Source organism: Streptomyces sp. NPDC002845, assembly GCF_053591955.1.
The window spans coordinates 1-86,515 of the sequence record NZ_JBSFUU010000039.1; the positions used below are offsets into that span (position 1 = coordinate 1).

Below are 86,515 nucleotides of genomic sequence, written 5' to 3' on the forward strand. Positions count from 1 at the left end.
GTCAGCCCGCCACCCGTCGCGTACCGCATACCACCGGCATACCTGATGGATCATCAGCTGTCGCCAGGTCTACCTCAGGAATTTAAGATCAGTAGTGAGCAAACGCAGAAACTCGACGCCGTGCTCACCGCATCAGGGCTCGGCGCCGGAATCCTCTCCAATGCTCACACGCAGGCCCTCACCTCCGCCGTGGACAAGGCCGAAGCCGCACTGCACGAGCTCCTGTCGAGCCCATGCCCAAGCCATGACCTTTCCGATGTGATACCGGCACAAAAGAAAACGGAGACTCGATAATGGACCGCTTCACGCCACGCTTCCAAGGCAAGCCCTGGGTCGACGGGATGGAGGTCATCCACGGATACCTGTTGCCCCGAGTAGGAGTCGATGACGAATTGAGGGGGAGTGTAGGTTCGCTTTTCGCGTGTCCCTTTCTCATTGACGATGGCCCTTGTCTGGCCCAAGGGACAACGCGATGAGACGAACTCTGTCTGATCGTTCACTCGTCGTAGTGCTGTTCCTGGCCTCGTTCTATGCAGCGGCGCCCTCCCGTTTGATCGTGGAGATGTCGCAGCTGGTCGAGACCGGGAGCTCTGTGCCCCGCTCTTGCTGCTCGGGGGTGGGGCATGGCGCGCGTGATCGGCGAAGTCTCGATGAGTCTCCGTCGTACGGACGGGAAGCTCGACGAGGACCTGATCTGGTCGACGACGGGCATCGACGTCTTCGAGCCCTCGATTCCCTGGCGTACGTTCCGCTGGCGCAACGGGCAGCAGCACTACTCAGGCACGCACTGGTCTTCCACTATGCGTGCCCATGTCGTCTACGAGTCGCGCCTTGAGCTGCCGCGCCTGCTCTACGCCGACTTCGACCAGGACGTGACGGCCGTCTTCGCCCAACCGTTCCTCCTCACCGCCACCGTGGACGGGCGCAGGCGTCGCCACGTCCCGGACTACCTCGTGCTGCGCGAGAAGGACGTGCCGCTGGTCGTGGACGTCAAACCGCGGGATCTGCTCACCCGGCCGAAGGTGAACTTCGCGCTCGGCTGGGCGCGCGAGGTCGTCCTGTCTCACGGCTGGGACTTCGAGGTGTGGTCCGAGCCGCCGGAAGCGGAGTTGGCGAACCTGCGCTTCCTCGCGGGCTATCGCCGCGACTGGCTCTTCGACGAAGACCTCCTCGCGGAGATCCGGGAGGCGGATCTGCACGGGGCAACGCTGGGCGACGCGCTTCGCGCCTTTCCTCACCACCCTGACTGGAAGGTGCGAGCCGCCGTACTGCGGCTGTTGTGGTGCCAGCACTTCGTGACCGACCGTCGGAGGTCTGGGACGTGGTGGTGATGTCCAAAGGAGCGGAGCCTCTCGCGGTGGTACTGGCTCGACGGCGCCCGCCGTGCCGAGGATGGGGCCAGGACCTGTCCGGTCAGCGGGGAATGACACCGGACAGGCCCCGGCGGATCGAGGGGCCGCGGCCCCGGTTGCGGGCCGCTACACCTTGAACCAGACCGCGCGGTCGGGTTCCAGCTGCCCGTCCGCGACGGAGCCGCTGGCCAGCAGGATCGAGATGTGGTCGGGCAGCTGGTACGCCTCATCTGAGAGGTTGACGACGCAGAGGAAGCCGGGTTCGCGGCGGAAGGCGAGGACTCCTGCGGGGGCGTCGAGCCAGGTCATGGTGCCCTCGCCGAGGGCGGAGTGGTCGCGGCGCAGGCGCAGGGCGGCGCGGTACAGCTCCAGCATCGATGTCGCGTCGCCGGTCTGTGCCTCCACGCTGCGCTCACCCCAGCTGGTGGGCTGGGGCAGCCAGGGGCCGGCGTAGGCGTCGTCGGGGCTGAAGCCGAACGGCTCCACCTGCCCGGACCAGGGGATCGGCACGCGGCAGCCGTCGCGGCCGCGGTCGGTGTGGCCGGAGCGTTCCCAGATGGGGTCCTCAAGGACGTCCACGGGGAGGTCCTCGACTTCGGGCAGGCCGAGTTCGTCGCCCTGGTAGATGTAGGCGCCGCCGGGGAGGGCGAGCATGAGCAGGGCGGCGGCGCGGGCACGACGGGTGCCCAATTGGAGGTCCGCGGGGCCTTGGGGCTGGTAACGCTCGTTGGGCACCCAGCGTGCGACGGTCTGGCGGGCGTAGCGGCTGGTGTGGCGCATGACGTCGTGGTTGGAGAGCACCCAGGTGGCCGGTGCGCCGACGCCGCTGAGCATGGCGAGGGAGTCGTCGATGACCGTGCGGAGGTCCTTGGCGTCCCAGCTGGCCATGAGGAAGTCGAAGTTGAAGGCGGTGTGCAGGCCGCCGGGGCGGACGTAGGCGGCGAGGCGTTCGGGGGTGTCGGCCCAGGCTTCGGCGACGAAGGCCCGGTCGCCGGGGAACTCGTCGGCGACCTTGCGCCAGGTGCGGTAGATGTCGTGGACCTCGTCGCGGTCCCAGTGCGGGTGCACGATCTGTTCGCGTGTCAGGTCGGGCAGTTCGGGGTCCTTGGCGAGTCCGTGGGCGACGTCGATGCGGAAGCCGTCGACGCCCCGGTCGAACCAGAACCGCAGGATGGACTCGAACTCGGCGTGGACGTCGGGGTGTTGCCAGTTGAGGTCGGGCTGTTCGGGGGCGTACAGGTGGAGGTACCACTCGCCGTCGGGAATGCGGGTCCAGGCCGGTCCGCCGAATTCGGAGATCCAGTTGTTGGGCGGTTGGGTGCCGTCGGGTCCTCGGCCGGGTCGGAAAATGTAACGCTCGCGTTCCGGGCTGCCGGGGCCTGCGTCCAGTGCCGCCTGGAACCAGGCGTGCTCGTCGGAGGTGTGGTTCGGGACGATGTCGGGGATGACGCGGATTCCGTGCCGGTGGGCTTCGGTGATGAGCTGCTCGGCGTCGGCGATGGTGCCGAACAGCGGGTCGATGGCGCGGAAGTCGGCCACGTCGTAGCCGCCGTCCGCCATGGGGGACTTGTACCAGGGGTTGATCCACAGGGCGTCCACGCCGAGCGACTTGAGGTAGGGCAGCCGGGAGCGCAGGCCGGCGATGTCGCCGACGCCGTCTCCGTCTCCGTCGGCGAAGCTGCGGATGTAGACCTGGTAGATGACGGCACTGCGCCACCAGGGCGAGGGCGTGGTGGAGGACATGGGGCTGAAGGGTCCTTTTGAGAGTGGGGGAAGGTGCGGTGCGGCGGCCGGGGCTTACTTGGCCGCGCCGGCGGTGAGTCCGGCGACGATGCGGCGCTGGAAGAGGAGCACCATGATCACCAGGGGGATGGTGACCAGGACGCCCGCGGCCATCTGGCTGCCGAATGGGGTGTCGAACTGGGTGGCGCCGGCGAACTTGGAGATGGCGACCGGCGCGGTCTGGATGCTGGGCCGGTTGGTCATCGACAGGGCGATGAGGAACTCGTTCCAGGCGGCGATGAAGGTGATGATCGCCGTGGTGAAGATGCCCGGCGCGGCGAGCGGGACGATGATCTTGCGGAACGCCTGGCCGCGGGTGCAGCCGTCGATCATCGCGGCCTGCTCCAGTTCGTCGGGCATCTGCCGGAAGAACGTGGTCAGGTTCCATACCGCCAGCGGCAGGGCGAAGGACATGCTCGGCACGATCATCGCCTGGTAGGTGTTGATCCAGCCGATGTCGGTGAACAGCTTCAGCAGCGGGACCACGATCGACACCACCGGGAACATCGAGGTGGCGATGATCAGGGTGAGGATCAGCCGCTTGAAGCGGAACTCCAGCCGGGCCATGGCGTAGGCGGTGAACGTGGCCAGCAGCAGCGCCAGGACGGTGGTGATGCCGGAGACGATCAGGCTGTTGAGCAGGGCGCGGCCGAACCCCTGGGCGGGGTCGAAGACCGCCTCGTAGTTCTCGAACGACACCGGGGAGGGCAGCAGTGTGGTGTCGAAGATGTCGGAGGTGCGGCGCAGGCTGGAGACGAGCATCCAGTAGAAGGGGGCCAGGCAGTAGGCCACCACCAGGGCAACTCCCCCGTACACCAGCCAGGTTCGCCATTTCGCCGTGCTGGTTATGGTCGTCTTGGTGGTCGTGTTCGCCGTGGTGGTCATGCCGACACCTCCGCACCGGCGGGCGCCGGGGCGCGCCGGAGCCGGCCCTTGCGCTTGGCTTTGCGTGCGGTGCCGCCGTCTCCGACGACGTCCGCGCCCAGCAGTCGTACGAATCCCAGGGCGATGAGGAAGACGTAGAGGAAGAGGACCACCGCGTAGGCTGCGGCCGGTCCGAAGCGGACGTTGGACGCCTCGTTCTGCGCGAGCATGGACAGGGTTTCCACCGAGTTCTTCTGGGCGCCGACGAGGAGGTAGGGCAGGTCGAACATCCGCAGCGCGTCCAGGCAGCGGAAGAGGACAGCCACCAGCAGTGCGGGCTTCACCAGCGGCAGGGTGATGTGCCAGAACTGGCGCTGGGGGCTCGCCCCGTCCATGCGGGCCGCCTCGTAGACCTCCTTGCCGATCACCTGCAGGCCAGCCAGGACGAGCAGTCCGATGAACGGGGCGGTCTTCCATACCTCGGCGATGATGACGGCGATCTTGGCGTGGAAGCCCTCGGTGGTCCACAGGACCTGTTGGCCGATCAGCGCGTTGGCGATGCCGTCGCTGTTGAAGATCCACCGCCACAGCAGGCCGGAGATGGCCGTGGGGACCGCCCAGGGGATGAGGATGCTGGCCCGCACCAGGGCGCGGCCCTGGAACGCCTTGTGCATGATCAGCGCCATGGCGACACCGATCACCGTCTCCAGTCCCACCGTGACGACGGTGAAGAAGGTGGTGTTCCAGAAGGCGTTCCAGAACCGGTCGCCGGCCTCGCCGAAGATGTCGGCGTAGTTCTGCAGTCCGACGAACGGTTCGGTGTCGCTGATGAAGCCGGTGTCCGGGTCCAGTCCCTTGGCCCCGTACAGCGACTCCCGCAGCGCCATGATCGTCGGGTAGAGGACGACGACGGTCAGCACCAGCAGGGTCGGGGACACCAGCAGAGCCGCCATCCGGCCGGAACCCGCCGTCGCCCGTTTCTGCCCGCCCCGGAAACGCACCGGCGCGGCGGGCCGTCCGGCACGGCGTGCTGCCGCACCGGACGGCCGTACCGCGGCCGTGTCGGGTGGGGTCTTGGCGTCCACCACGGCCCTCCTCCTCACTTCGTCGCGAGCTTCTGCAGCTCGGACTGCAGGTCCTTCAGCGCCTGCGCGCTGGACTTGTCACCGTTCAGGGCCGCGTACGCCTCCTGCTGGATCGCGGAGGACGCGTCGCCGTACTGGACCACCCGGGGGCGCGGCACGGCGTTCACGATCGACTTCTTCAGCACCGGCAGGTACGGGTACTGCTTGACCAGCGCCTGGTCGTCATAGAGGGCCTCGTACGGCGGTGCCATGGAAGCGTCCTTGAGGAACGTGCTCGCGCTGTCCTGGCTGGTGAAGAACTTCATGAAGTCCAGCGCCGTGGCCTTGTTCTTGGCGAAGGAGGACAGGGCCACGTTGTGGCCGCCCAGGGTGGAGGAGCCGGCCCCGTCCAAGCCGGGCAGCGGCGCGACCGCGAACTTGCCCGCGACCTTGCTCTTCTCGGCCAGCGAGTACACGTACGGCCAGTTGCGCAGGAAGAGCAGCTTGCCGGACTGGAACGCCTGGCGGCCTTCCTCCTCCTGGTAGGTGATGGCCTCCTTCGGGATCGTGCCGTCCTTGAAGGAGTCCACGAGGAAGTCCAGGCCCTTCTTGGCCTCGGGGGTGTCGACGTCGGGCTTGCCGTTGGCGTCGGTGATGACACCGCCGGCGGAGTTCACGGCCTCGGCGAAGTTGACGGTGAGGCCCTCGTACTTCTGGAACTGGCCGGCGTAGCAGTCCATGCCCTTGGCCTCGGGCAGCTTCTCGACCTTGGCACAGGCGGCCTTCATCTCCGCCCAGGTGGTCGGCGGGGCGCTGACGCCGGCCTTCTTCAGCAGGTCGGAGCGGTAGTACAGCACGCCGCCGTCGGAGTGATGCGGGACCGCGTACAGGTTGTCGCGGTACTTGGCCGTCTCCACCACCGGCTTGAGCATCTCGTCCAGCGGGAACTGCGCGGCGGGCAGCTGATCGATCCACTGGTGGGCGGCGAACTCCGAGGTCCACACCGCGTCCAGCCAAAGCACCGTGTAGGCGTCGGACTTCGTCTCGGCGTTCTGGATCATCTGCTGGCGCTGCTGGTTCACGTCCGCCGGCAGCTGTATGAACGTGACCTTCTCCTTGGGGTGTTCCTTGTTCCAGCTGTCGATCACCTTCTGGACGACGCCGGAGCTGTCCTTGGCGGCCGCGAACGTGATCGGGCCACGGCCCGAGAACGACGGGGACTTCTCCGAGGAACTGCTGTCGTCGGAGGAGCCGCAGGCGGTGAGGACGAGCCCGGCGGCGACGAGCACGGCCGAGCGCTGAAGGACTCTGGTGGTTCTGGCGTTCACTGTCTCTCCTGGACATGCGGAACCGAAGTCTCGGCGTGGTCGCCCGGGAGGGAGCAGCTGCCGAGATGCCTCTGGAATGGCTCTGGGATGGCTCTGGGATGGCTCTGTTACGAGACTGTGCTGTCACAGCGTCTTCTAGATCAAAAGAGCAGGTCACGGCCATGAAGGGTGGGCTCACGGCGACGACTTCGACTCCGTTGTGACAACGCTTGCACCGTAGGAGTGCACCCGGCGGAAGTCAATGCGTAACTTCGTAGTAGCACGGACGTTTCAGGAGATCGGTGCCCTCCAGGTCCGGCTGCGACGGGGGCGCCTCCCTTGCAAGCGGTCGTGACAGCGCTGTCAAATAGGGTCCCGCCGAAGGGGCAATCTGTGTTAACTTCCGCTCATGTCACCAGCTCAGCGGCACCCCACGTTGGCCGACGTCGCCGAACGGGCGGGGGTCTCCCCGTCCACCGTCTCGCGCACCCTGCGTGGCCTGACATCGGTGTCACCGCAGGTCCGTGCCCGGGTCGAGAAGGCCGCCCGTGAGCTGAACTTCGCGATCTCGCGGCAGGCGTCGAGCCTGGTGACCGGCAGGACCGGCGTCATGGCGGTGCTCGTGCCCACGCTCGACTCGTGGTTCATGGGAGCGGCGCTGTCCAGCCTGGGCCCGCTGCTGCGCGGCGCGGGCATGGAACTGACCGTCTACGTGGTGCCCGACCTTGCCGAACGGGCCGCATTCTTCGAGCGGCTCCCCGCCCGGCGCAACGCGGACGCGCTGCTGGTGTTCAGCTTCGACCTCAGCAAGGAGGAGACCGCCCGGCTGGACGATCTCGGCATGCCGGTCATCTACATCAGCCAACATGTCGAGGGCCGCCCCAGCATCTACGTCGACGATGTCGCCGGCGCGTGCAAGGCCACCCGCCACCTGATCAACCTCGGACACCGCAGAATCGCCTTCGCCCACACCGTCAACGCCCGCGGCTTCAGCTTCAGCTCACGCGAGCGCCTCCTCGGCTACCAACAGGCACTCACCGAGGCGGACATACCTCTGGACGACGACCTGGTCGTCACCACGCCGCCCCGCGACAAACGCGGCACCACCCAGGCGGTCGGCAACCTGCTGAGCCTGCGCGAACCACCCACCGCCATTTTCGCCGAGCAGGACGAACTGGCCGCCTCCGTCATCTCCACCCTGCGCACCGTGCAGATCGAGGTGCCCGAACGGATCTCCGTCCTCGGCTTCGACGACCAGCTGATGGCCGAATGGCTCGACCTGTCCACCGTCGCCCAGTCCCCCTCCGACATGGGCCGCGCCGCCGCCGAACTGGCCCTGGAACTCATCAACGACCCCGACGCGGACCGCGGCCGGCACGTCATCCTGCCCACGCACCTGATCCTGCGGGGCACCACGGCCTCGCCGCCCGCTCCTCAGGGAGAGGGCCAGGTGCATCAATGAGGAAGTTTCATCGTGATTCGTGCAGGTCAACGGCCCTGGTGTGACGGGCGGTTGGGATGCTCGCGCATGTCACGAGCGTGATCGCGTCGGGGAGATCATCTGTCGGCCCGTTCCGGGTCGTCTTCCTCGAATCTCCTGCACGCTGCGCACTGGTGCCCCTACCGTGCGTGCAGGGTCGCGACGGCGGGCCTGCGAAGGGAGGGAACATGGTCCAGAACCTCATGGTGTGGCTGATAGAGCGCCGGGTTGTGCTGGAAGAACGCGCCGCGCAGCTGCGCAAGCAGTTGGCCGACACCGAGGCCGAAGTGGCCCGGCTCGGGGCCGCCGAGGTCGTCTACCAGCAGTACCAGGAGGATGCCGAGGCCGGGCACCCTGACGCCGCGGCCTGGCAGCAGGCCCTGGAAGAGGCCACCGGCGGCACGCCCGGAGCCGCCGGCCAGTTGCTGATTCCCCACCACGGCCCCGACACCGGCACGGACGACCTGCCCGCCGACTACCAGAAGATCATGGAGATCGTCGCGGGCGGCGACAGCCCGCTGCAGGCCAAGGACGTGGCCCGCGAGCTGGGACTGGATGCGGTGCCGGCGAAGGTGGAGCCGGTGCGCGGGAAGCTGCGCAAGCTGGCCGAGCGCGGCTGGATCACCCGCACCCCCGCCGGACGCTACCTGCCCCGTTAGCCTGCGGCCGACTGCCACAACGGCCGATTCGGGCCGCAACGCAAGCGCCCCCGGCGGGTGTTGGTCCATGCGTGAACAAGAAGACCAGCCCCGCCGAGGGCGACACCGGCCTTGTCTACTCCGTCCGCCTGCCGCTGTCCAGCGCGACCGTCAACCGCGTGGCCGACCTGATCCGCGCCCACCGCAGACAGATCCGCTCCCGGTGGCGCAAGCTCGACGCCGGGCAGATAGCGCTGATCGTGCTGGCCCACCTGCGCAACGACGAGCGCCTGGCCGACCTGGCCGGCGGGAACGCGGTCTCGGCCTCCACGGTGCGGCGCTGGGTGCTGGAGGTGCTCGGCCTGCTGGCCGCACGTTCCCCCCGCCTGGACCGCGCGCTGGCCAAGGTGGCCAAGGACAGCGGCTGCGTGGTCCTGCTGGACGGGACGCTGATCCGCACCCGGCGGCGCAGTGGGCGGGCGAACCGGAAGAACGGCTTTATCAAGTTGAGGAGGGAGGTGCGATGATCTTGGTGGGATCGTCGTGGGAGGGGCCTGCTGGTGGACACTGCTGCACCGTCGTACCGGGGGTTCCGGTTCCCGCCGGAGGTGATCGCGTATGCGGTCTGGCTGTACCACCGGTTTCCGCTCTCCTTGCGTGACGTGGAGGAGCTCCTCTTCGAGCGCGGGATCACCGTCTCCTACGAGGCCGTCCGTCTGTGGTGCGAGCGGTTCGGTCCCGTCTACGCCGCCGGGCTGCGCCGCCGGCAGCCCCGCCCGGGCGACCGGTGGCACCTGGACGAGGTATTCCTCAAGGTCAACGGGCGGGTGCGGTACCTGTGGCGCGCGGTGGACCAGGACGGCAACGTCCTGGACATCCTCGTGACCAACACCCGCGATGCGAAGGCGGCGAAGCGCTTCTTCCGCAAGCTCCTCAAGGGCACCGAGACGGTGCCGCGGGCGGTGGTCACGGACAAGCTCCGCAGTTACGGGGCCGCCCACCGCCAGGTCATGCCCTCCGTCGAGCACCGCTCCTCGAAGTACTTGAACAATCGCGCCGAGAACTCGCATCTGCCTACACGGCGGCGCGAGTACGCGATGCAGGGCTTCCGCAGCGTCGGCGGAGCACAACGGTTCCTCCTTCTCCCGGATCTCACGGCACTTCCGGCCCCGCCGTCACCGGTTCACCGCCTCCGCCTACCGCACCGAAATGACCAACCGCCACACCATCTGGCACCAGATCACCGGCACCACCCTCCTGGCCGCAACCATCTGACAGCGGTCACCTCCACCACCCGAGCACACCTCAACTCACCTGCCTCATCAGCAACTTGACAACGCCCGGCGGAGGTGCACGCCAGCACGGTGGCGTCCAGCGGAAGATGGCGCATGGAGTCGACGGCACTGGCGGAGGCGGCCCGCAGCCCGTGCCAGAAGGAGTCGTCGACGGCGGTCGTGCGGGAGGCCGGCACGAGCCGAGCGTAGTGGAAGACCACGCCCTGCTCGCCGAGTTGGGGCAACTCCTCCTCCACCGCCATGTTGGCCCACGGCAGCAGCACGCCCACACGTCGCCGCACCACCGCATCGGGGTCAGCGGGCACGGTGGGTGCCGTAGATGACGCGCGGGGCGTGCCCGGTGACGGTGATGTCGGCCGGCGTTCCCACCGGGACGACGGCGCCGGGCTCGATGATCTGGATCGCGTAGGAGCCCAGGCGGCGGAACCAGGTGCCGCGCTCGTCGACGAAGTAGGCGTGCACTCCGGGAATCTCCAGGCCGGCCGGGTAGACGCGTTCCTTCATCGGCCGGTCCCACAGCTGGTCGATGTCGGCCTTCCGTGTGGTGAAGTGCTCCGCGGACGGCAGGCCCTGCAGACTCTCCTCTTCCTCCGCGAGTGGAGTGCCCGGGAACGCGCGGGCCAGGCGGACGTTGGTGCGGTGGCACATCAGCTCCGCATCGTAGATCCGCCGCAGGGCCGTGAGGTTGGCCAGGTGCGTCGCGTGGGTCTCGCCCGGCAGACCTTAGATCAGGTTGAGGCCGGGCAGCAGCTTGGGCAGCCCGCCCGGCCCGCGCTCGGCGCCGGCCTCGTTCACGTGCTCGACGGCGCGCAGCAGGATGTCCTCGGTGCACGTCAGGGTGTTGCGTTCGATCACGGCCGGGTCGAACGACTCGATCCCCATCGGGGCGCAGTTGCCCTCGTGCAGAACTCGGCGACCGCCGCCGCGATCCGCTTGCCGACCGGCGCGGCCACGGCCAGCGGGTCGGCGTTGTCGATGTGCAGCATCTCCAGGTCCGGGCAGCGCTCCCGGGTACCGCCCAGCAAGGCCCGGACCGCCGCCTCGCTGCGGCCCTGGTAGGAGAAGAAGCACGTCTGCTGGCCGAGCCGGAAGTGCCGCACGCCCGCGTCGTACAGCTGCCCGGCCTCGGCCAGGACGTCCTCGACCGCCCGGTGCGCGACCGCCGGGGACTTGGACGGCTCGTTGCAGAACCGGCAGAACGCCTTGCGGGTGCAGCCGCGGTACAGCTCCAGCTCAGCGACGGCCGCCCACGGCATCTGGCCGATCAACTCGGCGAACGAGTCGCGCTCCGCCTCCAGCTGCCCGTAGGCGGCGGGGGTGCGGCTGCCCAGGGCCAGAGTGGACGAAGTGACGGTGTGGGTGTGGACCGCATCGAACAGCCCGGCCCAGAAGGCCGGTTCCGAAAGCGCCCAGGTGGCCATCGGCCCGAGCAGGAAACGGCGGCCCCGCACGCACGCCATCGCGCGGGCGATGTCGTCCTGCCCGCCGTGATCGAGGTGGCGAGGAGCGGTCACCGGTCGTAGTGATGGAAACCCTGGCCTGTCTTGCGACCCAGCATGCCGGCCTCGACCAGGCGTCGCAGCAGCGGCGGCGGGGCGTAGTGGGGCTCCCGGAACTCCTCGTGGAGGGCTTCCGCGATGGAGGCGACCACGTCCAGCCCGATCAGGTCGGCGAGCCGCAGCGGGCCCATCGGGTGGGAGCAGCCGAGTGTCATGGCATCGTCCACGGTGTCTGCCGACGCGTGCCCCGACTCCACCATCCTGACGGCGGACAGGAGGTACGGGATGAGCAGGGCGTTGACCGTGAAGCCGGCGCGGTCGGGGGACCGGATGATCCGCTTGCCGAGGACGCCCGTCACGAATTCCTCGGCCCGGACAGCGGTCTTCTCGTCGGTGAGCAGGGTGCTGACCATCTCCACCAGCGGCAGAACGGGCGCCGGGTTGAAGAAGTGGATCCCGATCACGCGGCCGCCGTCGGCGGTGGCACGGGCCAGTCTGAGGACCGAGATGGAGGAGGTGTTGGAGGCGAGGATGGCTTCGGGGTCCTGAAGCACTCGGTCCAGTTGTGCGAACAACTCGCGCTTCGCCGGCTCGTTCTCGCTGATCGACTCTATGACCAGCTGTCGGTCCGCCAAGTCTGCCAGGTCACTGGTGTATGACACACGGGCGAGTGCGTTCTCGTGGTCCCGGTCGGTGATCCGGCCCTTGCCCAGCGCTTTGTCGAATGATTCGGTGAGCCGCTCTTGCCCCCTGGCAAGCGATTCACGCGAAGCCGCCGCGACCATGACGTCGAGTCCGGCGAGGGCGCAGACGTGCGCGATGCCCGACCCCATGGTGCCGCAGCCGACAACCGCGATCTTCTGGATGGTGCTCATTGCCGCGTCCCCTCCACCCGGTCCGTCCGTGTCGTCCATGTCATCGGGCCGTTACGTCGGCGACCGGCTCGGCCACGGGTGCCGGCGCTGCGGAGGTCGTCCGTGCCGGCTCCCCGGTGTCGCGCAGCGGGTTCAGCTTTTCCTCCCCGATGCGGTCCCGCAGCCGTTGGTCGGTCACCCCGAGTCCCGGGCGGGGTGCCAGGCACAGCACGCCCACCTTGCCGGTGTGCCGGTTGGTCTGTACGAGCCGGGCGGCCTCTGCCGTCTCGGCGAGCGGGTAGACGGTGGAGAGGACCGGGACCAGGTGGCCGAGGCGGAACAACCGGTTGCACTCCGACTGCTCCTGCAGGTTCGCGGCGTGGCTGCCCACGATCCGTTTGAGGTGCATCCACAAGTACCGGTTGTCGAAGCGGTGTTGATAGCCGGTGCTGGATCCGCAGGTGACGATGGTTCCTCCGCGGCGGACGACGAATACCGACATACCGAACGTGGCCTTGCCGATGTAGTCGAACACGACGTGCGGGTCCTCGCCGGTCTCGGCTCGGATGATCCTGCCGAGGCGCTTGCCGGCCTCGATGCTCGCGTCCGGGTCGTCGCCGAGGTCGCCGTCCAGGCCGATGTCGGCCCGGTTGATGACGACGTCACAGCCGAGCGCCCGCGCCCGTCGGGCCTTCTCCTCCGTACTGACCACACCCACGGCGATGCCGCCGCCCTTCTTGACCAGTTGCACGGCATAGGCGCCGAGTCCGCCGGTGGCACCCCAGATCAGCACGATGTCGCCCTGTTTGATGCGGGCGCCCCGGTCGCTGACGAGCATCCGGTAGGAGGTGGCGGCGCACAGCATCATGGAGCCGGCCTCCTCCCAGGTCAGGTGGGCCGGCTTGGGGAGCAGCTGGCTGGCCCGCACCACCGCGTAGTGGGCCAGTCCGCCGAAGTTCGTCTCGAAGCCCCAGATCCGCTGCTCGGCGCCGAGCATGCCGTCGGCGTGGGTGGCGGGTTCCTGGTCGTCCACCTGGACGCAGCTGACGACAACATGGTCGCCCACCCCCCAGCGCCGTACACCGGCGCCGGTGCGGACGATGACTCCGGCGGCATCCGAACCGACGACGTGCTGCGGCAGATCGTGCCGGGCGGCGGAACCGCCCTGACGGCCGAGCTTCCGCAGGAAGTTGAAGGTCGGCACCGGCTCGAAGGTCGCCGACCACACGGTGTTGTAGTTGATCGAGCTGGCCATCACCGCGATCAGCACTTCGTCCACGGCCAGTTCCGGCATGGGCACCGGGCCGGCCCGCAAGGTACGGCGAACGTCTCTGTCGGAGGCGTCACCGAACACGTCCAGGTCCTCCGCGCGCAGGTGGACGGCGGTGTACTCACTGGGCAGGGGTTCCTTCGCCAGCCGTTCCGGGGGCGCGCCGGCGAGCACCGCTTCGGCCAAGGGGTCCATGGGGGGCTCCTCAATTGTCATCGCTGGTGGCCCGAGGGCGGGCACGGACGGGCCGTGGGACGGCCGGAGGTGAGACGACGGCTACGGGGGGAAGGGTCGCCGGGCAGTCGCAGCGGGCGGGCCGGCAGGCGAGATCACCGGTGTGCCCTGCCGTGGTACGGGCTTTTGCCGTCCGGCCGGACGGCCCTCGTACCGCGTGATGGTGCCAACGCTAGGGGGGCCGCGGAGGGCTGCCAACCCTTAAAGACAGCCCCCTACCTGCGTCCCATTGGGCTGGGAGGGGTGGGGTGAGGGGATGAGCCCGACAGCTGATCACCCGGACGCGGCCCGGGGTACGGAGACCGGTGGCAGGCGTGCCCACAGTTCGCCGACCAGTTGTCGGCCGACCATGTCGAGGCCTGTCCGCTCCGCCTCGGCGAGGGCCGCGACGAGTCCCGCGCGGTCGTCGTCCGTCCAGTTCACGGTCGGCCAGTGCGGCAAGTACGTCCACTCCGGTTCCCCTGGCTTGAACGGCCGCCCGTTCCGGTCGAGGGTGTGCAGATACCACCGGAGCAGGCAGCGCAGTGTTTCCACCTGGTGATCGAGGCACTCCTCGTCGTCGGCGCGTTCGCGGGCGTACGCCCGCACCAGGGCGTCCAGGTGGTAGCGGGCCTGGTCGTGCTCGCGCAGCAGATGTGCGTCGACCAGCACGTCGAGTACGTCCTCGGCGTTCTCCTCGGAGCAGTTGAGCAGTGCCGCAGCCGTCTCACGGCGGACGTACGACATGTTGCCGACGCCGAGCCTGCGGAATGCCGCCGCGAGGTCGATGCCGTGCACGGACCGGTCGCGCAGGGTGGCGTACCCGGCGTCCAGGCCGGTTCGCACCGTCAAGTCACCGAGGTGCAGTTCGTCGAGCAGCCGTCGCTGTTCGAGCAGGCGGTGGGCCAGGGCGCCGAGGCTGCGGCGCGGTCGTGCGCGGAGGCGGCAGCCGACGATGCGCAGGGCCAGCGGCATACCGGCGCAGGCGACGACGAGCCGGCGGGCGGCCGATCGTTCGGCGTCGATCCGCCGACGGCCGGTGATCCGTTCCAGCAGCTCCAGCGAGGCGTCCTCGTCGAGTGCGTCCAGCGCGACGCCGTGTGCTCCTTCGAGGTCGGCGAGGCGGTGGCGGCTGGTGACGATCACCCGGCTCCCGCCGCTGCCGGGGATGAGCGGGCGGACCTGTGCGGCGTTCATGGCGTCGTCCAGCACGATGAGCATCCGGCGGTCGGCGACCAGGGACCGGAAGAGGGAGATCCGGTTGGCCATGGTCTTCGGCACCGCGACATCGGGCACCCCCAGCCCGACGAGTAGCCGCGTGAGGACCTCCTCGGGTTGCGCGAGATGTCCGGTGCTGCCCTCCAGGTCCGCGAAGACCTGCCCGTCGGCGAAGTCGGCGCGGACGGAGTGAGCCGCGTGCAGTGCCAGTGCGGTCTTGCCGATTCCGCCGGCGCCGGTGACCACCACCGTCGTGGCCGGACCCGCGGCGGGTGCCTCGCCACGCAGCAGCCGTCCCAGCTCGGCGGTCTCGTGGGTGCGGGCGGTGAAGTCCGTGACGCCCTGGGGCAGTTGGGCGGGTGTCGGCCAGCCCGGCCAGGACCGGCTGGGTCCGCCCCACGCTTCCCGGCGTTCTTCGGACTCGCACCGGTGCTGCGGCGGCTCGACGTCGGCCCGCAGTATGCGCCGCTGGACGGCCCGTAATTCGGAGCCGGGCTCGGTCCCGAGCTGGTCGATCAGCGCGGCACGGGTCCGCTGGAACAGGTCGAGGGCCTCCGGCTGCTGACCGGAGCGGAACAGCGCCAGCATGAGGCGGCCGATGAGTCCTTCGTGGAGCGGGTGTTCCCGCGCCATCTGCCACAGTTCGGGCAGTATCTCGGCGTGGCGCTGCAGTTCGAGGTCCAGGTCCACACGCCAGATGCGGGTCTGCAAGTGGAGTCGCTGTAGATGCGAGGCCTCCACGTCGTGGAGGGTGCGCGAGGGCACATCCATCAGCGGGTCGTGTCGCCACAGGGCGAGCGCCTTGCGGAGTTCCTCGACGGCTTCCGAGGTCTTGCCCGCCTCGGCCAGGGCGCCGGCCGCCTTTCGGTGGGCGGTGAACCGTCCCAGGTCGGTCTCGTCCTCCTCCAGCTCGATCAGATAGCCGGGCGCGCGGGTGGTGATTCTCGCCCTCCCGGCGTTGCCCAGGACCTGACGCAGCCTCATGACGTAGGTACGGATCGTGGCGGCGGCGCTGGGCGGCGGGGTGCCGTCCCAGACGAAGCTGGCGATGTTGTCCACCGGGACCACTCGGTTCGCGTTGAGCACGAGGGCGGCGAGGATCACCCGCTGCCTCGGGGCGGGGACCCTCAACTCGTTCCCGCCCGACCGGATGACCAGGGGACCTAGCAACAAGAACTCCATGAACTGCTCACCCTCACGAAAAACATGATGCGATTTCCGCCGGTCGCGCGGTCCCCCTTGGCACGCTGCGCACGCACCACACGACCGGAACAGCGGGCGGAACCTTTCTTCTCACAGCCGTCACCCCTGTCCGGGTGCCGGGGCGGGCAGCACGACGGCGGCGAGGGACAACCCGTCCCGCACCAGCCAGCGGCCGGAGAGTTCCGTCAGTCTGCGAGGACCGGGCACCAGGAGCCGGGCGGCGAAGACGCCCGACGCGTACCCCGGGGTGAGTTCCCGGGGGTGAAAGGTGACGGTGGCCTCGTCGAATTCCAGTTCCCGGCCCGTGAGCGGGTGCCAGACCTTGAAGACAGCTTCCTTGGCGCCGAACAGGAGCCGGTCCCACCACACGCCGGTACCACTGCCGGCACCGGCGATCCAGGAGAGTTCCTCGGGCCGGGCCACGGCTTCGAGCACCCCGTCCGGCAGGGCTTGGTGGGGCTCGGCGTCGATCCCCACGGCGGCGATGTCGGCCGCACGGGCAACGGCGGCGGCACGGTAGCCGGCGCAGTGCGTCATGCTGCCGACCACGCCGTCCGGCCACTGCGGCGCCCCGCGGTGCCCCGGGACGACGGGGGCCGGATCCAGGCCGAGCTGCGCCAGGGCGCGGCGGGCGCAGGCCCGTACGGTGGTGTACTCCCGGCGGCGCTTGTCCACCGCGTCACCGAGAGCCGCATCCTCCTCCGGGAACAAGCGGGTGTCCGTGAGGTCCTCCCGGGCCCAGGCCGAGGCGGTGGCGGCAGGCAGAAGCTGGTCGATCACGAGGGTGTCACCGCCGGAAGTATCTGGCGCAGGACGCCGCGGGGCATCCCGCGCTGCCGGTGCTCGCGGGGATAGCCGACCGAGACCTCCTCGAACCGGACTCCGTCGTGCCAGGTGGTACGGGGTATGTGCAGATGCCCGTAGACCACGGCCATGGCGTTGAACCGCACGTGCCACTTGGCGGTCTGTTCGGTTCCGCACCACTGGGCGAATTCCGGATGGAACAAGACCCTTGTCGGGTCCCGCACCAGCGGGTAATGGTTGACCAGCACGGTCGGCAGGTCCACATCGCGCTCGGCGAGCCGGCGCTCCGTCTCCGCCAGCCGGGCGTGGCACCACGCCTCGCGGCTCGGGTACGGATCGGGGTGCAGGAGCATCTCGTCGGTGCACACCACCCCGGCCTCGTACGCCTCGGCCAGCGCCTGCTCCTTGGTCGTGGCGGTGGGGGTCCGGAAGCTGTAGTCGTACAGAACGAAGAGGGGGGCGATCGTGACAGGACCGCCCGGTCCGTCCCACACGGGGAAGGGGTCCTCCGGGGTGAGCACCCCGAGCCCGCGGCAGATGTCGACGAGGTGGAGGTAGCGTTCCTCGCCGCGCATCTGGACCGGATCGCTCGGCGGGGTCCAGAGCTCGTGGTTTCCAGGGGCCCAGATCACAGTGTCGAATCGTTCCCGCAATAACTTCAGCGCCCACGTGAAGTCCTCGGTAATCTCCCCGACGTCGCCGGCCACGATGAGCCAGTCGTCGTCGGAATGGGGACGCATACCGGCCACGATCCGCCGGTTCTCCGGATACGCCACATGAAGATCGCTTGTCGCCATGAGCCTGCCTGATGGGGGTCCGGAAGATCTCATGGAGCACTTTCTACCGGCTGCCGTCCGCCCCGACGCAGCGTATCTGGGGTGGCACGGGAGAACACTGGGGGCTGTAGGGGGTGGCTAGGGGTGGCCGCTGCCAGGCCGGGCTGCCTAACCTCCGTTACCGTGCCGACAGGCGCATGACCTACTCGACGGAGGACGAGCGGACGATGGATCGTTGCGCCGACGAACCGGACCTGTGGCTCCGGTGCTTCGCGGCTGCTCCCGAGGCCCGGACACGGCTGGCCTGTTTCCCCCATGCCGGCGGATCGGCGAGTTCCTTCCATGCCATGTCGGGTGCGCTGCCGCCGACGGCGGAAGTGCTGGCCGTGCAGTACCCGGGCAGACAGGACCGGCGGGCCGAGGAGTGCATCGACAACGTCCCGGAACTGGTCGACCGACTGCTGCCGGCCCTGACGGCACGGGACGATGACCGGCCGCTGGCGCTGTTCGGCCACAGCATGGGCGCCACCCTCGCCTACGAGGTCGCACGCCGGCTGGAGGAGCGCGGTGGGGCCGCCGGTCCGGTCACCGTGTTCCTCTCCGGGCGCCGCGCACCGCGCTTCGAGCGCAGTGAGTACATCCACCAACGCGACGACCAGGGAATTCTGCGGGAGCTGGAGCTGCTGGGCGGCTCCGCCGCCGTGGCGCTGGCCGATCCGGAGATCCTCCAGATGGTCATGCCCGCCATCCGCGGCGACTATCGCGCGGCGGAGACGTATGTGCATGTGCCGGGACCACCCCTGCGCTGCCCGGTCGTGGCACTGACCGGGGACGCCGACCCGCGCGCGTCCGTCCAGGAGGTCGAGGCGTGGAGCGAGTACACCGAAGGGCCGTTCGCCATGCATGTCTTCAAGGGCGGTCACTTCTTTCTCAATGATCATCCGGAAGCGGTGCACAGCACCGTCCGCGACCATCTGAGCTCGCTCCCGGTCTTCGGTGCGGGCACCTGTTAGGCCGAGACGGAGGGGGCGTCATGCCCGGAGCTGACATCGGAGAACTGCTCGGCACCGTCGACCGGCTGGCCCGCTGCGTCGACTCACTGCGATCTTCCAGGCTCGGCGAGCCGACCGCGTTCCTCAGACTGGTCGACGACGTGGAGCGGCTGCGCGTCAGTGTCTCCGCGATCATGGGTGAACTCGTCGGCGGCACGCCGACACACCCGCCGACGGGCGAACGGTCCGCCGTGGAGGTGTCCGACGCTCCCTACGACGCCGGCCTGTGGCACGGCGCCGACGACGAGGGCGTGGGCGGCCACCGCCCTCAGATTTCCCCCCGCCTCGGGCCCGCCGGGACCTGAGCACGCGCAGGGCCGAGCGGGCCGCGCGCGAGCCCGGTCCAAGCGTGCCCGCGCGCGGGCACGCCCCCTGACTTCTCGTCCGGCGCTGCCCTGCTCCCGCACGAACCCCCGGGTGACTCAAGCTCCGGGGCGACCGCACCGGCACGCCCCGCCGCCAGGGCTTCCCAGCGCTTGGCCGCACCGCCTCCCAAGGGCGCCGACTCGCAGCCGACCGGCCGCGAAGAGCATCGGCTCCGACGCACACCGACTCCCACCGGGACGGAGACTCACCCATGGCTGAGCAGATCGGCATGACCCCGCAGCTTCTCAAGTACGTGAGGGACAGCTCGCTCCGCGAGGACGACATTCTGCGCGAGTTGCGCGAGGTGACCGCCGGGCTGCCCGCCGGCACCGCCATGCAGGCGCCGGCCGAGGAGGGGCAGCTGCTCGCGTTGCTGGTCCGCCTCACCGGGGCGGCCGCGGTTCTGGAGATCGGCACCTTCACCGGCTACAGCACGCTGTGCATGGCCCGTGCCCTGCCTGTCGGCGGAAGGCTGGTGACCTGCGACATCACCGACCGGTGGCCGGCGATCGGCGCGGAGTACTGGAAGCGGGCCGGTGTGGACTCCGTGATCGACCTGCGGGTGGGTGACGCGGCGGAGACCCTGGAGGGGCTGCTCGCCGACGAGGGCCCGGGCATCTTCGACCTGGTGTTCGTAGACGCAGACAAGGCGAACTACCCACGGTACTACGAGCTGTCCCTGGAACTGCTCAGGCCCGGCGGCCTGATCGTGGTGGACAACACGCTCTTCTTCGGCCGGGTCGTCGACCCGGAGTTCACGGACGCCGACACGATCGGCGTCCGTGAACTCAACGCCCGGCTGCGCGGGGACGAGCGGGTGGAGCTGAGCATGCTCACCATGGCCGACGGCATCACGCTCGCACGGCGCAAGGAACTCTGACGGCACAAGGACGTCTGACCCCGCCGCGCGCTTCGGCGCGGCGGGGTCAGACGCGCGCTCCCGCGCGGCGAGGTCCCGTGTGGCGGGGTCACGCCCCGGCCACCACCGAGGTACCGGCGGCGGGCCGCACGGCCAGGTCGGGCGCAATCAGCCGGATCGTCGTGGAGGGGGGCTGAGGTGCCGCGGCAAGGTGCAGCCGCTCGACCTCTCCCCCCTCGCCGTCTTCTCCTCCCCCGGTCTCCGCATCTGTCGTCGGTACGGCGTCCCGGCAGGCGCAGGGCTGCTCGTCGAATCCCGCGAACCGGTAGGCGACTTCCATCATGCGGTTGCGGTCCGTCCTGCGGAAGTCGGCCACCAGATGGACCCCGGCCGCGGCGGCCTCGTCGACCAGCCAGCCCAGGATGACCGATCCGGCTCCGAAGGACACCACTCGGCAGGACGTGGCGAGCAGCTTCAGGTGCCATACGGCCGGATGTTTCTCCAACAGCATCACGCCGACGGCTCCGTGCGGTCCGAACCTGTCGGTGAGGCTGGTGACCAGGACCTCGTGGCCGGGATCGGCCAGCAGGTCGCGCAGCGTCCGGTCCGAGTAGTGCACCCCGGTGGCGTTCATCTGGCTGGTGCGCAGGGTGAGTTCCTCGACCCGGGTGATCTCCTCCTCGGTGGCCCGCCCGATGCGCATCACCAGGTCGAGGGAGCGCAGGAACTCCTCGTCCGGGCCCTCGAAGGCGGACCGTTCGGTCTCCCTCCGGAAACCGGCCTGGTACATCTCCCGCCGGCGCCGGGAGTCCACCGTGCTGACCGCGGGACTGAACTCGGGCAGGCCGGTGAGGGCGAGCGCCTCCTCGGCCGGGTAGCAGCGTACGTCCGGGAGGTGGTAGGCCACCTCGGCCCGCTCGGCGGGCTGGTCGTCGATGAAGGCGATGGTCCGGTGGGCGAAGTTCAGGCCGTCGGCGATCCGCCTGACTGCCTCGGACTTGGGGCCCCAGCCGATCTCGGGCCGTACGAAGTACTCGGCGATGCCCAGCTCTTCCAGGCGTGCCCAGGCCAGGTCGTGGTCGTTGCGGCTGCAGAGGGACTGCAGGATGCCGCGCGAGTCGAGTTCGATGATCGCCGCACGTATTCCGTCGGACAGCCGTACCTCTGCGTCTTCCAGGAGCGTGCCCTGCCAGAGGGTGTTGTCGAGATCCCAGACCAGGCACTTCACCATGGCCGGCACGTCGGCACCGGTCTTGTCGCTCATGACGGCTCCACAGTTGTCAACGCGTGTTGGGCGAGCATCAGTTCGCACATCTCGTTGCTGCCTTCGATGATTTCCATCAGTTTGGCGTCCCGGTAGGCACGGGCCACCGGATGGCCGTCCTGGGCTCCCGCCGACGCCATGACCTGTACGGCCGCGGCGGCGCCGCGGGCCGCGTGGCCGGCGCTGACGTGTTTGGCGAGGATGGTGGAGATCACCATGTCCGGGGACCCGTTGTCCCAGCAGTGGCTGGCGTGTTCACATGCGCGGGCGGCGACCTGTTCCGCGACGAACAGGTCGGCCAGGTGCTTGGCGACGAGCTGATGGCGGGCCAGCGGCTGCCCGAACTGCGTCCGGGACGAGGCGTGTTGCGTGGTCGCGGCCAGACAGGCGCGCAGGATCCCGACGCACCCCCAGGCGACCGACATCCGCCCGTAGGCCAGGGCGGTGGTCACCAGCAGCGGCAGGGACAGGCCCTCGCCCCCCAGCACGCTGTCGGCCGGGAGGCGTGCGGAGTCGAGGCGGACCTCGGCGTGTCCGGCGGCACGGCAGCCCAGTGGATCGGCGACCCGTCGCACGTGGACACCGGGTGCCTGGGCGGGCACCACCACTGCGGCGCCGCCGTCCCCCAGCCGTCCGAAGACGACGAGCAGATCGGCGTAGTGAGCGGCCGTCATCCAGACTTTGTGGCCGTCAACCACGATGCTGTCGCCGTCGACGGTGATCCGGGTGTCGATGCCGGACAGGTCGCTGCCGGCCTGGGTCTCGCTGAAGCCGACGGCGGCCAGCTCGCCCGAGGTAAGGCGGGGCAGCAGGTCGCGGCGCTGCGCCTCGGTGCCCAGTCGTTCGATGGTCCAGGCGGCCATGCCCTGGGAGGTCATGACGCTGCGCAGCGAACTACACAGGCTGCCGACGTGGGCGGTGAACTCGCCGCCGATGCGGCTGTCCCAGCCCAGGCCGCCGTACTCGGTGGGCACGCCGGTGCACAGCTGCCCGGCGGCGCCGAGCTTTCTCAGCAGTTCGGCGGGGAGCAGGCCCGACCGGTCCCAGTCACCGGCCCGGTCACCGACCAGGCCGGTGACCGAGGCCGTCGCCTCGGCGAGGCGGTCACTCACCGCCGTCCCCGGCGGCCGCTCGCAGACGGCGGACCAGGGCCGCCATGCCGGTGACGGTACGGAAGTTGTCCAGCCGCAGGTCGGCGCCCCGGATCGCGATGCCGTACGACTTCTCCAGATGGACGACGAGTTCCATGGCGAACAGGGAGGAGAGCCCGCCAGACGCGAAGAGGTCCGTGTCCTCCTCCCATACGGTCTTGGTGCGTACATGAAGGAAGTCCAGGAGTTCCTTCTCCACGGTCGCCTCGGATGGCATGGTCATGACCTTCACCCCTCGTATACGTAGAAACCACGGCCGGACTTCCGGCCGATGTCGCCTGCCCGGACCTTCCCCAGAAGCAGGTCGCAGGGACGGCAACTGCCGTCCCCAGTGCGCTCGTACAGCACGTTCAGCGAGTCGACGAGGTTGTCGATGCCGATCAAGTCCGCGGTGCGCAACGGACCCGTGGCGTGCCCCAGGCAGCCCTGCATGAGGGCGTCGACGTCCTCGGCGGTCGCCGTGCCCTCCTCCACCACCCGGGCCGCGTCGTTGATCATCGGGTGGAGGACCCGGCTGGTCACGAAGCCGGGGGCGTCGCGCACCACGACGGCCTGGCGGCGGAGGGTGGTCAGCAGGGCCCGTACGGCGTCCATGGCCGCTTCGCCGGTGCGGGCACCGCGAATGACCTCGACCGTGCGGATGAGATAGGACGGATTCATGAAATGCGTGCCGACGAGTTCCGCCGGACGCACGGCCGCCGAGGCCAGTTCGTCAATGGGAATGGACGACGTGTTGGACACCAGGAGAGTACCAGGTGAAACGGCGGCGGAAACCTCCGCGATCACTTTCTCCTTCAGCTCCGCGATTTCCGTGACGGCCTCGATGACGGCAGTGGAACCGGCCGCGTCGGACACCGAATCGCTGATGACGAGTTCCCCGGCGGGAAGGTCGTCCGGCAGCGCGCCCATCAGCAGCGCCAGCCGCAGTTCGTGTGCGATCCGGGCGTCCGCCGCTTCGCGTTTGGCCTGGTCGACGTCGACGAGCGTGACCGGCACACCGTGCCCGACCGCCAGCGCGGTGATGCCGACGCCCATGACGCCGGCCCCCAGGACGGTGATGCGAGGCGCTTTCGCCGCGCCACCGTAATTGTTTTCCGACATTTCACTCCACTTCATTTCTCACGGGTTCCCGAGATTCTTCACGGTTTCCCGAAGCTCATTCCGCAATGGCCGACTCAAGCCATCCAGTGACGGCTTCGACGGTCGTTTGCAAGTGCTGTTCCATCATTGACCAGTGATTCCCGGGAACGTCCAGGACGGAATGCGCGGACTGCCATGAGGCCCGCCAGTCGATGTCACTGTCCGGTGTCGGCTCCGCCAGCGGTTGCGAGGCGCGGACCAGCAGGACGGGAGCCTTGACGGGGGGCGGCACCCAGTCGTCGAGGAGCTGGAAGTACCGGCCCATCGCGGTCAGCCGGGTGCCGTCCATGGGGGCCGCCCGGTCCTCGCGCTCGAACATGCCGCTGACCAGTACGTCGTCGAACTGGGTCATCGCGTCGTCCCCGGACAGATAGGTGTCCAGCAGCACCACCGCGGCCGGGCCGGCCCCGAGTGCTTCCAGGCGGGCGGCCGCGGCGTGGGCCAGGGTGCCGCCCGACGAGGACCCGAGCAGCACCTTCGGACGGTCGCCCAGGCGCCGCAGGAGGACCTCGGTCTGGAAGTCCAGCAGGGCGGACATGTCGGCGGGCAGCGGCTCGTCGGGAGCGAAACCCGGCGCGTCCAGCGCGCTGACCCCGTACCGGCCCTCGAAGGCGGACGCGAAGCGGCTGTACTGATGCGCTCCCCCCAGCGCCACCACGGAGGCGAAGCAGACCAGTTCCGGCGCGTCGTCGCGGACGTGCAGCCGCAGGAGTTCCGGCCGTCGTTCGGTCGAGCGCAGCAGGCCGGCGCCGGACCGGAAGTCGGGGCGGAGCCTCGCGGCCTGCTGGAGGATCTGGATGCCGTCGTGGATCCGGCCCACCTCGCAGGCCTGCCGGAACAGGGCGCTGACGGGGTCGTGTTGCGGTTCGCCGGCCGGCTGCCCGGCTCCGGGAACGGCACTCCGGGCCAGTTCCGCCCGCAGGTGCTCGGCCAGCCGGGACGGGGTTCCGCAGTCGAGTACGGCGGTGGGGCGCAGCCGCAGGTCGAGAGCCGCCGCGAGGCGGTTGCGCAGTTCGACGGCGGTCAGCGAGTCGAAGCCGGTCTCCAGGAAGGCGTCGCGCGGGGACAGCGCGTCCGAGTCGGTGTGGCCGAGCACCTCGGCCGCCTGCGTCCGCACCAGCCGCAGCAGGATCTCGCTCTGCTCGGTCTCCGAGGCGGCGGCCAGCCGTGGCCGCAGCGACGCGTCGCGGTCCGGGCCGCGGCGGCGGGCCGCGGGTGTCCGGATCAGCGAGCGCAGCAGGTGCGGCACCGGGCCGCCGCGCTGGGCTTGCAGGTCCAGGCCCACGGGTACGAGTACGGGGTCGTCCCCCGCCAGTGCCGCGTCGAACAGGGACAGGCCCTCCTCGGTGGGCAGGGCGCGCACCCCGCCACGCGCCATCCGCCGCAGGTCCGTGTCGGTGAGGGCGGCGGTGAGGGCGGTGCGCTGCTCCCACAGGCCCCAGGCCAGGGACGTGCCGGGCAGCCCCGCCCGGCGGCGGGCGGCGGCCAGGGCGTCGGTGAAGGCGTTGGCGGCCGCGTAGGCGGCCTGGCCGGGGCTGCCGAAGACACCGGCGGAGGAGGAGAACAGGACGAACGCCGTCAGGTCGTGGTCCCGGGTCAGCTCGTGCAGGTTCCAGGCGCCGTCGGCCTTGGGGCGCAGCACGGCCGCCAGGCGCTGCGGGGTGAGCGCCTCCAGCAGCCCGTCGTCCAGCACGCCGGCCGTGTGCACCACGGCGCGCAGCGGGCGCTCCGGGGGGATCGCCGCGAGCACCCCGGCCAGCGCCTCCCGGTCGGCCACGTCGCAGGCCACGACGGTGACCTCGGCTCCCGCCGCGCTCAGTTCGTCCGCGAGATCGGCGATGCCGTCGGTGGCGGCGCCCCGGCGGCCGAGCAGCAGCAGGTGCCGTACTCCATGGGTGGTGACCAGGTGCCGGGCCATCAGTCCGCCCAGGGTGCCTCCGCCGCCGGTGACCAGGACGGTGCCCGCAGGGTCGAACGGGGCGCCCAGGTCGGCCGGGTCCGGGGCGGCGGGCGGGCGGACCAGGCGAGGTGCGTACAAGGTGCCGTCGCGCAGGGCCAGTTGGGGTTCGCCGTCGGCCAGGGCGGTGGTGAGGGCGGCCTCGACACCGTCGCCGCCGTCGGTGTCCAGCAGTACGAATCGGCCGGGGTGCTCCAGCTGGGCCGTGCGCAGCAGACCCCAGACGGCGGCGCCCGCGAGGTCCGCGGGGGTGCCGTCGAGGTCGACCGCGCCACGGGTGAGCAGCACGAGGGGCGTATCGGCGAACCGGGGCTCCGCGAGCCAGCGTTGGAGCAGGTCCAGTGCCGCGCCCACGGCGGCGCGGGCCGCCTCGGGGCCCGGGCCGCCGGCGGGCGGGCAGGAGGCCAGCACCGCGTCGGAGGTTCCGGGCAGGTCGGCGAGGTCCGGGCAACGTTCGGCCAGGAAGCCCGTCGGCAGCAAGTCGTCGTGGGAGGTTCCGAGCACGCTCCAGGTTCCGGCGGACGGCTCGGCGGAGGGCAGCGGCGTCCAGTCGAGGCGGAACAGCGACCGCTCGGGTGCGGCGGGGGCGCCCGCCGCCGACCGCAGGGTCAGTGCGCCGACCGTCACGACCGGGCGCCCGGTGCGGTCGCTGACCCGCACCGATACGGCGTCGCCGCCCTGCGGGGCGGGCCCCAGCACCACCCGCAGGACCGGGTCGGCCGCCGGGGCGACCATCACGTCGTGCCACGAGAACGGCAAAGGCACGCCCCCCGTACGGCCCCCGCCGTCCGCTCCGGAGGCGCCGCCCCAGGTGTCGTCGGGACGCAGAGCGACCGTCTGCAGCGCGGCGTCGAGCAGGGCCGGGTGGACCGCGAAGCCGCTCTCTCGTGTCCCCGGCGCCGACTCGGGCAGGACCACCTCGGCGTGGATCTCCTCGCCGATCCGCCAGGCGGCGCGCAGGCCTTGGAAGAGCGGGCCGTAGTGGACGCCGGCCGCCTCGAAGTCCGCGTACAGGCTGTCGACGTCGAGCCGTTCGGCGCCGTCGCCGGGCGGCCACCGCCCGGGGTCACCGGGTGCCGGTACGGGGGCCTCGGCGAGGGTGCCCGCCGCATGGCGTACCCACGGTTCGGCGGACTCGGGGTCGTCGGGGCGGGAGTGCAGCGCGACCGCTCGGCGCCCGCCGGGGTCCGGCGGGTCCACGGTCAGCCGGAGCTGCCGCGCGCCGCCGGCGGAGAGCACCAGCGGCGCGGCCAGGGTGAGTTCCTCCATCACCGCGCAGCCGACGTGAGCGGCGGCGTGGGCGGCCATCTCCACGTAGGCGACGCCGGGCAGCAGTACCGTGCCGGAGACCGCGTGGTCGGCCAGCCAAGGATGGGTGCGCAGCGAGAGCCGCCCGGTGAAGAGCACGCCGTCGCCGTCCGGCAGGTCGACGGCGGCGGCAAGGAGCGGATGGCCGGTGTCCGCCTGGCCGGCCGACTCGGGGTCCCCGGCGTGCGCGGGTACGTCGAGCCAGTAGTGCGTGCGCTGGAAGGCGTACGTCGGCAGGTCGGTGCGGCGCGCCCCGGTGCCGTCGAACGCCCGCCGCCAGTCGACGCCCACTCCGTTCGCGTGCGCCTCGCCCAGCGCCAGCAGCATCCGGTTCAGGCCGCCCTCGTCGCGCCGCAGGGTGCCCAGCACCACGGTGTCGTCGGCACCGGCATCGGCGGCGGTGTCGCCGACACCGTAGGTGAGCAGCGGGTGCGGGCTCACCTCGATGAAGGTACGGTGCCCGGCGTCGAGGAGCAGGCGTACGGCGTCGTGGAAGCGGACGGTCTGCCGGAGGTTTCGGTACCAGTAGTCGTGGGTGAGGTCGCCGGCACCGATCCAGTCGGCGTCCACCGTGGACACCAGGGGCACGGCGGGGGCGCCGGGGGCAAGACCGGACAGGTCCTCGCGCAGCCGGTCCCGTACGGTGCTCACGTCGTCGGAGTGCGAGGCGTAGTCCACCGGGATGCGCCAGGCCATGACGCCCTCGGCGGCGAGTTCGTCAACGAGGGCCCCGACCTCGTCGCCAGGTCCGGCGACGACCAGCACACGCGGGCCGTTGACGGCGGCGACCGTCACCTTGCCCGAGTGGCGTTCCAGGTACGGGGCGAGTTCGGCGGGCGAGAGCACCACGGTGGCCATGCCGCCGCCACCGGCCAGCCCGGCCAGCGCCCGGCTGCGCAGCGACACCACCCGGGCCGCGTCCTCCAGGCTCAGAGCGCCCGCGACGCAGGCGGCGGCGACCTCACCCTGGCTGTGGCCGATGACGGCCGCGGGCTCGACGCCGTACGACCGCCAAAGCGCCGCCAGCGAGACCGTCACGGAGAACAGGACGGGCTGGAGCACATCCACCCGGTCCAGCGTCGGCGCGCCCGGCGCGCCGCGCAGCACCGCGCTCGCCGGCCAGTCGGTGTAAGGCGCGAGTGCGCGTTCGCAGTCCGCCACGCGTGCGGCGAACTCGGGTGATTCGTCGAGCAGTTGCGCGGCCATGCCGGGCCACTGGGAGCCCAGTCCGGGGAAGACGAAGACGGCCTTGCGTCCCGGCTGCGCGCGAGCGGTGACGACCGCCGGGTCGGGCCGTCCGGCGGCCAGAGCGGCCAGGCCGGACAGCAGGGCGAGGCGGTCGTCGCCGACGACGACGGCGCGGTCGGCGAACCTGGACCTGCCGGTGGCCAGCGAGAAACCGACGTCCAGGGGGCGCACCTGCGGGGCGTCGGCCAGATGGGCGTGCAGCGCGGCGGCCTGGCCGCGCAGCGCCGCCTCGCCCTTGGCGGAGAGCAGCCAGGCGACGGGGCTGGAGGGCGCGTCCACGGCCGGTGCCTGGGCTTCGGTCGTTTCCGCGGCCTTGGCCGGAGCGTGGCCTTCGGCCGGTGTCCCGTCCAAGGCCGGAACCTGGCGTTCGGCCGATGTCGCACCGTCGGCGGGTGTCCCGCCGACGACTGATGCCGCGCCGTCGGCCCGTGCTCCGGGTTCCGCCGGTGGCTGGGGTGCCGCCGGTGCCTCTGTTTCGGCGGGCGGGGCTTCCAGGACGGCGTGGGCGTTGGTGCCGCTGGCGCCGAAGGAGGAGACGCCGGCGCGGCGCGGGTGACCGTTGTCCGGCCAGAGGGTGGCGTCGGTGAGCAGGGCGATGTTGCCCTCGCTCCAGTCCACCTGTGGAGTGGGACGGTCGATGTGCAGGGTGCGGGGCAGCACGCCGTGGCGCATTGCGAGCACCATCTTCATGACGCCGCCGACCCCGGCGGCGGCCTGGGTGTGGGTGAGGTTGGACTTGAGCGAGCCGACCAGCAGTGGCCGGTCCGCCGGGCGGTCCTGGCCGTAGGTGGCCAGCAGCGCCTGGGCCTCGATGGGGTCGCCGAGTCTGGTGCCGGTGCCGTGCGCCTCCACCGCGTCGACCTCGGCGGGTGACAGGCCGGCAGCTGCCAAGGCCTGCTGGATCACCCGTTGCTGGGAGGGGCCGTTGGGCGCGGTCATGCCGTTGCTGGCGCCGTCTTGGTTGACCGCCGAGCCCCGGACCAGGGCCAGCACCTGGTGGCCGTTGCGGCGGGCGTCCGACAGCCGCTCCAAGAGCAGGACGCCAACCCCTTCGCCGAACCCGGCGCCGTCGGCGGCCGCGGCGAACGACTTGCTGCGGCCGTCGGGCGCCAGGCCGCGCTGGCGGCTGAACCCGACGTACAGGCTCGGGGTGGACATCACCGTGACGCCACCCGCCAGGGCGAGGGTGATCTCGCCCGCCCGCAGCGCCTGGCAGGCCAGGTGGAGGGCGACCAGCGACGACGAGCACGCGGTGTCGATCGTGACGGCCGGCCCCTCCAGGCCGAGGGTGTAGGCGATGCGGCCGGTGACCACACTGGGCACGGTGCCGGTGCCGATGAACGCCTCGACGTCCTCCGGCATCCGGGTCAGCCGTGCGCCGTACTCGTTGTACATGACACCCGCGTAGACGCCGGTGCGGCTGCCCCGCAGGGACAGCGGGTCGATGCCGCCGCGTTCGACGGCCTCCCAGCAGGTCTCGAGGAGCAGTCGCTGCTGGGGGTCCATGGCCAGCGCCTCGCGGGGCGAGATCCCGAAGAAGCCGGCGTCGAAGCCGCAGGCGTCGTGCAGAAAGCCGCCCTCCCGGGTGTTGGAGGTGCCCGGGGCGTCGGGGTCGGGGTCGTACAGTTCGGCGACGTCCCAGCCCCGGTCGGCGGGGAACTCGCTGACGGCGTCGCGTTCCTCGGCCAGCAGCCGCCACAGGTCCTCCGGGGTGCGGACCCCGCCGGGGTAGCGGCAGCTCATCGCGACGATGGCGACCGGTTCCCGGGACTCGTCGCGCAGCCGCACGTTCTCCCCGCGCAGCCGCTCGTTCTCCAGCAGGGAGGCGCGCAGCGCCTCGACCACCTTGTCCGTGGACATTCCTCTCCTCACATCCTGTTCCGGGCCGTTGCGCGGTCAGGCACTCTCGGTCCCCAGTGCCAGCCGTACGAGGCCGTCCACGTCCATCTCCTGGATGCCGGCCGCCCGCCCGGACGAGTCCGGTGCGCCGCCGTCGCGGTCCGACGGCCCGTCCCCGGCCAGCCGCAGCAGTGCCTCCAGCAGGCCGGAGCTGCGCAGCTTGTCCAGCGGGATGGTGGACAGGGTGCGGGTGATCTCGTCGTCGGCCAGGGCGGGCGCAGGGGCCTGTGCGGAGGTGGCCGGGGCGAGACGTTCGGCGCAGTACCCGGCGACGGCGGCCGGGCTCGGGTAGTCGAACACCAGGGTCGCGGGGAGCCGGAGGCCGGTCGCCGCGTTGAGCCGGTTGCGCAGTTCCACCGCGGTCAGCGAGTCGAAGCCGAGCTGCCGGAAGGCGCGTTCGGGGTCGACGGCCGACGCTCCGGCGTGGCCGAGCACGTCGGCGGCGTGCGCGCACACCAGGTCGGCCAGGACGGCACGGGCGTCGTCGGCGGCCAGACCTGCCAGCCTCCTGCGCAGCGCGTCGGCCCCGTCGGCGTCGCCGCCGATGGCCGCCGTCCGGCGTGCGGCGCCGCGTACCAGTGCCCGGAAGAGGGCGGGTACGGCGGCGGTGTCCGCCCTGGCCCGCAGCCTGGCCAGGTCGAGCCGGACCGGCACCAGAACGGCGTCGTCCCGTTCGAGGGCGGCGTCGAACAGGGTCAGGCCCTCGTCGGAGGTGAGCGCCCCCACGCCGCCGCGGGCGATGCGCCGCAGGTCGACCTCATCGAGGGTGCCGGTCAGGGTGGAGCGCTCGGCCCACATGCCCCAGGCCAGCGACTGGCCCGGCAGGCCCTGGGCGCGGCGGTGCTGGGCCAGCGCGTCCAGGAAGGCGTTGGCCGCGGCGTAGTTGCCCTGCCCGGAGCTGCCGACGGTGCCGGAGGCGGACGAGAAGAGCACGAAGGCGGCCAGCGGCAGGTCCCGGGTCAGTTCGTGCAGGTTGAGTGCGGCGTCCGCCTTGGGGCGCAGGACGTGGTCGAGGCGCTCGGGAGTGAGGGAGCCGATGACTCCGTCGTCCAGGACGCCGGCCGAGTGGACCACCGCGGTCAGCGGGTGGGCGTCGGGGATGCCCGCGAGCAGTCCGGCGAGCGCGTCCCGGTCGGCGGTGTCGCAGGCGGCGGTCTCCACCTGGGCGCCCAGGGTGGTGAGTTCGTCGACCAGGGCGGCCGCCTCGGGGGTGTCGGCGCCGCGCCGCCCGGTCAGCAGCAGGTGACGTACCCCGTGCTCCGTGACCAGGTGTCGGGCCACCAGCCCGCCGAGGACGCCGAAGGCACCCGTGACCAGCACCGTGCCCTCGGGGTCCCACGGCTTGACGGCGGCGCCGTCGGTGTCCGCCGCCGGTGTCCTGGTCAGGCGGGGCGCGAGCGTCCGTCCGTCACGCACCGCGAGCTGGGGTTCCGTGGCGGCCAGGGCGGCGGGCAGGGCCTTGAGGGCCTCGGCCGGGTCCTCGGCGTCGACGAGGACCAACCGGTCGGGGTGTTCGGACTGCGCGGAGCGCACCAGTCCCCACACGGCGGCTGCGGCCAGGTCGCCGATGTCCTCGCCGGGTGCGGTGGCGACACCGCCCCGGGTCATCAGGACCAGACGGGTGTCGGCCCAACGGTCGTCGGCCAGCCACGCCTGCAGCAGCCGCAAGGTGTCGGCGAGCGCGGTGCGGGCCGCGTCAGCGCTGTTCCCGCCGGGCGGGCAGGCCGTGACGACTACGTCGGGCACGGCGGCTCCCGACTCCACGGCGGCGGTGAGCGCTTCGAGGTCCTCGTGGGTCTCGGGCAGCAGGTACAGGGCGCCGAGCGCGGCCCACCGCCCGACGGGCGGCTCGGCGGTGGCGGGCAGGGCGGTCCAGTCGAGCCGGAACAGCGAGTCGCGCCCCTGGGCCGTGGCGCCGCGCAGGGCGTCCACGGCGATCGGGCGGATGGCCAGCGCGGCCACGTCGGCGACCGGTCGGCCGGCTGGGTCGGCGGCGGCCAGCGCCACCGAGCCCGTGTCGTCGTAGCTCAGCCGCACGCGCAGTTCGGTCGCCCCGGAGGCGTGCAGGCGTACGCCTTCCCAGGAGAAGGGCAGCCGGGCGGTGCCGGGCTCATCGGTCTGGTCGGCGCCGTCCGGGGTGGCCAGCCACAGGCCGTGCAGGGCGGCGTCCAGCAGCGCGGGGTGCAGGCCGAAGTCGGCGGCCCGGGTGTGCTGGTCCTCCGGCAGCCGGACCTCCACGTAGACGTCCTGGCCCAGGCGCCAGGCGGCGTGCAGGCCGTGGAAGGCGGGACCGTAGCCGTAACCGGCGTCCGCGAACCGCTCGTAGAGGCCGTCCACGGGCACGGGTTCCGCTCCGGCGGGCGGCCAGGCCGCGCCGTACGGGTGGGCCGTCGGGTGGTCGGACCCGGCGGGAGCGAGGACGCCGGTGGCGTGCCCTGTCCACGGGGTGCCGCTGCCGTCCTCGCCTCGGGAGAACACGCCGAGCGTGCGCCGTCCGGTGTCGTCGGGCGCGCCGACCCGCACCTGGATCTGGACGGCGGCGTCCCGGTCGAACACCAGCGGCGCCTGGAGGGTCAGTTCCTCGACCCGGGGGCAGTCCGCCTCGTCCCCGGCGCGTACGGCCAGTTCCACGAAGCCGGTGCCGGGCAGCAGGACCACGCCGGAGACCGCGTGGTCCGCGAGCCAGGGGTGGGTGCGTGTCGAGAGGCTGCCGGTGAGCACGAGGTCCCCGGTGTCGGCGACCTCGACGGCCGTGCCGAGCAGCGGATGACCGGTGGCGCCGGGCCCGCGGGGCGTCGCGGCGGGCGGCTGGATCCAGTAGCGGCGACGCTGGAAGGCGTACGTCGGCAGCTGGGCCCTGGTCTCGCCGGGGAACGCGGCCGTCCAGTCGACCACTCCGCCGCGCACCCACAGTTCGGCCGCCGACAGCAGGACGCGCCGCAGTCCGCCCTCGTCGCGGCGCAGGGTGCCGAGTACGACGGCCTCGCGCCCGGCGGCCTCGGCGGTCTCCTCGATGGCCATGGTGAGCACGGGGTGCGGGCTGACCTCGACGAAGGAGGTGAAGCCCTCGGCGGCCAGGGCGCGGACGGCGGGGTCGAAGCCGACGGTCCGACGCAGGTTGCGGTACCAGTAACCGGCGTGCATCTGGGCGGTGTCCAGCCAGCCTCCGTCCTCGACCGTGGAGTACAGCGGCACCTTGCTCGGCATCGGCCTGATGCCGGCGAGGGCGTCCATCAGTACTCCGTGGATCTCTTCGACGTGCTCGGAGTGCGAGGCGTAGTCCACGTCGATGCGCCGGGCTCGTACGCCCTTGGCCTCGCAGTCCGCGAGCAGGGCGGTGAGGGCGTCGGAGTCGCCCGCGACCACGGTGGTGGTGGGGCCGTTCAGCGCGGCGACCGACAGGGCGCCGGCCCAGCGGGCGAGGGCGGCCTGTGCCTCGTCGGCGGGGAGGGACAGCGAGGCCATGCCGCCGCGTCCGGCCAGCGCGTCGAGCGTCTTGCTGCGCAGGGCCACGACCTGGGCGCCGTCCTCCAGGGACAGCGCGCCCGCCACCACCGCGGCGGCGATCTCGCCCTGGCTGTGGCCCACGACGGCGTCCGGCACCACCCCGAACGACCGCCAGACCTCCGCCAACGACACCATCACCGCGAACAGCGCCGGCTGGACCACATCGACCCGGTCCCACGCACTGCCCGAGCGCACGGCGTCCAGCAAAGACCAGTCCACGAAGGGGGCCAGAGCCCGCTCGCACTCCTCCATCCGGGCCGCGAACACCGGCGACTCGTCCAGCAACTCCCGTGCCATACCGGCCCATTGGGAGCCCTGGCCGGGGAAGACGAAGACCGTGCGGCCCACGGTATCGGCGACGCCGCGTACGAGGTCGGGGGCGGTGCCGCCGTCGGCGAGCGCGGTCAGCGTGGCGGGCAGCGGGGTGCCGTCGCCGACGAGGACGGCGCGGTGCTCGAACGCGGTACGGGTGGCCAGGGCCCGGCCGATGCCGACGGGCTCGCTGTCCGGCGCCTCGGTGAGGTGGGCGGTCAGCCGCTCGGCCTGGCCGCGCAGGGCGTCCGGGGACTTCGCGGACAGCGGCCAGGCGACGGACTGGGCCGGAATGGTGTCGGAGTCGACCGGCACGTGCCCGGTCTCCTCCGGCGCCTCTTCCAGGATCGCGTGCACGTTGGTGCCGCTCATGCCGAACGCGGAGATCCCGGCGCGGCGCGGGCGGCCGGTCTGCGGCCACGGGGTCGGGTCGGTGACCACGTCGACGGCGCCGGCCGTCCACTCGACCTGCGTCGAGGGCTGGTCGACGTGCAGGGTGGGCGGCACCTGACCGCGCTGGAGCGCCAGGACGGTCTTGATCACGCCGGCGACGCCCGCGGCGGCCTGGGTGTGGCCGATGTTGGACTTCAGGGAGCCGATCAACAGCGGGCGGCCGTCGGCGCGTTCCTGGCCGTACGTGGCGAGCAGGGCCTGGGCCTCGATGGGGTCGCCGAGCTTGGTGCCGGTGCCGTGTGCCTCGACGACGTCGATGTCGGCCGCCGAGAGCCGGGCGTTGGAGAGGGCGGCGCGGATGACCCGCTGCTGGGAGGGGCCGTTGGGCGCGGTCAGGCCGTTGCTGGCGCCGTCCTGGTTGACGGCGCTGCCGCGCAGGACGGCGAGCACGGGGTGCCCGCGGCGCCGTGCCTCGGAGAGCCGTTCGAGCAGGATCACGCCGACGCCCTCGGCCATCCCCATGCCGTCGGCGGCGTCGGAGAACGCCTTGCAGCGGCCGTCGGCGGCGAGGCCTCGCTGGCGGGCGAAGCTGATGATGGCGCCGGGGCTGGACATCACCGCAACGCCGCCGGCCAGGGCGAGTGAGCAGTCGCCGGCGCGCAGGGCCTGGGCGGCGAGGTGCACCGCGACGAGAGATGCGGAGCAGGCCGTGTCGACGGTGACCGCCGGGCCCTCCAAGCCCAGGGTGTAGGAGATCCGGCCGGAGATCACGCTGGCCGCGCTGCCGGTGAGCAGGTGGCCCTCGTTCTCCTGGGTCTGGGCCACCGAGGCGCCGTAGTCCTGGTAGTTGACGCCGGTGAAGACGCCGGTGTCGCTGCCGCGCAGGCGTTCCGGGTCGAGACCGGCGCGTTCGAAGGTCTCCCAGGAGGTCTCCAGGAGCAGCCGCTGCTGCGGGTCCATGGCGACGGCCTCGCGCGGGGAGATGCCGAAGAAGTCGGCGTCGAACTCACCGGCGTCGTAGAGGAATCCGCCGTGCCGCACATAGCTGGTGCCGGGCTGGTCCGGGTCGGGGTCGTACATCGCCTCCAGCGGCCAGCCGCGGTCGGTCGGGAACTCCGAGACGACGTCGCCGCCTTCCTCCAGCAGCCGCCACAGTTGTTCGGGGGTGTGCACCCCGCCGGGGAAGCGGCAGCTCATCGCGACGATCGCGATCGGCTCGTCGGCCGCCGCGGCGCCGACGGGCGCGGGCTCCTGGGTGGTGGGGGCTTGGCGCTCGCCCAGTACCTCGGCGCGGATGTGCTCGGCGAGCACGGCCGCGGACGGGTAGTCGAAGACGAGGGTGGCCGGGAGCCGCAGGCCGGTGGCGGTGCGGAGCCGGTTGCGCAGTTCGACGGCGGTGAGCGAGTCGAAGCCGAGTTCCTGGAATGCCTTGCCGGGGCGCAGCTCCTCCGGGGACTCGTGGCCGAGGACGGCGGCCGCGTGGGTGCGCACCAGGTCCAGGGTCACGCGGCGCTGCTCGGCCTCGGCCAGCCCGTCCAGCCGCTCCCGCAGCACGTTGGCGGCCGGCGTGGCGGCGTCCGTGCCGGGTGCGGCGGCCTCCTCCAGCTGACGCCTGGCCTCCGGTACGCCGGTGAGCAGACGGCTGGGGCGTACGGAGCCGAAGACGGCCGCGAACTGCTCCCAGTCGACGTTGGCAAGGGCAATGACCGTCTCGTCGTCGTCGAGTGCCTGCTGGAGTCCGGCGAGCGCGAGGTCGGGCTCGATGAGCGGCAGGCCCTGCTTTTGGACTCGGTAGAAGTCGGAGTCGTCGACGGTCTCGCGGACGGCCCACGGGTTGGCGGCGGCCCAGACACCCCAGTCGACAGTGGTGGCGGTCAGCCCCCGGGCCCTGCGGTGTTCGGCGAGGGCGTCGAGGTAGGCGTTGCCGGCGGTGTAGGCGGCGTGGTTGCTGCTGCCCCAGACGCCTGCGATGGAGGAGAACAGCACGAAGGCGTCGAGTTCGCGGTCGAGCAGTTCGTCCAGGTGCCGGGCCCCGTCCGCCTTGGCGGCGACGACCTCGGCGAAGGCGTCGAGCGGGGTGTCGTCCAGGGAGGCGAGCTGGATGTAGGCGGCGGCGTGGAACACGGCGGTGACAGGGGTGCCCTGTTCCTCCATTCCGGCGAGCAGGCCGGCGACCTGGTCGCGGTCGGCGACGTCGCAGGCGGGCAGGGACAACTGGGCGCCCAGCTCGGCGAGTTCGGCCCGCAGTTCGTCCGCTCCGGGTACGTCGGCGCCGCGCCGCCCGGGGAGGACGAGGTGCTCGGCGCCGCCCCGGGCGAGCCAGCGCGCGACGTGCGGCCCGAGGGCGCCCGTGCCACCGGTGACGAGGACGGTGCCCCGGGGCTTCCAGGCGGGCCGGTTGCCGGGCAGGCGGGGTGCGCGGACCAGGCGGCGGGCGAGCAGTCCGGCGGTGCGAACGGCGAGCTGGTCCTCGCCGGTGACACCGGCCAGAGCCGCGCGGAGCCGGTCGCGGGACAGGGAGTTGAGGGTCGGCGGCAGGTCGACCAGGCCACCCCAGCGGGTGGGGTGCTCCAGGCCGGCGACCATGCCGGTGCCCCAGATCAGTGCCTGGTCGGGGGCGGTGAGCGGGTCGGTGTCGCCCGTGGAGACGGCGCCATTGGTGGCGCACCACAACGGGGCCTCGATACCGAGGTCGCCGAGCGCCTGGACGAGGACGAGGGTGAGGGCCGAGCCGGCGGAGACCGCGGGATGGTCGGGGTGCGGCCGTCCGGCGACCGCCAGCAGCGACAGGACACCCTGCGGGGTGTGTCCGTCCAGGGCGGTGGTGAGCCGTTCCGCGAGGGTGGCGCGGTCGACGTCCGCGTCCGCGAGCCGCACGGCCACGGCTTCGGCTCCGGCTTCGGTGACGGCCGCGACGGCGTCCCGTACGAGCTGGTCGTCCTCGTGCCCGTCGGGCAGGACCAGCAGCCAGGTGCCGGACAGGGGGGCGGCGGGCGGGTCGGGCACCGGCTGCCAGTCGACGCGGTAGCGCCAGGTGTCGACTGCGGCGCCCTCCCGCTGCCTGCGGCGCCAGGCGTTCAGGGCGGGCAGCACCGTGCCGAGCGTCTCGGTGTCCACCGCCAGGTCTCCGGCGGCCTCGGCGGCGTCGCCGCGTTCGACGATCCGCCAGAACTCGGAGTCGACCTCGTCCATGGTGCCCGGTTGAGCGGTCGGCTCGGCGGCCTGGAGCCAGTAGCGCCGGTGTTCGAACGGGTAGGTGGGCAGGTCGGTGCGGTGGGCGCCGGTGCCCTCGAAGAGGACCGGCCACAGTACCGGGACTCCGCGCACCCACAGTTCGGCGGCCGAGGTGAGCGCGCGGGCGAGGCCTCCCTCGTCGCGGCGGAGCGTGCCGGTCACCACGGTCTGCGGGGCTTCGGCGGCCTCCAGGGTGTCCTGGACGGACATGGTGAGGACCGGGTGCGGCGAGACCTCGACGAAGACCTGGTGCCGCTGCTCGGCGAGGGCGCGTACGGCGCCGTCGAACTCCACGGTCTCGCGCAGGTTCCGGTACCAGTACCCGGCATCCATCGCGGTGGTGTCGAGCCAGTCCCCGGTGAGGGTGGAGAAGAGCGGCACCTGCCCGGCGACGGGCTCGATGCCGTCCAGCGCCTCGAGCAGCTCCTCGCGGATGCGTTCGACGTGCGCGGAGTGGGAGGCGTAGTCCACCGCGATGGTGCGGGCCCGTACGCCCTCCTGTTCGCAGACGGTGATCAGCTCGCGCAGGGCCTCCGGATCGCCGGAGACCACGACCGCGGACGGTCCGTTGACGGCGGCGACGGAGAGGCGCCCGGACCACCGGTCGACGAGTTCGACGGCGCGCTCGCGCGGGACGGCCACGGAGACCATGCCGCCGTGCCCGGCAAGGGAGAGGATCGCGCGGCTGCGCAGGGCCACGACCTTGGCACCGTCGTCCAGGGAGAGGGCTCCGGCGACCACGGCGGCGGCGATCTCGCCCTGGCTGTGGCCCAGTACGGCGTCGGGCTCGACGCCCCAGGAGCGCCACAGGGCGGCCAGCGAGACCATCACGGCCCACAGCGCGGGCTGGACCACGTCGACCCGTTCGAAGGGGGGTGTGTCCGGCTCGCAGCGCAGCACGGCGTCGAGCGACCAGTCGACGTATGGCTTCAGGGCCTGCTCGCACGCGGCCATGGAGGCGGCGAACACCGGTGAGGTGTCCAGCAGTTCCACCGCCATGCCGGCCCACTGGGCACCCTGGCCGGGGAAGACGAACACCCGGCGGCCGTCGGTGTCGGCCACGCCGCGGATCAGCCCGGGGGCGTCCTCGCCACCGGCCAGTCCGTCCAGGGCGGTCGACGGAGCGCCGCCCTCGGTGCCGAACAGCACCGCGCGGTGTTCGAAGGGGGTGCGGCCAGTCGCCAGCGAGTAGCCGGCGTCCAGCGGGTCTGCGGCTCCGTCCCGGGCGAGGAGGTCGCGCAGCCGCTGGGCCTGGTGGGCCAGTGCCTGCGGTGACCTGGCGGAGAGCACCCAGGGCACGACCGGGGCGGCGGGTGCGGGCTGCGGCTCCGGTTCGCCGTCGGGGGCGGTCGGGGCCTGTTCGAGGATGGCGTGCACGTTCGTGCCGCTGAAGCCGAAGGAGGAGATGCCCGCCCGGCGGGGTGCGCCGGTCTCCGGCCAATCGCGGGCCGCGGTGAGCAGTTCGACCTCGCCGGAGGCCCAGTCGACGTGCGGGGAGGACTCTTCGGCGTGCAGGGTGCGCGGGAGCACCCCGTGCCGCAGGGAGAGCACCGTCTTGATCACTCCGGCGACTCCGGAGGCGGCCTGGGTGTGGCCGATGTTGGACTTGAGCGCGCCGAGCCACAGCGGGCGGCCGTGCGGGCGGTCCTGTCCATAGGTGGCCAGCAGGGCGTCCGCCTCGATGGGGTCGCCGAGGGTGGTGCCGGTGCCGTGCGCCTCGACGACGTCGACGTCGGCGCCGGTCAGCCCGGCGTTGGTGAGCGCCTGTCGGATGACCCGCTGCTGGGCGAGGCCGTTGGGGGCGGACAGGCCGTTGCTGGCGCCGTCCTGGTTGACGGCGCTGCCGCGCAGCACGGCGAGCACCGGGTGGCCGTTGCGGCGGGCATCCGAGAGGCGCTCCAGGAGCACCACGCCGACGCCTTCGGCGAGGCCCATGCCGTCCGCCGAGGCGCCGAAGGCCTTGCACCGGCCGTCGGCGGCGAGGCCGCGCTGCCGGGAGAAGCCCACGAACACGCCCGGGGTGGCCATCACGGCGACGCCGCCTGCCAGGGCGAGCGAGCAGTCGCCGCCGCGCAGGGCCTGCGCCGCCAGGTGCATCGCGACCAGCGAGGAGGAGCAGGCGGTGTCGACGGTGACCGCCGGGCCCTCCAGACCGAGGGTGTAGGCGACGCGCCCGGAAACCACGCTGGCGGCGCCACCCGCGACCAGGTGCCCTTCGCCGCCCTCGGGCGACGAGCCGGCGAGCGAGGTGTAGTCCTGGTAGTTGACGCCGGCGAAGACGCCCGTGGAAGTGGTGCGCAGGGACGCCGGGTCGATGCCGGCCCGTTCGACGGCCTCCCAGGAGGTCTCCAGGAGCAGCCGCTGCTGCGGGTCCATGGCGACGGCCTCGCGCGGCGAGATACCGAAGAAGGCCGGGTCGAAGTCGCCCGCGTCGTGCAGGAAGCTGCCTTCCCGGACGTACGAGGTGCCCTGGTGGTCGGGGTCGGGGTGGTAGAGGCGGTCCAGGGGCCAGCCCCGGTCGGCGGGCATGCCGGACAGCACCTCGCCGCCGTCGGCGAGCAGCTGCCACAGCCGCTCCGGGGTGTCGATGCCACCGGGGAAGCGGCAGCTCATCGCGACGATCGCGATGGGCTCGTCGGGGTCCGCGACGGGGACGACGGCCGCTGAGGTCGCCAACGGGGCGGTGTCGCCGAGGAGTTCGGTGCGCAGGTGCTCGGCGAGGAGGGCCGCGCAGGAGTAGTCGAAGACGACGGTGGCGCGCAGCCTCAGGCCGGTGACCGCGTTGAGCCGGTTGCGCATCTCGACGGCGATCAGCGAGTCGAAGCCCAGTTCGCGGAAGGCCCGGTCGGGCAGGAGGGCGTCGGCGGACTCGTGGCCGAGGACGGCGGCGGCGTTGGTGCGGACGAGTTCCAGCAGGGTGCGGCGGACCTCCGGCTCGGGCAGTCCGGCCAGGGTGCGGCGCAGCTCGGAGGCACCGTCGGCACCGGCCGGATCCGGTTCGGTCAGGTCCTCGGCGGAGGCCAGGGCGCGGACGTCGGGGAGATCGGCGATCAAGGGGCTGGGCCGTACCGAGGTGAAGACGGGCACGAAGCGCGCCCAGTCGACGTCGGCGACCACGACGACGGTCTCGTCGTCGTCCAGGACGCGCTGGAGTCCGGTGATGGCCAGGCGCGGGTCCATGAAGGGGATGCCGCGTTCCAGCAGGGCGCGTTCGAGGTCGCTGGTGGCCAGTCCGCCGCCCTCGGCGCTCCAGATGCCCCAGACCACGGAGGTGGCGGCCAGTCCGCGGCCGCGACGGTGGGCGGCCAGGGCGTCCAGGTACGCGTTGCCCGCCGCGTAGGCGGCGTGGTCGGCGCTGCCCCACACGCCGGAGACGGAGGAGTACAGGACGAAGGCGTCGAGGTCGGTGTCGGCGAAGACAGCGTCGAGGTTGGCGGCGCCCTGGACCTTGGCGGCCAGGGTGACGTTCATGCTGGACGGGTTCTCGTCGCGTACGGGGAACAGCTGGGCGGCCGCCGCGGTGTGCAGGACGGCGCGGACAGGGTGGCCGTCGGCGGCGACCCGGTCGACGAGCGCGGCCAGTGCCTCGCGGTCGGTGATGTCGCAGGCGGCCAGGGTCACCCCGGTGCCCAGGGCGGCGAGTTCGGCCTCCAGCTCGGCGGCGCCGGGAGCGTCGGCGCCCCGGCGGCTGACGAGGACCAGATGGTCGGCACCGACTTGGGCCAGCCAGCGGGCGGCGTGCGCGCCGAGCCCGCCCGTGCCGCCGGTGACGAGGACCGTTCCGGACGGCCGCCAGGCGGTGCGGTCGCCGTCGGGGGCGGAGGGGGCGGCGCGGACCAGTCGGCGGGCGTGTGCGCCGGAGGGCCGTATCGCGATCTGGTCCTCGTTGCCGGCCCCGGCCAGGATGTCGGCGAGCTGGTGGCCTGCCCGTTCGTCGCACTGCTCCGGGAGGTCGATCAGACCGCCCCACAGGCTCGGGTGTTCGAGTGCCGCGGTGCGGCCGAAGCCCCAGGTGAGGGCCTGGACCGGGTGGGGCACCGGGTCGGACGGGTGCACCGGGACGGCGCCCGTGGTGACGCACCACAGCGTGGTACGGACCCCGAGGTCGTCAAGCGCCTGGACGAGAGCGGTGGTGAGCGCCAGGCCGACGGGCAGGGCGGGCAGGCCGTCGTGCGGCCGCTCGTCCAGGGCCAGCAGGGACAGCACTCCGGCGGGGGCGGTTTCGATGCCGGGGCCATCGGCCGGCGGCTCGCCGGCGGGAGCGGATTCCGTGCCGGGCCTGGCGGCCAGCAGTTCGCGCAAGTGGTCGGTGAGCCGTGACCGGTCGGTGTGGGTGTGGTTGAGGACGACGAGTTCGGGGTCGGCGCCGCGCTCGCGGAGGGCCTCGACGGCACGGGTCACCGCCTCGTCGTCGGCGTGGCCGTCCGGGACGAGGACCGGCCAGCGGCCCTGCAGCGGTGCGGCGGTCCGGGCGGTGAGCCGCTGCCAGTTGATGTGGTAGCGCCAGCCGTCGAGGACGGCCCGGTCGCGGCGGTTGCGGCGCCAGGTGGAGAGGGCGGGCAGGACGTCGCTCCAGCTGGCGGCCTCGACGCCGAGCGTGGCGGCGACGGCGGCGACGTCCTCGCGTTCGACGGCGGCCCAGAAGGCGGCGTCCGCGGGGTCGGTGGCCTCCGTCGCGGTGCCGGGCCGGGTCTGCGGCTCCAGCCAGAAGCGGCGGTTCTGGAAGGCGTACGTCGGCAGTTCGACCCACTCGGGCCGGTGACCGGCGAAGACGGCCGCCCAGTCCAGCCGCACGCCGTGCACATGCACCTGGGCGAGGGCGGTGAGCACCTGGTGCAGGCCGCCCTCGTCTCGGCGCAGGGTGCCGGTGACCAGGGCCGGCGGGGCCGGGACCGCCGCGTCGGGGTCGGCGAGGTCGTCGAGGATGTCCTGCGTCGGCACGGTGAGGACGGGGTGCGGGCTGATCTCGACGAAGACGGAGTGGCCGCGCCGGACGAGGTCGCGTACGGCGGCGTCGAACTCGACGGTCTGCCGCATGTTGCGGAACCAGTACGCGGCGTCCAGGCCGGTCGTGTCGAACGGACCGCCTGTCACCGTCGAGCAGAACGGGATCACGGAGGCGGCCGGCCGGACGGGGGCGAGCGCGTCGAGCATGCGGTCGCGCAGCGGGTCCATGTGCGCGCAGTGGCCGGCCACGTCGGCGGCGACGCGTCGTACCCGTATCTCGCGTTCCTCGCACTGCTGGAGGAACTCGTCCAGGGCCTCGGGGTCTCCGGCGACGACCGCCGAGGCCGGGCCGTTGACGGCGGCGACCGACAGGCGGCCCTCCCAGGCCCGCAGGCGGTCCCGCAGGGTGTCGGCGGGCAGCGCCACCGAGGCCATGCCACCGGTGCCGGACAGTTTCAGCTGGGCGAGGCTGCGGACGGCGACGATGCGGGCGGCGTCGGCGAGCGACAGGGCTCCGGCGACGTACGCGGCGGCGATCTCGCCCTGGGAGTGGCCCACGACGGCGTCGGGCTCGACTCCGTACGACTGCCACACGGCGGCGAGCGAGACCATGACCGCGAACAGCACCGGCTGTACGACGTCGATGCGGTCCAGCGGCGCGGCGTCCGTTTCCCCGCGCACCACCGCGGACAGCGACCAGTCCAGGTGCGGGGCGAGGGCCTGTTCGCACTCGGCCATGCGGGCGGCGAACACCGGTGACTCGTCGAGGAGTTGGCGGGCCATGCCCACCCACTGCGAGCCCTGGCCGGGGAAGACGAACACGGTCTTGCCGTCGCCCGCGCCGGTGCGGCCGGTGACCGTCTCGGCGGCGCTGCTGCCCGCGGCGACGGCGGCGAGCCCGCGCAGGAAGCCGTCGGGCTGGTCGGCCACCACGACGGCTCGGTGCTCGAAGGCGGAACGGGAGGTCGCGAGGGAGTGGCCGATGTCGGCCGGGCGGAGGCCGGGGCGGTCGGCGAGCCAGGAGGCGAGGCGGGCGGCCTGGTCGCGCAGCGCCTCGGGGCTGCGGCCGGACAGCAGCCAGGGCACGGTCGGCTGGGGTTCCGCGACCGGCGCGGCCTGCGGCTCGGCCTCGGGCGCCTGCTCGTCGGCGCTCTCCTGCTCGGCCTCGGGCGCCTGCTCGATGATCACATGGGCGTTCGTGCCGCTCATGCCGAACGAGGAGACGCCCGCGCGGCGCGGCCGGTCGGTCTCGGGCCAGTCGCGCCGCTCGGTGAGCAGCCGTACGCCGCCGGAGCTCCAGTCCACGTGCGGGGTCGGAGCGTCCACGTGCAGGGTCTGCGGCAGGACGCCCTGCCGGATCGCCATGATGACCTTGATGACACCGGCGAGGCCTGCGGCGGCCTGGGTGTGGCCGATGTTGGACTTGACCGAGCCGAGCCAGAGCGGGTGGTCCTCGGGGCGGTCCTGGCCGTAGGCGGCGAGCAGGGCGTCGGCCTCGATGGGGTCGCCGAGCCGGGTGCCGGTGCCGTGTGCCTCGACGGCGTCGACGTCGGCCGGTGCCAGCTGGGCGTCGGAGAGGGCGGCCCGGATGACCCGCTGCTGGGAGGGGCCGTTGGGGGCGGTCAGGCCGTTGCTGGCGCCGTCCTGGTTGACGGCGCTGCCGCGCAGTACCGCGAGCACCGGGTGGCCGTTGGCGCGTGCGTCGGAGAGCCGCTCCACCAGGAGCACACCGACGCCCTCGCCCCAGCCGGTGCCGTCGGCCGCCGCCGCGAAGGGCTTGCTGCGGCCGTCGGCGGCGAGACCGCCCTGGCGGGAGATCTCCACGAAGGCGCCTGGCAGGGCCATCACGTTGACGCCGCCGACGAGCGCCAGCGAGCACTCGTCGTTGCGCAGGGACTGCGCCGCGAGGTGCAGTGCGACCAGCGAGGCGGAGCAGGCGGTGTCGACGGTGACCGATGGCCCCTCCAGGCCCATGACGTAGGAGATGCGCCCCGACATGACGCTGATCGCGTTGCCGGTCATCAGGAAGCCCTGGACGCCCTCGGGCGCCCCTTCGGCCAGCGACATGTAGCCCTGGTCGATGGAGGCTGCGAACACGCCGGTACGGCTGCCGCGCAGCGAGACGGGGTCGATGCCGCCCCTTTCGACGGCTTCCCAGCACGTCTGGAGCATCAGCCGCTGCTGCGGGTCCATGGCCAGCGCCTCGCGGGGCGAGATCCCGAAGAAGTCCGGGTCGAAGCCGCCGGCGTCGTCCAGGAAGGCTCCCGTGACGGGTACGCCGGAGCCGGACAGCCGGGCGGCGTCCCAGCCCCGGTCGGCGGGAATCCCGGCGTAGGTGTCGCGGCCGTCCGCCACCAGTTTCCACAGGTCCTCGGGGCTGTGCACCCCACCGGGGAAGTGGCAGCTCATCGCGACGACGGCGATGGGTTCACGGCTGCGCTCCTCGACGTCGCGCAGCCGTCGCCGGGTCTGCTGCAGGTCGATGGTCACGCGGTTGAGGTAGTCGCGGAGCTTCTGCTCGGTCTGGTCACTCACTGTGCATCCTCGCCTTCTCCTGGAACGGCATGAATCCGGGGCGTCACGAGATGCCCAGCTGGTTGTCGATGAGGTCGAATATTTCGTCGTGCGTGGCAGACTCGATGCGGTCCGTGGTGACCTGGCCGCCGTTGTGTCCGGCGGGTTCGGTGGCTTCCAGTCGGGCCAGCACCTCGCGCAGCCGCTGGGAGAGCCGGTCGCGGTCGGGGGCGTCCGGCGCCAGGCCGGCGACCAGTTCCGCGAACCGGTCCAGCTCCGCGAGTGGCGCGGGAGTCGCGGCCGAGCGGCGCCGGCCGGTGGTGGTGGCGAGGTGGCGGGCCAGTACTTCGGGGGTCGGGTGGTCGAAGACCATGCCCGCGGGCAGCCGTACGCCGGTCGCGGACGACAGCCGGTTGCGCAGCTCCACGCCGGTGAGGGAGTCGAAGCCGAGTTCCTTGAACGCCCGGGTGGGCTGGACCAGTTCGGGCGAGGGGTGGCCGAGGACGGCCGCGGCGTGACTGCGGACCAGGTCCAGCAGCACGCGGTGGGCGTCCGCCTCGGACAGCCGGGCGAGCCGGTCCGCGAGGCCGGAGGCCTCCCCGCCGCCGGCGCCGTCCGCCGCGGCGGCCCGTCGGCGCGGCGCCCGGACCAGGCCGCTCAGCAGCGCCGGGACGTCCTGTCCGCTGCCGGCACGCAACGCGGCGGTGTCCAGTCGCGCGGCCAGCAGGTAGGCGTCCTCCGAGAGGAGGGCCGCGTCGAACAGCGCCAGCCCTTCCACGGAGGTCAGCGGGGTGACACCGCTGCGGTTCATCCGACGCAGGTCCACCTCGCCGAGATGGCCGGTCATGCCGCTGCGCTCCTCCCACATGCCCCAGCCGATCGAGAGGCCCGGCAGGCCCTCGGCACGGCGGCGCTCGGCGAGCGCGTCCAGGGCCGCGTTGGCGGCCGCGTAGTTGGCCTGGCCTCCACCGCCGAGCAGGGCGGCGGCGGAGGAGAACATCACGAACGCGGCCAGGTCGTGGTCCCGGGTCAGCTCGTGCAGGTTGAGCGCCGCGTCCGTCTTCGGGCGCAGTACGCGTTCCAACTGGTCGGCGGTGAGGGAGGAGACCACGGCGTCGTCGAGCACGCCGGCGGCGTGGACCACGGCCGTCAGCGGGTGCTCGGGGGGCACGTCGGCCAGGACCTCGGCGAGCCGGTCGCGGTCGGCGGCGTCGCAGGCGGCGACGCTCACCTCCGCGCCGAGCACGGCCAGTTCGGCACACAGCTCGTCCGCGCCGGGGGCGTCCGGGCCACTGCGGCTGGTCAGCAGCAGCTGCCGCATCCCGTGTTCGGTGACGAGGTGACGGGCCACCAGACGGCCGAGGGTGCCGGTGCCACCGGTGATCAGGACGGTGCCGTCGGGGTTCGGGGAGGCGGGCGGCAGCAGCACGTTCTTGCCGGTGTGCCGGGCCTGGCCGACGTACCGGAACGCCTCGGGGGCCCGCCGCACGTCCCAGCAGGTGAGCGGCAGCGGGGTGAGGGTGCCCTGCCGGAACAGGTCGAGGATCAGGTCGAGCATCTCCGCGATGCGCTCCAGGCCCGCCTCCGCCAGGTCGTACGCCCGGTAGCGGACCCCGGGATGCGCGGCGGCCACGGTGTCGGCGTCGCGGATGTCGGTCTTGCCCATCTCCAGGAACCGCCCGCCGCGCGGCAGCAGCCGCAGGGAGGCGTCCACGAACTCCCGTGCCAGGCAGTCCAGTACGACATCGGCGCCGCGCCCGTCGGTCGCGTCGAGGAAGCGGTCGGCGAAGTCGAGGGTGCGGGAGGAGGCGATGTGCGCGTCGTCGAGGCCGAGGCCGCGCAGGACGTCCCACTTGCCGGGGCTCGCGGTGCCGTACACCTCGGCCCCGGCGTGCCGGGCGAGCTGGACGGCGGCCATGCCGACGCCACCGGCCGCGGAGTGCACCACGACCGTCTCCCCCGCCGTCAGGCCACCGAGGTCGAACAGGCCGTAGTGGGCGGTGAGGAAGGCGATGGGCACCGCGGCGGCCTGAGCGTAGGACCAGCCGGGCGGTATCGGGGCCAGGGTGCGCCGGTCAGCGACCGCGACGGGGCCGAAGGCGCCGCCGAAGACACCGAACACACGGTCGCCAGGGGCGAGATCGGTCACCCCGGGGCCGGTCTCCAGGACGGTGCCGGCCCCTTCGCTGCCGAGCACCCGCTGGTCGGGGGCGAGGCCGAGGCTGACCGCGATGTCCCGGAAGTTCAGGCCGGCTGCGCGGACAGCCACCCGGACCTCGCCGGGGGCCAGCGGGGCACTCGCCTCCGGTGAGGGCACGAGCGCGAGGCCGTCCAGGCTTCCGTCGCCGGTGGCGTCCAGCCGCCAGGCCGATTCGCCGGGCGGCGGCGTCAGCGTCCCGGGCCGGCCGGCCCGGGCCAGCCGGGGTACGAGCGGGTTCCCCGCGCGTACGGCGAGCTGCGGTTCCCCTGCGGCGAGGGCCCAGCCGAGCATGCGGGGCAGTGCGTCCGCCGACTCGCCGGTGTCGTCCAGGTCCAGCAGGACGAAACGGTCCGGGTGCTCGGTCTGGGCGGCCCGGACCAGCCCCCAGGCGGCGGCCTGCGCCGGGTCGGCCGGGTGTCCGCCGGGCCCGGTCGCGACCGCGTGCCGGGTGACGACCACGAGGGGTGCGTCGCCGGAGCGGGCGTCCGCCGGCCACTGCCGTACGACGTCGAGGGTGGCGGCTGCGGTGTCCCGGATACGGGCGGCCTCGTCGGGGCCGGGGGCGGTGGGGCAGGTCCAGACGACCGCCGTGGGCGCGTCCGGGTCGGGGGCGTCGAAGTGCGCCCAGCCGGTGAGCGGGGCGGTGGTTTCGGCGCCACCGGGGGCCGGTGTCCAGTCCAGGCGGTACAGCCCGTCCCGCCCTGCCACGGCTGCGGCGAGCAGGTCCGGGGCCAGCGGGCGCAGTACCAGTGACTCGGCGGACAGGACCGGCTGCCCGGTCGGGTCCCAGGCGTCCAGGCTCACCGCGTCGGGCCCGGCCGGGCCGATCCGGATCCGCAGTGCGGCGGCCCCGGCGGCGTAGGCGGTGACGCCGTTCCAGGAGAAGGGCAGCCGCGCCGGGCCGGGCCGGTCGTCGAGCAGGGCGGACGCCTGGAGGGCGCCGTCCAGCAGGGCCGGGTGGACGAGGTAACCGCCGCTGTCCGACTGTCGTTCGAGCGCGATCTCGGCGTAGACGTCGGTGCCGTTGCGCCAGGCGGCGCGCAGCCCCTGGAAGGCGGGGCCGTAGAGGTATCCGGCCTCGGTGAAACGGTCGTACACGCCGTCCAGTTCGACCGGCTCGGTACCGGCCGGCGGCCAGGCGGCGGACGCGGGCGGGCCGTCGGCACGGTCGCCGGGGGCCAGGGTTCCGGTGGCGTGCGGGGTCCAGTCCGCGCCGGGGTCCGTCTCGGCCCGGGAGTACAGGCCGAGGGGTCGCCTGCCGCTGTCGTCGGGCGGTCCGACGCGCAGCTGGACGTGGACGGCGTCCCGCTCGGGGAGGACCAGCGGGGACTGCAGGATCAGTTCGTCGACCAGGGCGCTGCCGGCCTCGTCGGCGGCGCGCAGGGCGAGTTCCAGGAAGGCGGTGCCGGGCAGCAGGTTCGTCCCGGAGACGACGTGGTCGGCGAGCCATGGGTGGGTCCTGTGCGACAGCCGCCCGGTGAGGACTTGCTCCCCGGAGTCGGCCAGGTCGACGGCGGCACCCAGCAGCGGGTGGTCCGTGGCACCCAGCCCGGCGGCGGCCACGTCTCCGGTGCGGACCGGGGCGTCGAGCCAGTAGCGGGTGCGCTGGAAGGCGTACGTGGGGAGGTCCACCCGCCGAGACACCGGGCCCACAGGCCGGAATCCCGTGCCTGCGCCGCCACGGAGGGCCGCGGGCCAGTCGACGGGCACGCCTTGAACGTGGGCCTCGCCCAGCGAGAGCAGTAGCCTGTCCTCTCCTCCGTCGTCGCGGCGCAGGGAGCCGACGACCACGCCCGTGGACGCGGTGTCCTCCAGCACCTCCTGAACGGCCGGGGCCAGCACGGGGTGCGGGCTCGTCTCGACGAATGTGGTGAATCCGGCGCCGGCCAGGGCCCGCACGGCGGGCTCGAACTCGACGGTGTTGCGCAAGTTACGGAACCAGTAGTCGGCGGTGAGTTCGGGCCCTTCGATCCAGTCGGCCTCGAGTGTGGAGAACATCCGGGTGCCGGCCGCGGTGGGGCTGATACCGGACAAGGCGTCGAGCAGTTCCGCCCGGAGGGGGTCCATCCCGGCGGAGTGGGACGCATAGTCGACTTCGATGCGCCGGGCGCGTACGCCGTCCGTCTCGCAGGAGGCAAGGAGTTCCGCCAGAGCCACGGTCTCGCCGGCGACCACGGTGGAGCACGGACCGTTCACCGCGGCGACCGAGATCTTCTCACCCCAGCGGGCCAGCAGTTCGCGGGTGCGGTCGGCGGGCAGCGCCACCGAGGCCATGCCGCCGTGCCCGGCGACCGCGCGCAGCAGCTTGCTGCGCAGGGCGACGACCTTGGCGCCATCCTCCAAGGACAGGGCCCCGGCCACCACGGCAGCGGCGATCTCGCCCTGCGAGTGGCCGAGGACGGCGTCCGGCTCGACACCGTACGACCGCCAGGTCTCGGCCAGCGAGACCATGACGGCCCAGAGCGCGGGCTGGACCACGTCGACCCGTTCCAGATCCGTGGCGGATGCCAGGACCCCGGTCAGGGACCAGTCCACGTGGGGGGCGAGGGCGCGTTCGCATGCGGCCATGCGGTCGGCGAAGACCGGCGAGGAGTCGAGCAGGGCGAGCGCCATGCCGGTCCACTGGGCGCCCTGGCCGGGGAAGACGAACACGGTGCGCCCGACGGCGGTCGCGGTGCCCTGGGCCACGGAGGCGAGGGGTGCGTCGGCGGTCAGGGCCCGCAGGCCGGCGGTCAGGTTCTCGCGGTCGCCGACCAGGACGGCGCGGTGGTCGTGCCGGCTGCGGGTGGTGGCGAGGGCGAGACCGATGGCGGCGGCGCTGTGGTCGGGGTGGGCGTCCGCGTGGTCGGCGAGCCGTTCGGCTTGGGTGCGCAGTGCTTCGGGGGTGTGGCCGGAAAACACCCAGGGGACGGCCCGTCCTTCAGCGGCGGGCGCGGGCTCCGGCTCCGCGATGTCCTCGTCGATGTGCTCCAGCACCAGGTGGGCGTTGGTGCCACTCATGCCGAACGAGGAGACTCCGGCGCGGCGGGGGCGGTCGGGGTCGGCGGGCCAGGAACGCTCCTCGGTCAGCAGCTCCACCGCACCCGCAGACCAGTCGACCTGCGGCGTCGGCTCGTCCACGTGCAGCGTCCGGGGCAGCACCCCGTGCCGCATCGCCTCCACCATCTTGATCACACCACCCACCCCGGCGGCCGCCGAGGTGTGCCCGATGTTCGACTTCAACGACCCCAGCCACAGCGGCTCTTCGCGGTCCTGGCCGTACGTGGCCAGGACCGCCTGCGCCTCGATCGGGTCCCCGAGCCGGGTCCCCGTACCGTGCGCCTCGACGACGTCGACCTCACCAGGCGACAGCCGGGCGTCGGCCAGCGCCGCACGGATCACCCGCTGCTGCGAAGGACCGTTGGGTGCCGTCAGCCCATTGCTCGCCCCGTCCTGATTCACCGCAGACCCACGCACCACCGCCAGCACCCGGTGACCGTTGCGGCGCGCGTCGGAGAGGCGCTCCAGGAGCACCATCCCCACGCCCTCGCCGAAGCCGACTCCGTCGGCGGCCGCGGCGAAGGGCTTGGAGCGGCCGTCGGAGGCCAGGCCGCGCTGGCGGCTGAACTCGACGAACAGTTCGGGGCTGGACATGACGGTGACGCCACCGGCCAGGGCGAGGGAGCACTCGCCGGAGCGCAGCGCGCGCACCGCGAGATGCAGGGCGACCAGCGAGGACGAGCACGCCGTGTCGACCGTCACCGCCGGGCCCTCCAGGCCCAGGACGTAGCTGACGCGGCCGGACACGACGCTGCCCGAGTTGCCGGCGCCGAGGAAGCCCTCGACCTCCTCGGGGATGTGGGGCAGGAGCCGGGCGGCGTAGTCCTGGTGCATCACGCCGACGAAGACTCCGGTCGCGCTGCCGCGCAGCGTCGCCGGGTCGATGCCCGCGCGTTCCAGCGTCTCCCAGGAGGTCTCGAGCAGCAGCCGCTGCTGCGGGTCCATCGCGAGGGCCTCACGCGGGGAGATCCCGAAGAAGCCCGCGTCGAACTCCCCCGCGTCGTACAGGAAGCCACCCTCCCGCGCGTACGACGTGCCGTGGCGTTCGGTGTCGGGGTCGTAGAGGGCGTCCAGGTCCCAGCCCCGGTCGGCAGGGAAGGCGGCGATGCCGTCGGTGCCGGAGGAGACCAGGTCCCACAGGTCCTCGGGCGAGCGGACGCCGCCGGGGTAGCGGCAGCCCATGGCGACGACCGCGATCGGGTCCTCGTCGGTCGCCGCGCCGCCGGTGGTGGCCGGGACGGCGGCCTCCCGTCGGCCGGGGTCCGCGCCCAGCAGTTCGCCGCCGAGGTGCGCCGCGAGGACCTCGGGAGTCGGGTGGTCGAAAACGAGGGTGGCAGGCAGCCGCAGCCCGGTGGCGTTGCCCAGGCGGTTGCGCAGGTCGACGGCGGCCAGCGAGTCGAAGCCGAGGTCCCGGAAGGCTCGTCCGGCCTCGACGGCCTCGGGTGACGGGTGGCCGAGCACGGCGGCGACCTGACCGCGGACCAGATCGAGCAGTTCGCGGCGGCGGCCGGAGGCGTCCAGGGCGGCGAGCCGCTCCGCCAGGGGGCTCCGCTCGCCGTCGTCGGCGGCTGCGGCGAGGGCGACCTGCCGGCGGGCAGGCAGCCGGACGACACCGTGCAACAGGCGGGGCACGGGTTCGCTCGCGGCTCGGGCGCGCAGCGCGGCGGTGTCCAGCCGGAGGGCCACCAGCAGCGGTTCGTCCACGGTGAGCGCGGTGTCGAGGAGGGCGAGGCCCTGCCGGTCGGTGAGGGGCGGCAGGCCCGAGCGGGCGATGCGGCGGACCTCGTCGTCACCGAGGTGGCCGGTCATGGCACTGCGCTGCTCCCACAACGTCCAGGCGATGGACCGCCCGGCCAGGCCCTGTGCCCGACGGTGGTGGGCCAGGGCGTCCAGGAAGGCGTTGGCGGCGGCGTAGTTGCCCTGCCCGGGGCCGCCGAAGGTGCCGGCGGCGGAGGAGAAGAGCACGAAGGCCGCGAGGTCCGCGTCGGCGGTGAGCCGGTGCAGGTTGAGCGCCGCGTCGGTCTTGGGCCGCAGGACGGCGTCGATCCGCTCGGGGGTGAGCGAGGAGACCACCCCGTCGTCGAGCACACCGGCGGCGTGCACCACGGCCGTCAGTGGGTGGCTGGCGGGTACGTCGGCCAGGACCTCGGCGAGCCGCTCGGCGTCGGCCGCGTCGCAGGCGACGACGCTCACCTCGGCGCCGAGCGCGGCCAGTTCGTCGCGCAGCCCGTCCGCGCCGGGGGCGTCCGGGCCACTGCGGCTGGTCAGCAGCAGATGCCGTACTCCGTGTTCGGTGACGAGGTGACGGGCGACGCGGGCGCCGAGCAGACCGGTGCCACCGGTGATCAGGACGGTGCCGTCGGGGTCCAACGTCGGCGCCGCGTCGTCCTGTACGGGGATCCTGGCCAGTCTCGGCACGAGGACCTGGGTGCCGCGCACCGCGAACTGCGTCTCGCCGGTGGCAGTGAGTACGGCGGCGAGGGCGGCCGACGGAGCTGCGGCTGGGTCGGCAGCCGGGTCGAGGTCGACGAGGTGGAAGCGGTCCGGGTGTTCGGTCTGGGCGGAGCGCACCAGCCCCCACACCGCGCTGTGCGGCAGGTTCGGTACGTCCTCGGCGGGGCCGGCCGCGATCGCGCCCCGGGTGACCAGGACGAGCCGTGCCCCGGTGAACCGGTCGTCGGCGAGCCAGTCCTGGACGAGGGCGAGGGCGTCGTGCACGGCGGTGCGGGTGGTGTCGGCGAGCCCGTCGGCCTGATCGTCCGGGGCGGCGGCCGGGGCCGCGCCGAGGTCGGCCAGCACGAACTCCGGCACGGGTACGTCGGCGTCGAGGGCGTCGCGCAGTGCGGCGAGATGGGGGTAGCGGGTGGGCTCCGGGGTGTTCGGGGCGAGTTGGCCGACGCCCGGCGCCGCGACGGAGTCCAGGATCGCCCAGGAGGCCGACGCGGGGCCGGGCAGCACCGGGCGGACGGGCGTCCAGTCGAGGCGGAAGAGGGAATCGTGGTGGCGTCCGGCGCCCGGGGCCGTGAAGTTCCCCGCGGCGACCGGCCGCAGGGCGAGGCCCGCGACGGTCAGGACGGGCCCTCCGGCCGGGTCGAACGCCCGTAGCGACACCGTGTCCGGTCCGGCGGGGGTGATCCGCACACGCAGACCGGTCGCGCCCTGCGCGTGCAGGACGGCCCCGGTCCAGGCGAACGGCATCCGGCCCTCGGCGGACTCACCGAGGCCGGTCGCGTGCAGGGCGCCGTCGAGGAGGGCGGGATGCAGCCCGAACCGCGCGGCATCGGCCTGCTGCTCGGACGGCAGGCTCGCCTCCGCGTACACCTCCTCCCCCAGCCGCCACACCGCACGCAGCCCCTGGAACGCCGGCCCGTACCCGAACCCGCCCTCCGCGAACCGCTCGTACAACCCGTCCAGTTCCACCGGAACCGCGCGCGCCGGCGGCCACACGACCGACTCGCCTGACTCCGTCTCAGCGACGGGAACCAGCAACCCGCGCGCATGGCACGTCCACGGCACGTCGTCCGTGCCTTCCGGGCGGGCGTGCAGGCTCAGCGGGCGTCGCCCGTCCCGGTCCGGGGCGCCGACGGAGAGTTGTACGGCGACGCCGCCCTCCGGGGGCAGTACGAGCGGGGCCTCCAGGGTGAGTTCCTCGACCTGGCCGCAGCCGACCTGGTCGCCGGCCCGGACCGCCAGTTCCAGGAAGGCGGTGCCGGGCAGCAGGGCGGCGTCGCGGACCGCGTGGTCGGCGAGCCAGGGGTGGGTGCGGGTGGAGAGGCGGCCGGTGAGGAGCAGGCCGTCCCCGTCGGCGAGGGCGACGACCGCGCCGAGCAGCGGGTGGTCGGCGGCGGCGAGCCCGGCCGAGGCCATGTCGCCCTGGGGCGCGGCGGAGTCCTCCAGCCAGTACCGGCGCCGCTGGAACGCGTAGGTGGGCAGCTCGGCCCGGCGGGTGCGCCACCCGGCGTAGGCGGCCCGCCAGTCGACGCGTGCGCCGTGCACGTACAGCTCGCCGACGGCGGCGAGGAACCTGTCCCGGCCGCCGTCGTCGCGGCGCAGCGTGCCGGTGACCACGGCCTCCTCGGCCCCGGCCGCCCTGACGGTCTCCTCCATCGGAACGGTGAGCACCGGGTGGGGGCTGATCTCGACGAGGATGTGGTGTCCGGCGGCCAGCACGGCGCGGGTGGCCTGTTCGAACTCGACCGTCTGGCGCAGATTCCGGTACCAGTAGTCGGCGTCCAGGCCGGTGGTGTCGAGAGGCTCGGCGGTGACGGTGGAGTAGAAGGGGATGTCCGAGGGGCGGGGGCGGATGCCGGCCAGCAGCCGGAGCAGTTCGTCGTGGATGCGCTCTACGTGGGCGCTGTGCGAGGCGTAGTCCACGGGGATCCGCCGAACCCTGAGGTCGCGGGTGGTGAGTTGGTCGATCAGCTCGTCCAGCGCCGGCTGGTCGCCGGAGACGACCACCGATGCGGGCCCGTTGACGGCCGCGACGGACAGCCGGCCGTCCCAGGCGGTCAGCAGGGCGCGGACCTCGTTGACGGGCAGGGGTACGGACGCCATGCCACCGGCCCCGGCCAGCGCGACGATGGCCTTGCTGCGCAGCGCGACGACCTTGGCGCCGTCCTCCAGAGACAGGGCTCCGGCGACCACGGCGGCGGCGATCTCGCCCTGGCTGTGCCCGGCGACGGCGGACGGCTCGACGCCGTACGACCGCCAGAGCGCGGCCAGCGAGACCATCACGGCCCACAGCGCGGGCTGGACGACGTCGACCCGGTCGAGCGGCGGGGTGTCGGGGGCGTCGCGCAGTACGTCGGTCAGGGACCAGTCGGTGTAGGGGGCCAGGGCGCGTTCGCAGTCGGCGATCCGCTCCGCGAAGACCGGGGCGGAGTCCAGCAGCCCGGCGGCCATGCCGGTCCACTGCGATCCCTGACCGGGGAAGACGAAGGCGGTGTCGCCGCCGGGGGCGCCGGTCCCGCGCAGCAGTCCGGGCTCGGGGGTGTCCTCGGCCAGGGCCCGCAGGCCGCGCATGAGCCCGTCCTCGTCGGCGGCGATCACGACGGCGCGGTGTTCGAGGGCGGCCCGGGTCGTGGCCAGGGCATGGCCGACGTCGAGGGGCCGCTGTCCGGGGTGCTCGTCGAGGTGGGCGGCGAGGCGGCGGGCCTGGGCCCGCAGGGCCTCGCGGCTGCGGGCGGAGACCGGCCACGGCAGGGCCGTCGGAAGGCCGGGGGCGCCGGTCTCGTCGGCCTCGCCGTGGAGGGCCTCGCCGGACGAGTCGGCCTCGCCGTCGGCTGCCCGGTCGGACGAGTGGCCGTCCTCATGGGAGTCCTGGCCGGGCAAATCGGTCTCGGGCCCCGCCTGTTCGAGAACGACGTGCCCATTGGTGCCACTGATACCGAAGGACGACACGGACGCCCGGCGCGGGGCGCCGGTCTCCGGCCAGGGCACGGCCTCGGTGACCAGTTCCACGGCGCCGGAGGACCAGTCGACCGTGGGGGTGGGCTGCTCGGCGTGCAGCGTGGGCGGCACGGTGCCGTGCCGCATCGCCATGACCATCTTGATGATGCCGCCGACGCCTGCCGCGGCCTGGGTGTGGCCCATGTTGGACTTCAGCGAGCCGAGCAGCAGGGGCCGGTCCGCGGGCCGGTCCTGGCCGTAGGTGGCGAGAAGCGCCTGCGCCTCGATGGGGTCGCCGAGCGGGGTGCCGGTGCCGTGCGCCTCGACCACGTCGACCTCGGCGGGGGCGAGCCCGGCGTCGGCCAGCGCCCGCCGGATGACCCGCTGCTGGGCGGGCCCGTTGGGGGCGGTGAGGCGGCTGCTCGCGCCGTCCTGGTTCACGGCGGTGCCGCGTACCAGGGCGAGAACGGGGTGGCCGTTGCGACGGGCGTCCGAGAGGCGTTCGAGGAGCAAGATGCCGACGCCCTCGCCCCAGCCGGTGCCGTCGGCCCCGGCGGCGAAGGACTTGCAGCGGCCGTCGGCGGCGAGCCCGCCCTGCCGGCTCATCTCGACGAACGGCACCGGCGTCGACATGATCATGGCGCCGCCGGCCAGCGCCAGCCCGCACTCCCGCCGACGCAGGGCCTGGGCGGCCAGATGGAGGGCGACCAGCGAGGACGAGCATGCAGTGTCCACCGTCACCGCCGGGCCCTCCAGGCCGAAGGTGTAGGAGAGCCGGCCGGAGGCGACGCTGTCGGAGTTGCCGTTGCCGATGTACCCCTGGATGTCGTCGGGGACCTGGCGCAGTCGCAGGGCGTAGTCCTGGTACATCACGCCGACGAAGACCCCGGTGTCGCTGCCGCGCAGCCCGCCCGGGTCGAGACCCGCGCGTTCGAAGGCCTCCCAGGTGGTCTCCAGGAGCAGCCGCTGCTGCGGGTCCATGGCGAGCGCCTCGCGGGGCGAGATGCCGAAGAAGCCGGGGTCGAAGTCGGCGGCGCCGGTGAGGAACCCGCCTTCGGCGGCGAACGTCGTTCCGGGGCGCTCCCGGGTGGGGTCGTGCAGGGCGCCGAGGTCCCAGCCGCGGTCTGCGGGGAAGCCGGAGACGGCGTCCGTGCCGGAGGCGACGAGCTGCCACAGCTCCTCCGGGGACTCGACTCCGCCCGGGTAGCGGCAGCTCATGCCGACGATGGCCACGGGTTCCTGCTGCTGGGCCTCCACTTCCTGCAGCCGCCGCCGGGTGCGGTGCAGGTCGGCCGCGACCCGCTTGAGGTAGTCGCGGAGCTTGTCGTCGTTCAGCGTGCCGTCAGTCACTGTGCACCGTCACCTTCGGGGCCTTCGAGCGGGAGGGCTCGGGCGTGGGGAGTCGCCGCTCGGCGGATGTGGGCGTGGGGTTCACGACATGCCGAGTTCGTTGTCGATGAACTCGAAGAGCTCGTCGTCGCTGGCCGTGTCCATCCGCTCCTGCAGGCGGTCTTGCGCCGCGTCACCGGTTCCCGGGCGCAGCCTGCTGATCAGGTCTTGGAGCCGGTTGAGCAGCTCCGGTCCGGCCGTGCCGCTGTCGAGGGCGCCTTCCAGCAGGCCGAGTTCGGCCAGGCCGGTGGTGTCGGCGGACGCGGGGTCGGGGTCGGTGCCCTCGGGGGCGAGTTCGACGGCCAACTGGCGGGCGATGGCACCGGATGTGGGGTGGTCGAAGAGCAGGGTGGCGGGCAACCGCAGTCCGGTGGCGGCGCCGAGCCGGTTGCGCAGTTCGACGGCGGTGAGCGAGTCGAAGCCGAGTTCCAGCAGCCCGCGTTCGGCATCCACCGACGCGGGGCCGGGGAAGCCGAGCACGGTGGCGGCGTGCCCGCGCACCAGGTCCAGCAGGGTGCGTTCGCGCCGGTGCTGGGGCTGTCCGGCCAGGGTGCGCCTGAGCGTGTCGGCCGCGTCCGGGGCCGCCTCGCCGACCGCCGCGCTACGGCGCGCGGGCGGGCGTACGAGTCCGCGCAGCAGAGCCGGAACGCCACCGATGCCGGTCTGGGCGGCCAGGGCCGTCGTGTCCAGCCGCAGGGGCAGGACGACGGGCTCGCCGGTGGCGTTGGCCGTGTCGAACAGGGCCGCGCCCTCGTCCGGGGAGAAGGCGACGATGCCGCCGCGGGCGATGCGCCGGAAGTCGGCCTCGTCGAGGCCTCCGCTCATGCCGCCCTTGTTGGCCCACAGGCCCCAGGCGAGCGACGCGGCGGGCAGGCCGCGCGTCCGACGGTGGTGGGCCAGCGCGTCCAGGAAGGAGTTGGCGGCCGCGTAGTTGCCCTGTCCCATGCCTCCGAGGATTCCGGCGATGGAGGAGAAGACGACGAACGCGGACAGATCCATGCCCTCGGTCAGCTCGTGGAGGTTCCAGGCGGCGTCGACCTTGGGCCGCAGGGCGGTGTCCAACTGGGCCGGCGTCATCGTGTCGACGACGCCGTCTGCGATCGTTCCCGCGGCGTGCACCACGGCGGTCAGCGGGTGGGCCTCGGGCAGCGAGTCGAGCAGTCGGGCCAGCGCGTCCCGGTCGGCGGCGTCGCAGGCCACGACCTCCGCATGGGCGCCGAGCGCGGCGAGGTCGACGACCAGGTCGACGGCGCCCTCGGCGACGGGCCCCCGGCGGCTGGTGAGCAGCATGCGCTTCACCCCGTGCTCGGCCGCCAGATGACGGGCGAGCACGGAGCCGATGGCGCCGGTGCCGCCGGTGATCAGGACCGTGCCGGGGCGTCCCCAGTCGGGTGTCTCAGGCTGCTCGGCGGCGGGTACCCGGGCCAGCCGGGCGATGTGCGCACGGCCGTCGCGCAGCGCGAGTTGGGGTTCGCCGGTGGCGACGGCGGCGGCGAGACCGTCCCGGGAGGACTCGGCTTCGTCGAGGTCGGCGAGGACGAAACGGCCCGGGTTCTCGGTCTGCGCGGAGCGCACCAGCCCCCACACGGCAGCGTGCGTCAGGTCCGGCGCGTCGCCGTCGGCGCTCACCGGTACGGCGTCCCGGGTGACGAGCACCAGCTTGGCGTCGGCGAATGTGTCGTCGGCCAGCCAGTCCCGTACGAGGGCGAGCGTGCGGCCGGTGACCTGCCGTACGGCATCGGCCCGGCCCTGCCCGGCCGGTGCGGCGGGGACGTGGGCGAGGACGACCGCAGGCGGGGCGGCCCCGTCGGCGACCTGTTGGGACAGCGCGCCGAGGTCGGTGGCGGAGCGGGTGATGCCGTGGGCCGCCCAGCCGGGTGCCTCGGTGCCGATGACGGCCCATCCGTCGGGGCCGGCGGCGGCCGGCTGGGGCAGCGCGGGCCATTCGACGCGGTAGAGGTCGTCGTGGTGTGCGGTCCGGGCGCCGCGTACCTGGTCCGGGGAGACCGGGCGGAGCACCAGGGACCGGATGGAGGCGACCGGTTGTCCGGCGGTGTCGGTGGCCTGGACGGAGACGGCGTTGTTCCCCACGGGGGTCAGCCGGATCCGCAGGGCGCGGGAGCCGGAGGCGTGCAGCTGTATGCCGTTCCAGGAGAACGGCAGCCACCCCTGGGTGGTGCCTTCGAGCACGCCGAAGATCAGCGAGTGCAGGGCGCTGTCGAGGAGGGCGGGATGCAGCCCGAACCGCGCGGCATCGGCCTGCTGCTCGGACGGCAGGCTCGCCTCCGCGTACACCTCCTCTCCGAGCCGCCACACCTCGCGCAGCCCCTGGAACGCGGGCCCGTATCCGAAGCCGCCCTCCGCGAACCGCTCGTACAACCCGTCCAGTTCCACCGGAACCGCACCCGCCGGCGGCCAGACCACGGACTCGCGCGGTTCCGCCTCCTCGGCGACGGGAACCAGCAGCCCCCGGGCGTGGCACGTCCACGGCAAGTCGGCGGACGACGTGTCCTCGGCCCGGGTGTGGACGCTGACCGGCCGGGCGCCCGAGGCGTCCGGGGCACCGACGGAGAGTTGCAGCACCACCGCGCCCCGGGCGGGGATCACCAGCGGGGCCTCCAGGGTGAGTTCCTCGACCTGGCCGCAGCCGACCTGGTCGCCCGCCCGGACCGCCAGTTCCAGCAGGGCGGTGGCCGGGAGGAGGGCGGTGCCGTAGACACCGTGGTCGGCCAGCCACGGGTGGGTGCGCACCGAGAGCCTGCTGGTGAACAGGACCCCGTCCGTGTCGGCGAGCGGGACGGCGGCGCCCAGCAGCGGGTGGTCGGCCGGGAGGAGCCCGGCGGCGGCCATGCCGCCGGCCGGTGCGGTGGCCTCCAGCCAGTAGCGCTCGCGCTGGAAGGCGTAGGTAGGCAGGTCGACCCGCCGGGCCGTGCCGGTGGCGGTGGCGGTGGCGGTGGCATTGGCTTCCAGGACCGCGGGCCAGTCCACAGCCGTGCCCCGGACGTGGAGGTGGGCGAGGGCATCGGTCACGGCACGGGTTTCCGGCCGGTCCTTGCGCAGCAGCGGCACCAGGGCGCCTGCGGCGGACGGGTCCGCCGGGTCCTCGAACCCGGAGGGGCTGTCGTCGGCGAGGCAGTCGCGTCCCATGGCGGTGAGCGAGCCGTCGGGGCCGAGTTCGAGATATGTCACGGCGCCTTCGGCGGCGAGCCGCCGCATGCCGTCGTGGAAGCGCACCGCCTCACGGACGTGCCGCACCCAGTACTCGGACGACCCCAGCTGCTCGGGGGTGGCCAGTTCGCCGGTGACGTCGGAGACCAGCGGAATGCGCGGCGCCTGGAACTCCAGGCTCTCGGCGACCCGCCGGAACTCGTCGAGCATGCCGTCCATGTGCGGCGAGTGGAACGCGTGGCTGACCGTGAGCCGCCGGGCCTTGCCGCCGCGGCCGCGCCACTGCTCAGCGATGTCCAGGACGGCATCCTCGTCGCCGGAGACGACGACGGAGGCCGGGCCGTTGACGGCGGCCACCGCGACCCGGCCCTCGGATGGGGCCAGCAGCGCTGCGACGTCCTCCTCGGAGGCGGTCAAAGCGACCATGGCGCCGCCCTCGGGCAGTGCCTGCATCAGCCGGCCCCGGGCCGCGACCAGCTTGGCGGCGTCGGGTGCCGACAGCACCCCGGCCACGTGCGCGGCCGCCAGCTCGCCGATCGAGTGCCCGAGCAGCAGGTCCGGCACCACGCCCCAGTGCTCGACCAGGCGGAAGAGGGCGACCTCCACCGCGAAGAGGGCCGGTTGCGTGTACTCCGTGCGGTCCAGCAGGGCCGCCGCGTCCGAACCTGCGGGGGCGAAGACCACCTCGCGCAGCGGCCGGTCCAGCAGCGGGTCCAGTTCGGCACAGATCTCGTCGAAGGCGTCCGCGAAGACGGGGTGGCGGGTGTACAGCTCGGCGCCCATTCCGGCACGCTGGCTGCCCTGCCCGGTGAAGACGAACGCGGTCTTGCCGGCCACGGCCGTGCCCTGTGTCACGCCAGGCGCGTTCCCGGCGGTGGCGAGCGCCTTCAGGCCGCGGGTCAGCGCCTCGCGGCTGTCGCCCACGACGGCGCCCCGGTACTCGAAGGCACTGCGGCCGGTGGCCAGCGTGTGCGCGATGTCGGCGGGACGCAGGCCGGGACGGGCGTCAACGTGTTCCAGCAGTCGCTGGGCCTGGGCCCGCAGGGCGACCCGGCTCCGGGCCGACAGCAGCCACGGCAGGACAACCCCGTCACCTTCGTCGCCCCCACCGGCCTCGGCGGGACGCTCGTCGGCGCTCTCCGGCTCCACCACACCGTCCGGTGCGTACTCGTCCGGAACGTGTTCCAGGATCGTGTGCGCGTTGGTGCCGCTGACGCCGAAGGACGAGATCGCGGCCCGGCGCGGATGGCCGTTGTCCGGCCACGGGGTGTCTTCGGTGAGCAGCGACACGGCACCCGCCGACCAGTCGACGAACGGGGTCGGCGCGTCGACGTGGAGGGTCCGCGGCAGGACTCCGTGCCGCATGGCCAGCACCATCTTCTGCAGGCCCACGATACCGGCGGCGGCCTGCGCGTGCCCGATGTTGGACTTGAGAGAGCCGAGCAGCAGCGGCCGTTCCGCAGGCCGGTCCTGCCCGTACGTGGCCAGCAGCGCCTGCGCCTCAATGGGGTCGCCGAGTTTCGTGCCGGTGCCGTGCGCCTCCACCGCGTCGACCTCGGCGCTGCTCAGCCCCGCGGACGCGAGGGCCTGGCGGATGACGCGCTGTTGGGAAGGGCCGTTGGGCGCGGTGAGCCCGTTGCTGGCACCGTCCTGGTTGACCGCCGAGCCCCGGACCAGGGCCAGCACCGGGTGGCCGTTGCGCCGGGCGTCCGACAGCCGCTCCAGTACGACCATTCCGGCGCCCTCGGCCCAGGCGGTACCGTCGGCCGCCGCCGCGAAGGGCTTGCAGCGGCCGTCGGCGGCGAGGCCGCGCTGCCTGCTGAACTCGATGAACGCGCCGGGGGTGGACATCACCGTGACACCGCCTGCCAGGGCGAGCGAGCACTCACCACCGCGCAGCGCCTGGGCCGCCAGGTGCACGGCGACCAGCGAGGACGAGCAGGCCGTGTCGACGGTGACCGCCGGGCCCTCCAGCCCGAAGGTGTAGGCGATCCGGCCGGAGGCGACGCTGCCCGCGCTGCCGATGCCGAGGTAGCCCTCGATCTCCTCGGAGGGCTGCTGGACGCGGGAGCCGTAGTCGCGGTAGCTGGAGCCCACGAAGACCCCGGCCCGGCTGCCCTTCAGCGTCGCCGGGTCGATGCCGGCCCGTTCGAACGCCTCCCAGGAGATCTCCAGCAGCAGCCGCTGCTGCGGGTCGATCGCCAGCGCCTCACGCGGGGAGATCCCGAAGAACGCCGGGTCGAAGTGGTCCGCGTCGTGCAGGAAGCCGCCCTCGCGGGCGTACGTCCGGCCGGCCTTCTCCGGGTCGGGGTCGTACAGCTCGTCGAGGTCCCAGCCACGGCCGGTGGGGAACTCGGTGATGGCGTCGGAGCCCGACGTCACCAGCCGCCACAGGTCCTCCGGGGTCGTGACGCCGCCTGGGTAGCGGCAGCTCATCGCGACGACGGCGATGGCGTCGTCGTCCACGGTGGCGGGGGCGGCCGGGGCGGCGGTCACCGTCGATACCAGTACTGGTGCCGTACCGCCCAGTTCGGACCGTACGTGGTCCACCAGGGCCGTGACGGTGGGGTGGTCGAAGACCAGGGTCACCGACAGGCGCAGCCCGGTGACCTCGGAGAGCCGGTTGCGCAGGTCGACGGCGGTGAGCGAGTCGAAGCCGAGGTCCTTGAAGACCCGGTCGGGGTCGATGTCGGCGGGGTCGGGGTAGCCGAGGACGGCAGCGACCTCGGTACGGACCAGGCGGGTCAGTTCCTCCTGCCGCTCCTGCGCGGACAGTGCCGCGAGGCGTCCGGCGAAGGAGTCCGCTTCCGGGTCCTGCCGGTCGGCGCCCGCGGCGGCCAGGATGTCGCGGGCCTCGGGCAGTTCGCGCAGGGCCGCGCTGGGCCGCAGTGCGGTGTAGGCGGGTGCGAACCGGTCCCAGGCGAAGTCGCAGAGCACCAGCCTGGTCTCGGCCCGGTCCACGGCCTGTTCGAGGGCGATGACCGCCACTTCCGGGTCCATCGGCGGGAGGCCGTTGCGTACCAGCCGTTCCCGGGCGGAGTTGGCGGCGCTGTCGCCCGCCCACAGGCCCCAGGCCACGGAGGTGGCCGGAAGGCCGAGTGAGCGTCGCTGCTCGGCGAGGGCGTCCAGGAACGCGTTGGCCGCGGCGTAGCTGCCCTGTCCGGTGCCGCCGAGGGTGCCGGCGAGCGAGGAGAACAGGACGAACGCGGTCAGGTCCAGGTCGCGGGTGAGGGCGTCCAGGTTGAGGGCGGCGTCCATCTTGGGGCGCAGGACCGCGGCGGCCCGTTCGGGGGTGAGGGCGTCGAGGACACCGTCGTCCAGGACACCGGCGGCGTGCACGACGGCGCGCAGAGGGCGGTCCTCGGGGATGCCGGCGAGCAGGGCGGCGAGCGCGTCCCGGTCGGCGGCGTCACAGGCGGCGACCTCCGTGTGGGCGCCGAGGTCTGCGAGTTCGGCGACCAGTTCCGCGGCGCCGGGTGTGTCAGGGCCTCGGCGGCCGGTGAGCAGCAGGTGCCGGGCGCCGGAGCGGGCGAGCCGGCGTGCGACGTGGGCGCCGAGGGCGCCGGTGCCGCCGGTGATCAGTACGGTGCCGCTGGGTTTCCAGGCGACCTCTGTCGTCTCCTCGACCGGCAGGGCCCGGACGAGCCTGCGGCCGTAGACCCCCGAGGGCCGGATCGCGATCTGGTCCTCGCCGTCGAGGCCCGCCAGTACGGCAGCCAGTCGGCCGCCGGAGCGGTCGTCCAGGTCGGACGGCAGGTCGATCAGTCCGGCCCACCGCTCCGGGTACTCCACGCCCGCCACGGCGCCGAGCCCCCACACCGTCGCCTGGGCCGGAGCGGTGAGGGCGTCGGAGCGTCCGACGGACACCGCGCCGCTGGTCGCGGACCACAGCGGGGCGTTGATCCCGGCGTCGCCGAGTGCCTGGAGCAGGGTGGTGGTGAGGGCGAGTCCGGCCGGCAGCGCGGACCCGTCGGCGTACGGCTCCTCGGCGAGGGCGAGCAGCGAGAGCACGCCGCCGTCCGGGGCGGCCAAGGCGCCCAGCCGGGCGGCGAGTTCGGCCCGGTCGGCGTCAGCGGTACCGATCTCGACGGGTACGGCGGAGGCGCCGTGCCGCTCAAGGGCCCGCAGGGCACCCGTCACCACCGGGAGGGTGGCCGCGCCGGCCGGTACGACGACCCACCAGGTGCCGGTGAGGGCGGGTGTGCCGGGGGCGAGGTGCAGGGGCTTGAAGGTGACGCGGTAGCGCCAGCCGTCGATGGTGGTGCGGCCTCGGCGGCCGCGCTGCCAGTCGGCGAGCGCGGGAAGCACGCCGCCCAGGGAGGCCCGAGCCGTCTCGTCCTCGTCCGGCAGGTTCAACGCGGCGGCGACGGCGGGGAGGTCGTTCCGTTCGACGGCGTCCCAGAAGGCCGTGTCGGCCGGCTGCGCACCGGCCTGGACGGCGGTGCCGTCGGCGGGCGCGGCGCTGGGCTCCAGCCAATACCGCTGCCGCTGGAAGGCGTAGGTGGGCAGTTCGACGGTGCGGGCGTCGGTGCCCGCGAACACAGCCCGCCAGTCCACCGGGACACCGTGGACGTGCGGCCCGGACAGGGCGGCCAGGAACCGGTCGGGGCCGCCGTCATCCGTGTGCAGGGTGCCGGTGACGCGTCCGGCGACGTCCGCCGCCTCCAGGCTCTTCTCGAGCCAGACGTTCAGCACGGGATGCGGGCTGGCCTCGACGAAGGTGTCGTGACCGGCGTCGATCAGCGCGGCGACGGTCCGGTGGAACTCCACGGGCTCGCGGAGGTTGCGGTACCAGTACTCGGTGTCCAGGGCCGTGGTGTCGAGGGCGCCCCCGGTCACGGTGGAGTAGAAGGCGATGTCGGTCCGGCGCGGTGTCACCCCGGCGAGCGCGTCCAGCAGTTCCTGGCGCAACTCGTCCACCTGGGGCGAGTGCCCGGCGAAGGTCACGCCCGGGATCATCCACCGCATGACGCCGTCCTCGGACAGCCGCTCGCCGAACTCTTCGAGGGCCTCCGGGTCACCGGAGACGGTCACGGAGGCGGGCCCGTTGACGGCGGCGACCGACAGGCGGTCGCCCCAGGGCGCCAGCCGCTCGCGTACCTCCTCGTCGGGCAGGGCGACGAAGAGCATCGCGCCCCGGTCGACCAGCGCGGTCAGGATCCTGCTGCGCAGCGCGACGACCTTGGCACCGTCCTCCAGGGACAGCGCCCCGGCCACCACAGCGGCGGCGATCTCACCCTGACTGTGCCCGACGACGGCCGACGGCTCGACGCCGTACGACCGCCACAGCGCGGCCAGCGACACCATCACGGAGAACAGCACCGGCTGGACCACGTCGACCCGGTCCAGCGAAGGCGCGTCGGGCTCATCGCGCAGCACGCCCGTCAACGACCAGTCCACGTACGGCGACAGGGCACGCTCGCACTCCGCGATCCGCTCCGCGAAGACCGGGGCGGAGTCCAGCAGCCCCACCGCCATGCCCGTCCACTGCGTCCCCTGGCCGGGGAAGACGAAGGCGGTACGGCCCAAAGTGGCCGCGGTGCCGTGGACGACGGCGGGGTCCTGCTGCCCGGCGGCGAGTGCGGCGAGGCCGGTCAGCAGGCTGTCACGGTCGGTGCCGACGACGACGGCGCGGTGTTCGAACGCGGACCTGGTGGTGGCCAGCGTGTGGCCGACGTCGACGGGCCGCAGCTCCGGACGGTCCGTCAGCTGGGCGTGCAGTCGCGCGGCCTGCTCGCGCAGCGCCTCCGGGGTCCGGGCGGAGAGCAGCCACGGGACGGCCGCCCCGAGCGCGCTCCCCTCGGGTGCCCGGCCGCGCTCCGCGTCCTGCGGCACCGCTCCGGCTTCTTCGTCGTACGACTGCTCCGGGGCCTGCTCGATGATCACGTGGGCGTTGGTGCCGCTGAGCCCGAAGGAGGAGACTCCGGCGCGGCGCGGGTGGCCGTTGCGGGTCCACGGCCTGCGTTCCGTCAGGAGTTTCACGGCGCCCGCCGACCAGTCGACGTTGGGTGTCGGCTCCTCGGCGTGCAGGGTGCGGGGCAGTACTTCGTGGCGCATCGCCTGGACCATCTTGATGATCCCGGCGACGCCCGCGGCGGCCTGGCTGTGCCCGATGTTGGACTTGAGCGAGCCGAGCAGCAACGGCCGGTCGGCGGGCCGGTCCTGACCGTACGTCGCCAGCAGCGCCTGCGCCTCGATCGGGTCCCCCAGCCGGGTCCCCGTACCGTGCGCCTCCACGACGTCCACCTCGGCAGACGGCACACCCGCGCCGGCGAGCGCGCTGCGGATGACCCGCTGCTGTGCCAGGCCGCTGGGTGCGGTCAGGCCGTTGCTGGCGCCGTCCTGGTTGACCGCCGAGCCCCGTACGAGGGCCAGCACGGGGTGGCCGTTGCGGCGGGCGTCCGACAACCGCTCCAGCAGCAGCAGTCCGACCCCCTCGGCCATGCCGAAGCCGTCGGCGCCTGCGGAGAAGGACTTGCAGCGGCCGTCGGCGGCGAGGCCGCGCTGCCTGCTGAATCCGGTGAAGGACAGCGGGGTGCCCATCACGGTCGTGCCGCCCGCGAGCGCCAGGGAGCACTCGCCGGAGCGCAGGGCCTGGGCCGCCAGGTGCACGGCGACCAGCGAGGACGAGCAAGCCGTGTCGACGGTGACGGCCGGGCCTTCGAGGCCGAGGGTGTAGGCGATGCGGCCGGACAGGATGCTGGTGGAGATGCCGGCGATGAGGTGGCCCTCCACCTCCTCGGGTACGTCGCTCAGACCGCCGTAGCCCTGGTAGGCGGCACCGGCGAACACGCCGACCTGGCCGCCGCGCAGGGAGGCGGGATCGATGCCGGCCCGCTCCAGAGCCTCCCAGGAGGTCTCAAGGAGCAGCCGCTGCTGCGGGTCCATGGCCAGCGCCTCACGCGGCGAGATGCCGAAGAAGGCGGGGTCGAACTGCCCGGCGTCGTAGAGGAATCCGCCTTCGGCGCTGTAGGTGGTGCCGGGCCGGTCGGGGTCGGTGTCGTACAGGCCGTCCAGGTCCCAGCCGCGGTCGGCGGGCAGTCCGGAGATGACGTCCCGGCCCTCGGCGACGAGCCGCCAGAGGTCCTCCGGGGTCCGTACGTCGCCGGGGTAGCGGCAGCTCATCGCGACGATGGCGATCGGGTCGTCGGCATCGGCGCGCACCTGGGCGGGGACGGCCGGCAGGGCCGGGGCGGCGGTGTCGGGGCCGAGGAGTTCCTCGCGCAGATGCCGGGCGAGCGCGGTGGCCGAGGCGTAGTCGAACAGGACGGTGAGCGGGAGCCGCAGGCCGGTGGCCGCGTTGAGCCGGTTGCGCATCTCCACGGCGGTCAGCGAGTCGAAGCCCAGCTCGCGGAAGGCCCGTTCGGGGGCGATGGCGTCGGCGGAACCGTGGCCGAGTACGCCGGCCGCGTGGCCGCGTACGAGGTCGGTGAGCAGGCGGTCGCGGTCCGCCGGGGGCAGGTCCGCGATCCGGTCGCGCAGCGAGGAGGCGGTGTCGTCGCCGTCCTGGCTGGGGGCGGTCTCCTCGGCGAGTGCGCGGCGGACCTCGGGCAGGTCACCGATGAGCGGGCTGGGCCGGGCCGAGGTGAACACAGGCGCGAAGCGGTCCCAGTCGACGGCGGTGACAAGGACGACGGTCTCGTCGTCGGTGAGGACCTGCTGGAGGCCGGACAGTGCGACCTGGGGGGCCATGAAGGGGATGCCGCGGCTGCGCAGCTGCTCCTCGACGAGGTTGGCGGCCATGCCCGCGCCGCCCTCGGGGTCCCAGATGCCCCACACGACGGAGGTGGCGGTGCGGCCCCGGGCCCTGCGCCGGTCGGCGAGTGCGTCGAGGTAGGCGTTGGCGGAGGCGTAGGCGCCGTGGTCGGCGCTGCCCCAGACGCCGGAGATGGAGGAGAACAGGACGAAGGAGTCCAGGTCGTCCCGGTCGAAGACGGCGTCGAGGTTGGCGGCACCGGCGACCTTGGCGTAGAGGATGTCGGCGAACTCGTCGGGGTCGGTGTCGGACAGCGGCACGAGCAGGCCGGTGCCGGCGGCGTGGATGACGGTCCCGATCCGGGAGCCGTCCTGTTCGAGCCCGGCCACCAGTTCGGTGAGCCGGTCCCGGTCGGCGACGTCGCAGGCGGCGACGGTGACCTTGGTACCGAGCGCGGTCAGTTCGGCGGCCAGGTCGGCCGCGCCGGGTGCGTCGGCGCCCCGGCGGCCGACCAGGACGAGGTGTTCGGCGCCGCCCTCGGCCAGCCGGCGAGCGAGGTGCGCGCCTACGCCGCCGGTGCCGCCGGTGACCAGTACAGTGCCGCGCGGCTGCCAGGCGTCCGTGCGGGCGGTGTCGGCGGGCCGGGCGCGGACCAGCCGCCTGCCGTACGCGCCGGAGTGGCGTACGGCGATCTGGTCTTCGCCGTCCCGGCCTGCCAGGGCGCGGCACAGCCGGGCGGCGGCCCGCTCGTCGAGCGTGTCGGGCAGGTCGACCAGACCGCCCCAGCGCTGCGGGTGCTCCAGCGCGGCGCACCGGCCGAGGCCCCAGACCAGGTGCTGTCCGGGGCTGGTCACCGCGTCGTCGCGGCCCGCCGTGACCGCTCCCCGGGTGGCGCACCAGAGCGGGGCGGTGACGGCGCTGTCGCCGAGTGCCTGCACGAGGGTCAGGGTGAGCGCGGTGCCGAGGGGGAGGTGAGGGTGGCCCGGATGGGGCCGCTCGTCCAGGGCGAGCAGCGAGAGGACGCCGGAGACCGGGCCGGCCTGGCCTGCCGCCTCGGACAGCCGGGCGGTCAGCGCCGCCCTGTCGGTGTCGGCTTCGGTCAGAACGACCGGTACGGGGACGGCTCCGGCCTCGCGGAGCGCCTGGAGGGTGGCGTCCTGCGCCGGGTCGCCGTCCGTGGCGTCGGTGACCGCGACCAGCCAGGTGCCGGTCAGGGCGGCGGTGCGGCCCGGCGTGGCGTCGGCGAGGGGGCGCCAGTCGATCCGGTAGCGCCAGGAGTCCACGGTCGCGCGTTCGTCACGCCGCCTGCGCCAGTCCGCGAGGGCGGGCAGTACGACGGTCAGCGGGTCCTCGGGGCGGACGCCGAGCGTCGTGGTGAGCGCCGGGAGGTCCTGTCCGCCGACACTCTCCCAGAAGGCGGCGTCCGCGGGGTCGGTGGCGCCGACGGCTTGCTCCGTACCGGCCGGGGGCCGTTCCAGCCAGTACCTGCGTCGTTGGAAGGGGTACGTGGGCAGGTCCACGGCGTCGTCCGGGTGCCCGGAGAACAGGGTGTTCCAGTCCGGTGCGAGTCCGCCGGTGTGGGCCTCGGCGAGGGAGAGCAGGAAGCGGTCGAGACCGCCCTGGTCCCGGCGGAGGGTGCCGACGGCGACGGCGTCGGACTCCTCGGCCTCGGCGGTCTGGCTGATGCCCACGGTGAGCACCGGGTGGGCGCTGGACTCGACGAAGAACCGGAATCCCTGGGCGAGCAGAGTGCGGGTGGCCTCCTCGAACCGCACCGTCTGTCGCAGGTTGCGGTACCAGTACTCGGCGTCGAGCGCGTCGGAGTGCTGCCAGCGCAGGTCCACGGTGGAGAAGAACGGCACCCGGCCCGTCGTCGGCGCGATGTCCGCGAGACACTCCAGGAGCCGCTCGCGGATCTCCTCGACGTGCGCGGAGTGGGAGGCGTAGTCGACCGGGATCCGGCGGGCTCGCATGTCCTCGGCCTGCAGCTCGGCCACGATGCCGTCGATCGCCTCGGTGTCGCCCGCCAGCACGGTGGCGGCCGGGCCGTTGGCGGCGGCGACGGAGAGCCTGCCGTCCCACTGCTCAAGACGGCCGGTCAGCTCCTCCGGCGGCAGTGGAACCGAGGCCATTCCGCCCCGGCCCGCGAGGGTGATCAGGGCCTGGCTGCGCAGGGCGACGACCTTGGCGCCGTCCTCCAGGGACAGCGCCCCCGCGACAACTGCGGCGGCGATCTCGCCCTGCGAGTGACCGAGTACGGCGTCCGGCTCCACTCCGGCCGAGCGCCACAGCGCGGCCAGCGAGACCATCACGGCCCACAGCGCGGGCTGGACCACGTCGACCCGTTCCAGCGGCGGGGTGCCGGGGTCGCCGCGCAGGACGGCGGCGAGCGACCAGTCCACGTGGGGGGCGAGGGCGCGTTCGCATGCGGCCATGCGGTCGGCGAAGACCGGCGAGGAGTCGAGCAGGCCGAGCGCCATGCCGGCCCACTGGGATCCCTGCCCGGGGAACACGAACACGGTGCGACCGGCGGGTCCCGCGAGACCGCGGACCACGTTGGCGGCCTCGCTCCCGGTCACCAGTCCGTTGAGTCCCGTACGGAATCCGTCCGGGTCGCCCGCGACCACCACGGCGCGGTGCTCGAACGGCGACCGGCTGGTTGCGAGCGCCCGTGCGACAGCGCCGACGCCGAGGCCGGGGTCCGCATCGACGAAGTCGACGAGGGAGAGCAGCTGCCGCGCCCGCTCGGTCAGTGCCTCCTCGCTGCGGGCGGAGAGGACCCAGGGCACCAGCGGCAGCGGGTCGTGGGATTCAGGCTCCGTGGTTTCGGCGGGGGCGCGGTCCTCCGACGGGGACGACGCCTCCCCCAGAATGCGGTCTTCCGACTGGGGCGCCTCCTCCAGGATCACGTGGGCGTTGGTGCCGCTCACACCGAACCCGGACACGGCGGCGCGGCGGGGGCGGTCGGGATCGGCGGGCCAGGACCGCTCGTCGGTCAGCAGCTCCACCGCGCCCGAGGACCAGTCGACCTGCGGCGTCGGCTCGTCCACGTGCAGCGTCCGGGGCAGCACCCCGTGCCGCAACGCCTCCACCATCTTGATCACACCGCCCACCCCGGCAGCCGCCGAGGTGTGCCCGATGTTGGACTTGAGCGAGCCGAGCAGCAGCGGCCGCTCCGCAGGCCGGTCCTGGCCGTACGTGGCCAGCAGCGCCTGCGCCTCGATCGGGTCCCCCAGCCGGGTCCCCGTGCCGTGCGCCTCCACCGCGTCCACGTCACCGGGCAACAGCCGGGCGTCGGCCAGCGCCGCACGGATCACCCGCTGCTGCGAAGGACCGTTCGGCGCCGTCAGCCCATTGCTCGCCCCGTCCTGGTTCACCGCGCTGCCGCGCACGACCGCCAGCACCTGGTGGCCGTTGCGACGGGCGTCCGACATCCGCTCCAGCAGCAGCACGCCGACGCCCTCGGACCACGAGGTGCCGTCGGCCCCGGCCGCGAAGGCCTTGCAACGGCCGTCGGGTGCCAGGGCGCGCTGGCGGCTGAAGGCGACGTAGGGGTCGGGGTGCGGCATGACGGTGACACCGCACGCGAGGGCGAGGTCGCACTCGCCGGAGCGCAGCGCCCGTATCGCGAGATGCAGGGCGACCAGCGAGGACGAGCACGCGGTGTCCACGGTCACCGCCGGGCCCTCAAGGCCCAGGGTGTAGGAGATCCGGCCGGAGATCACGCTGCCTGCGGTGCCGGTGTGGAGCAGGCCCTGGACGTCGGACTGGTCGCGGGAGCCGTCGCCGTACCCGTTCGTCATGGCGCCGACGAAAACGCCGGTCGCGGTGCCCTTCAGCGTCGTCGGGTCGACACCCGCGCGTTCCAGCGTCTCCCAGGAGGTCTCCAGCAGCAGCCGCTGCTGCGGGTCGGTGGCGAGGGCCTCGCGCGGCGACATGCCGAAGAACGCGGCGTCGAACTCCCCCGCTTCGTGCAGGAATCCGCCGTGCCGGGTGTAGGAGGTGCCCGGCCGGTCCGGGTCCGGGTCGTAGAGGGCGGCCGTGTCCCAGCCCCGGTCGGCCGGCCATTCGGAGATGGCGTCGGTGCCGGAGGAGACCATGTCCCACAGCTGTTCGGGGTTGTTGGCGCCGCCGGGGTAGCGGCAGCTCATCGAGACGATCGCGATCGGCTCGTGCCTGGCGTCCTCCTCATCGCGCAGTCGCTGGCGCGCCTGCCCGAGGTCCGCGGTCGCCCGCCTGAGGTACTCAAGAAGCTTCTGTTCGTCCGGCATCTTCGCGGTGCTCCTCAGGCCATTCCGAAGTTGTTGTCAAGAAGGTCGAACAGCTCGTCGGCGCTGGCCGAGCCGAGTGCGTCGGCGTCCGCCGGTCCGGCCTCCGGCGCGGTGCGCCGGGCCCAGACCCGTACGAGGTTCTGCAGACGCGCGCCGATGTCGTCGGCGCCCTGGGCGCGAGGGTCGGCGGCCGTCAAAGCCGCCTCCAGCGCCTGGAGTTCGGCCAGCACCGGGGCGGCTGGTCCGGGTTGGCCACACAGACCGTCGTACAGGTGGTCGGCGAGGGCGGTGGGGGTGGGATGGTCGAACACGACGGTCGCGGCGATGGGTACGCCGGTCGCCGTACGCAGCCGGTTGCGGAACCGCACGGCGAGCATCGAGTCGAATCCGACGGCGGAGAACGCCTGGTCGGCCGGGACGGCCTGGCGGCCGGTGTACCCGAGGACTGCGGCGGCGTGGTCGCAGACCAGGTCCAGCAGCAGGCGGCGCCGGGCCGGTTCGTCCAGCGGTGCGAGCCGCCCGGCGAGTTCGGCGGCCGCGTCGTCCTGGTCGTCCTCGCCGGTGTCGGCCGGCGCGGCGGTCGCCTCGGGCAGTTCGCTGAGCAGTCGCAGCGCGCGGGGGTCGGGCACGGCGGCCAGGATGCGGTCCCAGCGGACGTCGGCGAGGATCGCAGCGGGTTCGTCGTGGTCCAGCGACTGTTGCAGGGCCGCGGTGACCGTGTCCGTCTTCAGCGGGCCCTCTGCCGCCTCGGCACCGGCGGGCGCGGGTTCCTGACCGCCGAGGGCAAGAGTGACGCAGTGGGTCCCCCGGTCGCGGCGGCTGCGGGCCAGGGCTTCGAGGGCTGCGTACGCGCTGGTCGCGGCGGATCGGCGGGCCGCCCCCCAGACGCCGCTCAGCGGGAACAGCACGGCGAGGGCGACGGAGGACGGGGTCGGGTGGTCGTCGAGAGTGGCGTCGAGGTCCAGGACCGGGCCGAGGACGGAACGCAGCGTGCCGTCCAGGTCCTCGGGGGTGAGTTCGGCGAGCGAGGCCCCGGTGTCGTGGGCGCGGGCGAGGTGGACGACGGCCGTGAGCGGTGCCTCGTCGGGCGCGTCGGCCAGTAGTGCGGCCAGTGCCTCCCGGTCGGCGGGGGCGTGGTCTGTGACAGTCAACTCGGCGCCCAGCGCGGCAAGTTCGTCGCGCAAGGCCGCCACGGCGTCCTGATCCATGGCCGAGTCGCCGTGCAGGGCTGCCGCAGCCTCCCGATCCACGCACCGGTCGCCGGCCAGCACGACATGACGGGCACCTCGCCGGGCCAGCCAGCGGGCGATGTCCACGCCCAGCTTCCCGGTGTCACCGGTGATCAGGGCGGTGCCGCCGGCCGGGGTCCAGTCGCGGCCCGCCGCCGCGGTGGGGGCCGGGGCGTGGACGAGTCGGCGCACGTGTCCGCCGGTGGGCCGTACGGCGAGGTGGTCCTCCTCGTAGCCGCCGGCGAGGAGGACGGCGAGGCGGCGCACCTCGTCGGGGCCGGGGCTCGACGGCAGGTCGGCGATGCCACCCCAACGCCGCGGCTGTTCCAGACCGAGGACCCGGCCGAGCCCCCACAGCTGGGCCCCGCCCGGACGGCCGAGCCGTTCGTCCGGGTCGACGGCGACGGCGCCACCGGTCACGCACCACAACGGGGCGTCAAGCCCGAGGGCGTCCAGGGCCTTCAGCAGTTCGAGGGTGGCGGCGGTTCCGGCGAGCACCAAGGACCCGTCCGCGGCCGTACGTTCGTCCAGAGCGAGCAGGGACAGCACACCGGAGGCCGGGAGGGGCGCGTCCGCGACGGCGTCGGCGACGTCCTGCGCCGTACGAGCCGCGTCACCCGCGTCCACGGTGACGGTGCGGGCCTGCGCGCCACCGAGCCGCAACGCGTCATGGCACGCACCGACGAGCGGGTCGTCGGCGTGCTGCTTCGGTACGACGAGGAGCCAGCCGCCGACGAGCGGCGCGGCCGGCTGGTCGGCCACGGGCTGCCAGCGGACGCGATAGCCGAGGGACCGTACGGCGTCCTGGTCGAGCCGGGCGCGGCGCCAGCCGGACAGCACCGGCAGCACCTCGCGCAGCGCGGGGGCGAAGGCTTCTGGTGTGGCGTCCGCGTCCGCGCCGAGGGCGGCGGCCAGTCCGGCCGGGTCGCCGCTGTCCACGGCCGCCCAGAAGCGGTCCTGCGCGGCGTCGACACCGCCCGCCGCCGTGGCCGCCAGGGCGGTCCGGCCAGGAGTGGGCAGCCAGAAACGGGTCCGCTGGAAGGCGTAGGTGGGCAGGGCGACGCGGACGCCGGGCGCGGCCCGGTCCAGGACGTCCGGCCAGGCCACCTCCGCGCCGGTGGTCCACGCCTCGGCGAGCGAGGCGAGGAACCGCGCGGGGTCGCCGTCGTCGCGACGCAGCGTCCCGACGGCGGTGACGGTCCGCCCCGCCTTTTCAGCGGTTCCCTCGACACCGGCGGTGAGCACGGGGTGCGGGCTCGTCTCGATGAAGAGGTCGAATCCGGCGTCGAGCAGGTGGCCGGTGGCGCGCACGAACTCGACGGGTTCGCGCAGGTTCCGGTACCAGTAGTCCGCGGTCAGGAGCGATCCGTCGATGGTCTCGCCGGTCACCGTGGAGTACAGAGGTACGTCGCCCGTGCGGGGCCGTACGTCGGCCAGAGCGGCGAGCAGGTCGTCGCGGACCTGGGCCACCTGGGCCGAGTGCGCCGCGTAGTCGACCGGGATGCGCCGGGCTCGTACCCCGTCGGCCTCGCAGGCCGCGAGCAGGTCCGACAAGGCGGCCGGTTCCCCGGCGACCACCACCGCGTCGGGGCCGTTCACCGCGGCCACGCAGACGCGGTCGCCGTGGGGCGACAGCAGGGCGCGGGCCCGGTCCTCGGAGACGGCGAGGGACACCATGCCACCGGCACCGGCCAGTGCGACGAGGGCCCGGCTGCGCAGCGCGACGACCTTGGCACCGTCCTCCAGGGACAGCGCCCCGGCCACCACAGCGGCGGCGATCTCACCCTGACTGTGCCCGACGACGGCCGACGGCTCGACGCCGTACGACCGCCACAGCGCGGCCAGCGACACCATCAGGGCCCACAGCGCCGGCTGGACGACATCCACCCGGTCCAAGGAAGGCGCGTCGGGCTCGTCACGCAGCACGCCTGTCAACGACCAGTCCACGTGCGGCGACAGAGCAGCCTCGCACTCCGCGATCCGCTCCGCGAAGACGGGGGCGGAATCCAGCAGCCCCAACGCCATGCCCGCCCACTGCGATCCCTGGCCCGGGAAGACGAAGACGGTACGGCCGCCGCTGCGGGCGAGTCCCTCGACGGCTCCGGACGCGGCCGCCCGGCCTGCCAGGGCGGCCAGCGCGTCCAGCAGTTCCGTACCGCTGGTTCCGACGACGACGGCCCGGTGCGGGAAGGCGGACCTGGTGGTCGCCAGCGAGTGGGCGACGTCGGCCGGTTCCAGTTCCGGCCGCTGGATGAGGTGGGCGTGCAGCCGCGCGGCTTGCTCGCGCAGGGCCGACTGGGAGCGGGCAGAGAGGAGCCAGGGCAGTGCGGCCGGCGGGCGTGGGCCGTGCGGGTCGGCGGCGGGCGGGGAATCAGGGGTCCGGGGGGAGGCGGCCAGTGCGGCGGTCGGCTCGGCCACCTCCGCTGCGGCGACCGGCAACGTGGTGGCCGGACGCGGGCCAGCACTTTCCAGGGCAGCTGCCACCGAGGCGGCTGGCAGCGCGGTGGCCGGACGCGGACCACGGCCGTCAGCGTCTTCCGGAGCGGCTGCCGCCGGGAGGACCGTCTCCGAGGGCGCCTCCTCCAGGACGACGTGGGCGTTGGTGCCGCTCATGCCGAATGCCGAGACTCCGGCGCGGCGGGGGCGGCCCGGGGTCTGCCAGGGGCGGGCCTGGACGAGGAGCCGGACGGCTCCACCGGACCAGTCGACCCGTGTGGTGGGGTCGTCGGCGTGCAAGGTCCTGGGCAGCGTCCCGTGCCGCATGGCCAGGACGGTCTTCATCAGTCCGGCCACGCCCGCCGCGGCCTGGGTGTGGCCGAGGTTGGACTTCAGCGAGCCCAGCCAGAGCGGCCGGTCCGCCGGGCGGTCCTGACCGTAGGTGGCCAGCAGCGCCTGCGCCTCGATGGGGTCGCCCAGGACCGTGCCGGTGCCGTGCGCCTCGACCAGGTCGACGTCTCCGGTGGACAGGCCGGCATGGGACAGCGCCTGGCGGATCACCCGTTGCTGGGCGAGGCCGTTGGGGGCGGTGAGCCCGTTGCTGGCGCCGTCCTGGTTGACCGCGGTACCCCGTACCAGGGCGAGGACGGGGTGGCCGAGGCGCCGGGCGTCGGACAGTCGCTCGACCAGAATCATGCCGGCGCCCTCGCCCCAGCCGGTGCCGTCGGCACCGTCGGCGAACGAACGGCAGTGGCCGTCGGGCGAGAGACCGCCCTGCTTGCTGAACTCCACGAAGACATCCGGGGCGGCCATCACGGCGGCGCCGCCGACGAGCGCGAAGGAGCAGTCACCGGCGCGCAGCGCCTGGCCGGCGAGGTGCAGAGCCACCAGCGAGGAGGAGCAGGCCGTGTCGAGGGTGACCGCCGGGCCCTCGATGCCGAGCGTGTAGGCGATCCGGCCGGACGCCACGCTGGTGACATTGCCGCTGAGCAGATGCCCTTCGACTCCGTCGGACGGCGTGCCCGGCCCGGTGCCGTAGCCCTGGGAGGCCACGCCGACGAAGACCCCGCCCCGGCTGCCGCGGACCGACAGCGGGTCGATCCCGGCCCGTTCCAGGACTTCCCAGGAGGTCTCCAGCAGCAGCCGCTGCTGCGGGTCCATGGCCAGGGCCTCACGGGGCGAGATCCCGAAGAAGCCGGCGTCGAAGTCGCCCGCCCCGTCGAGGAATCCGCCGCCGGAGGTGTAGAAGCTGCCCGGTCGGCCGGGGTCGGGGTCGTACAGCGCGTCCAGGTCCCAGCCGCGGTCGGCGGGGAAGGCACCGATGGCGTCCACCTCGTCGGCCACCAGCCGCCACAGGTCCTCCGGGCTGCGCACCCCGGCGGGGAAGCGGCAGGCCATCGCGACCACGGCGAGGGGATCGTCGGCGAGCTCGACGGTCGTGGCCGGGGGTGCGGCGGTGTCCGGGCCGACGGCGGGCTGTGCGGTGCCCGCGAGGCCGAGGCGGATGTGCCGGGCGAGGTCGGTCGCCGTGGGGTGGTCGAAGAGCGCGGTGACGGGCAGGCCGAAGCCGGTGGCGGTCACCAGGCGGTTGCGCAGTTCGACCGCCGTGATGGAGTCGAAGCCGATGTCGCGCAGCGGGCGGTCGGGGTCGACCCGTTCGGCGGAGGTGTGGCCGAGGATCGCCGCCGCCTCGGTGGTGATCAGCTCGACCAGGAGCCGGTTCCCCTCGGTCTCGGGAAGAGCCGTAAGGCGGTCCCGCCACTTGTCGCCGTGGTCCGTCGCTGCGGCCGGACCGCCCTCGGACGGCTCCGCCGCGAGCGGCTCGGCGACCTCGGGCAGCGTCTGCAGAAGCTTGCTGGGACGTCCGGAGGTGAAGACCGGGATGAACCGTCGCCAGTCCATGTCGGCTACCACCACATGGGTGTCCCCCGCGTCCAGGGCCTGGTGGAGCGCGGTCAGCGCCTCTTCGGGCCGCAGGCCGACGAGGCCGTGGCGGCGCAGCCCGGCGCCGGCATCGCCGTCGGCCATGCCGATGCCCTCCCAGGGGCCCCACGCGACGGAGACGGCGGCCAGGCCGCGGGCTCTGCGCCGGGCGGCGAGGGCGTCCAGGTGCGCGTTGGCCGCGGCGTACGCGGCCTGGCCGCCGCTGCCCCAGGTGCCCGCGATGGAGGAGAACAGGACGAAGGCGTCCAACGGTTCGTCGGCGAGGAGTTCGTCGAGGTGGTCGGCTCCGTCGGCCTTGGCGGCCAGTTCCGCGTGGAACCGTTCGGGCGTGCAGTGCTCGGTGCGGGTGTCGGACACGGTGCCCGCGGCGTGGAAGACCGCGCGCGGTGTGTCCCCGGCCGCCCGGAGCCGCTCGATGAGCGTGGCGGCCTCGGCGCGGTCGGCGATGTCGCAGGCGGCCACGGTGACCCGTGCACCGGCCTGCTCCAGCTCTTCGGCGAGTGCGGCCGCCCCGGCAGCGGCGGGCCCCTGCCGCCCGGCCAGAACCAGATGCCCGGCCCCTTCCCGGGCCAGCCAGCGGGCGACGTGCCGGCCGATCCCGCCGGTGCCGCCGGTCACCAGCACGGTCCCGCGTGGCCGCCAACGGGTGGGGGCGGGCACGGCGTCGGAGACCGCACCGCCCTCCGCGACCGGGACGTCCTCCGGAGCCCGTACGGCGTCCGGAACCCCTACGGCGGCTGGGAAGGGGACCGCGTCCGGACCTGCTGGCGCAGCCATGCGGCCCACCGCGCCAGGGACTGCGTCCGCAACCGCGAGGCCCTCCACAGCCGGTACGGCGTCCGGACCGGCCGGGGGTGTCGTGGCCCGGGCAGAGCCCGCCTCACTGCCCCTGGCATCGGCCGGGCGGTCGGCAGCCGGGCGGTCGGCGGCACCGTGCGTCGCGCGGTCAAGGATGCGGGGAGCCGGGACCAACCGGCGGCCGAGCAGGCCGGACGGGCGGACGGCGATCTGGTCCTCACCGGCGAGTTCGTCCGTGTCGCCGACGCGGTCCGCGCCTCGCAGGCACGCACACAGGCCACGCAGGACAGCGGGGTCGAGCCGCTCGGGCAGGTCGATCAAGCCGCCCCAACGGTCGGGGTGCTCCAGGGCGGCGACCCTGCCGAGTCCCCACACACGGGCCTGGGCGGGAGACGGCGGCGTGTCCTGGCCCGCCTGGACCGCGCCGGAGGTCACACACCACAGGCGGCCCCGGGTGCCGGTGTCGCCGAGGGCCTGGAGGAGGGTCAGGGTAAGGGCGAGCCCCGCGCCGAGCGGCGCGTGGTCCGGGTGGGGGCGGTCGGTCAGGGCCAGCAGGGAGACCACGCCGGTGGCCCCGGCAGGCAGCCGGCCGGCCAGTTCCGCGCGCCCGGTGCCGGTGCCGATCCGGATGACGGACACCTCGGCGCCGTGCTCCGCGAGGGCCTGCTCACAGGCGGCGGCCGTCTCCGTGACGGCGGGGTCGTCCGGCACCGCAAGCAGCCAGGGGCCGGACAGCCGGGCGCGGGCGGGCACCCCCAAGGGCTGCCAGTCGACGCGGTACCGATGCCGGGCGGCGGCCGATTCGTGGTCCCGGCGCGAGCGCCAGGCGGACAGCGCGGGCAGTACGTCACCCAGCGGCGCCGCTTCGTCGAGGCCCAGCAGCGAGGCGAGGGACGGCACGTCGGCCGTGGCGACCAGGTCCCAGAAGGCGTCGGAGCCGGCCGTACCGCCCGTGGTACCGCCGTCCGTGCCCTTCGCGACGGCCGGGCGCGGCCAGAACCGCTCGTGCTGGAAGGGGTAGGTGGGCAGGTCGACATGGCGGTCCGGCGTATCGTCGCGCCCTGCGGACCAGTCGACGGGGACCGCGCTGACGTGCAGCCGGGCGAGGGCCGCGACGACAGAGACCGCCTCCGGCTGCTGCTTGGGCAGCAGAGGGACAGCCTCCACACCGGGAACCCCGGGCGCGTCCTCCGGCAGGCAGGCCGGCACCAGGGCGGAGAGGACCCCGCCCGGCCCGGCTTCCAGGAACGTCGTCGCTCCCTCGGCCACGAGGTGCCGTACGCCGTCCATGAACCGCACCGTGCCGCGCACGTGCCGCACCCAGTAGTCCGGGGAGCACAGCTCGTCGGCGGGGGCGGGCTCACCGGTCAGGTTGGAGATCACGGGGATCCGGGGCTCGGCGTACGACAGGCCCTCGGCCACCTCACGGAAGGCGTCGAGCATGCCCTCCATCCGGGCGGAGTGGAACGCGTGGCTCACGGTGAGCCGCCGGGTCCGGCGCCCCTGACAGCGGAACTCCTCGGCCGCACCGAGTACGGCGTCCTCGTCACCGCTGATCACCGTGGCCGCCGGACCGTTGACGGCCGCGATCCCGACCGTGCCGTCGGGCAGGTGGCCGAGGACGCGGAGCACCTCCTCCTCACCGGCCTCGACCGCCACCATGGCGCCGCCCTCGGGCAGTTCGTCCATCAGCCGTCCACGGGCGGCGACCAGGGCGCAGGCGTCGGGCAGGTCCAGCACCCCGGCGACGTGCGCGGCGGCCAGTTCGCCGACCGAGTGGCCGATCAGGAGGTCCGGGACGACTCCCCAGTGGCCCAGCAGCCGGAACAGCGCCACTTCCAGGGCGAACAGCGCGGGCTGGGTGTACCGGGTGCGGTTCAGCAGCAGGGCCTGCTCCCTGCCCTCGGCGGCGAACATGATGTCGCGCAGCGGGAGGTCGAGGTGAGGGGCGAGGTGGGTCAGTACGTCGTCCAGGGCATCGGCGAACACCGGCTCGTCGCGGTACAGCGCGGCTCCGGCGGCGGCGCGCTGGCTGCCCTGTCCGGGGAAGAGCAGCACGGTACGCCCGGGTGCCGCGAGGCCGGTGACCAGTTCCGGGGCCGGTGCTCCGGCGGCCAGGGCCTCCAACGCGCGGCGCGCTGCCGTCTCGTCGTGCCCGGGCACGGCGGCCCGGTGCTCCAGCGCGGCCCGGCCTCGGGCCAGCGCCAGGGCCACGTCGGGCAGCGGGGTGCCGGGGTGCGCGTCGAGGTGGGAGAGCAGCCGGGCCGCCTGGGCGCGTAGCGCGGCGGGGGTACGGGCGGACAGCAGCAGCGGCAGCGTCCGGGCCAGTGGGCGGTGTGCCTGACCGTCCACGGCCCAGCCGGGCGTGCGTTCCGCCGACCGACCGTCCCCAGGCTCGTCAGTCGTATCCTCCACCGCCCGACCATCCGCAGGCTCGCCGGCCGCACGCTCCACCAGCCCGCCGGCCGTGCCGTGGGCCGAACCGTCGGCAGTGCTGCGGGCCGTACCGGAACCCGAAGGGTCCCGCTCCTCCTCGTACGAGGTGGGCGCCTGTTCCACGATCACGTGCGCGTTGGTCCCGCTGATGCCGAACGACGAGACTCCGGCGCGGCGCGGCCGACCGGTCTGCGGCCACGGGGTCGGCTCGGTCAGCAGCCGCAGGCCCGCCGTGTCCCAGTCGACGTGCGTGCTGGGTTCGTCGGCGTGCAGGGTCCGGGGCAGTTCGGCGTGGCGGATGGCGAGCACCATCTTGATGACACCTGCGACGCCGGCGGCCGCCTGGGTGTGGCCGATGTTGGACTTGACCGATCCCAGCCACAGCGGCCCGTCGGCCGTCCGCCCGGCCCCGTAGACGGCCTCGAGGGCCTGGGCCTCGATGGGGTCGCCGAGCCGGGTGCCGGTGCCGTGCGCCTCGACGGCGTCGACCTCGTCGGCCGCGACCCGGGCGTCGGTGAGCGCGGCCCGGATGACCCGCTGCTGTGCCGGTCCGCTGGGTGCGGTCAGGCCGTTGCTGGCGCCGTCCTGGTTGACGGCGGTGCCGCTGAGCACCGCGAGCACGCGGTGGCCGTGGCGGCGGGCGTCCGAGAGGCGCTCCAGGAGCAGCATCCCGACGCCCTCGGCCCAGCCGGTGCCGTCTGCGGAGGCGGCGAACGCCTTGCAGCGGCCGTCCGGGGCCAGTCCGCGCTGGCGGCTGAACTCGACGAACAGCTTGGGCGTGCTCATGAGGGTGACGCCCCCGGCCAGGGCCTGTGCGCACTCGCCCCCGCGCAGCGCCTGGGCGGCCAGGTGCAGGGTCACCAGCGACGAGGAGCAGGCGGTGTCCACGGTGAGGGCGGGGCCGTCGAGGCCCAGTTCGTACGAGATCCGGCCGGACATGACGCTGGCGGTGTTGCCCGTCATGACGTGTCCCTCGGACACACCGGGTGCGCCGGTGAGGGTGGCGGGGTAGTCCTGGCCATTGGTGCCGACGAACACACCGACCGGCCGGCCGCGCAGCGAGGTCGGGTCGATCCCGGCGTGTTCGACGGTCTCCCAGCAGGTCTCGAGGAGCAGCCGCTGCTGCGGGTCCATGGCCAGCGCCTCGCGGGGCGAGATCCCGAAGAAGGTGGCATCGAAGCCCCCGGCGTCGTGCAGGAATCCGCCGCGTCGGCTGTACGTGGTGCCGGGCCGGTCCGGGTCCGGGTCGTAGAGCCCCTCGGTGTCCCAGCCCCGGTCCGGCGGCCAGTCCGCGATGACGTCCCGTCCCTCGGAGAGCAGCTGCCAGAAGGCTTCCGGGCCGTGGACGGCACCGGGGAACCGGCAGCCGATGCCGATGATCGCGATCGGGTCGTCATCAGTGGCGGCCGACCCCGCCGGGAGGCCGCCGGACGCGGCGGAGACGTTCGCGGTGGCGTCGGCGCGCTGCACGTCCGGTTCGGACGGGGCGAGTTCGGCAAGGAGATGGGCGGCGAGTGCCTGCGGTGTCGGGTGGTCGAAGAGCAGGGTGGTGGGCAGCCGCAGTCCGGTGGCCGTGCCGAGCCGGTTGCGGAGTTCCACCGCGGTGAGGGAGTCGAAGCCGAGTTCGGCGAAGGCCCGGCCGGGGGCTATGTCGGTGGCGGCCCGGTGGCGCAGCACCGTCGCAGCGTGCGTGCGTACGAGGTCGGTGATGTAACGGGACCGCTCGGCGGCGGGAAGCGCGGCGAGTTGCCCCCGCACCTGCCCGTCCGGCTCGGCCTGCCCTGCCTGCCCGTCCCGCGCCGATGTCTGCGCGCCGGGAACGGCGGCGCCCGGCAGGCTGCTCAGCAGTGCCGTGGAGCGCAGGCCGACGGCCTCGCGGTAGCGCTGCCAGTCGACATCGGCGACGACGCAGAGTTCGTCCTGGTCCGCCAGGGCCGCGGTCATGGCACGGACGGCCGCCCGCGGCTCCATGGGGCTGATGCCCAGGCGGCGAAGGCGGTCGGCGATCCCGTCGTCGACCATGCCGCCGCCCGCCCAGGCGCCCCAGGCGACGGACGTGCCGGGCAGTCCGGCGGCCCGGCGCTCGGCGACCAGTGCGTCGAGCGCGGCGTTGGCGGCGGCGTAGTTGCCCTGGCCGGCGCTGCCGAGGACACCCATGAACGAGGAGAACACGACGAAGTCGGACAGGCCGAGTCCGTCGGTGACCTCATGCAGAGTGCGGGCAGCGGTGACCTTGACGCGCATCAGTGTGGCGAGCCGTGCCGGGTCGAGGGCGTCGAGTGTGCCGTCGTCGAGGACCCCGGCGGCGTGGACGACCGTGGTGAGCGGCTGCTCCGCGGGGATCGCGGCGACAACCGCCGCCAGTTCCGCGCGGTCGGCGGCGTCGCAGGCGGCGATGGTCACCCGGGCGCCCAGCGAGGTGAGTTCGGCGCACAGTTCGTCCGCGCCGGGCGCCGCAGGTCCGCGACGGCTGAGCAGCAGCAGGTGGGCGGCCCCCTGTTCGGCCAGCTCGCGGGCCACCTGGGCGCCGACTCCACCGGTGCCTCCGGTGATCAGTACGGTGCCGCCCGGGGCCTGGCCGCCGACGGACTTGCGCCCGGCCTTGACCGGCAGCAGGCGACGGCCGTACACGCCGGAGGAGCGCACGGCGACCTGATCCTCGTCGGCGACGGCGGCGAGGACCGCGCAGAGCCGGTCGGCGGCCCGCTCGTCCAACGCGGCGGGCAGGTCGACGAGACCGCCCCAACTGTCGGGGCGTTCCAGGGCGACCGTCCGGCCCAGTCCGGCGACCGCGGCCTGAACGCTCACGGCGGCGAGCTGCTCGCCACCGCCCACGACCGCCAGGCCACGGGTGACGCACCACAGCGGGGCGTCCGTCCCGGTATCGCCGAGCGCCTGGACCAGGGCAAGCGTCAGGGAGAGCCCAGCCGGCACATCGGGTTGGGCGGGGTGCGGGCGTACCTCTTCGGCCAGCAGCGAGAGCACGCCCGCCACGGGCCCTTCGCCCGACGGGGCACGCAGGGCGGCCGCAAGGGATTCCCGGTCCTGGTCCGGGCCGGAGACGACCACGGGCACCGGTTCGGCACCGGCCGCCGTCAGCGCGGCCAGGACGTCGGCACCGCTGTCCGCTGCCGGAAGCGCAACAAGCCACCGCCCGGACAGCCGCGCCCTCGGGGCGAGCGTCAGCGGCCGCCAGCCCACGCGGTAGCGCCAACTGTCGGCACGCTGCCCTCGTATCCGCTCGGAGCGCCACGCGGACAGAGCGAGCAGCACCCGGCCCACCGCGTCCGGGTCGACCCCCAGGGCGTCGGCGAGGACATCGGAGTCCTGGCTCTCGATCTCCTGCCACAGTCCGTCGTCGGCCGGGCCGGCGGGCTCCGACGACTGCGGCGCCTCCAGCCAGTAACGGCGGCGCTGGAACGGGTAGGTGGGCAGGTCCACCAGTCGGGCGCCGGTGTCCGCGAAGACCGGCTTCCAGTCGACGGGGAGCCCCCGTACGAAGGCTTCTCCGAGCGCGTGGTGCAGACGCCGCAGTCCGCCCTCACCGCGCCGGAGCGTGCCGAGTACGACGGCCTCGGTTCCCGCTTCCTGGACGGTCTCCTCGATGCCCATGGTGAGCACCGGGTGCGGGCTGACCTCAATGAACCCCGTGTAGCCGGACTCCGCCAGCGTACGGACGGCCGGTGCGAACGCGACGGTGGCCCGCAGATTGCGGTACCAGTAGTCCGCGTCCATCCCGGCGGTGTCCAGCCAGCCGCCGACCTCCACCGTGGAGTACAACGGCACTTGACCCGCCATCGGCCGCAGCCCGGCCAGGGCTTCCATGAGTACCCCGTGTATTTCCTCCACATGGGTGGAGTGCGAGGCGTAGTCCACATCGATGCGCCGGGCCCGTACGCCCTCGGCCTCACAGTCAGTCAGCAACGCGGCCAGAGCGTAGGGGTCGCCGGACACCACCCCGGCGGAAGGGGCGTTGACGGCTGCGATCGACAGCCCGGGGCGGTCGGCGAGGAGGTCCGTCAGGCGGTCGTACGGGAGGGCGACGGAGACCATGCCGCCGCGTCCGGCCAGGACCTCCAGGGCCTGGCTGCGCAGGGCCACGACCTTGGCCCCGTCCTCCAGGGACAGCGCGCCCGCCACCACGGCAGCGGCGATCTCCCCCTGCGAGTGACCCACGACGGCGTCCGGCACCACCCCGAACGACCGCCAGACCTCCGCCAACGACACCATCACCGCGAACAGCGCCGGCTGGACCACATCGACCCGGTCCCACGCACTGCCCGAGCGCACGGCGTCCAGCAAAGACCAGTCCACGAAGGGAGCCAGAGCCCGCTCGCACTCCTCCATCCGGGCCGCGAACACCGGCGACTCGTCCAGCAACTCCCGTGCCATACCGGCCCATTGGGAGCCCTGGCCGGGAAAGACGAACACGACCGGTCCGGCGGCGGTCGCCTCGCCCTCCGCCACGTCCGCGCCGGGCGCACCGGTGGCCAGCGCCGTGAGCCCCTCCTCCAGCGTCCGCCGGTCCCCGCCGACCACGGCACGGTGGTCGAACAGCGAACGGGACGTGAGCAGGGAGAGTCCGAGGTCGCGGGCGGCGGGGCCGGCGGTGTCCCGAAGGAGCGGCAGCAGACGGCGTGCCTGGTCGCGCAGGGCGTCCGGGGTACGGGCGGAGAGCACGAGCGGTACCGGGGACGTGTCGGGTACGGGGTCGTGGTCGGCCGACGGGGCAGGGGGCGCCTCCTCCAGGATGAGGTGGGCGTTGGTCCCACTGATCCCGAAGGACGACACCCCCGCCCTCCGCGGACGCCCCTCGACCGCCGCCCAATCCCGCTGCTCCGTCAGCAGCTCGACCCCGCCCGAGGCCCAGTCCACGAGCGGCGTCGGCTCATCCACGTGCAAGGTCCGTGGCAGCGCACCTTCCTGAAGGGCCATCACCATCTTGATGACACCGGCCACCCCGGCCGCCGCCTGCGCGTGCCCGATGTTCGACTTCAACGACCCCAGCCAGAGCGGCCGTTCGTCCGGCCGTTCCCGCCCATAGGTGGCCAGCAGCGCCTGCGCCTCGATCGGGTCCCCCAGCCGCGTCCCCGTACCGTGCGCCTCTACGACATCCACCTCGCCGGGAGCCACTCCGGCCGCCGAAAGCGCGGCCCGGATCACCCTCTCCTGCGCCGGCCCGCTGGGCGCGGTCAGCCCGTTGCTCGCCCCGTCCTGGTTCACCGCGCTGCCGCGCACGACCGCCAGCACTCGATGGCCGTTGCGACGGGCGTCCGACAACCGCTCCAGGACCAGGAGCCCGACTCCTTCGGCCCAGCCCGTGCCTGCCGCCGACGCGGCGAACGAGCGGCACCGACCGTCCGCTGAAAGCCCCCGCTGCCGCGAGAACTCCACGAACGTCCCCGGCGACGACATCACCGTCACCCCACCCGCCAGCGCCAGCGAGCACTCCCCCGAGCGCAGGGCCTGGGCCGCCAGATGCACCGCGACCAACGACGACGAGCACGCCGTATCCACCGTCACCGCAGGACCCTCGAGCCCCAGCGAAAACGCCACCCGACCCGACAACACGCTTCCCGCGCCGCCCGTCAGCCGCTGGCCGTCGACGCCTCCGGCGGGTATGTGCAGTGCGGGTCCGTAGTCGTGGTACATGATTCCGGCGAAGACGCCGGTGCGGCTGCCGCGCAACGTGTGCGGATCGATACCCGCCCGCTCCACCGCCTCCCACGAGGCCTCAAGGAGCAACCGCTG

General features: G+C 73.3%; 29 protein-coding genes and 2 pseudogenes. 9 read left to right on the plus strand and 22 right to left on the minus strand.

Translation table 11 applies throughout. The features are described from left to right. Both ACWD3C_RS26640 and ACWD3C_RS26645 read left to right on the plus strand, forming a co-directional pair. Positions 1 to 294, plus strand: a pseudogene (locus ACWD3C_RS26640) (hypothetical protein); the annotation flags it as partial. 356 nt (positions 295 to 650) lie between these two features. Then, positions 651 to 1,331: a TnsA-like heteromeric transposase endonuclease subunit gene (locus tag ACWD3C_RS26645; protein ID WP_451148101.1), complete on the plus strand. Its 681-nt coding sequence runs from the start codon at positions 651 to 653 to the stop codon at positions 1,329 to 1,331. A 147-nt stretch (positions 1,332 to 1,478) separates the two neighbouring features. Here ACWD3C_RS26645 and ACWD3C_RS26650 read toward each other — a convergent pair whose 3' ends face one another. The 4 genes from ACWD3C_RS26650 to ACWD3C_RS26665 are packed head-to-tail and all read right to left on the minus strand — an operon-like array spanning position 1,479 to position 6,390. Next, complete coding sequence (locus ACWD3C_RS26650) at positions 1,479 to 3,095, minus strand: glycoside hydrolase family 13 protein (RefSeq protein ID WP_451148103.1); 1,617 nt, start codon at positions 3,093 to 3,095, stop codon at positions 1,479 to 1,481. A 54-nt stretch (positions 3,096 to 3,149) separates the two neighbouring features. Beyond that, positions 3,150 to 4,019, minus strand: a complete 870-nt coding sequence (locus ACWD3C_RS26655; protein WP_451148105.1) for a carbohydrate ABC transporter permease — start codon at positions 4,017 to 4,019, stop codon at positions 3,150 to 3,152. Further along, entirely contained in the window at positions 4,016 to 5,086 is a 1,071-nt protein-coding gene (locus tag ACWD3C_RS26660; RefSeq protein WP_451148107.1) for a carbohydrate ABC transporter permease, read from the minus strand. Before ACWD3C_RS26660 ends, ACWD3C_RS26655 begins: the two co-directional genes overlap by 4 nt. Before the next feature lie 11 nt (positions 5,087 to 5,097). Further along, positions 5,098 to 6,390: an ABC transporter substrate-binding protein gene (locus ACWD3C_RS26665; RefSeq protein WP_451148109.1), complete on the minus strand. Its 1,293-nt coding sequence runs from the start codon at positions 6,388 to 6,390 to the stop codon at positions 5,098 to 5,100. A gap of 388 nt (positions 6,391 to 6,778) precedes the next feature. On the opposite strand from ACWD3C_RS26665, the gene ACWD3C_RS26670 reads away from it, so the two are divergent. The 4 genes and pseudogenes from ACWD3C_RS26670 to ACWD3C_RS26685 all read left to right on the plus strand — a co-directional run bounded on the left by ACWD3C_RS26670 (position 6,779) and on the right by ACWD3C_RS26685 (position 9,762). Then, a complete protein-coding gene (locus ACWD3C_RS26670) occupies positions 6,779 to 7,831 on the plus strand; it encodes a LacI family DNA-binding transcriptional regulator (protein WP_451148111.1) in 1,053 nt (350 codons plus the stop codon). Between the two features lie 206 nt (positions 7,832 to 8,037). Next, positions 8,038 to 8,508, plus strand: a complete 471-nt coding sequence (locus ACWD3C_RS26675; protein ID WP_451148113.1) for a hypothetical protein — start codon at positions 8,038 to 8,040, stop codon at positions 8,506 to 8,508. A gap of 71 nt (positions 8,509 to 8,579) precedes the next feature. Beyond that, positions 8,580 to 9,014 (plus strand): transposase family protein, encoded by a 435-nt coding sequence (locus ACWD3C_RS26680; protein ID WP_451148115.1) that lies wholly within the window; start codon positions 8,580 to 8,582, stop codon positions 9,012 to 9,014. 27 nt (positions 9,015 to 9,041) lie between these two features. Then, positions 9,042 to 9,762, plus strand: a pseudogene (locus ACWD3C_RS26685) (IS6 family transposase). On the opposite strand, the gene ACWD3C_RS26690 reads toward ACWD3C_RS26685, so the two are convergent. The 9 genes from ACWD3C_RS26690 to ACWD3C_RS26730 all read right to left on the minus strand — a co-directional run bounded on the left by ACWD3C_RS26690 (position 9,728) and on the right by ACWD3C_RS26730 (position 17,673). Beyond that, entirely contained in the window at positions 9,728 to 10,087 is a 360-nt protein-coding gene (locus tag ACWD3C_RS26690; RefSeq protein ID WP_451148116.1) for a hypothetical protein, read from the minus strand. The pseudogene ACWD3C_RS26685 and the gene ACWD3C_RS26690 sit on opposite strands and share 35 nt — an antisense overlap. Continuing rightward, positions 10,077 to 10,430: a hypothetical protein gene (locus tag ACWD3C_RS26695; protein ID WP_451148118.1), complete on the minus strand. Its 354-nt coding sequence runs from the start codon at positions 10,428 to 10,430 to the stop codon at positions 10,077 to 10,079. The genes ACWD3C_RS26690 and ACWD3C_RS26695 overlap by 11 nt, the downstream gene beginning before the upstream one ends. A 75-nt stretch (positions 10,431 to 10,505) precedes the next feature. Then, positions 10,506 to 10,637, minus strand: coding sequence for a hypothetical protein (locus tag ACWD3C_RS26700; RefSeq protein ID WP_451148120.1), 132 nt, complete (start codon positions 10,635 to 10,637; stop codon positions 10,506 to 10,508). Then, positions 10,634 to 11,296, minus strand: a complete 663-nt coding sequence (locus tag ACWD3C_RS26705; RefSeq protein WP_451148122.1) for a hypothetical protein — start codon at positions 11,294 to 11,296, stop codon at positions 10,634 to 10,636. The genes ACWD3C_RS26700 and ACWD3C_RS26705 overlap by 4 nt, the downstream gene beginning before the upstream one ends. Beyond that, positions 11,293 to 12,156, minus strand: a complete 864-nt coding sequence (locus ACWD3C_RS26710; RefSeq protein WP_451148124.1) for a 3-hydroxybutyryl-CoA dehydrogenase — start codon at positions 12,154 to 12,156, stop codon at positions 11,293 to 11,295. Before ACWD3C_RS26710 ends, ACWD3C_RS26705 begins: the two co-directional genes overlap by 4 nt. 40 nt (positions 12,157 to 12,196) lie before the next feature. Next, a complete protein-coding gene (gene ccrA / locus ACWD3C_RS26715) occupies positions 12,197 to 13,600 on the minus strand; it encodes a crotonyl-CoA carboxylase/reductase (protein WP_451148126.1) in 1,404 nt (467 codons plus the stop codon). A 312-nt stretch (positions 13,601 to 13,912) separates the two neighbouring features. Beyond that, positions 13,913 to 16,018, minus strand: a complete 2,106-nt coding sequence (locus ACWD3C_RS26720; protein WP_451148128.1) for a BTAD domain-containing putative transcriptional regulator — start codon at positions 16,016 to 16,018, stop codon at positions 13,913 to 13,915. Between the two features lie 120 nt (positions 16,019 to 16,138). Further along, positions 16,139 to 16,819 carry a 4'-phosphopantetheinyl transferase family protein gene (locus ACWD3C_RS26725; protein WP_451148130.1) on the minus strand — a complete coding sequence of 227 codons (681 nt, stop codon included), beginning with the start codon at positions 16,817 to 16,819 and terminating at the stop codon, positions 16,139 to 16,141. Continuing rightward, a complete protein-coding gene (locus ACWD3C_RS26730; RefSeq protein WP_451148132.1) occupies positions 16,816 to 17,673 on the minus strand; it encodes a metallophosphoesterase family protein in 858 nt (285 codons plus the stop codon). The genes ACWD3C_RS26725 and ACWD3C_RS26730 overlap by 4 nt, the downstream gene beginning before the upstream one ends. 143 nt (positions 17,674 to 17,816) lie before the next feature. Between ACWD3C_RS26730 and ACWD3C_RS26735 the strand changes: the two genes are divergently transcribed. From ACWD3C_RS26735 to ACWD3C_RS26745, 3 genes are all read left to right on the plus strand, one after another. Then, positions 17,817 to 18,632 carry a thioesterase II family protein gene (locus ACWD3C_RS26735; protein ID WP_451148134.1) on the plus strand — a complete coding sequence of 272 codons (816 nt, stop codon included), beginning with the start codon at positions 17,817 to 17,819 and terminating at the stop codon, positions 18,630 to 18,632. 20 nt (positions 18,633 to 18,652) lie between these two features. Then, complete coding sequence (locus ACWD3C_RS26740; protein ID WP_451148136.1) at positions 18,653 to 18,976, plus strand: hypothetical protein; 324 nt, start codon at positions 18,653 to 18,655, stop codon at positions 18,974 to 18,976. A gap of 272 nt (positions 18,977 to 19,248) precedes the next feature. Next, positions 19,249 to 19,917, plus strand: coding sequence for a class I SAM-dependent methyltransferase (locus ACWD3C_RS26745; RefSeq protein ID WP_451148138.1), 669 nt, complete (start codon positions 19,249 to 19,251; stop codon positions 19,915 to 19,917). An 88-nt stretch (positions 19,918 to 20,005) separates the two neighbouring features. Here ACWD3C_RS26745 and ACWD3C_RS26750 read toward each other — a convergent pair whose 3' ends face one another. The 9 genes from ACWD3C_RS26750 to ACWD3C_RS26790 all read right to left on the minus strand — a co-directional run. Continuing rightward, positions 20,006 to 21,160, minus strand: coding sequence for an HAD-IIIC family phosphatase (locus tag ACWD3C_RS26750; RefSeq protein ID WP_451148140.1), 1,155 nt, complete (start codon positions 21,158 to 21,160; stop codon positions 20,006 to 20,008). After that, positions 21,157 to 22,272: an acyl-CoA dehydrogenase family protein gene (locus ACWD3C_RS26755; protein WP_451148142.1), complete on the minus strand. Its 1,116-nt coding sequence runs from the start codon at positions 22,270 to 22,272 to the stop codon at positions 21,157 to 21,159. Before ACWD3C_RS26755 ends, ACWD3C_RS26750 begins: the two co-directional genes overlap by 4 nt. Next, positions 22,265 to 22,534, minus strand: a complete 270-nt coding sequence (locus tag ACWD3C_RS26760) for an acyl carrier protein (RefSeq protein ID WP_451148144.1) — start codon at positions 22,532 to 22,534, stop codon at positions 22,265 to 22,267. Before ACWD3C_RS26760 ends, ACWD3C_RS26755 begins: the two co-directional genes overlap by 8 nt. Positions 22,535 to 22,539: 5 nt before the next feature. Further along, positions 22,540 to 23,412, minus strand: coding sequence for a 3-hydroxyacyl-CoA dehydrogenase family protein (locus ACWD3C_RS26765; RefSeq protein WP_451148146.1), 873 nt, complete (start codon positions 23,410 to 23,412; stop codon positions 22,540 to 22,542). 55 nt (positions 23,413 to 23,467) lie between these two features. Further along, entirely contained in the window at positions 23,468 to 29,824 is a 6,357-nt protein-coding gene (locus tag ACWD3C_RS26770) for a type I polyketide synthase (protein ID WP_451148148.1), read from the minus strand. Positions 29,825 to 29,860: 36 nt separating this feature from the next. Next, entirely contained in the window at positions 29,861 to 44,791 is a 14,931-nt protein-coding gene (locus tag ACWD3C_RS26775) for a type I polyketide synthase (protein WP_451148150.1), read from the minus strand. A gap of 43 nt (positions 44,792 to 44,834) precedes the next feature. Further along, positions 44,835 to 56,747: an SDR family NAD(P)-dependent oxidoreductase gene (locus ACWD3C_RS26780; protein WP_451148152.1), complete on the minus strand. Its 11,913-nt coding sequence runs from the start codon at positions 56,745 to 56,747 to the stop codon at positions 44,835 to 44,837. 81 nt (positions 56,748 to 56,828) lie between these two features. Beyond that, a complete protein-coding gene (locus ACWD3C_RS26785; protein ID WP_451148154.1) occupies positions 56,829 to 71,921 on the minus strand; it encodes a type I polyketide synthase in 15,093 nt (5,030 codons plus the stop codon). 14 nt (positions 71,922 to 71,935) lie between these two features. Next, on the minus strand, positions 71,936 to 86,515 hold a 14,580-nt coding region (locus tag ACWD3C_RS26790; protein ID WP_451148156.1), incomplete at its 5' end, for a type I polyketide synthase.

What these genes read in the sequence shown, in the direction of transcription:
- ACWD3C_RS26720 (WP_451148128.1), bottom strand. Translation starts at nt 16,018, where the DNA reads ATGGAGTTCTTGTTGCTAGGTCCCCTGGTCATCCGGTCGGGCGGGAAC.
- ccrA (WP_451148126.1), bottom strand. Translation starts at nt 13,600, where the DNA reads ATGGACCCCTTGGCCGAAGCGGTGCTCGCCGGCGCGCCCCCGGAACGG.
- ACWD3C_RS26730 (WP_451148132.1), bottom strand. Translation starts at nt 17,673, where the DNA reads ATGAGATCTTCCGGACCCCCATCAGGCAGGCTCATGGCGACAAGCGAT.
- ACWD3C_RS26650 (WP_451148103.1), bottom strand. Translation starts at nt 3,095, where the DNA reads ATGTCCTCCACCACGCCCTCGCCCTGGTGGCGCAGTGCCGTCATCTAC.
- ACWD3C_RS26735 (WP_451148134.1), top strand. Translation starts at nt 17,817, where the DNA reads ATGACCTACTCGACGGAGGACGAGCGGACGATGGATCGTTGCGCCGAC.
- ACWD3C_RS26750 (WP_451148140.1), bottom strand. Translation starts at nt 21,160, where the DNA reads ATGAGCGACAAGACCGGTGCCGACGTGCCGGCCATGGTGAAGTGCCTG.
- ACWD3C_RS26695 (WP_451148118.1), bottom strand. Translation starts at nt 10,430, where the DNA reads ATGTGCCACCGCACCAACGTCCGCCTGGCCCGCGCGTTCCCGGGCACT.
- ACWD3C_RS26740 (WP_451148136.1), top strand. Translation starts at nt 18,653, where the DNA reads ATGCCCGGAGCTGACATCGGAGAACTGCTCGGCACCGTCGACCGGCTG.
- ACWD3C_RS26655 (WP_451148105.1), bottom strand. Translation starts at nt 4,019, where the DNA reads ATGACCACCACGGCGAACACGACCACCAAGACGACCATAACCAGCACG.
- ACWD3C_RS26670 (WP_451148111.1), top strand. Translation starts at nt 6,779, where the DNA reads ATGTCACCAGCTCAGCGGCACCCCACGTTGGCCGACGTCGCCGAACGG.
- ACWD3C_RS26785 (WP_451148154.1), bottom strand. Translation starts at nt 71,921, where the DNA reads ATGCCGGACGAACAGAAGCTTCTTGAGTACCTCAGGCGGGCGACCGCG.
- ACWD3C_RS26770 (WP_451148148.1), bottom strand. Translation starts at nt 29,824, where the DNA reads ATGTCCACGGACAAGGTGGTCGAGGCGCTGCGCGCCTCCCTGCTGGAG.
- ACWD3C_RS26675 (WP_451148113.1), top strand. Translation starts at nt 8,038, where the DNA reads ATGGTCCAGAACCTCATGGTGTGGCTGATAGAGCGCCGGGTTGTGCTG.
- ACWD3C_RS26760 (WP_451148144.1), bottom strand. Translation starts at nt 22,534, where the DNA reads ATGACCATGCCATCCGAGGCGACCGTGGAGAAGGAACTCCTGGACTTC.
- ACWD3C_RS26710 (WP_451148124.1), bottom strand. Translation starts at nt 12,156, where the DNA reads ATGAGCACCATCCAGAAGATCGCGGTTGTCGGCTGCGGCACCATGGGG.
- ACWD3C_RS26745 (WP_451148138.1), top strand. Translation starts at nt 19,249, where the DNA reads ATGGCTGAGCAGATCGGCATGACCCCGCAGCTTCTCAAGTACGTGAGG.
- ACWD3C_RS26645 (WP_451148101.1), top strand. Translation starts at nt 651, where the DNA reads ATGAGTCTCCGTCGTACGGACGGGAAGCTCGACGAGGACCTGATCTGG.
- ACWD3C_RS26765 (WP_451148146.1), bottom strand. Translation starts at nt 23,412, where the DNA reads ATGTCGGAAAACAATTACGGTGGCGCGGCGAAAGCGCCTCGCATCACC.